The following is a 92742-nucleotide window of genomic DNA, read 5'->3' on the forward strand; positions in this document are numbered from 1 at the left end:
GGACGGGTGCCGGGGGCTGTGCGGAGGGCGGGGCGGGCGGAAGGGCGGCGGGCCGCGGCGGATACTGTTCGAGCCGGAGCGGGGGGGGCTTGGGGGCGGTTTGCTCCGGCGGCGCCGCCGCCGGCGCGGATCGCCCTGCGGTGCTGCGGGGTGCGGCGGGCGATGCTGCGCGGGGCGCGGGGCGCGCAGGCTCCGGCGCGGGCAGGGCCTCCGGTTCGGGCGTGCCGGGGGGCGGTGGCAGGGGCAGGTCGTCGAAGAGCCCGCCCTGCAGGCGCTGGTCGAACTCCGCCACGGGCGAGAGGCTGCGTGCCGCCACCCCGGCCTCGGGGGCGGAGACCGGCGCGCCACGCTCCATCAGCCGCTGGATGAGCCCGGTCATGATGCCCGCCTCAGCGCCGTCGCGTCGGCGAGCACGAGGGCGGCGAGCCTGCGGCGCACCTCGCGCGGCAGGGCGAGGATCTCGGCCAGCGCCCAGCCATAGGCGCGCGCCACAAGATGCACCTCGCGCCAGAGGAACCCGGCCTCGCCGGCGAGACTGTCGACGAGGTAGCGCGCGATGTCGAAGCGCACCGGCCCTGCGCGCCCGCACTCCGGGCAGGCGGCCTGCACGTCCTGGGTGAGGACAGGCGCGGCGCGGGCGATCTCGGCCTCGAGCTCCGGCGCGAAGGGGCCCTCGAGGAGGAGCGACCGCAGCCAGGCCTCCGGCCCCTCGGCGCGCAGCAGGGCCTGGTCGCGCAGGCGCGGCAGGCGGAAGCGGCGGCCGCTCACCGGGTCGGTCGCGATGCCGGCGACGACCGATACCCCCGCCGCCTCGGCCGCCAGTGCCGCCTGCAGCGCCGGCAGGTCGAGCGCGAACTCGAAGCGGGTGCCGCAGGCCGGGCAGCCGGTCTCGCAGGTGAGCACGGGCGAGACGAGGGCGCAGGCGAGATGGGCGAGCAGCGCGTCGAACTCGGCGAGGGTGAGGTCCTCGAGCGCGATCTCCGCGCCGCCGCGCGAGAGGCGGCAGACGAGGGCGCGCGCGAGCCCCAGCGCCGCCTGCTCCGCCCCCTCGCCGGGGGCGGCGGCCAGCGCCGCCTCGGCCGCGCCGTCGAGCGGGCGGAAGCCTGCCCGCAGCGCCTCCGCGCCCGCGCCGATGTGCAGCTCGGGGATCATCGCGCCCTCAGCTCTCCGCCTGCTCGGCCACCGCGACATCGCGCGTGAAGCCCTCGCAGGTGATGCCGATCGACTCGAAGGCGACCGCGTTGGCGTTCGCGTCGAGCTCCGGCAGGGCGGTGAACTCCGACACCCAGCAGCGGAACACCTGCCAGCTCAGCACCTTCACGCCCTGCAGGTTGTAGAGGTCGATCATGATGTCCTTGCGGAAGCGGCGCAGCGAGACCCCGGCATCGCCCTCGGGCGAATAGACCAGGTTCGCCCAGTCCTCGAAGGCGTGGTCATAGGTGATGCCGCGCTCGAGCATGATGGTCTCGAAGGCCGAGCGGCCGGGAGACTTGCGCGCGGTCGAGACATCGGCCCCGTCGCGGTGCTCGACCATCTCGGTGGTGCGCTTCAGGCCGCTGACCTTGCTCACCCCGGCGACGGTGCGGCCGTCCCAGGACACGCGGAACTTGAAGTTCTTGTAGGGGTCGATGCGGGCGGTGTTCACGGCGAACTGCATGGCGGTCTCCTTTCCGGGCCCCGGGCTCAGACTTCGGCCTGGCCGGCGATCTGCGTGACGGTGAGCACCACGAATTCCGCCGGCTTGAGCGGCGCGAAGCCGACGATGACGTTCACGATGCCGAGGTTGATGTCGCTCGCCGTGGTGGTTGTGGCGTCGCAGGTCACGAAATACGCGTCCGAGGCCTTCGAGCCGGCGAAGGCGCCCTGGCGGAACAGCGTGTTCATGAACGAGCCGGCCGCGAGGCGGATCTGCGCCCAGAGCGGTTCGTCATTGGGCTCGAACACCGCGAAGCGCAGGCCGCGGTAGAGGCTCTCCTCGATGAAGAGCATGGTGCGGCGCACGGGGATGTACTTGTCATCCATGTTGCCCGAGCCGTCGAAGCCCACCAGCGTGCGCGCGCCCCAGCTCAGGATGCCGTCGGGGAAGACCCGCAGCGCGTTCACCGCCTCGGGGTTCACCAGGCCGTTCTCCGGGTCGCTCATGCGGTATTCCACCCCGGTGACCCCGCGCAGGGTGGCCTCCACCCCGGCGGCCGCCTTCCACACGCCGCGGGTGCCGTCGGTGCGCGCCATCAGCCCGGCGATCGGGCCGGCGGGGTCGTGGAAACTGCCGTCGGACCTGCGCAGGCGCGGCCAGAACACCGCGCTGTTGCGGGTGTCCATGCCGATGCGGAACAGGTCGGCCCCGGCGGCGGCCTCGTTCGCGTCGTCCCAGCGCAGCACGGGGTCGGTGGAGGGCGGATCGGCGAGCAGGAAGGCCCGCTGCCGCGCGGCGAAGCTGCTGGCGAGGTTGAAGGCATCCTTGCGCGCCGTGTCGGACTGGGTGCCGTTCGAGGCGCGGGCCCGGGGCAGCACCAGCAGGTTGAAGAGATCCACCTCGCGCTCCATCACCCCGAAGGCGGCGCGGTAATCCTCCGGCAGCGGCAGCTCGCCGTCATCGCCCGCCGTGGCGCCGGCGCGGTCCTGGAAGGCGCCGCCGCCGAGGCCGGTGGCGTTGTCTCCGAAGGTGTATGCGGCGACGTTGTAGTCGCTCGCGGCCTCGAGGATCTGGTTCGCCGCCCCGAGGTTCACCGTCACGCCGGAGGAGGCGGTGGCGAAGGCCGCCGTGGGGTCGGCATCCGAGGTGCCGAAGGCCGGGCGCATCACCAGCCGCAGCCCGTGCACCTCCGCGCTCCAGCGCTCGTTGAGATCGGCGGAGACCGCGTCGGCGATGGCCTGCAGGTTTTCCTGCACGTTGATGAGCGCGCCCAGCGAGGCGTCGCCCGGTTCGGTGGCGGCAAAGCGCGTGCCGGTGATCATCAGCCCGCCGGGCAGCGGGTAGACCACCGACTGGTCGGTGGCCGGGCTGCCGGCGGGGCTCGCGTCGGTGATGGTCCAGGTCTCGATGCCGGCCTTGTCGTGGCCGGCGAAGGTGGTGATGCGGGCGAGGTCGTTCGTGCCGCGGTTCGCGTGGATCTGCGAGACGAAGCCGCTCGGCGCCGGCCGGTTCGCGGCAAAGCGGTCGATGTAGAGCCCGCCGGAGGCGCCCGAGAGCATCAGCGGCACCACGAGGTCGTTCACCGGCCCGGGCAGGATCTCGAAGGAGGCGCCGGGCATGGCGAGGGTGATGTAGCGCCGGTTGCCGGGGTTGATCGTGGCGCCGGTGACGACCTGGGTTATGCCCTCGTCCTGCAGGCGCTGCTGGATGGCCGCCCCGATGGCGGTGGCGATCTCGATGCTGGTCTGGCCCGCGCCCACCGCCACGTTCACCGTGCTCGCCGGCCCGCCGTTGAGGCGCAGCTGCAGGGTGTAGTCCCCTGCCCCGCCCAGCCGGGCGCGGATGGTGTTGCCGCCCGCGGCCCCGGCATTGGGCAGGATCAGCCCGGCGTAGAGGATGCTTTCGGCGTGGCCGGCAGCACCCGTGCCCGGCACCTCGACGCGGGCGAGCGCGCTCACGTTGTTCACCTCGCGCGCCACGTGGCGGTTGTCGTCGGGGTTCATCGAGAGGTTGGGGAAGCTCTCCGGGTCGGTCTCCTGCACCGAGCCGTCGGGCAGGGCCACGCGGCGGTAGAGGCGCAGGTTGAACGTGGCCTCGGGGGTGGCGGTGTCGTAGTCCACCTCGGCGCGCAGGCTGTTGCCCTCCGCCCCGTCCTCCAGCGCGACGAGGCGCAGCCGGTCGGTGCCGTCCTCGCCGCGCAGCATGATGGTGGCGGCGGCGGACTCGTGGGCGATGCGGGTCACCCAGGCCTCGCCGCCGCCGTTGTCGAAGAACAGCCGCACCTGCTCGGCCATGGCGCCGGTGTTTACGCTGGGGCCGAAGATGCGCTCGAAATCACGCGGCGAGAGCACGCGGCGCGGCGCGCGCACGGGCCCGCGCTGGGTCATCCCCACGAAGGCGGTGATCGAGGTGGCGACCCCGGAGATGGAGCGCGCGCCGGAGGCCCTCTCGAGGACGTAGACGCCGGGATAGCTGGGGGTGATCATCGCGTGGACCTCTTTTTCAATGCGGTTTCGCCGTGGGCCCGCCCGCCCCGCCCGCCCCGCCCGGCAGGCCCGACGAGCGCCGGATCTGGGCGAAGGCCTCCCCGAGCGAGGCGAAGTGCCAGGTCTCGGAGGTGCAGACGTCCTCGAGGTCGACGATCGCCGTGTCCGGGCGGTGCGTGACATCGATGCGCACCCGCAGGACGAAGGACCTGACTTCGGGGCTGGTGGGAAGGACGGGCCGTCTGGGCATGTCGGTCATGGGTGAGCGGTGATGAGGGAACGGATGGCGGCAGGCTAGGCGGGGCGGGCTGCGAGTCGCTCACGCGGGTGTGGCCGGGCGGTCGCGCCCGGCTCGGCGCCCGGTCACGCCGCCGGCGGGGCGCGCGTCACAGGCCGGTCACAGCGCAGGCACGGGGCGCCGATCAACCGCGGACGCCCCGGCTCCCCCCGCCTGAGCCGGGTGCTGAGGGCCGCGCCCGACCCCGGGCGGGCGCATCAGCGCTCGTGGAGAGCGCTTTATCGTGAAAGCCCCGAGCGAGGGCTGAGCGGCCGGAGACATCGCCAACGCGCCCTCCCGCGGGGAGGGTCGGGCGCGGCCCGGGCTCGTCGCCCGGGCGAGAGGGGTGGGGTGGGCGCCTGCGGTCGCGGGGAGGGGGGGATCCGTGGGGTCCTCCCCTGCTTCGACGGGCGCGTCCCGGACGGGCCTCCCCTCAGCCCTCGCGCAGCGCGGAGAGCGGGTCGGCGCTGCGCCAGGGCATGGCGCCGCCCGGCGGCGGCACGGGGGCGGCGCGGCGGATGCTCTCGAAGAGCGCCCGCGCCTCGGGGATGGGCTCGATGCCCAGCTCCTCCTTCAGCAGCGCCTCCAGGCTGCGGAACTGCCGCAGGGCCTGCACGCGCTGGCCGTTGGCGAAGTAGAGCCACATCACCTCGCACTGCATGCCCTCGCGGAACGGGTCGAGCCCGAGGATCTCGCGGCCATGGGTGAGGGCGCGCTCGAACTCCGAGCGGGCGGCGGCGTCGCGCATCAGCAGGGTGAGCGCCTCGATGTAGACCGCCGAGTAGCGCTCGCGCAGCGGCAGCACCCAGTGCTCGTTCACCCCTTCGAGGAACACGCCGCGCCCGCCCTCCACCGCGAGGATGAGCTCGCGGCGCAGCGCGCAATCGAGCGCTGCCCCGGGCGGCGCGGCGGTGGCGGCCAGCACCGCCGCCTCGATGCGCTGGGTGTCCACGCAGGCCGGCGGCGTCACCCGCAGCCGCACCACCGCGTCGATGCATTCGATGCCCAGCCCCTCGTGCGGGGCGAGGCAGTTCTTGATGCGCCAGACCGCGGTGTTGAGCGCCGAGGCGGCCCGGCCCGCGTCCTGCTCGGGGAAGATCACGTCGATCAGCCGGTCGCGGCGCACGCCGCGGTCGTGGTGGGCGGCAAGCAGCATCAGCAGGCGCAGGGAGTTTCCGGCAAGGTGCAGCGGCTGGCGCAATCCGCCGAGGCGCAGGGCAAAGGGGCCCATAAGCGTGATGGAAGCGTCCGTGCTCAAAACAAGCCGCCCTTCGTCCGCGCCCGCCTCACCGTTGCCGTTCGGAAATCACCCGCAGTCCGGAAATACCCCATTGTAGCATGCCTCGCGCGGTTGACGAAGGCCCCTCGGGCCCTCCGCCTTCCAGACTGGCCGCAACCACCCCGCGAAAGCTGTGCGAATGTGCACGCGGGGGCGGCCGGAGGCTGCCAGCGCCCCCGGCGGCGGGCTACCGCATCCCCTGCCTCGGCCCCGGCTGGAGCTCCGACTTGCCGATCTCGGTTTCGTAGCGCGTGCGCAGCGCGCGGAGCGTCTCGGCGGTGATCTGGGGCGCCAGGTCGGACGGGTTGCTGGCCTGCAGGGTCTCGAGCGCCGAGACATATTTCTCGGTGTAGCGGCCCAGCCCGGCCTCGAGGCTCTTCATCGCGTTCTTCAGCAGCAGCGTGGCCTTCTCCCGGATCGCGGCCCGGACACTGTCCAACCAGGCATCCAGCTCCGTCAGTTCCCGCGCGCGCAGGGTCTTGTTGGGCTCCGGCATCGGCACGGCGAGCGCGGCCCTCGCCGCGGCCGCGTCGCCCCGGTCGCGCGCCTGCTGCGCAGCGACGAGGCGCGCCTCGGCTTCCGCGTCCAGCGCCGCCGTCTGCGCGTCGCGCCAGGTTTCGTGACCAGTGAGAGCGGTGCGCTGTTCGCCCGACAGCGCGACTCCGGCCCGATCGCGCGCGAGGATCTCGATGAGCCCGGCGAGGTCATTCGCCGCCCGGGCCTTGCCGGCCTCCTCCAGCAGGGTCTCGGCCGGTGTCTTCCGGCGGAATCTGCTGAGGCAGGCTTCGGCATTCTGTCGACACTGGTCGATCTCATCCCGGTTTTCCAGCAGGAAGCCGGCCGAAAACTCGCCGATCAGCCGCAGCGCCCGCACCGGGTTCGCCGAGTAGTCCGGGTCCGCCGCCAGCGCCTTCACCAAGGCGAGACGGGCCGCATCGCGCTCGGTGGGGTCGGCTTCGCGCGGCAGGTTGTCGAAGGTGCGCTGTGCCTCCACCGTGCTGATCTCCATCAGCGAGGACCTCCGGAGAAGCGTCTCCGCGGTTCCCGGGACCAGGTCGTCCCTGCCGGCGATGTCGGTTTGCAGGTCGGTCATCAGCGTGTTCACGCAGACAAGGGTCTGGGTGTGCCGCGCCAGGAGGGCGTCGTCCTCCAGCCCCGGGGTCAGGCGCATCTTGCCCCCCCCGATGACGGTGGCATTGGTGTGCTGGAAGCCGAAGGAGGCCCGGGTGGAGGCCATGATCTCGCCCTCGGTGTCCCGGGCCGAGGCCGATTTGAACAGTGACCACAGCTTGCCGTTGAGGAACGGCTTCAGGCCCAGGGGCAGCGAGGGATACTGGATGTCGAGGAAGGGTGCCATCTCGTCGGTGTTCTGGGCCACCTGCAGCATGGCGGCCCCCTCGTTGCCCGGAGCCATCACCATCTCCGCCGGCAGGGCCACGCGATCATCGGCATTCGGCGTCGTCATGCGCCGGACGGCGTCGGCGATGGCCTGGCGGTAGTCGTTCACCTCGTCCTGGGCGCTGAGGTTGATATGCGCGAGGCCCTGGAAGCTCTCCTCCGGCGCGGGCTCGCCCGCCTCGTCCAGCGCGCGCTGGAAGGGGGTGGGCCCGCCCTCCTGCTTCGCCGAGATCACGCACATCACGCCGCCGTTGTACATGTCGCCGCCGAGCTGGTCGAACTTCTGCGCACTGCGGTAGATCACCACGTTCATCCGGCCGGTGGAGATCTCCTCGCGGAAGCGGATGAGGAAGGCCTTCACCGCCTCCTCGTCCGTGCGCGCGATGGTGGTGTCGATGGTCACGGTGAAGGGATTGGCCACGACGCCCTTGCTGATCAGCAGCGCCACCTGGTCCATCACCTTCTCGGGCTCGTACTTCTTCTTGTCGAGCGCGATGTTGTGGTGGAACTCGCACAGGAAGGTGTCGATGGGCGCGCGGCTCGGCGTTTCGCCGGACTGCAGGATCTTCAGGTCGTCGATCTGCTCCTCCAGCGTCATGAAACGCTCCTCGCCCTTGTGGTCCTTGCGGCGCACGCCCTCGGGCACCAGCGCGGTCTGGCGATGCTCCATGGAATGCTCCAGCACGTAGGAGGTGGGCTCGTAGTAGCTGTCGGCCTGCACCATCACCTCGAGACCGCGCTTGGCCAGATGCTGCTGGTCGCCCTGCACCTTCTCCTTCATGTCCTCGCAGGCGGTGAGGGCCGCGTCGAAGCAGCGCGATGCGGAGTTCTTCAGGGTGAAATCGGCCGTGATGTCGGGCCCGGGAAACCCTTCGGGAAGGTAGCCGGTGTTCGCACACATGCCGCGCTGGAAATCCTCCTTCGAATAGGGCTTGGCCACCGCGATCAGCGTGGCGACTTCCTCCTGGATCAGCGCCGCCTTGTCGAGAAACGTCCTCATCGAACCCTTGGCGGCCGTCGCCTCGCCCATGAGCAGTCGGATGCGCTTGTGCGCGGTCTGCCAGAGCGCGCCGAGGCCCCGCTCCTCGAGCACCTCCCGCACCGACCGGCCGAAACTCTCCCTGCCCGGGCTCTCCTCCAGCCCCTCGACCAGGGCCATGAGCGCCCTGGCGTTCACCTTGACGTAGGGCGGCTCCGGCACCTCCGCCTCGTCGTCGGCCAGGCGGGCAAAGGCGGACACCTCCTCGGAATTGCGGAAGTCCTCGATATAGTCGTCCACCGCGGGCATGGCGTCGTAATCCGGCACCTCCGCCGGGGGCATGGTGCCGACTCGCAGGCCCTTGAGGATCTTGCCTATATCCGGCTCCTGCGCGATCCAGCATTCGAGGAGCTGGTGCGGGCCGGCGGTGAAGCCGTGATGATCGAGCAAGGAATCGATACCTTCGGCGCCGAGCCACGGATCCTCCTCGACGCCGGCCTGGGAGGAGAAGTCGAAGGCGACGAGCGCATGCTGGCTGCCCACGGCCATCGTGCCGCCGACGCTCACCTTGAGGAGCTTTTTCAGCACCAGGTCGCGGCGCTTCGCGATAACCTCCTTGAGCCTGAGCTCCTCCTCGAGCTGCGCATCCGTCTTGCTCTGCGAATCCGGGTCGCCCGGAACGCGGGTTCCGAGCGTTTCCAGCTGCTTCTCCGTCACGCCGGCCTGGCTGAGGACATTCGCCAGCGCCCGCTCGCGCAGCCGCACCATCAGGTTCTGGGCGATCCTCCCGGGTGCCTCGCCGCTGTCGCGGAAGACCGGGGTCGCATCGATGAACACGCGGCGCCCCTCGAGCGCCCGGCGCAACACGCGGTCATAGTCCGCGTCGGTCCACTCCGACACCGGCACGGTCTCGCCCTCGACCACGCGCGTGCGGCGCACCGCCTCCATCACCCGGCGATCGGAGACGAGGAAGGTGTTCGTGGCCGGCGTGCCGAGGCGCTCGGCCGTGACCTTCGTGGCCTCGCGGGTAAGAGGGGAGCCGCCGTTGCGATGGTAGATCGGCGACACCTGGGCCGCCTGCAGCGGGGTAGTCTGCAGGCCCATGGCCCCCGCGTTGGGAATGGAGGCGAACTTGAGCAGGTAGCTCAGCTGCCGCTCGGTGAGCGCGGCGTGCTCGGGGCTGCCCTCGGGCACCAGCGCCGCCATGTTCTGCAGCACCGCCATGTTCGTGCTCCACTCCCGCAGCACCGGGAGCAGCCCGGGGTCGACCGGGATTTCGATCTGAGGCTCGGCGAACGGGTCCTGCCGCCTCCGCCAGACGGCCTGAAGGCGCGACATCAGCTGGCCGAGCCCGCGCAGAAGCCTGCGCCGCCGGACGGGAGCCTCCCCGGGTTGGCCGGCCTCGCGCGGGGGCACCACGCGCAGGTCCTGCGCATCGCCCCCGTCGAGCCCGGCGTGGCGCTGGCTGGACTTGAGCAGGGGCACCAGCTGGTCGCGCAGCAGACCCAGGGCCAGGGCGAAATTGCCCTCCTGCCTGGCCCCGGCCACCCGCTGGAGCAGCTTGTTGATGGCCGCGGCCTGTTCGGGATATCGCTGCCGCGCGGCATCGGCCAGCGGCAGCACCTTCGCCGCGAAGGCCTCGAAGGACTCCTCGATCATGTTGCGAGAGTCCGACGGCACGTCGTCGTCGGTTTCGATCTCGCCCATGTCGGCGGCGAAGAGCTGAACCCGGCGCACCTGGCTCACCTCCATCTTGCCGAACATCAGCTTCAGCAACCCGGTCATGTTGGGCAGCATCCCCCCCTCGAGGCGCAGCACCAGCGTGGAGCGCTCGCCGGCGGGCAGGCCGGCACCGCCCTCGAGCTGGTCGATGATGCTGCCGGCCGCCGCCTCGCCGAAGGTCGCCTTGCCGGCACCCAGCTGGGCGCGGAGCTGGCGCAGCAGGGTGCGGCCCGAGCGGGTGGGGTGGAAGAGGATGCGCAGGCGCTCGGGCCGGGGCGGGCCCGCAGGCATCAGCACGGCGAAGTTGAGCGGCTTGCGCGCGAGGTCCGGAACCACCGCGGCGAGATGCTCGCGGTAGGCCTGCGGCGTGAGCAGGTCGGGGGTGGCCTCGACCTTCGGATCGAGGTCCTGCCGCGCCTCGGCGACGGCCTCGGGCAGCCCGGTGTCCAGCATCCTGCGCGCCTGCTCCAGCGTGGCGCGCCGCTTCTTGTCCGGGCGCGCCGCCAGTGCGGTGCGCACTTCCGCGAGCATCTTCTTCGCTTCCGTCTCCACCTTCGCGAGGGCGGCGCGCGCGGTGTTCGCGGTCTCGGAGATCTGTTCCTTGCTCTCGGCCGCGGAGAACTTCACCAACGCGGTCTCGTAGTCGCGCAGCATCCTGTCGAGGATCTTGCCCTGCCGGGTGTCGGCGAGATCGGGCTGCTGCTTGCACCACCAGGCGGATTTGAGGACCATCTTCATACGCGGCATCTTTCCTCGAAAGGGCCGGCGCGACGGCAGGGGGCCGCCGGCCGGCAGGGAGACGGAGGGAACATCCCGTCAGTGCCGCGGCGCCGGGGCGAGGTTCACCGGAGCGGCGAAAATACCCCGCGGGACATCCCCGCTCAGGCGCAGGGGCACATCGCGCACTGGTCGAATGGCTCGAGATCGACCGCGAGGTTGAGCGAGGCCTGCAGCGCCAGCATCACGTTGAGGAAGGGCGCTATGGCGAGACGCGGCGGCGAGAAGGCGGTTGCCATCGTGGCGCCCGCCTGGCCCGCGGCGCGCTCGCCCAGCCGGATGTCCTCCATCGGCGGCAGCAGGGCGAGCTTCTCGCTCAGCGCCAGCGCCGGCAGCGGGACGGGCAGCGGAAAGGTGCTCCACATCCGCAGCATGGCGTCGAGCCGCTGGACGGTGGCGGGGGAGACGGCGCCGAAGGCCTCCTGGATGGTGGCGAGGGATTCGAGCACCATCGCGAGCTTCAGGATCACCGGATAGGGGATGATCAGCTTCGGCGGGCTGAGGCTGGCGAGGCCGTCGAGCCAGTTGGCGAGCGCGGGCACCGCGCCGGTCTCGCCCAGGGGCGGCAGGTCGAGCGCCAGCATCATCGCGGGCAGCGCCGGCAGGGTGCCGAGCAGCCGGGCCATCTGCAGCTGCGGGCGCGCGAGCGCGAAGCGGAAGCTGCTGATCGCCGGCGCCGGTGGCGGCGCGCCGAGGCTGAAGGGGTCGATCCCCAGCGCCGTGAGGTCGATCACCAGCCGGGCGATCAGCGCCATGTTCAGCAGCGGCTGCATCCTGAACGTGGTGAGCCAGCCCAGCCGCGGCCAGATGTTGCGGCTGAAACTGTCCGCCGCCTGCGCCATCTGCGCCTCCAGCATCGGCAGGTCGTCGAAGGTGAAGGTGCCGGACATCATCGAGATCATCACCGCCACCTGCATCAGCGGGCCGCCGCCGAGATCGAGGCTCGGCAGGCGCATGGCCTCGAGCCCGGTGGCGATCTGCACATCGAGCCGCGGCTCGGCGGCCAGCAGCGGCAGGGCCGCGGTGAGGCGCAGCGCAGGCGGCGGCGGCAGAAGCACGGGGATGCCGACATTGAAGCGCGCCCGGGCGACATCGGCGGGAACGGTGCAGAAACAGGGCATGGCGGGCTCCTCAGGCGTCGACCACGATGACGGAGACATTGTCCGAGCCGCCGCCCGCCAGCGCCTGCTCCACCAGCCGGCCGGCCGCTTCCGCCGGCGGGACATCGCGCAGCGCGCGCAGCAGTTCCTCCGGGCCGAGGTGGCGGGTGAGCCCGTCGGAGCAGAGCAGGAAGCGGTCCCCCGGGCGCAGTTCGCCGCGGCGCTTGTCGATCTCCAGCACCTCGCCCACGCCCACGGCGCGGGTGATCTGGTTGGCCTGCGGGTGGTGCTCGGCCTCCTCCCAGGTGAGCGCGCCGGCCTCCACCATCTCGCCCACCACCGAATGGTCGAGGCTCAGCAGCTCCAGCGCGCCGGCGCGCAGCCGGTAGAGCCGGCTGTCCCCCGCCCAGAGGCAGAGGAAATGCGCCCCCGCCAGCACCAGGATCACCACCGTGGCGCCGATGGTCACGCCGCCGCGGGCCGCGGCCTCGGCGGCGATGCGCGCATGCGCCTCCTGCACCGCGTCGCGGGCGGCATGCATCAGCTCGGCCGGGCCGAGCCAGGCCGGCAGGGCATCGAGGGTCTCGACCACCGTGCGGCTGGCGAAATCGCCGCCGGCATGGCCGCCCATGCCGTCGGACACCGCCCAGAGGCCGGGGTGCGGGCGGGCGAGCACGGCATCCTCGTTCACCTCCCGCACCAGGCCCGGGTGGGTGCGGGCGCCGAAGGGGCGGGCGGGGGCGGGGCGCGGGTCGGGCATCTGGAAGTCCTTCACGGGGTAGCTGCGGGTCATGCGCAGGGCTCCGGGGCGGGCCAGCCGGGCGCGTCGGCATCGAAGAGGGCGGCGGCCTCGGCCGGGCCCTCCGGCAGGCCGGAGCAGAGCAACGCCCGGCTGCGCCCCGCAAAGGCGGCGCACCAGAGCGAGCCCGCATCGCCGAGCGCGAGGGCGGCGAGCGCCTGCTCGCCCTCCGCCACACGGGCGGAGCCGAGCGCGCGGGCGGGGGCCGCCACGGACCCGGGCGCGGGAAGGGCGGCGAGCGCCGCCTCCAGCCGCCCGGGGCCTGCCTCGGGGTCGAGCATGGCGAGCGCGGCGGTCTCGAGCGCCTCCCAGGCCGGGGCGGCGGCGCACCATGCGGCGTGGAGCGAGCCACCCCCCTCCGCGGCGAGGCAGAGCGGAAACTGCCGGCCCACACGGTCGACGCTGGGCATCATCACCCCGGCGCAGGCCGCGGGGCCGCAGAGGCCCGGCGCGAGCGCGAAGCGCCAGATCGGGGCGGCGAGGTAGCAGCCCCGCCAGCGCGCCCCCAGTTCCGCCCGCGCGGTGGTGAGCAGCCCCTGCGCGAACCGATCCCAGCCCTGCAGGAAGCCGGGCGAGAGGCCGCGGCGCAGGAAATCCCCCGCGCCCGGCACCTTGCCGTACCAGCCGAATGCCCCCTGCCCCGCCATCACAGCGACCGCGGGCAGCGGAACCCGGCGATGGCGGGCGCGGTGAACGGGTTGAGCGCCGAGCCCGCGCGCAGCTGGAAGATCGCGATGCGCCCGCCGATGTTGAAGATCACCCGGTTGCGGTCCGAGACATTGGTGCGGCGCAACTCGGCGGCGTCGAGCAGGCGGAACCAGGCCCAGGGGCCATCGCGGGCGATGGAATTCTCCTGCCCCGGCAGCGCCGGCGTGAAGGCCACGCGCGTCCGCCCGCCCGGCTTGCCCGGCCAGGTGAGCGGCGTCACCTCCGGCGGCCCGTGGGCGTAGGAAACATCCTGGCCCTCGATCTCCACCGTCACCTGCTCGGCCTCGGGGGCGAGCGCGACGGGGGTGAGGTCGAAGGTGACCGAGGGCAGGCCGGGGGCGAGGAAGAAGCTGTCGCGGATCTCGGCGGCCTTCTGGAACTGGCCCAGCACCGCGTCGGAAATGCCCAGGTCGGTGTTGTTCACCCGCTTCCAGCGCCAGGGGTTCGCCGCGGTGTCGACGAAGGGCGCGAGGTTCTCGGCGAAGAAGGCGTCGATCAGCCCGGAGGGGCCGAAGAGCCGGCCGAAATCCTGCAGCGCCACATCCGCCGCGGCACTGCGGTCGAACGGGTAGCGGCCGTCGAGCGCGCGGGTGCAGAAGGGCAGCACCTGCGCCTGCCAGCGGGCGTTGAGGTCGGCGCGCGCGCCGCCGATGGCAACGCCGGAGGAGGCCGAGGCCACCTGCGCCGCCCACCGCTGCAACGGCCCGTCGAGCCGGCCGATCTGCTCCTGCAGCCGGGCCGAGGCGCCGCCGCCCTGCCCCACCAGCGCGGTGCCGCTGTCCTGGCCGAGCGAGAGGCGGTTGAGCTCGCGGTAGACCTCGGTCATCGTCGCCACCACCTCGTCGAGCTGCGAGGGCGCGCCCTCGGCCCCCTCCACCAGCGCGTGCAGGGCGGCGAAACGGTCCTCGACGAACTGGCCCGGCAGCTCGGGCGCCGCCCCGTAACCGCCCGCGGGGGCGGCGGCGGAGAGCGCCTCGAAGAGGCCGCGCTGGTCGGCGTCGAGCCGCGAGGTGATGTCGTCCTTCACGAAATCCCCCGCCACCTGGGCGGCATTCTCCGGCACCAGCGAGGCGCCCACCGGCCGGGTGAGCCGGGTCTGGTCGGAGACGGCGCGCAGGATGTTCACGATGGGCGAGCCGGGGCCGGAGAGGATGTTGGTCACCTCGGTCGCGTGGCTCAGGCTCTCCATCGGCACGATGTCGATATCGGCCAGCAGCCCGTCGTAGCGCGCCACGTAATCGTTGTAGTAGAGGTTCAGCACGTCGCGGCTGAGGCGGGCGAGCGCCTCCGGCCCCTGCTCGACCTCGGCGCGGGGGCCGAGCACCCAGGCCTCGTCGCGCACGCGCGCCGCCACCTCCGCCACCTCGGGCAGGAACAGCTCGTGGAAGCCCGCGCGGGTGTAGATGCCCTCCACCCCCTCGCCGAGGGCCCGGCCCGAGGGGCGGGTGAGCACCCGGGCGGTGGCAGGGCCGCCCGCCTCGGTGAGGCGGAAGCCCTTCAGGTCGCGCGCCGCGGGGCCGGTGACGATGCCGAGGTACACGCGCTCGGCCAGCGGCGTTTCCGAGAGCAGCGTGCGCAGCTGCTCGACCAGCGGGCCGTTGAGGGCGATCTCGCGCATCGGCTGGTTCAGCAGCGCGTCGAGATGGGCCGCGAGCCCGGCCTGCAGCGCCTCCTGCCCGGGAAAGAGCAGGCTCCAGTCGATCTGCATCCAGCGCTTGACCATCCCTTGGTCCATCGGCCCCTGCAGGCCGAGCATCAGGTAGACCTTCAGCGCCTCGAACACGAGGTCGCTGTCATTGAGATTGGCCTGCATCTGCTCCTCGAGCCGGAACAGCAGCCGGGGCAGCAGCAGGGTGTTGAGCGCGTCGCGGTAGGTCTGGGCGGTCTCGGTGCCCACCGCGTCGCCCTGGTAGAGGCCGAGCGTGTGCAGCACCGGGGGCTGCGGCGTGCCGGCCGCGGGGTTGCCCGGCAGATCGCGCAGGATGTCGAGCGCGGGCACCACCGAGGCGATGTCGGCATCGGCCACCGGGCTGCCGGGGATGGCGGCCGCAAGGTCGCGGAAGGCGCTCACCTGGCCGCGCGCATCGGCGATGAGGGCGGCATTGGCGCGGTAGCTGTTGGCCCAGAAGCCGCAGGCCCCGACCAGCGCCAGCACGCCCGCGGCCACCGCGCCGCGCCGCGTCCAGCGGTAGCGGCGCTCCACCCGGTCATCGGCCGAGACGAGCCCGGCCTCGCGGAAGATCACCCCGCCCATCAGCCGGGTGAGGAAGTAGCTGCGCCCCTGCCCCCTCCCGGTACCGATCGCCTGCCGGCTGATGCCGAAGCTGCGCGCCATGCCGGCCATCAGCCGGTCGATGGGCGCGCCCTCCTGGGTGCCGGAGGTGAAGTAGACCCCGCGCAGCAGCTGGCGGGCCTCGTAGCGGCTCTCGCGGAACACCTCGCCGAGGAAGCTCTCCGCCACCCCGCGCAGCGAGGCGACCTGCGCCGGGAAGCCCTGCACCAGCGCGCGGCGCTGGGGGTCGGGCTCGGCCTGCATGCGCTCCAGCCCGTGGTCCTCCAGCCGGGTGAGCAGGGCGTCGAACTCCGCCCCGAACCCCTCCATCGGCGCCGGCGCGTCGCGCCCCGGCTTCACGAAGGGCAGCGTGAAACCCCAGACCTGCTCGCGCTCGGCACTGCCCAGATCCTCGAAGAACTCGGCGAAGCCCGCGATGCGGTCGGCCTTGGTGAAGATGACATAGACCGGGAAGCGCACGCCCAGCCGCTCGTGCAGCTCCGCGAGGCGGGTGCGCACCAGCCGGGCATGCTCGCGCCGCTGGCCCGCGTCCTGCTCGGAGAGGTCGGAGAGGCTGATCGCCACCAGCGCGCCGTTGATCGGCTGGCGGCTGCGGTGCTTCTTCAGCAGGTCGAGAAAGCCGGCCCAGCCCTTCGCATCCGCCTCGCCGCCGCTCTCCTGCGTGGTGTAGCGGCCGGCGGTGTCGAGCAGCACGGCCTCGTCGGTGAACCACCAGTCGCAGTTGCGCGTGCCGCCCACGCCGCCGATGGCGGTCCGGCCCATGCGCTCGGCCAGCGGGAAGGGCAGGCCCGAGTTCACGATGGCGGTGGTCTTGCCCGCGCCGGGGGGGCCGATGATCACGTACCAGGGCAGCTGGTAGAGCTGGCGGCGGCCGAAGCGCCCGCCGAGCCTGGTGCGGCGCAGCACCTTCAGCGCCTCGGCCATGCGGGTGCGCATCTCCTCGATCTCGGCGGTGACGGCGGCGTCGTCCGGGCTCTCGCCCGGCGCGGCGGAGGCGGATGCGATGGCCTCGGTCATCTGCGTGTCGCGCCCGCGGCGGCGCAGCAGGATGGCGAGCACCGCGATCACCACCGCCGCCATCAGCCCGGCGATGGCCACGAGCCGGCCGGCGGCGCTGTCGAAGGGCCGCGCCTCGCCGATGGCGAGCAGCGGGCCGAGATACCAGATCGCCAGCGACAGGGTGAGCCCGAAGAGCACGAGCGCCACGATCGTGAGGTCGAAGAGGGAGCGGAGGGTGCGGAACATGGCTCAGCCTGCCTGTACGAGGATGATTTCGATGCGGCGGTTGCGGGCACGGCCCTCGGCCGTGTCGTTGGAGGCGATGGGCTCGCTGTCGGCGCGGCCCTCGGCCTCCAGCCGGGCGGGGTCTTCGAGTGCCGCCCCGATGCGCGCCATCACCGAGCGGGCGCGGGCCAGCGACAGGTGCAGGTTCGAGGGGAAGCGCGCGGTGCGGATCGGCACGCTGTCGGAGTGGCCGGCGACGATCACCTGCCCGGGCTCCGCGTTCAGCGCCTCGGCCACCCGGTCGACCACCGCGGTGAAGCGCGGCTCCAGCGTGTCGGAGGCGGGCGCGAACATGCCCTCGCCCACCAGCCGCACGGTGATGGTGTTGCCCTTCGAGAACACCTCCACCAGCCCCTCGCGCACCTCCGGCTCGAGGAAGGCGCTGAACGTCTCGATCACCGGCAGGGGCGGCGGGGGCGGCGGCGGCGGGGCGGCGCGCGCCAGCGTCACCGGCCCGTCGACCGCGAGGCCCGAGAGCTGGCCGCGCAGCCGCTCGGTGTCGCCGCTGAGCGCGTAAGCGAAGCCGAAGAAGGCGAGGCAGGCGGCCGCCAGCGTCACCCCGCCGATGAGCCAGACCGGGGTCCAGGCCGAGAGCGGGCGGTGGGCGAGCGGGAGGCCCCGCCAGTGCGGCGCGAGATCGGGCTCCGCGGCACCGCGCTGCGCGCGCAAGAGCTTCGCGAGGCCGGCGCGGATGGACTGGTGCTTCTCCGCCCCGCGCGGCTCGACGCGCAGGCGCCCCTCGAAGCCGAGCGACAGGCAGACATAGGCGAATTCCAGCAGCTCGCGGTTCTGCGCCGGCTCGGCCTCGAGCCGCTTCAGGAGCTCGTACACCCGGTCGCCGCCATGGGTTTCCTTGTGGAACGTGCCCACGATGCTGGCGCGCGCCCACAGGCTCTGCCCGCCCCAGGGCGTGTTCAGCACCACGTCGTCGAGCGTGGCGCAGAGCAGGTAGCGCGCAAGGCGCACGGTCTCGGCGCCGTAGCCGGCGCGCAGGGCCCGGGTCTCGAAGGCGCGGACACCCGCGATCACGCTGTCGCGCAGGGCGGCGGGGTCCGGGTGCTGGGCGCGGTTGCGCAGGCGCCCGGCGAGGGAGAAGAGCTCCGTCGCCGCGGCGTTGAGCGGGTTGAGCCCGGTGGCGGCAGCCTCGCCCGCCTCCTCCGGCAGGGCGCGCGGCGCTGCGCCGGGGGCGGCGGGCTGGGCCTGCGGCGGGGGCGCGGGTTGCGCCTGGGGTGCAGCACCCGGCGGGCCCATGTGGACGGGCGCCGCGGGGCGCCGGCCGCCGGGGTTGGGGAGAATGACCGTGCGGTCGGTGTCGGCCGGCTCGGCGAAGGGGTCGTCTCGGCTCATCTTCATCTCCCTCTCAGGCGTTGCGCACGGCCCAGAGCTCCATCTCCAGGCCGGGGAAATCGCCCGAGACATGCACGGCCAGCCCGCCGGTGGTCGACATCTGCCGCCAGTAGGGGCTGTCATGCTCGAGCTCGAAATAGACCGCGCCGGCGTGGAACGGGATCTGGCGCGGGGCGACGGGAAGCGGGCGCAGCCCGATGCCCGGCAGGGCGGAGTTCACCAGCTGGCGGATCTCCTCCACCGGGCCGAGCTTGGCCTGGGCGGGGAAGTAGCGCCGCAGGCTCTCGGGCGGCACACCGGCCTTGGCCGCCAGCACGAAGCTGGAGGAGCCGAGCAGCCGCCGGTCGGTGATCTGCGCCACCGAGACCCCGTACTTGCGCGGCTCGATGGGGATGGCGACGGCATTTTGCTCCAGCACCGTGCTGAGGTACTGGCGCAGGGTGCGGAACACCGGCTGCAGCGTGTTGGTGAGGTCGTGGTGGCGGTAGGCGGGAAACTCGCCGGCGAGCTTGTCCGGCGCCATGAAACTCGCGAGCTCGCCCGCCAGCCCCACGAGGAAACGGTGGATCACCTGCGGATGCGCGTTCTCGATGGAGAGCATCTGGCGGATCTGCGGCAGGGCCCGGTTCACCGAGATCAGCAGCAGGTAATCGGAGATCTCGGCCACGCCGCGCGCAGCCCCACCTTGCGTGAGCCGGCCGGCCAGCGCCTCGGCCCGGTGGCTCAGCATGCCCTCGAGCTCGCGCAGGAAGCCCTGCAGGGGCGGGGCCGCACGGGCATCGGTGCAGGCGGGGATGAAGGCGCGGTCGAGCACCACCTCGCGGTCCGGGCGCACCTCGATGATGCGCGCGACGGGGATGACCAGATGGTCCGACAGGTCGTCGAGATCGAGTGCGAGGCGCAGGCGCAGCCGGGCGACGGCGAGGCGGAAGTCGCGCCGCTCGCGGCCCATGCTGTCGGTCACGTCGACCTCGCCGGGGCGGAAGCGCGCGGCGGACTGCACGTCGCCGGTCATGTCGACCTCTGTCGCGCCGGGCCTGCGGCAGGGCAGCGCGAGGTAGACCACGGCGTTCTTCACCGTCTCGGGCACCTCGAGCGCCGGGGGATGCTCATCCGATCCGGGCACCCGGAAGCTCGCGCCGTCCTGGGTGAGGCCGGTGCAGCTCTTCACCGCCACCTTGCCGAGGCGCAGCAGTTCCTCGTCGATCGTGAGCTCGCGCAGGCCCCAGGCATAGGGGGTGATCCCGGTGGCGACCCCGGCCACCAGCGCCTCCACGTAGCGGTCGTGCTGCTGGAAATGGTGCGGCTGCAGGAACAGCCCCTCGCTCCACAGAACCTTGCTTTCCCAGGACATGCGCGCTCACTCCTCCGGCTGGCCGGCGAGCGACACCGTGTCGGCCGACACGGTGGCCCGCAGGGCGTTGGCGCTGCCCGGGCTGAGGGGGGCGACCGCGCTCCAGCCCGGCCCGTCCACCTCGCGGAACCCCACGACCACGCCGAGGGCTGCGGGTGCCGGCGCACCGGGCGCGAAGCTGCGCGTGTCGGCGAGCGTGGCGCCCGGCGCCAGCAGGTGCTCGGAGACCGAGACGAGGTCGGGGCCCAGCGTGGCCTCGGGCGCGTCGAACAGGGCGAAGAAATCCGCCCCGCCGAAGCCCGCGGCCGAGCGCAGGTAATAGACCTTCACCCTGGCGGGGCGCGCGCCGTTCATGTCGGCCGCGCCGGCGAGGGTGAGCTGCACGGTGGTCGGCGGCGGCGGCTCGGGCGCGGCACAGGCCGCGAGGCCGAGCGCGAGGCCGGATCCGAGGGCGACGGCGCAGGGGCGCAGGCGGATGGTCATGGTCATTTCCCTTCCAGCTTGTGGAGCTGTTCCGCGTAGGCGCGGGCGAATTCGCGGCCGAAGGCCGACTGGAAATCGTCCTCGGTCTCGCGGGCGATCTGGGCGTACATGCGCTCGTAGGCCTCCCAGTAGCGGGCCTTGCGGCCGCCCAGCAGGCTGCCGAGGCTGGAGCCGGTCTCGATGCGCGCGGCGAGCTGGTCGGGGCCGAGGCGGGCGAGCAGGTCGCGCAGCGCCGCCTCCATGCCCGACATCATCGCCACCTCATGGGCGCGGATGTCGTTGAGCGCCTCGGCGGCGGCGGCCTCGGCGTCGAGGTAGCCGCTCAGCCGCGGGCGGATCATCGCCTCCACCGCCTGCTCGGCGCTGATGGAGAATTTCATCGGGTTGTTGCCGCCCTGGCTGATCATCGTGCGCTCCATGCGCAGCTCGCTCTTGATCGCGGCGCGGGTGAGCAGGATCTCGCGCAGGCCGGCGACCATGGCGGCGAAGACCCGGCCCAGACGGGCCATGGTCTCGGCCAGCTCGGCCTCGGGGATCTCCGCGCCCCCTGCCCCGGCTGCCTCGAGAAAGGCGCGGGCGGCATCGCCGCGCGGTGCAGCGGCTGGCGCTTCCGGCGCGGCCGGCCGGGCAGCCGGCGGCGGCGGGACATGCGGGGCGGCATGCGGGACGGCGGGCGGCGGGGCATGCGGGGCCCGGGCCGGTTCGGGAGCCTCCTGCGGGTCGCGCCCGGCGCCGGGCGCGGGGGCGGCGAGATCATCCCAGTCGTCGGGGATGAGGGCGCGGCTGGTGCGCGGAGCCTGGAAATGGTCCTGCCCGGTGGGGGCGTGATCGGCCGCCGAGGCGCCGCGGTGCAGCGCGTCTTCCGGGCCCGGCCCATCGCCCGGCAGGCCGATGTCGGGGTCGATGCCGGTCGCGGGGGCGAACGGGTCCTGCCAGCTGTCGGCGGGCCGGCCGGCCACGGGCGCGGGCCCGGCCGGGGGGGCCGGCGCCGCGGCGGGGCCGAGCAGCGCATCGAGGAAATCCTCCCCGCCGTCATCGGGCAGGCCGGGGAAGGCGGAGGTGTCCGGCGGCGGCGGGGCATAGCTCGCGGGCACCTGCTCCGGGGCGGCGGCGGGCGCATCCGGGGCGGCGGTGATGGAGACGACCAGTTCGTAGGCGCCGAGCAGGATCACGTCGCCGTCGCTGAGCGGGGTGGGCAGCTCGCCCAGCCGCTCGCGGCCGTAGTTGAGGAAGGTGCCGTTGGTGCTGAGGTCGAGGATCACGTAATCCCCGCCCCGCGCCTCGATCACGCAATGGCGCTTGGAGAGCGTGCGGTCCGGGTCCGGCAGGGCGAGGTCGTTCTGCGCGCCGCGCCCGATGGTGAGCGCGCCGCCGCGCAGGCCCACCGGGGCGGTGCTGCCGGGCTGGGCGCCGGAATTCTGGAAGCTGAGGCTGAGGGTCATGGCGCCACCTATCCTCCGACGAGCACGAGCGGGCAGCCCCCGGCGAGCGCGCCGCCATGGCTGCAGGTGTCGCCCAGCCGGGCCTGGGGTTTCTTGCCGGTCAGCACCGTGGTCGAGCCCTTCGCGATCACGTCCGGCGGGCCGACGCAGACCGCCATCGCGAGCGCGGTGGCCGCGGGCAGCTTGCCGATCAGCACGGTGGGGCACGGCATCACCACCGGCCCGCCCACATGCGGCACCGGGCCGGTGAGCATCGGGCAGACATGCATGTCGGTCACACGGGCGGCGGGGAGGGTCATCGTCCATCCTCCGTGTCGGGGCCGGCCGGGCGCGCTGACCGCGGCCCGGCGCCGGAGGCCGCGGCGCCTTGCCGGGTGGCGGGGGTGGTGGAGTCGCCCGGAACGGGCGCAATCGATAAGTCGCCCGGAACGGGCGCTATCGACAAGTCACCCGGAACGGGCGCAATCGACGAGTCGCCCGGTACGGGCGCTATCGACGAGCCACCCGGACGGGGCGCAGCAGGAGAAGAACCCGGCCCGGGCGAAACCGGAGCGGACCCCGCGATCGGCGCGGCCGGAGCGGAACCGGGCCCTTCGGGAGTGGCCCCCGGAGCGGGCGCGACGATGGTCTGGTCCGGGCTGGATGCTGCCAATGATCCCGTCGCGGCGGGGGCGTGCGGGGACCGGGTCGGCGCCGCCGTGGCGCGGCTGTCATCGGGCAAGGGGGCTGTTGCGCCGGCCCCCGGCACGGGGCGGCGCGCGAGCGGTTCCGGAGTGGCGACGCCAGCGCTGCCGGCCTCCGCGGGGGCCGGCAGGTTTCCGGCGCCGCCACGCGCGATGTCGAGCGCGCGCCGCACGAGCCAGGGGCCGCGGGCCTCCGCGCCCTCCTCGCCGTGGTAGAGCGAGAGCAGCGCCATGCCGAAGGCGGCAGCGCCCACGGCGCCGGCGGGGGCCTCGTAATCCTCCAGCTCGCCCGGGCCCAGCGTGCCGTCGGCCATCGAGGCGGCCATGGCACAGAGCTCGGTCTCGTCCTGCGGGCCCGACGCCTCGAAGGCGGCGCGGGCGCGGGCGCGGGTGTCCTCGCCGGGGCGGCGCACCCAGGCCTCGGCGGCGGCGAGCGGGGCGGGCAGCGCGGCGCGGCCCGGGGGCAGGATGTCGCGCGCGCAGAGGCAGGCAAACCAGGTCGCCTCGCGCGGCGGCAGGGCATGGGCGAGCAGGAGCAGCATGTCGGGGTGCGCGCCCCTGGCAGAGAGCTCGGCCAGCACCTGCGCCACCGGCGCGCTCGCGGGCGCCTCGATCGGGGTCTGCAGCACCGCGCCGGCGCGCGCGAGGATGCGGGCCGCGGGCTCCGGGCGGAGCTTCCTGAGGCCGTCGAACATGTGCGTGGCAGTCATCGCGGCCTCCCTCAGTTGATCATCGTGAGTGCGCCCTTGGCCATGAGCAGGCCGGAGGACTTGAGCTGGGTCATGCCGCCGCCCTCGAGCGTGAGCATGCCGCCGCCCTTCAGCGCGGCCATGCCCTGGCTCTCGAGCCTGAGCTGGCCGCCGGCGGAGATCTTCGTGGTCGCACTCCCCGCCATCTCCACCTGCGGCGCGGAGAGGGTGATCTTCGCGGGCGTGATCTCGATGCTCGAGCCGCCGCAGGTGAGCGTGATGGAGGCGTTGGCGCTGAGGCTGAGGGTGGTGCCGGCATCGATCGCCACGGATTGCGCCGCCCGTGCGCTCAGCGCGCCCTTCACGTCCACCTTGCGGTCGGCCGCGACGCTGAGCAGGTCGTCCGCCCCCACCGTGGTGCGGCGGCGCCGGGCGACCGAGACGGTCTCCTCGCCCTTCTCGACGGAGAAGGAATGGTTGCCCTCGCGGATGGTCTCGGTCTTGTCGCCGTGGATGGTCTGGCGGAAGGTGCCGGGCTTGCGGTGCTCGGTGCCCACGGTGATCTCGGCGTTGTTGCCGATCACCTGGGTGAAGTCGCGCTCGGCGCGCAGGCGCACGAACTCGGCCTCCTTGCGGTCCTCGAACACCAGCTCGTTGTAGCCGGCGCCGCCCTTCGAGCTGTTGGTGCGCAGGCCGGTCTGTGTCTGGGCGCCGGGAAGGGCCCAGGGGGGCCGGGTCTCGCCGTTGTAGACCATGCCGGTGATGAGCGGGCGGTCGGGGTCGCCCTCCTCGAACTGCACCACCACTTCCTGGCCGATGCGCGGCACCGAGATCATGCCCCAGCCACGGCCGCTCCAGGGCACCGAGCTGCGCACCCAGCAGGAGGAGCGCTCGTCCCGGCGGCCCTCGCGGTCCCAGTGGAACTGCACCTTCACCCGGCCGTGCCGGTCGGTCCAGACCTCCTCGCCGGCCTTGCCGACGACCACGGCGGTCTGCAGCCCGGGGATCTCCGGGCGGGGGGTGGCGGGGGGGCTGCGGAACGCCTCCGCCGCGGGCTGCACCTCGAAGATGCAGCGGTAGGCGTCGGGCGTGTTGTTGCGGTCGAAGGCGAGCACCGGGCCGAGGATGGCCTCGACCATCTCGCGGTCCTGGATCTCCGAGTCGATCTGCAGCTGGTGGCGGGCCGAGACCACGAGATACTCGGCATTCTCCGCCTTGCGGGGGTGCTTCCTGAGCCGGAACCGCCCGCCCGCCGCCATCTGGCGCACGTTGCACACGCCGTGGGCGCGGCGGGTGCGGGCGGCGAAGCCCTCGGCCAGCACCCGGGCGCGGTGCTCGCCCGTGGCCGCATCGAGATGCCGGCCGGAATAGGCGTAGAGCTCGTGCGAGCGGTGCGCATGCCGGCCGCGCGGCAGGGCCTTCACCGATTTCAGGTCGGATTTCGGCTTCTCGAAATCGTAGGACTGCAGCGCCACCCGGCCGGTCTGCACCACGTCTGCGGCGCGCCACTCGAACACGTGGTCGTCGCGGCGGCGGTACTCCTCCTCGCGGAACTGGAAGTCGATCTCGGCATTGTCGGTGAGCGGACGGTGGGCGCCGGTGTCGTCGGCCAGCACCAGGATCTCGCGCTCCTTCTCATGGGTGAAGTAATGGTAGATGCCTTCCTCCTCCATCAGGCGGGAGACGAAGGCGAAATCGGTCTCGTGGTACTGCACGCAATACTCGCGCCGCGGGTAGGCGTGTTTCGTGGTGTCGCGGTAATCGGAGAAACCGTGCTGGGCGAAGACCGCACGGATCACCTCCACCACCGTCTTGTCCTGGAAGATGCGGCAGTCCGAGCTGCGGGTGAGGAACCACAGCCAGGGCCGCACCTCGGCGCGGAAATAGCCGCGGCCCAGGTGCGAGCCGAGGAATTCCGCCCCGATGCAATGGCCCTGGAAGTAGCGCGTCCTGTCGTTCGGCGCGTCGATCTCGAGGCGCAGGCGCTCGCCCACCAGGCGCGAGAGGTCGAGGTCGAGGTCGGGCGACATGAACTCGATCACCGTCTCGGGGATGCGGCCGAGGGTCTCGTCGACCTGGGCGCGCATCAGGAAGCCCTTGAGCGTGCCGGGCAGCACCAGCCGGATCTGCCGTCCCTTCAGGACAATGTCATTCGCCATGCCAGGGGTCTCCTTCGAACGCCTTACGGGGGGTTGGTCGCGGGGCGGGCCACGCCGGTTCAAACTTTTCCTTCGCCCGCCGCGCGCGCGGGCTCAGCCCTCGCCGGGGCCCTCGGGGGTGAAGGGCACCATCTCCAGCTCGTCGTGGCGCTTCAGCCGGTCGATGATCGCGGGGTTGATGCCCCAGAGCGATGCCGGCCCCTCGGCCCGCGACTGGAACAGCCGGAAGGCGAAATCGCTGTCGAAGCGCAGGCAGCGCACCGGCCTGGGGTATGGCGCCTGGTTGGAGAGCAGCGCGCTCAGGTGCTCCTCGCCCTCCAGCAGCCAGTAGGACTGGCCGACCTCGGCCAGGATGATGCCCGGGGCGGGCGGCTCGGGATGGGTGTCGTCAAGGTCGCGCATCAGAGATCCTTCAGCAGGGCTGCGAGTTCGGGGTCCATGCCGTCGTCGTCGCCCGCGGGGGCGGCGGCATCGTCATCGGCAAAGCTGGCGAGCAGGGCGTCGAGGTCGTCGAGGACGCTGCTGTCCGCGGCGGGGCTGTCGGCGCCGGAGAGCGCGTCGTCGGACACGTCATCGGCCGCCGGGGCGGTGGCAGCGGCAGGCGCGGCCGCGGGCGGCGGGGTGCCTGCGGGTGCCGCGGCGCCGGGGGCGGCCCGGGTGGCGGCACCGGACGCGGCACCGGGCGCGGCATCGGTCTCGGAGGGCATCCGGCCGGCGAGCGCGAGGGATGGCCCCGCGCTGCCCCCGGCGGATTTCGCGCTGGCCCAGGGCCCGGCGAGATCCCCCCCGGAGAGGGACTGGAAGGAGCCCTGGCGCACCGCGTTGCGCCCCTTGAGCGAGAGCACCGGCATGAAGCCGCGCGCCACCACCTCCGCGGTGCGGCGGGTGTCGAGCAGCCGCTCGGTGCAGGGCAGCGCCACCTGGTCGCCGTGCTCGTCGGTCATGTGGTGCAGGGGCATGTCGTCGAGCGACATCACCTCGCCGAGGCGCATCTTCGGGCCCATGCGGTTCGCCGTCTCGGCCATCAGGATGGCGCAGAGCACCACCGGGTTTGCCCAGAGCATGCCCTTCAGCCCGTCGCGCAGGCGGAACTCCTCGAAGTCGAAGGGCTCCACCGGCTCGGTGCGCCGCCCGTAGGGCAGGCGCAGCAGGAAGCGCGGCGCGGCGAGGCCGACGTAGCGCGCCTCGGGCAGCGCGCGCAGCGCCTCCCAGGTGCGGCGCACCAGCGGCGCGCGCTCGGCCATCGGCGTCTCGAGGAAGCGCGTGGAGATGGCGGTGACGAAGGGCGCCTCCATCCAGGCCGAGATGCGCGACATGCGGGCCATGAGCTCGGCATGCGGCGGCGTCTCCTCCAGCGTGTAGAGCCCGAAGACCGCCGAGAGCGCGCCCTGCCCCTCGTCGAGCCGCGGCTCCTCCGCCAGCATGCGGAACAGCCCGCTCTGCGCGAGATCCTCCTGCGCCGCGAGGTCGGCGGCCCATTCCTCGGCCGAGACGTCGTAGAGCACGATCTCGGCCCCCGCGCCGCCCACCCGCCGGGCGATCAGCTCCAGCGCCCGCCAGGTGGCCTCGACGGCCTGGAAATCCGGGTGGTGCAGGATGGCGCGCATCGCGGCGGAGAGCGCCTCGTCCACCGCCGCCAGCATGGCGGGCTGGTCCGGGTCGGGCGCGGCCCGCACATGCGGGGCGACGATACGGCGGATGAGCTCCTCCGCCGGCTCCGGGCGGGCCGGGGCGGGCGGGGCGCCGATGAGGGCGCGGAAGTCGCTCAGCCTGCGGTCCGCCGGCACCGCTGCGCCCTTTGCGCGGCGCTGCTGCGGCCTCACCTCGGGCAGCTCCCCGGCCGCCCAGCCGCGCAGGGTGGCGATGGCCGCGGCCCCGTCTCCGCGCGCCACGGAGCGGCGCAGGGCGGCAAGCTCGGCAAACACCTCCACGTTGTCGTGCAGCGCGTCGGGGTGCAGGTCGTCGAGGCTGGCGAGCGGCACCTCGATGCCCGCGCCGTCCGGGCCCAGCGGCAGGACCAGCGTGGTGGCGAACCGCGCGATCACCTCGTCGAGCCGGTCGATGTCGAAGCGGATGGGCTTGCGCCGGGCGAGCGCGTCGCCGGTCTCGCAGATGCCGCGGCTGGCCCGGCCGGAGAAATCGCCCATCAGCGCGATGCGGATGCCGCGGCGGCTCTCGCCGAGGTCGTCCGGCGGTGCGAGGGACATGCGGCCGAAGGGCTCTTCCGCCGCCCCGGAGGGGGCGGCGCCCGCCGGCGGCGCATCGGCCCCGTCGGTGTCGGACAGGTCGTCGAAATCGGTGTCGTCCTGCGCCGGGAAGCTCTCCTCCGCCGGCAGCGCATCGAGGCCGGGATCCCCGGAGGCCTGCGGGTCGGGGTCCGGGAGCGCATCGGGGTCGGCGGCCGGGTCCTCGCCGAGCAGGGCGTCGAGGTCGAGGAGATCGTCCTCCCCGGTGGCCGCATCGGCCGGGGCGGCCTCGTGATCCGCCGGCGTGTCCGGGGCGGAGAAGTCCGGGGCCCACTCGTCCGGCAGGCCGGTATCCGGCGCGGCCCCGGCGGAGGCGGAAAGTTCGGCGAGCAGGGCATCGAGGTCCACGTCCCCGGCCTCCCGGGCGCCGGCATCCTCCGCGGAAGCGCGCGGAGCGGCGGCCTCCGGCCCCCAGGCGTCCGCGGCGAGATCGGCTACGTCGGCGGGTGTCCCGGCGAGCAGGGCATCGATGTCGAGGAGGTCGGTGTCGCCGGTCCCGGGAAGCTCCTCGCCGTCATCGTCGGGCATGTCGAGCGCGGAGTGACCGACGTCGTCCTTCTCTACCCCGGCACTCGCGCGAGGCGCGGCGTTCTCCCTCTGCGCCGGAGCGCCGGAGGGCGGCGAGGCCTCTGCCCCGACCTCTCCGGGTGCCGGGGCGGAGTGCTCCCCGGCCGCGGGAGGGCTCGCCGCGGCGGAGGCGGCGGACCGGGAGAGGAGTGCGTCGGGATCGTCGCCCGCCGTGGTTTCGGCCGGCGTCGGGGCCGTGTCGCGAAGGCTGCGCAGGGCGGCTTCCGCGTCATCCGTCGTCGAGGGCCCGGCGGCGGGTGCCGCGGCGCGCAGGGCGGCGAGTGCCGCTTCGTCTTCCGCCCCAGCGGCGGAGGGCGCCGGCGCGCTGGCCCGCAAGGCGTCGAGGGCGGCGGTGTCGTCGCGCGGCGGGGCCGAGGGCAAAGAGGTGCCGGCGCGCAGGGCCTCAAGGGCGCGCGTGGTATCGTCCTCCCCGGCGGTGCCCGGCGCGGGCGCGCTGGCCCGCAAGGCCGCGAGGGCGGCGCTGTCGTCACGACGCGGGGCGGAGGGTGGGGGCGTATCGGCCCGCAGGGCATCGAGGGCGCGCGCGGTATGGTCTTCCCCGGCGGTGTCCGGCGCGGGTGTGACGGCGCGCAGGGCGTCGAGGGCGACATCACGGGAGGCGTCCCGGGGGGTCCCGGCGGCGAGGGCCGAGAGCGCGGCGGGGTCGGCCAGCAGCCGGGCGATCAGCGCCTCGGCGCCGGTCTTGCCGTCCATGTAGGTCGCGAGATGCGAGAGCTGCGTGCGCGCCTCCAGCAGCCGGGCCAGCGGGCCCACGCGCGCGGCCACGGCTGCGGGCGAGAAGTCGTCCATGCTCTCGAAGGTGAGGTCGACCGGGAGGTTGCCCTCCCCCGTCAGCGTGTTGGGCACGGAGAAGGCCGCGCGCGGGCGCAACGCCTTCATCCGCTCGTCGAAACTGTCGATGTCGATCTCGAGGAACTTGCGGTCTGTCACCGCGGGCAGCGGCTCGGCGCTCTTGCCCGAGAGGTCGGCGAGCACGCCCATCACGAAGGGCAGCTGCACGGATTTCTGCGCGCCGTAGAGCTCGACATCATACTCGATCTGCACGCGCGGCGCGCGGTTTCGCGCCACGAATTTCTGACCGCTGCCGGACATGGGGACCACCTTCCGATTGTGGCCGCGCGGGCGCCGGGCGCACCCGCGGGGCATCGAACACAACCGTTAGTGCGCCCCGGGGCGGGGAAGGTTCGGGGCGCGGGAATTTTTGCGCGCGCCCCGGCCCCGTTCAGGTGAAGGCGTAGGTGAAGGCGCCGTCGGCCACGTCCACCGCCACGCCGCGCACCCGCTCGCCCTGCATCATCCGGCCGAGGATCTCGGCGGAGATCTCGGGCAGCAGGGTGTTGGTGACGATGGCGTCGATCATCCGCCCGCCGCTCTCCAGCTCGCGGCAGCGCGAGACGATGGTGTCGACCACCGCGTCGGACCAGGTGAGCGGCGCGTCCCAGGCCTCAAGCATCCGCGCGCGGATGCGCTCGAGCTGCAGGCCGGTGATGGCGCAGATCATGTCGGGGCTGAGCGGGTAGTAGGGGATGGTCACCAGCCGGCCCAGCAGGGCGGCGGGGAAGACCTTGAGCAGCGGCTCGCGCAGGGCCTGCGCGATCGCCTCGGGCTCGGGCATCAGCTCGGGGTCGGCGCAGAGGTCCATCACCAGCTCCGAGCCCACGTTGGAGGTGAGCAGGATCAGCGTGTTGCGGAAGTCGATGCGCCGGCCCTCGCCATCCTCCATCACGCCCTTGTCGAACACCTGGAAGAACATCTCGTGGACGTCCGGGTGCGCCTTCTCCACCTCGTCGAGCAGCACCACCGAGTAGGGGCGCCGGCGCACCGCCTCGGTGAGCACCCCGCCCTCGCCGTAGCCGACATAGCCCGGCGGCGCGCCCTTGAGGCTCGAGACCGTGTGCGCCTCCTGGTATTCGGACATGTTGATGGTGATCACGTTCTGCTCGCCGCCGTAGAGGGTCTCGGCGAGGGCGAGGGCGGTCTCGGTCTTGCCCACGCCGGAGGAGCCGGCGAGCAGGAACACCCCCACGGGGCGCGAGGGATTGTCGAGCCGCGCGCGCGAGGAGCGCACCCGCCGGGCGATCATCTCCATCGCGTGGTCCTGGCCGATGACCCGGCGGGAGAGATGGTCGGAGAGGCCCAGAACGGTGGCGAGCTCGTCCTTCATCATCCGGCCCACGGGGATGCCGGTCTGGTCGGCCACCACGGCGCTCACGGCCTGGGCGTCGACGATGGGGAGCAGCAGCGGGCTCTCGCCCTGCAGCGCGGCGAGATCGGCCTGGCGGGCGCGCAGCCGGGCGAGCGTGTCGACCCGGGCGTCGGCCGGCGCCTCGGCGAGGGCGATCTCGCCGGTGGGGGACGCCGGCGCATCCTCCGGCGCGACGTCGCCCGGAAGGGGCGTGCCGGCTTGCACAGCCTCGCCCATGGCGCGGCGCAGGGCGAGGATGTCGTCGACCACGGCGCGCTCGCGCTCCCAGCGGGCGGTGAGGGCTTCGGCCTCGGCTTCGGCGGCCTCGAGGGCTGCCGTCACCCGGGCGCGGCGCCCGGCCACCTCGGCGCCGGCGGCCTCGTCGCGCCCGATGATCTCCGCCTCGGTCTCCAGCCCGGCGATGCGGCGGCGGGCGTCGTCCACCGCCGCCGGCACGGCGTGGAGGCTGATCGCCACGCGCGCACAGGCGGTGTCGAGCACGCTCACCGCCTTGTCGGGCAGCTGGCGCGCGGGGATGTAGCGGGCCGAGAGGCGCACGCAGGCCTCCAGCGCCTCGTCGAGCACCTGCACGCCGTGGTGGCGCTCCAGCATGGCGGCGGTGGCGCGCATCATCGCGATGGCGCGGGGCTCGTCGGGCTCCTCCACCTTCACCACCTGGAAGCGGCGGGTGAGGGCGGGGTCCTTCTCGATGTGCTTCTTGTACTCGGCCCATGTGGTGGCGCCGATGGTGCGCAGGGTGCCGCGGGCAAGCGCGGGCTTGAGCAGGTTCGCGGCATCGCCGGTGCCGGCGGCGCCCCCTGCCCCCACCAGCGTGTGGGTCTCGTCGACGAAGAGCACCACGGGGCGCGGACTGGCCTGCACCTCCTCGATCACGCCGCGCAGGCGCTGCTCGAACTCGCCCTTCATCGAGGCGCCGGCCTGCAGCAGGCCCACGTCGAGGCTGAGCAGTCGGGCGTCCTGCAGGGCGGGCGGCACGTCGCCGCGGGCGATGCGCAGGGCGAGGCCCTCGACCACCGCGGTCTTGCCCACCCCGGCCTCGCCGGTGAGGATCGGGTTGTTCTGCCGCCTGCGCATCAGCACGTCCACCACCTGGCGGATCTCCTCGTCGCGCCCGATCACCGGGTCGATGGCGCCTTCCTGCGCCCGGACGGTGAGATCGGTGCAGAAACGCTCCAGCGCGCCGTCGCCGCGCAGCGGGGGCTGCATGGCGCCGGAGGCCTCGCCGGGGGTGGCGGCACCGGGCTGGCCCTGCGGGATATCCTCGGGCGAGCCGGCGGTGGCGGCGGCAAACTCCTCGGCGAGCCGCTCGGGGCGCAGGCGGGCAAGCTCGGGCGAGATCCGCTCCAGCAGGCTGCGCAGGCCAGGGGTCTTCACCAGGCCCAGCACGATGTGCCCGCTACGCAGCTGCTGCGCGCCCAGCATCAGCGAGGCATAGACCCAGGCGCGCTCCACCGCCTCCTCCACATGCGGCGAGAGGTCGGAGATCGCGGTGGCGCCGCGGGGCAGCGCATCGAGCGCGCGCACCACTTCGGCGGCGATGCGCCCGGGCTCGAGCCCGTAGTGGCGGATGATGCGGTGCAGGTCGCTGTCCTGCTCCTGCAGGATCTGGTGCAGCCAGTGGGCGAGCTCGACATAGGGATTGCCGCGCATCTTGCAGAAGACGGTGGCGCTTTCGATGGTGCGGAAGGCCAGCTGGTCGAGCTTGCCGAACAGGGCGAGGCGGCTGATGGCGGTCATGGCGTCACTCTCTTCTCTCTCAGGCTGAAAGGGCGTGGAGGGGGATGGGATGGTCGGCGGGGGGCGGCGGGCCGAGGCGCAACTCGTCGGCGTCCCGCGCGGGGCGCGCGCCCAGCCAGGAGGTGTGGCCGAGGCGGGTGTCGCGGCCGAGCACGCAGGGCGGCACCTCCTGCTGGCGCAGCACGAGGTTCACCTCCCAGTCCAGCGTGTCGCCCACGTAATTGCGGATGATGGCGGCGAGGCGCTTGAAGCTCTCGCCTCCCGGCAGCAGGCGCAGGTACTCGGGCAGCGAGACCGGGCCGATGCGGATGCGGAACTTCGCCTCGCGCGACCACACCCGGGCGCCCAGCGTGGCGTCGCGCCCCAGGGTGGCGGCGCCGAGCCGGCCACGGTCATGCGGCTCGAGCTGCAGCCAGTCGCCCACGAAGCTCTCGATCTCCACGCCTGCGCCAAAGAACTGCCGCAGGATGGCGGCGAGCCCGGCCTCGCTGCGCGGGGCGGCGGCGAGCAGCCCGGCGAAATGCCGCTTGGCAAGGTCGGGCATCGCGTCGCGGTCGGTGAAGCCGGGGCCGGCGAGGCCGGCGATGGCGGCCACCTTCTCGCCGAACGGGTCGTCGCCCGCCCGGTCGAACGAGGGCGCGGGCTGGCCGGAGGCCCAGGCGCGGTAGAGCAGCGAGAGCATGCGGTGGTGGAACACGTCCGCGAAGGCGGTGAAGGTGGGGTCGTGGTGGTTGCGCAGCCGGTCGCGCGCATGCTCGGTGAGGTGCAGCGGCAGGGCGCCGTTGGGCCCGAACAGGCCGAAGAAGCGCTGCGACAGCCGGTGCGGCGCCCCCGCCTCGCCGGGGCGGAAACCGGCGATGGTGGCGGGCGGGAAGGCCAGCTCCGCCTCCTGTCCGAGGCGCACGGGGTCCTCCGCCGGGTGGCGCGAGCGGCCCAGCCGCGGCCGGTCGGCGTGCGCGGCCTCGATCAGCCGCAGCGCCTGGTAGATGTGATGGGCCTGCGGGGCCTCCCCGAGCGCGCGAAGGCGGCTCAGATCAGCACCCTGCGGCCGCTCCTCGGTTTCCATCGGGCGATCTCCCCGCGTTGCTGGGACTGGATGACGGTTTCGGTGAAGCTGTTGAGCGAGACGTAGCTGGCGAGGAACGCCTCCAGCACCGCGCCGAGCAGGAAGCAGCCCGCCCCCTCGAAGAAGCTCTCGTCGAAGCCGAGGCGGATCTCGAGCCCGCGCACCGCGGTGGAGAGCAGGCCATCGGCCATGCGCCGCACCACCGGGCGGGAGGAGACGGAGGTGAGCCCCTCGAGCTGCCGGGCCGCGGCATGGTCTCCGGTGGGGCCGTAGAGAGCGAGGAGCTCGCGCAGCGCCGCCGCCCCCTTGCCGCGGTCGGCATCGGCCAGCGAGAGGTAGTTGAGGCTCAGATGGCTCACCAGCTGCCAGGCCTGCGCCCCCTGCGCGAGGCTGGGGTGCGGCCGGGTGGGCGGCACGATGGCGCGGATCTCGGCGATGGGCCCGCCGTCGGGCGGGAAGAAATCGGTCTCCCCGGTGCCGGTGGCGGTGAGCAGCGGCAGGTCGCGGTTGGTGCAGAGCGCGGTGACGGCGAGCTGGCGGATGTCGCCGGGCCAGGGCGCCTGCGCGCGGTCGCTGAGCATCAGGCTCAGTTCGGAGCCGAGGTAGGAGGTGCGCACCCCCTTCAGCCGCTGCTTCTCCGAGCGCTGGCGCAGGCGGCGGCGCTGGGAGTAGTAGGCGGCATGGGTGTCGCCCGCGGGCGTGAGGTCGTCGGTGCTGTAGAAGGGGCGGAAGGGCACGTCGTCCCGCCCCTCGCCGCTGATGCCGGTCACCTTCTCGATGCGCCAGATCTCGTAGTCGAGCGGCGCGGTGCGGTCGACCACCACGTGGTGCTCCACCTCGGTCGAGCTCACGTGCACCCGGTCGCAGCGGCGGGAGAAGAGGTTGATCGCCGGGGCGGCATGCAGCTCGAAGCTCGCCGCCGAGACCGATTTCAGCCCCTGCGCGCCCTCGCGCAGCAGCACGTAGATGTCCACCTCCTCGTCGGGCGCGCGGGCGAGCGCGGGGGCGAGCCCGTCGAGCTCGACGAAGAAGAAGCGCTGCGGCATGGCGAAGTATTCCTGCAGCAGCCGGTAGCCCTCGAAGGAGGCGCCGGGCGTGGGCAAGAGCGCTTCCTCCGCGCCGAAGCCGCGCGGGCGGATGGCGCCGGGCAGCGGCATCGCCCAGTCCGCCCGCCGGTCGGTGGAGCGGGCGGCGAGGCCGAGGCCGCGGCCAAGCAGCGCCTCGGCCAGCCGCCAGGGCTCGGCGCCGGCCCCCGCGAGGTAGACGGTGAGCCGCTCCAGCGGCAGCTCGGCCAGCGCCCCGCCATCGGTGCGCCGCAGCCGCAGGCGCACGGCGGCGCGCGCATCGGGGTGCAGCGCCACGCCGGCGGCCACCAGCTCGGCCCGGCTGTCGACGAAGCCCGCCTCCGTCACCTCCAGCGGCCAGAGCGTGAGGTCCTGCGAGGTGGTGAAGCGCACCGCGGTCTGCTCGCCCTCCATCACGTGGCCGCGCAGGGGCGTGCCGCGGGGCAGCAGGTAGCCCTCCTCCAGCCCGCCCTGCGCGGGGTCGGGCACGAAGCGCGCCACCATCATCGAGGGCACGGGGGCGAGGAAATGCGGGTAGACGATCTCCAGCAGGTTCTGGGTGAACTGCGGGAACTGCAGCTCCAGCTCGAGCTGCACCCGGGCGGAGAGGAAGGCGAACCCCTCCATCAGCCGCTCCACGTAAGGATCGAGCACCTCCATGGGCAGGATGCCGAGGCGCGAGGCGATCTTGGGGTAGGCCTCGGCAAACTCGGCGCCCATCTCGCGCACGAAGCCCAGCTCCTCCTCGTAGTGTTTCAGCAGGCGGGTATCCATCGCATCACCCCTGTCGGCTGATCTTCACGTGGCCGGTGGTCACGTCGAGCGCGGTGCGCAGGTAGAGGTCGACCGGTACCGGCTCGGCCCAGAGCTCGCCGCGGATGTCGAAGGAGATGACGGCCCCTGCCCCCACCTTCTCCTGGCGCAGCGAGACATCGAGGGTCTCGGGCAGGATGCGCGGCTCGAAGGCCTCGATGGCCGCGCGGATCGAGCGGCGGATCTCCATCGCGGTGGCCACGGTGGCGGAGGCGCCGGAGAGCTCGCGCAGGCCGTAGTTCACCACCGAGCGGGCGACATGCGGATAGGCCTCGAGGTCGTGCTCGCTCTCGCAGCTCGAGGTGTTGAGCAGCCACTCGAGGTCGCGCAGGATGATCTCGCGCAGGCGGGAGAGGTCGATCACCCGGGCCGAGGCGGGCTCGGAGCGCTGGTCGGGTGCCTCGTCGGTGAGCCGGTCGAGCAGCGAGGGCTGCAGCCGCTCGGTGAGCATGTGGTCAGCCATGGCGGGCCTCCTCCGCCGGGGCGGCGACGATAAGCGCGAGGCTGCGGATGTCCATCAGCGGGTGCTCGGCCGCGTCGCTCACCAGCAGGCGCTGGCCGAGCCCGGCGAGCCCGCCGCCGGGCAGCTCCGCCCAGTCGGTGGCCTGCGCGAGCAGATGCGCCGGGCCCGCGCCCCCGGGCGCGCCGGCGTAGCGCGTGGGGATGAGCGCCGCCGCGGCGCCGCCGTTGGCCCAGGTCACGGATGCCGGCATCCACACCCGGTCGCGCAGGTCGGCCGGCGGGGCGATCTCGAGCCCGGCGATGGCCGCGAAGGGCGCCCAGAAATAGCGGCCGTTCACGATGATCTCCAGCACCGGGCCGAGGCGCGGGTCGGCGTCGGCGAGCCAGGCGAAGGGCGTGCCGTCGAGCGTGCCGGGCGAAGCCGGGGCCGCCTCGAAGGCCTGCGCCCGCAGGTCGGCGGCGGCGCCGGCCGCACCGGTCGCCTCCAGCCGCAGCGCCTCGATGAGCAGGGCGAGCCAGGGCTCGGGCTCCCCCAGCACCGCCGGGGCCTGCGTGCCCGCGAACACCTTCTCGCGCCAGCGCTCGCAGATGATCGCCTCGCGGTAGGTGCGGGCCATGGGCTCGGCCGCGGCATCGAGCGTGGCGCAGGTGCGCAGCTGGGCCACGGCGCGCGGCCAGTCGCCCAGCACGCACAGGAGCTGGAAGAGGAACACCCGCAGCCGGGCGTCGGCGGGGGTGCTGCGCACGGCTTCCTGCAGGGCGGCAAGTGCGGCCTGCGGGTCTCCCCGGCGAAGCTGGTCTTCGGCGGCCTGGCACATGGCGGGCACCTCCTGGCGGGTGAGGGAAAGGGCCCCGGGCGCCGGCCGCGCCCGGGGCCGGGGGCTCAGTTGACCGCGTAGATCGCCTTGTTGAGCACGCGGCTCCACTTGGCCTCGCCCTGGCCGCCGGTGGCCTTGGACATCTTGCCGGTCTTGTCCTGCTTGAAGTACTCGATCTTCATCGCGCCGTACTGCAGGTTGATGGTCTCCTCGCACCACTCCGAGCCTTCCTGCCCGGACCACTCGATGCTCTGGACCATCACCAGGCGGAAGTGGAACTTCATGAAGGTGGCACCCGAGGTGTCCGTCGTGCCGCCCGAGCGGCGCAGCTCGACGATGGCCTCGTCGAAGTGGTTGCCGGTGCACAGGGTCTGGAAGATGCCGCAGGAGGCGGTATCGGCCCGCTTGGTGATGTTGAAATCCTTGAAGAAGGCCTTGCCGGCACCGCCACCGCTCGAGTCCGAGCCGATGTTGATGGTGTTCTCGCCGCCGAAGCTGAACGACTGCAGGGCGAAGGCCTTCTGCTTGGACATCGCGTCGTCGAGGGTCTCGCCCACGACGAGGGACTGGTTGGGGAAATAGAGGAAGGCGTCAAAGGCCATGGGGGGTTCCTTTCACGAGGGACATTTGAGCAACAGGGGGGGGGAGAACGGGGGGCCCGGGGGCCCCGCCGGGGGGCTAGCCGGCCCGCTGGGACGGCAGCTTCGAGACCAGCCGGAGCGAGACCGAGAGGCCCTCGAGCTGGTAGTGGGGGCGCAGGTAGAACCGCGAGTCGTAGTAGCCCGGGTTCCCCTCCACCTCCTCGACGACGACCTCTGCCGCGGCCAGCGGGTGGCTGGCCTTCACCTCCTCGGGGGAGGTCTCGGCGTTGAAATCGACGTATCTGTTGATCCAGGTCTGCAGCCATTCCTGCATGTCCTGGCGCTCCTTGAAGGAGCCGACCTTGTCGCGCACGATGCACTTGAGGTAGTGGGCGAAGCGGCAGGTGGCGAAGAGATAGGGCAGCCGGGCGGCGAGATTGGCGTTGGCCGTCGCGTCCGGGTCGTCGTACTCGGCCGGCTTCTGCAGCGACTGGGCGCCGATGAAGGCGGCCATGTCGGAGTTCTTGCGGTGCACGAGCGGCATCATGCCGTTCCTGGCCAGCTCGCTCTCCCGCCGGTCGGAGATGGCGATCTCGGTGGGGCATTTCATGTCCACGCCGCCATCGTCGGTGGGGAAGGAATGGGTGGGCAGGTTGTCCACCGCGCCGCCCGATTCCACCCCGCGGATGCGGGTGCACCAGCCGTATTGCTTGAACGAGCGGGTGACATTGCGGGCCATGCCGTAGGCGGCGTTGATCCAGCAGTACTTGTCGGAGCCCGCGCCCTCCGTGTCCTCCTCGAAGGCGAATTCGTCCACAGGGTCGGTCTTCGCGCCATAGGGCTGGCGGCCGAGGAAGCGGGGCATGGCGAGGCCGAGGTAGCGGGCATCCTCGCTCTCGCGCAGGCTGCGCCAGGCGGCGTACTCAGGGGTCTGGAAGATCTTGGAGAGGTCGCGCGGGTTGGCGAGCTCGGCCCAGCTGTCCATCTGCAGGAGTGCGGGGTCGGCCCCGGTGAGGAAGGGCGCATGCGCCGCCGCCGCCACCTTGGACATCTCGCCCAGGAGCTCCACGTCCGGCGGGCTGTGGTCGAAGTGGTAATCCCCCACCAGGCAGCCGTAGGGCTCGCCGCCGAACTGGCCGTATTCCTCCTCGTAGAGCTTCTTGAAGATCGGCGACTGGTCCCAGGCAGCGCCCTTGAACTTCTTCATCGTCTTCGAGAGATCCTTCTTCGAGACGTTGAGGAAGCGGATCTTGAGCATCTCGTCGGTCTCGGTGTTGGTGACGAGGAAATGCAGGCCGCGCCAGGCGCTCTCGAGCTTCTGGAACTCGGGGTGGTGGATCACCTCGTTCACCTGCTCGGTGATCTTGGCGTCGATGCCGGCGATGATGCCCTCGATGGAGCGCAGCGCGTCGTCGGAGACCAGGGCCTCGTTCTCCAGCACCTGCTCGGCGAGGGTCTTCACCGCCTCCTCCACCGCCGAGCGGGCCTGCTCGGACTTGGGCCGGAATTCCCGGTGCAGCAGGGAGGCGAACTCGGACGAGCCGAAGATCGTCTCCGGGGTGGCATCCGCCGTCTGGTTCGTCATCTCGCTCATGGCCTATTCCTCGGGCTCGGTCTGCGGGGCGGGGGCGGCGGCGAGGGCCCTGAGCAGCGAGGGATCGTTGATGATCCGCGCCACGAGGTCCTCCGCACCGGCCTTTCCGTCCATGTAAGTGGTGAGATTGGCGAGCTGGGTTCGCGCCTCGAGCAGTTTTTTCAGCGGCTCCACGCGCGCGGCCACGGCGGCGGGCGAGAAGTCGTCCATGCTCTCGAAGGTGAGGTCGACGGAGAGGTTCCCCTCCCCCGTCAGCGTGTTGGGCACCGCGAAGGCGGCACGCGGCTGCATCGACTTCATCCGGTCGTCGAAATTGTCGATGTCGATCTCGAGGAACTTGCGGTCGGCCACCGCGGGCAGCGGTGCGGCGCTCTTGCCCGAGAGGTCCGACATCACCCCCATCACGAAGGGGAGCTGCACGGATTTCTGCGCGCCGTAGAGCTCGACGTCATACTCGATCTGCACGCGCGGGGCGCGGTTGCGCGCGACGAATTTCTGGCTGCTGGCCATGGGCTGTCTCCTGCCGGGGTCATGCGCCGGGGGGCGCGGGAATGGGGTTCGGGTCTGGGGTCGGGGGCCGGGCGGGGGCGCCCGCTCTGGGCTCAGTCCTCGGGCGCCTCCTCCTCCAGGCCGCCGATCAGCGCGACGTTCTCCAGCCCCAGCGGGGCCATGTCGCGGATCACGGTCATGAAATCGGCCGAGACCAGCCTGCGCGCGCGCATCAGCAGCAGCGGCAGCGGGCTCGAGGGTTCCCGGCGGCGGTAGTAGTCGACGATGCGGTCGAGCGTCGCGACCACGTCCTGCGGTGTCTCGATGGCGCCGGGCACGGCCCGGGGCGCGCCCGGCGCGGGGGCGGGCGCGGGGCCGTCTCCGGCGGGGAGCTCCGCGCCGGGCGAAGCCTCCGCTTCCGGCGCCGTTGCGGCCTGCTCCGGCAGGCGGCGGGCGATGTCGCGCGCGAGCTTGACGAGCGGCGCGAGGTCGGGGCCCTCGGCGCCGATATGCGCGTCGAAGATGCCGCCGATCGCCCGCGCGTGGTCCTGCACCGCCTGCACGGCGGCGGCAATCTCGGTCAGGCGCTCGGGCGGGGTGTCGGCGAAGGCGGCGTCGATCGCCTGGGGGTCGGGCGCGCGCTCATCCTCGGCGGGGGCGAGCTCGCCCTCGGCCACCAGCATGTCGCGCAGGGAGATGCGCCCGAAGGAGCGGCTGTCGGTGAGCGGGGCGAGGCGCAGCGAGCGCAGCACCGTCCCGGCCTCCGCGAGGCCGAGCACGGCGTTCACCCGCATGGTGGGGTCGTCCTCGTCATCGGCGTCGAGCTGGGGATGCACGTGCTCCCAGTAGAGCTCGAGGCAGCCGCGCACGTAGCCGAGCACCCGGGCGAAGCCGGGCAGCCCCCCGGTGCGCAGCGCGGCATTGGCGAGCACCGCCGCCACCCGCAGGTCCTTCGTGCGGCCGAGCAGCGCGAGGGCGAGCGCGGCCACCTCCTCGTAGTCGGGGTCCTCGGCGGAGAGCACGGCATCGCCGATCACCCGCTCCTCGGTCGGCTGGTTCGCCAGCTCCAGCGCGGTGTACTCGGCGTCATACTCGAGGTTCTCGCCGCAGGGCGCGGCGTCGTCGAGGCTCTGCAGCATCTCATCGGTGTCAAACACGGCGTCTCGTCTCCCTGTGGATGGCGGTCGGGAAGGTCATGGCGCGGTCTCCCGCGCGGGGGCGCGTCATGGTGCGGTGCCGGCCGCGGAGAGGAACTCCGCCCGGGCGGCGGGGTCGGGGATGTCGGTGGCCAGCGCCTCGACCAGCTCGGCGCGCGAGGCGGCCTTCGCCGCCCGCCGCTTCACCAGCACCTGCGCGATCGGGCCCAGGTGCGGGCGCAGCAGGGCGGCGAGGCGGGCGAGGTTGTCGTCGGGAATGTCGGCGGCGGCGGGGCCGGCGCTGGCGGCAAGCAGGCGCAGGATCGACTCGCGCATCCCCTGCTCCTCGCCGGCGAGGGAGAGCTCGCCCATCACCGCCACCACCATCTCCTCGGCATTGGCCGAGCTCGCGGCGGCGCGGCGCGCGATGATCCGGCCCATCGGCCCCATGCGCGCGATGAGCTGGCGCTCCACTTCCAGCATGGTCTGCGAGGAGAGCCGGCCGAGCATGGTGGCCGAGCCGGCCGCGGGCGCGGCGGGGCGCGCGGGCACGGCGAAGCCCTCGCCCAGCCCGGTGGCATCGGCCTCCGGCAGCGCGGCGGCGAGCGCCTCGGCCAGCTCGGCGGCGGAGGCGAAGCGCGCCCCGGGCTCCACCGCCATCGCCTTCAGGATCGCCGCGTCCAGCGCCGCGCCCGCGCGGGGCGAGAGCTCGCTCGGCGGGCTCACGCCGCCCTGGCGCACGGCGGTGAACAGCGCCTCCACCCCGCCGCCCCGGAAGGGCTTGGCGCCGGTCACCAGCTCGTAGAGCAGCACGCCGCAGGCGTAGATGTCGGCGCGCGCGTCCACCTCGCCGCCGGAGAACTGCTCGGGCGCCATGTAGGAGGGCGTGCCCACCATTCCCGCGCCGGTCGCCTCCATCGCGGTGAGGCGGGCGATGCCGAAATCGGTGAGCTTGACCACCCCCTCCTCGGTGAGCATCACGTTGGCGGGCTTGAGGTCGCGGTGCACGATGCCCGCCTTGTGGATGCAGCCCAGCCCCGCGAGCACCTGGCGCGCGATGGCGTGGATCTCGTGCAGCTCCAGCCCGGGGCTGGCCGCCATGCGGTCCTCCAGCGTGATCGAGCGCAGCTTCTCCATCACGAGGTAAGGCACGCCGTCTTCCTGCAGGTAGTCGAAGATGGTCACCAGGTTGGGGTGCAGGGCGCGGCCGGCGGCGCGGGCCTCGCGGGCGAAACGGGCCAGCCAGTCCTCGCCGCCGGAGGCTGCGACGAGGTGGCGGTGCACGGTCTTGATGGCGACATGCCGGTCGATGTCGGGGTCATGGCCGTCATACACGACGCCCATCGCGCCCTGGCCCAGCACACCGTTCACGCGGTACTTGCCGATGCGGCGCGGGCCGCCCGGCACGATGACGGTCTCGTCAGTCATCGATCATCCTCATCGCGCTCTCGAGGCTGCGCCGCATGCGGTTGAACGAGGCGGAGAGCGAGGAGATCTCGTCGCGCCCGGGCTTGGAGTATTCCGGGGTGTCGAAATCGCCCAGGCTCACCTTCTCGGCCACCTCGGACATGCGCCGCACGGGGAAGACGACGATGCGGGTGAGCAGCACGTTGGTGACCACGAGCACCAGCAGGAAGGCCGCGGCGATCGCGCCCACCAGCACCCCCACGGTCTCGCGCGCCCGGGCATCGACCAGCGCCATGGGAGCGGAGATGATCTGGGCGCCGATGGTCTCGCCCAGCTCCCAGCCGAAGCCGTTGTCCGGGCCGTAGAGGTCGACCATCGCCGGCGGGGCGGCCTCGGGGGTGGAATGGCAGGTGAGGCAGCCCGGGTTGTCCACCGTGAGCGGGAAGGCCATGGTGAAGTAGCGCCCGCGCGCGGTGTCGCGCACCGCGACGAGCTCGTCGAGCGCGGGGTCGGCGCGGAACTTCTCGATGAAGGCGGCCTCGAACGCGTCCGGCAGGTCGGCCGGGTTCGTCGGGTTCAGCGCCGCTTCCTTGTAGTAGTATTCCGGGAAGGTCTCGCGGAAGGTGGAGAACACGCTCTGCGCCGCGTAGGCGGTGACCGACTGCGGCAGGAACAGGATGTCGTTGTCCTCCGAGAGCAGCGGATCGATGCTGCTGAGCGTGTAGGTGCGCACGGCCAGCGCGTTGCTTCGAAGAAGCTGGATCTGCTGTTCCATCTCCTCTACTGCCGATTTCTGGACAATCCAGTAGGAAAGGCCCGAAGCGGCACCCATTCCAAGCAAACATGCCAGAGTAATTGCAGAATTAAACTTGAAACGGAGCCGCATATTACTTATTTCCTTCTCAAGAGTTGATGAAGCCATTGCCGTGGTCATCGCAACGCCCGAGCCGAGCCGCCGAAGCTGTCGCACCCTTGTGTTCCGGGAAGGCCCGGAAAGGTTCGGCCGCCAGGCGGCCCCAGAGAAAGGAGTTGAGAATGATCACGCGCATCCTGTCTTCCGTCATCGGGCTGGCGCTCTGCGCCCTGCCCGCCGCCGCGCAATCCGACCGGGTGGTGGCGCTCGTCGTCTCCGTGGGCGAGGGTTCGGCCCGCGCCGATGCCATCCAGGCCCAGCTTCAGGTGATCGGCGCCGAGACCCTGCGCTCGGCCGACCCGAACAACGCCGAGATGCGCTCCATGCTGCGGCGCTTCACCGACGAGGCGGCGGACTCGCGCGCCACGCTGGTGTTCATCGACGCCCCGGCGGTGCTGTTCGAGGGCCGCGACTACGTGCTGCCGGCGGGCACCTCCCTGTCGCGCGCCACCGACCTCTTCACCCAGGGCGTGCCGCTGATGGCCTTCGCCCGCGCCGCCGCGCAGGCCGAACAGGGCGGAGCGGTGCTGGCCGTGGTGGGCGCCGCGCCGACGGGCCTGCCCGAAGGGCTCTCCCCGCTCCTCAAGGCGCCGGGCCCGATGCCCGGCTCGGCCCCGGTTCTCGTGGCCGCCTACGGCCGGTCCGACCCCGTGGTGCAGGTGATCTCGGCGGCGAGCCGCGACGCGGTGATCGAGGTGGGGGCGATGCTGCGGCGCATGCAGGGCGGCGACGGGGTGAGCGTGTCCGAGCTGCCGCGCGCGCCAATCTACCTGCGCAGCCCCGACGTGCCCGAGCCGGAGGCCGGCGTGCCCGCCCTGCCCCTCGACAGCGCCGCGCCGCGGCCCGGGGCCCGCCCCGAGACGCTGGAAGAGCTGGAGTTGCTGGAGCAGTCGCTCTCGCGCGCCGCCAAGCGCTCGATCCAGCGCGACCTGCGCGACCTCGGCCATTACCTCGGCCTGGTGGACGGCGTCTTCGGGCCCCAGACCCGCGCCGCCATCACCGCCTTCCAGAAGGAGCGCGCCGAGGAGCCGAGCGGCTATCTCACCCGCCGCCAGCTCCTGGACCTGCGCCGCGAGGGCTGAGAGGGCGCCGCCGCCCCGGCGCGGGCGGTTTTCCCGCGCGGGGCGTCACCGGCGCCCCCCTCTCCCCTTGCGTCCGGGCGGGAGCGCCGGGGGCGCAAGCCCGGCTGCGCCCGCGCCGCGCGGCCGGGCCCGGCGCGGGGCACCCCTCGAGATGCGCAGGCGCGGACCAGCGGCGGCGCATGCGCCTGCGCGCCGCGCGACAGGGCGCGCCGGAGCCGCCTTCATTCGGGGAAGGGGCGCCCTCCCGGCCGCGATCGACGGGGGGCAACCGGCAAGGCGCCGTGCGGACGGGGGGCGGCGATGGTCAGGCGCGGGGGCCACGGGCCGCGTCGCGAGGGCTGCGGCCGGAGACCGGGCCCGGGCCGGCGGGCGCGCTCAGCCGCCGCAGTCCACCGCCTGCGCGGGGGGCACCACCTCGCCCACGGCGCGGCAGGCATCGAGCACGGGCTCCGGCCGGGGCCGCACGGCGGCCTGCAGGGCGCGGGCAAGCGCCTCCGGGCCGAGGCTGGGGCGGGCGGCGAGCAGCAGGGCCGCCACGCCGGAGACATGCGCCGCCGCGACCGAGGAGCCGGAGACGTAGCCGTATCCTCCGCCCGGCGCGGTGCTCAGCACGTCGACCTGCGGCGCGGGCAGGCCCGCGGCCCCCCCGGCGGCGATCACGCCGGGCAGGGCCGCGGGGAAGGCCGGGCGGGCGCTCTCGCCCCAGGAGGCGACCACGACGGTGCCGCGGGAGAGGGCTGCGCGCAGCAGTTCCTCGAGCAGCGCATCCGGCGGCCCGCCGAGGCTGAGGTTGAGCACCGGGATGTCGCCCAGCACGGCGAAGTTGAGCGCGCGGGCAAGCGAGAAGCTGCTGCAGCGCCCGCCCTCCTGCCCGCTCCCCCCCGGCTCCTGCCAGCAGGCGCGCAGCCCCACCAGCTCCGCCTCGGGCGCGACACCCACGATGCCGGTCGCGTTGCCCGCCGTGGCGCCGATGATGCCGGCGATGGCGGTGCCATGCGCCTCGGCCGCGGCAGAGGGCACGCGGCTCACGAAATCACGGCTCTCGACGAGACGCTCTCCGAGATCGGGGTGACCGGGGTCGATGGCGGAATCGATCACCCCCACCCGCACGCCGGCGCCCCGCGAGAGCTGCTGCGCACGCGGGGCGTTGAGCCGGGCAAGGGCGGTCTGGGCCGCGAACAGCGGGTCGTCATGCGGCGGGCCGGGCGCAAGGGCCATCACCGAGAAGGACTGCATGCGCTGCACCGTGCGGATGCGGGGGTCGGCCCGGAGCAGCGCCAGCAGCGCGTCGGGGTCGGGGTGGCGGCGGGCGTCGAGCACCAGGCAATGCACCGAGATCGCCTGCAGCGGCCATTCGGCGGCGAGATCGACCCCGTAGCGCTGCGTGATCGCCGCCGCGAGCGCGGCGAGGGCCTCCGGCGTGTCCGGTGCGACCGTGAGGATCAGATAGCCGTCCGAGGCGATGCCCTCGGCATCCGCGAGCCGCCAGGGTGGCGCGGCGGCCCGGCCCGGCAACGCCGCCTCCGGTGCCGGCGCGCAGGCCGGGAGCAGGAGCGGGGCCAGCAGGCACAGCGCGGACCAGGCCCGTGCCCGGCCGCTCAATCCGGCGCTCCGGGAGCGGCGAAGAGGATCTCCGGCGCGGCCATCAGCGCCTCGGCCGCGGCGGCGGCATCGCTGCCCGCCGGCGCCTCGGCGCGCCAGACACCGCCCTCGGAGGGGCCGTCGGCCAGGGTGAGGCCACGCGCGGCGAGCAGGCGCCCGAGCGCTGCGGCCGACAGCCCCGGCACCGGCTGGAACAGCACCACGGCGGCCGCGGTGTCCGGGCTGGTGAGGGTGCGGAAGCCGGCATCGCGCCGGGCGGCATCCTGCGGCGGCAGGACGAGAAGCGCCACCAGCGCCGCGGCGGCCATCCCGCCGGCCAGCCCCGCGCGACCGCGCAGGGTGCCGAACAGCGCACCCGGCCGGACGCGCCGGCGCCGGGCGGCGGGGCGGCGGGCGACGGCCGCCTCCCGCATCGCGGCCCCGGCCGCAGCCTCGGCCTCCGCCTCTGCCTCTGCCTCGATGCGCGCGCGCAGGGTCGCGAAGCTGCGCTCCGGCACGCCCCGCGCGCCCTCGAGCATGCAGACCTGCGCCGCGAGCCCGAGCTGGCGCTCGATCTCCCGCGCACAGTCCGCGCAGCCCTCGGCGTGGCGTTCCACCGCCTGCGCCTCCTCCCGCGGCAGCGTGCCGTTCACGTACCAGGGGATCAGCGCGCCGATCTCGCCGTGACGTTCCGGGCTCTCGATCATCCGACTGTCAGCCAAGGGCCATCTCCATTGCTTGCGACCCGTCGTCCGCCAGCAGCTCGCGCAGGCGGCGCCGCGCGGTCATCATCCGCGTCTTCACGGTTCCCACCGGGCATTCCATGATGTCGGCGATCTCCGTGTAAAGATATCCGTTGAAGTAGGTCAGCTCCACCACGGCGCGCAGCTCGGGCTTCAGCCGCTCCAGTGCGCCGGCGAGATCGTGGCGCAGGATCACCGCCTCGGCGCCCTCGCCCGCGTCGCCCACCAGCCCCTCGTCGAGCTCCACGTCGCCCCGGCGCCGGCCGGATTTCTCGCGCGCCTTGAGCGCCATGCGATAGGCGATGCCGAAGATCCAGGTCGAGACCTTCGAGCGCCCCTCGAAGCGCCCCGCCGTGCGCCAGACGGTCATCAGCGCGTCGTTGGCGATCTCCTCCGCCACGTCGTGGCTGTCCACGATGCGGGCCGCGAAGCGCATGATCCGGGCGAAGTAGCGCCTGTGGAACTGCTCGAACGCGTCCATGTCTCCTGCCGCGATCGCCGCCAGCAGATCCGTGTCCGGGGTGAGGGACAGCTCGTCGGGTGCCGTTCGTATCCGTCTGATGTTGGACATTCCGCCGCTCGCCTTTCCAGCTTCAGGTTTGAGTTGCGCGGACCCCGCAAAAGGTTCGCTGGAAGGTCTGTCGAATGTGTCGATCGCCTGGTTCAAAACTTTGCTCCGTGAATGTCCGGTTCGGGCAGGCGGGCCCCGGGGGCCCGGCGGAAAGGGAGCGGTCGGCAGGCGGTCCGCCGTCCCTGTCGCCCCCGGGCCTGCGCGCGGGCGGCGGGCAGGTACCCCCCGGCCCGGTGCCCGCGCGCCCGAGAACTCTCCGGCCCGGGGTGTTCCGTAGCGCGGCGGCATGGTGGGCAGCGTTGTCGCCACCGTTGTAGCGAGCGTTGTTTCTCGCCCGGGAGGCGAGTTGTCCGGGCCAGGCTCGCGCGCCGGGCCGGGCGGGGCGACGGTGGCGGAGGCGGAAGGCCGAACCTTCCCCCGCCCCGACGGCACCTACCGCCGGGGCGCGGAGCAGATGCGCCGCCGGACGCACGCGGAAGGGGCCGGGACCATGGCCGGGAAGATCATCGAAACCATCGGGTGCCCCGCCGACATGCCGGGCATCGCGCAGAGCCCGGCGCCCTGCTCCGCGACCGCGCGAACGGCCGGCGCGGCGGCGCGCCCGCCCTCCGGGAAGAGACCGGCCGGCCCGGACCGCGGGACCCGTGACGGGCGTGCCGGAGAACGACATCCGCCACGGCCGGTGCCTCCGCCCGCCGTTGCGCCCCCTTCCCCCTCCGCCGAGGAGACCGACATGACGCATCCCCTGACATCCGCGCCCGAAGCGGCGCTGCCGACGTGGCGCCGCGCCCGGCCGCAGCGCCGGCCATCGCCGTTGCCGGCGCGTCCGCCCGCCCGACGGGGCGGCGCGAGGCGCAGGGCGGCCCCGCCGCCGCCGGAGACAGGGCGATGAGGGTTCTGCCGGCTGTGCTCGTCGCGCTTGCCATCGCGGCGACGCCGGTGATCTGGAGCCTCGCGCGATCGCGGCTTGCCCCCTCGCACGCCCCGGCGCCGGCCGCCACGGCAGCGGCGGAGCTGGAGGAGCTGCGCGCCGGGCTCGCCGCGCTCGGCGCGCGCGTGGCGGCGCTGGAGGCGCGCCCCGCTCCGGGCCCGGCCCCCGAGCCGCGCCGCCCGGCCGAGGAGGCGAATGCCGCCGCCTCGGACAGCCTGCAGGACGCGTTCGCCCAGGTGGTGCTCATCGCCGACCGGCGCTCGGCCAACGCGGGGTTGAGCGTGGCCAGCCCCGCCTTTCTCGCCGGGCTCCTCGGCCCGCCGCGCGAGGAGCTCACCGACGTGTGCAGCGTCGCCACCAACGCGCGGCTGACGGGGCTGCTCGCCACAGAGAACGTCGGCCCCATCGAGGCGCGGCTGGTGCAGCCCGCGCTGGTCTCGCTGCGGCAGGTGTTCGCGAACGTGCAGGTGTTCGAGCCCGAGCTCTACGCCCGCATCCGCAGCGCGGGCTCGCTCTGCGTGCGCCGGGTGCGCGGCTCGGAGGACGCCGCCTCGGCGCACGCCTACGGGCTCGCGGTCGACATCAACATCGACGGCATGCTCGACGAGCTGGCCGACGGCAAGACCCAGCTCGGCCTCATCCTGCTGGCGGATTTCTTCCGCAAGGAGGGGTGGATCTGGGGCGCGGGCTTCAGCCGGGAGGACTCGATGCATTTCGAGGTGAGCCGCGAGAAGCTCGAGCAATGGCGCCGGCTGGGGCTGATCTGAGCGCCTGCCTCAGCCCGCGCGCGGCCGCTCCAGCCCCGCGACCACCCGCGCCGTGTCGGTGAGCGCGCCGAAGATGCCGTCCTCCACCGTGATCATGTGCAGGGCGGCCTCGTGGGCATAGGCGTCGCCGCTCGCGCAGGCATCGGCCACGGTGAGGCACTGGAAGTTGCGGTCGCAGGCCTCGCGCAGGGTGCCCTGCACGCAGACATCGGTGGTGCAGCCGGAGAAGATCAGGTGGGTGATGCCCTGCGCGCCGAGCACGTGTTCGAGCTCGGTATGGGTGAAGGCGCCGTTGGCGGTCTTGTCGATGATGATGTCGCCGGGGCGCACGTCGATCTCGGGCGCGATGGCGAAGCCGGGGCTGCCGCGCAGCAGCACGTCGGTGCCGGCGAGCCCGGCGCGGGCCCGCCGCCATTTCTCGTAGGCGGTCATGTCGGCGAGGTCGGCGCGGTAGCCCTGCCGGGTGTGGATGATGCGGATCCCGGCGGCGCGGCAGGCCGCGATCAGCCGGCCGACCGCCGGCAGGATGGCGCGCAGCCGGGCCGGGTCGTAGCCCTTCCGGGCGAAGTAGCCCTCGGGCGAGAGGAAGTCTTGCTGCATGTCGATGACGAGCAGCGCGGTCGCCGCCGGCAACAGCCGCCCGTCATAGGGCCAGTCGAAGGGCCTTGCGCTGATCATGTCACCCCCTGCCTGCGCTGCGCTTCCCCCCGTGCTCCGCGGCGGGTGCCCCATGGAGCCTCAGCGCGCGGCGGAAGGCCAGCGCTTTCGGCGCGCCCTCACGGCCCGGCGGCGCGGCCCGGGCCGGCGGCGGCCATGTCGGCGTCGGCCTCCAGCGCGCTCAGCAGCCAGGCGGCGAACTCGGCCATGGCCCGGCTGCGGGCCCGCTCGGAGGGCCAGGTGAGGTAGTAGCCCCCCGCGTCGATCTCGGTGCCGAAGGGCCGCACCAGCCGGCCTTCGGCCAGGGCGCGCGAGAACATCGCGACCGGCAGGATCGCCACGCCCGCCCCCTCGGCCGCGAGCTCGGCGAGGGCGATGGAGGAGTCGAACACCGGCCCGGTGAGCGGCGGGCAGGCCACCCCCGCCCGGGCGAACCAGCGCGGCCATTCATCGGCGCGGTAGCTGCGCAGCAGCACCTCGCGGGCCAGCTCCGCCGGCTGGCGCAGCCGCGCCCCCGTCCCCGGCGCGCAGAGCGGCGCGAAGGGGGTGCGCGCCAGCGGCAGCGCCTCCAGCCCCGGCCAGCGCCCGGCCCCGAAGCGGATCGCCATGTCGAGCCCCTCGCGCGCGATCTCCACCCGGTTGTTGTGCGTGGACAGGCGCAGGTCGATCATCGGGCAGGCGCGGCGGAAGGCGGCGAGCCGCGGCACCAGCCAGCCCACCGCGAAGGTGGTCACCACGCCGAGCTTGAGCACCTCGATGTTGTGCCGCCCCGAGATGCGCTCGAGCGCCCGGGCCATGGCGTCGAACCCCTGCTCGAGCACCGGGAACAGCGCCTGGCCCTCGTCGGTGGGCACCAGCCCCGCGGAGGTGCGCAGGAAGAGCCGCGTGCCCAGCAGGTCCTCCAGCCGCGCGACCTGGTGGCTTACCGCCGCCTGGGTGACACGCAGCTCGATCGCCGCGCGGGTGAAACTGCCCTGCCGCATCGCCACCTCGAACACGCGCAGCGCGTTCAGGGGTATGTCCGGTCGGTCCATGCCCAATACCTCAGCTAATGGCACGCCTGATGATTTGTCGTCTGTTCGGACAATATAACGTTCGCTATGGAATTTGCATGGCATCAACGGATGCCAGGGATGCAACCCCGCCGGACAGGGGCCCTCCCGGCCGCGCGACACCCGCACGGCCGCCCCGCCGGCACAGACACGGAACCACAGATGCACTCGATCCTTCACGGCCTGCCGCGCCTCGCGGCGGGGCTCGCCCTCGGCTGTTCCCTCTCCTTCGCCGCCATGGCCGGCGAGGCGGAGCGCCGTCTCGACGACACGGTGCGCCGCATCGAGCAGAGCCTCGGCGCGCGGGTGGGCCTCATGGTCCGCGACACCGGCTCGCGGCGCGAATGGAGCCACCGCGCCGCCGAGCGCTTCGCGATGAACAGCACGATGAAGGTGCCGCTCTGCGCCGCCGTGCTGCATGCGGCGGAAGCGGGCGCGCTCGACCTCGACACGCCGCTCGACATCGCGCAGGAAGACATGCTGGAGTACGCGCCGGTGGCAGCCCGGCACGTGGGCGGCAGCCTGCCGGTGCGCGACCTCTGCCTCGCGGCCCTCGACATGAGCGACAACACCGCCACCAACCTGCTGATCGACCATCTCGGCGGCCCGCAGGAGATCACCGCCTTCCTGCGCGGCATCGGCGACGAGGCGAGCCGCGCCGACCGCCGCGAGCCCGGGCTCAACGACGTCCCCCCCGGCGACGAGCGCGACACCACCACGCCGCAGGCGATGGCGGGCACGCTCGAGGCCCTGTTGCTGGGCGAGGCGCTCGGCGCCGGGGCGCGCGAGCAGCTCCTCGCCTGGATGACCCCCGGCAGCGTGACCGGCAAGCTGATGCGCGCCGCCGTGCCCGAGGGCTGGGTGGTGGCCGACAAGTCCGGCAGCGGCAGCACCACGCGCAACCTCGTGGGCCTCGTGATGCCGCCCGCGCGCGCGCCGGTGGTCTTCGCCATCTTCCTCTCCGGCGCCGAGGCCGATTTCGCCACGCGGGACAAGGCGGTGGCCGAGATCTCCGCCGCGGTGGCAGCCCTCGTCGACGCCCAGTGAGCCGCAGCCGGCGGGGCAGGCACCCCGCCGGCTCGCCCCGGATTTCCGCTTCCGGCCGGAACGAACATTAGATGTCTTAGGTTCTTGACACAAACTTAGGCATCTAAGTAATGTGACGGCAACAGGCGCGCCCCCGAAGGCCGCGCCGCAGAGGAGGAAACGATCCGGCATGGAACACATGACCATGCGCGTCGTGCGGCGGCGCGCGCTCACCAGCCATATCTGCGAATTCACCCTGGCCCCGGCCGAGGGCGGCGCCCTGCCCGCCTTCACCCCCGGCGCGCATGTCACCGTGCAGACCCCCTCGGGCGCGATGCGGCGCTACTCGCTCGTGAACGACGGCACCGCGCCGGAGGTCTACGTGATCGCGGTCAAGCGCGAGCTCGCCTCGCGCGGGGGCTCCGCCTCGATGCACGAGGCGGCGCAGGAGGGCACCGAGCTGATGGTCGAGCCGCCGGAAAACACCTTCGCGCTGCGCGAGGCGCGCGAGTACCTGCTCATCGCCGGCGGCATCGGGGTGACCCCGATCTATGCCATGGCGCAGCATCTCGAGCGGCTGGGCAAGCCCTTCCGGGTGATCTACTGCAGCCGCTCCCGCGCCGACACCGCCTATGTCGAGGACATGGAGCAGGCCTTCGGCGACCGGCTCACCCTGCACCACGACGACGGCGACCCCGCCCGCGCCTATGATTTCTGGGATCATTTCGAGGAGCAGAAGGACCTGCATGTCTACTGCTGCGGGCCCCAGCCCCTGATGGAGGAGATCGATGCCGTCTCCGGCCACTGGCCGGAGGGGCGGGTGAACTTCGAGGATTTCAAGCCCGTGGAGGTGGTGCGCGCCGATGACACCGCCTTTGACGTGGTGCTCTCGCGGCAGGAGCGGCGTGTGAGCGTGCCGCAGGACCGCTCCATCCTCGAGGCGCTGCGCGACGCGGGCCTGAAGACGGTGAGTTCCTGCGAGAGCGGCACCTGCGGCACCTGCAAGACCCGGCTGATCTCCGGCACGCCGGACCACCGCGACATGGTGCTGATGGACGAGGAGAAATCCGATTTCATCATGATCTGCGTCTCGCGGGCGAAGGAGGGTGAGCTTGTCCTCGATCTCTGAGCCCGTGCGGCTGGGCGTGGTCGGGCTGGGCCGCGCCTTCATGCTCACCCTGCCCGCCTTCCGCGACCCGCGCCTGCGCCTGGTGGCCGCCGCCGCCCCACGACCCGAGAGCCGTGCCGCCTTCGAGGCCGAGTTCGGCGGCCGGGCCCATGCCACGGTCGAGGCGCTCGCCGCCGACCCCGAGGTGGAGGCGGTCTACGTCGCCACCCCGCACCAGATGCACGCCGAGCATGTGCAGCTGCTGGCGCGCGCCGGCAAGCACGTGCTGGTGGACAAGCCGCTGGCGGTCTCGCTCGAGGACGCCGACCGGATGGTGGCCGCGGCGGCGGCGGGCGGCGTGCAGCTCATCGTCGGGCCGAGCCACAGTTTCGACGCGCCCGTGGCCCTCGCCCGCCGGCTGATCGACAGCGGCGCACTGGGGCGGGTGCGCATGGTGCAGGCCTTCAACTACACCGATTTCCTCTACCGCCCCCGGCGGCCGGAGGAGCTGCGCACCGAGGAGGGCGGCGGCGTGCTGTTCAGCCAGGGCGTGCACCAGGTCGACATCGTGCGCCTGCTCTGCGGCGGCGAGGCGCTGCAGGTGAGCGCGATGACCGGCGCCTGGGACCCCGCCCGCCCGACCGAGGGCGCCTATTCGGCGCTGGTCTCGTTCCGCGGCGGCGCCTTCGCCAGCCTCACCTACTCGGGCTATGCACATTTCGACAGCGACATCTGGATGGACGGGGTGGGCGAGCTGGGCGCGAAGAAGGCGCCGGAGGCCTATGGCCGGGCACGCCGCGCGCTCGAGGGGCTCGACGCAAGCGCCGAGGCCGCGCTGAAATCCACCCGCACCTACGGCACCGCCGGCGCCCTGCCCGAGCCCGGCCACCACGAGCATTTCGGCCCCGTGCTGGTGCTGTGCGACCGCGCGGACCTGCGCCTCACGCCGGATGGCGTGGAGATCTCCGGCGATTTCGAGCGCCGCTTCGAGCCCGCGCCGCTCATCGGCCACCCGCGCCGCACCGTGGTCGACGCGCTCGTGGCCGCGGTGCGCGAGGGCCGGGCCCCGGCCCAGACCGGCGCCTGGGGCCGCGCCAGCCTCGAGCTGTGCCACGCCATCCTGCGCTCGGCCGACACCGGCGCCCCCGTTCCGCTTACCCGCCAGTGCCGCCCCGGCGCCACCGGCACCCCGATGCATGAGGAGATCCACCCGTGAGCGACCTGACCCTTTCCATCGCAATGGGCGACTATGACCGCACGAGGCCGCTCGTCGACGGCCGGGTGAAGATCGACGGCGTCGCCCCCGTGCCGATGCTGCTTTCGCCCGAGGAGATGTTCTTCCGCGCCTTCCGCCACGCGGCCTTCGACATCTCCGAGCTCTCGCTCTCCTCCTATTCCATCTCGGTCGCGCGCGGCACGCCGCATTACGTGGCCATCCCCGTGTTCCTCAGCCGCGCCTTCCGCCACACCTCGGTCTACATCCGCACCGACCGCGGCATCGCCCGGCCGGAAGACCTGAAGGGCAGGCGCATCGGCATCGCCGAGTACCAGCTCTCCGCCAATGTCTGGGTGCGCGGCATCCTGGAGGACGATTACGGGCTGAAGCCCTCCGACGTCACCTGGGTGCGCGGCGGCATGGACACGCCGGGCCGGCCGGAGAAGATCGCGGTGGAGCTGCCCGCCGACATCCGTGTCGAGGCCGCGCCCGAGGGAGCCACCCTCAACGCCATGCTGGCGGCGGGCGAGATCGACGGGTTCATCGGCCCGCGCTGGCCGCGCTGCTTTGCCGAAGGGCACCCCCACGTGGGCCGGCTCTTCCCCGACAGCATCGGCGCGGCGGAGGAGTATTTCCGCCGCACCCGCATCTTCCCGGTGATGCATGTGCTGGGCCTGCGCCGCAGCCTGGCGGAGGCGCATCCCTGGCTGCCGGCGGCGCTGTTCAAGGCCTTCTCGCGCGCAAAGGCCCTGGCGCAGGAGGCGCTGTCGGACACCTCGGCCACCAAGGTCACCATGCCCTTCGTGGAAGACACGCTCAACCGCGCCCAGGCGCTGATGGGCCCCGACCCCTGGTCCTACGGCGTGGCCGCCAATGCCCATGTGCTGGAGCGCTTCCTCGCCTATCACCACGCGCAGGGCCTCTCGCCGCGCAAGGTGGAGGTGGAGGAGCTGTTCCACCCCTCCACCCTCGAAGCCTACAGCCTGTGAGGAGCACGACATGACCCGACTTTCCCCCGGCGAGATGGTCGAGATCGAGACCCCCGGCGGCCATGCCTATGCCCAGGTCACCCATGTGCATCCGAGCTACCCGCCGGTGGTGCGCGCCATCGAGGGGCTGCACGCAACCCGCCCGGCCGACCTGCGGCTGCTCGCCGCCGGGCCCACGCGCTTCGTGGCGATGATCCCGCTCGACACCGCGCTCGCCCGGCTGAACGTGCGCCACGCCCTGCTGGGAGCTGCCCCGGTGCCCGAGGCGGCGCGGCCCTTCCCCACCTTCCGCATGCCCATCCGCGACAAGCAGGGCGAGATTGTCTACTGGTGGTTCTGGGACGGGCGGGGCCTGAGCTACGCGGTCGATCTCGACGCGGGCCAGGCCGGGCTGCCCCTGCGCGAAGTGGTGAGCGGCGCGCGCTTCATGGACATGCTGGCGGCCTGACGGCGGCCCCGCCTCCGCCGCCCCTGCGCCCGAAAAGACAAGACATAACAAGGGAGGAGCCCATGCGGGACACGGAAATCGCCTCTGTCGAGGCGTGCATGCCGCGGCAATGCGGCCTCTGGTACGACGGCGGCTGGCACGCCCCGCGCGACGGTCGCCATGCCCCCACGCTGAACCCCGCCACCGGCGAGGAGCTGGCCGAGGTGGCCGAGGCCGGTGCCGCCGATGTCGACGCGGCGGTGGCAGCGGCCCGCGCGGGCTTTGCCACCTGGCGCGACGTCGCACCGCTGGAGCGCGCGCGCATCCTGCGCGAGATCGCGGCGCGCCTGCGCCGGCACGGCGACGAGCTTGCCCTGCTCGACGCCGCCAATTGCGGCAACCCCTACACCGAGATGCGCGGCGACGCCGGCATCGCCGCGGCCCAGATGGAGTTCTTCGCCGGCCTCGTGACCGAGATGAAGGGCGACACCATCCCCATGGGCCCCGACCGGCTGAACATGAGCCTGCGCGAGCCGCTGGGCGTGGTGGCGCGCATCCTCGCGTTCAACCACCCGTTCATGTTCTGCGGCGGCAAGATGGCCGCACCGCTGGCCGCCGGCAACGCGGTGATCATCAAGCCGCCGGCGCAGGCGCCGCTCTCGGCCCTGCGGCTCGCGGAGCTGGTGGAGGGGCTGCTGCCGGCCGGCACCTTCTCGGTGCTGCCCGGCGGCACCGAGGCGGGGGCGGCCCTTGCCGGCCACCCGGGCGTGGCGAAGGTGACGCTGATCGGCTCGGTGGCCGCCGGCCGCGCGGTGATGCGCGCGGCGAGCGACACCATCAAGCCGGTGCTGCTGGAGCTGGGCGGCAAGAACGCGCTCATCGCCTACCCCGACAGCGACCCCGAACGCGTGGCCGACGCGCTGGTGCGCGGCATGAACTTCGGCTGGTGCGGCCAGTCCTGCGGCTCGACCAGCCGCGGCTTCCTGCATGCCGACATCCATGACGCGGTGCTGGCCCACCTGCCCGCGAAGGTGGCGCAGTACCGCCCCGGCCTGCCCACCGACCCCGCCACCACCATGGGCGCCCTCGTCTCGCGCGCGCATTTCGAGCGGGTGATGGGCTTCATCGACAGCGCCCATGCCGAGGGCGCGCGCGCCATAACCGGGGGCCATGCGCTCACCGAGGGCGCGCTCGGGCGAGGCTGCTTCATCGCCCCCACCATCTTCGCCGATGTCACCCCGCAGATGCGCATCGCGCGCGAGGAGATCTTCGGCCCCGTGCTCGCCCTGCGCCGCTGGACGGAGGAGGCGGAGATGCTGGAGGAGGTGAACGGCCTCGAGCTCGGCCTCACCTGCGCGATCTGGAGCCGCGACCTCGCCACCGCCCACCGCGCCGCGGGCCGGGTGGAGGCGGGGTTCGTGTGGATCAACGAGGTGGGGCGGCATTTCCTCGGCGCGCCCTTCGGCGGGGTGAAACAGTCCGGCATCGGGCGGGAGGAGGGCATCGGCGAGCTGATGTCCTTCACCCATGAGAAGAACATCCACATCCACCTGGCCGGCCAGTGACGCCGGAGCCCACGCGGAGACACACGATGCGCGACGAGATCGACCGCCCCGACGCCTGCGAGCTCACCCGCCTCTACGGCAGCGACGCCATCGCCCGGATGCTGCGCCGCCTGGGCACGCCCTACGTGGCGCTCAACCCCGGCTCGAGCTTTCGCGGGTTGCACGACAGCCTGGTGAACGACCTGGGCAACCGCGACCCGCAGATGCTGCTCTGCCTGCACGAGGAACACGCGGTGGCCATCGCCCATGGCTGGGCCAAGGTGACCGAGGAGCCCCTCGCCGTCATCCTGCACGCCAACGTGGGCCTGATGCACGCGGCGATGGCGCTCTACAACGCCTGGTGCGACCGGGTGCCCATGCTGGTGTTCGGCGCCACCGGGCCGGTGGACGCGGCGCGCCGCCGGCCCTGGATCGACTGGCTGCACACCTCGCGCGACCAGGCCGCCATCGTGCGCCCTTACGTGAAATGGGATGACCAGCCCGCCTCGCTGGAGGCCTCGCTCGCGTCGATGATGCGCGCCTCCACCATCACCCGCACGGCACCGATGGCCCCCACCTACGTGTGCTTCGACGTCTCGGTGCAGGAGGCGCCGCTCGACGCGATGCCCGCCCTGCCCGACCCCGCGCGCCACGTGGCCCCGCGCCTGCCCGGCGTCTCGGAGGCCGATGCGGAGGCGCTGCTGGAAAGGTTGGGCCGCGCCCGGGCGCCGGTGTTCCTGATGGGCCGCGTCTCGCGCGGTGCGGCGGCCTGGGACCGGCGCATCGCGCTGGCCGAGCATTTCGGCGCCCGGGTGGTGACCGACATCAAGACCGCCGCCGCCTTCCCCACCCGCCACCCGCTGCACGCCGGCGCGCCGGGCTATTTCCTCTCCGAGGCCTCGCGCACGGCGATCGCGGAGGCCGATCTGGTGGTGAGCTTCGACTGGGTCGACCCCGCGGGGGCGCTGAAACAGGCGGGCGTGGCGGCGGGCGCCTGCGAGGTGGTGAACGTGACCCCCGAGCCGCTGATGCAGAACGGCTGGTCGCTCGACCACATGGCCCTGCCGCCCTCCGACCTCACCCTGCTCGCCGAGCCGGATCGGGTGATCGGGGTGCTCGGCGCGCGCCTCGGCCTCGGCGCCCCGGCCTGGCGGCCCGACCTGTCGCCCGCCCCGGCGCCGGCCGCCCCCGCCGGCCGCGCGATCACGGTCGACAGCCTGTCCGACGCGCTGGCCGGGAGCCTGCGCGGAACGCAGCCCAGCATGCTGCGCGTGACGTTGAGCTATGACGGCGGGCGCTGCGACTTCGCCCACCCGCTCGACTATCTCGGCTATGACGGCGGCGCGGGCATCGGCTCGGGGCCCGGCATGGCGGTGGGGGCGGCGCTGGCGCTGCGCGGCAGCGGCCGGTTGCCGGTGGCGCTGCTGGGCGACGGCGATTTCCTGATGGGCGCCACCGCGCTCTGGACCGCCACGCATCACGCCGTGCCGCTGCTGGTGGTGGTGGCCAACAACCGCTCCTACTTCAACGACGAGGTGCACCAGGAGCGCGTGGCGCGCGACCGGGGCCGCCCGGTGGAGAACAAGCACGTGGGCCAGGCGATCACCGGGCCCGACATCGACATCGCCGCGATGGCGCGCGCCCAGGGCGCGGTGGCCTTCGGGCCGGTGGAGAGCCCGGCAGAGCTGCCCGGCGTGCTCGCCGCCGCCGTTGCCGCCACCCGCGAGGGCGCTACCGTGGTGGTCGACGTGCGGGTGCGCCCCGGCTACAGCGGCGACATGGCCGAGGGCATGACCGAGGGCTGAGACACCGGCGCCGAACTTGAGTGCCCCGCGATGAAACGTCATATCTGGACGGCCCCGCCCCGCTTCCCGGGGCGGGGCGCCAGCGCATTGGAGCCACGATGACCGAAGACGACGACATTTCCCCCACCGGGGCCGGCACCGAGCCCGTGCTGCAGGAGGAGCGCATCGCGCGGCTGATCCGCCTCGCCGCGCGCTCGTTCAACCGCTCGCTGCAGATGCGGCTCACGCGCGAGGGGGTGACGTTCGGACAATGGATCTTCCTGCGCATCCTCTGGCAGTCCGACGGGCTGTCGCAGCGCGAGCTCAGCGAGAAGGCCAACCTCACCGAGCCCACCGCCCACAGCGCCCTGCTGCGGATGGAGAGCCTCGGCTTCATCACCCGCCGCAACGTGGGCAGCAACCGCCGGCGCCAGCACGCCTTCCTCACCGACAAGGGCAAGGCGCTGCGCGACGTGCTCGAGCCGCTCGCCATAGAGACCAACCAGATCGCGGTGAACGGCCTCTCCGGGCCGGAGGTGGAAACCCTCCGCCACGCGCTCAACACCATGATCCGCAATCTCGAGCAGGACGAAAAGAACGGCGTTGCCAATGGCATGCGCGTTCCGGCCACCCGCTCGCTCGCCGGGAACTGACGGCGCGGGCGGGCGGAATCCCCGAAAACTGAAATTATAAGATCTCTAATTTGTTGACGGAAAGGTGGCGGCAGGCTTAACAATATAGATGTCTAAGATTCGAACCTCGCAACAGAGGACGCGTCTCAAGCAGCATCCAGGCGGCCACGGAAATGTCCGGGCCGACCCAGATGAGGGAGGAAATAATGAAGACAACTGCACTGGCCGCTTGCGTCGGCCTGGTCCTGGCGTCGTCCGCCGCCTTCGCGGACACTCTCAACCTCAATCTCTCGGGCGGAAACCCCGGCGGCCTGTGGTCGCTGCTCGGGGCGGGCATCGACCGCGCGGTGCGCGCCGACGACCCCGGCTCGGTGGTGACCTACCAGGCCACGGGCGGCGGCTTCGCCAACATCGGCCTGCTGGCCAGCGGCCGCACCGACCTCGGTCTGATGCATGACGCCGAGGCGAAGATCGCGCTGGAGGGCGGCGAGCCCTTCCGTGCCCCGGTCACCAACATGCGCGCCATCGGCTACCTCTACAACTGGGCGCCGATGCAGTTCTTCGTCACGAAGAGCCTGGCCGAGGAATACGGCATCGACAGCCTCGAGGACATCGCGAAGAGCGGCGCGCCGCTGCGCATCGGCATCAACCGCTCCGGCAACATCACCTCGAACATCGCGCTGAAGATGCTGGCCGAGGCGGGCGTGACCGAGGAGAGCCTCTCGGCGGCCGGCGGGCAGTTCGTGCGCGCCGGGGCCAACGAGCAGGCCGACCTGCTGCAGGACGGCCGGCTCGACATGATCACCAACGGCATCTTCGTGAACCACTCCTCGTTCCGCTCGGTGGACGAGAACAACGACGTGGTGCTGCTCTCGGTGCCGCAGGCGGTGATCGAGGCCACCAACGAGGCCTTCGGCACCGGCACGATGACCATCCCCGCCGGCAGCTACAAGAACCAGACCGCGGACATCGCTTCCGTCACGCTGGGCGCGCTGCTGGTGGCCACCGACGCGATGACCGACGCGGAAGCCGGCGCCCTCGCCTCGGCGCTCCTGCGCAACATCGACGAGGTGCGCGCGGTGCACAGCTCGATGCAGCAGCTCTCGCCCGAGCTGCTGGCGACACCCAGCGTGGTGCCCTTCCACCCCGGGGCCGAGGCCGTCTACAAGAACGCGGAGCTGATGCAGTGATCGGATCCCTTGTCGCCACGGGCCGCAGGCGTAAGCTTGCGGCCGGTCCGCGGAAGGTCCTCATCGGTGTCGCGGCGCTGTTCGCGGCCTGGGTGGTCTACGCGAACCTCTTCACCATCTCCGATCCGCTGATCCTGGGCATCCTGTTCGTCTGCGGCATCTACTCCATCATGTTCGCCGCGATCGGGGCCACCCCCGCCGCGCCGGACCGCATCCCGCTCTACGACCTGGCGCTGATGGTGCTCAGCGCCGCCTGCGGGCTGTACTTCTTCCTCAACGCCGGCGCCATCGCCGACCGCATCAGCCTGCTCGACCCCTTCACCCCGACCGAGCTCGTCGCCGGCTCCGCGCTGATGCTGCTCACCCTCGAGGCGACGCGGCGCACAACGGGGCTGGGCCTCACCGGCGTGGTGCTGCTGTTTCTCGCCTACAACCTCTTCGGCTCCATGCTGCCCCCGCCCTTCGGCCACGGGGTGAGCGATTACACCTACCTGCTCGACATCCTGGTGTTCACCACCGACGGCGTGTTCGGCGTGCCGGTGCAGGTGGTGGCGAGCTATGTCTTCCTGTTCGTGATGTTCGGCACCTTCCTGTCGAAATCCGGCGGCGGCGAGTTCTTCTTCAACCTCGCGGCGCTGGTCACCGGGCGCTCGCGTGGCGGGCCGGCGAAGATCGCGGTGATCTCCTCGGGCCTCTACGGCACCATGTCGGGCAGCCCCACCTCCGACGTGGTCGCCACCGGCTCCATCACCATCCCGGTGATGAAGCGGCTGGGCTACAAGGCGCGCTTTGCCGCCGCGGTCGAGGTGGCTGCCTCCACCGGCGGCAGCGCGATGCCGCCCATCATGGGCTCGGCCGCCTTCATCCTCGCCGAATACACCGGCGTGGCCTACCGCGAGGTGGTGACCGCCGCCCTCATCCCCGCCCTGCTCTACTACCTCGGCGTCTTCGCCCAGGTGCACCTGCGCGCGGTGAAGGACGACCTGCGCCCCTCGGAGGACGAGGTGCCGACCGCGGCGCAGACCTTCCGCACCGGCTGGGTGTTCCTCATCCCCATCGTCGGCATCGTGGCCGCGCTGGTGGCGGGCTACTCGCCCACCTTCACCGCCGGCGTGGGCGTGCTGGGCGCCGTGCTCGCCTCGATGCTCACCCGCGCCACACGGCTCTCGGCCTGGCAGATCGTGGAGGGCTTCGGCGAGACCACCCTGCGCATCCTGCCCGTGGCCGGCGCCTGCGCCGCGGCGGGGCTGGTGATCGGCGGGCTGTCGATGACCGGGCTGGGCATGAAGGCCGCGAACGTGATCCTCACGGTGAGCAACGGCGAGCCGGCGGTCACGCTGATCATCGCGGCGATGGTGACCATCATCCTCGGGCTCGGCATGCCGACGCCGAGCGCCTACATCCTCGCCGCCGTCCTGGTGGGACCCGCCCTCGCGCAGCTCGGCTACCCGGTGCTGCAGAGCCACCTGTTCCTGCTCTACTTCGCCGTGCTCTCCGCCCTCACCCCGCCCATCGCGGTGGCGGCCCTGGCCGCGGCGGCCATCGCCGACGAGGACCCGTTCCGCATCGCCTTCTCGGCCGTGCGCCTCGCCGCGGTGGGCTTCCTGCTGCCCTTCGCCTTCGTGTTCAACCCCGGGCTGCTGATGCTGGCCGACCCGTTCACCAACGTGCTGGCGGCCATCGGCGGCGTGCTCGCCACCCTCGCCATCGCGGTGTCGATCGAGGGCTCCATCGGCGTGCCCATGCGCCAGGTCGAACGGCTGATCCTCACGCTCGCCGCGGTGGCGGCGGTGTTCCCGGTGCTGCCGGTGGCCCTGGGCGGAATGCTGGTCATCCTCGCCGTCCTCGCCCGCCTCACCCTGCAGGTGCGGCGGCGGCAGGCGGCGAATGCGCCGGGCTGAAGCCCCCTGTCATGTGTCCGGGTGCTGCGCCCTGCCCCGCCGCCGCACCCGGACCCGGATATCCAAGGAGTGAACCATGCTCACCTATGAAGAAAACGAACTGCTCACCCGTGTCACCGGCGACGCCCCGATGGCCCGGCTCATGCGCCAGCACTGGACCCCGGTCTGCCTGATCGAGGAGGTGGCCGAGCCCGACGGCAAGCCGCTGCGCGTGGAGGTGCTGGGCGAAAGCTACGTCGCCTTCCGCGACACCGAGGGCCGGCTGGGCCTGCTCGACGAGCTCTGCCCCCACCGCAAGGCCTCGCTGGTCTTCGGGCGCAACGAGGACTGCGGCCTGCGCTGCCTCTACCACGGCTGGAAGATGGACGTGGAGGGCAACGTGGTCGCCATGTCCTCCGAGCCGGAGGGCAGCCCGCTGATGGAGAAGGTGAAGGCCCGCGCCTACCCGGTGCGCGAATGGGGCGGGTTCGTCTGGGCCTGGCTCGGCGCGCTCGACGCGGTGCCCGAGTTCCGGCCCCCCGCCTTCGCCCCGCAGGAGGACACGCCGGTGGCGATCCTCAAGATCCGCGTGCCCGCCAACTGGGCGCAGATCCACGAGGGGCAGATCGACAGCGCGCACAGCTCCTCGCTGCATTCCTCCGACATGAAGCCCGCCCGGGTGGAGAGCGCCTCGGCCGACGACAAGGCCTGGTACCGCCCCTCCACCGACAAGTCGCCCCGGATGCAGACCGAGACCACGAGCTACGGTTTCCACTACGCCGCCATCCGCAAGCCGATCCGCAACGCGCGCACCCACAACTACCTGCGCATCACCGAGTTCGTGGCGCCCTACTACTCGCTCATCCCGCCCAACAACGCCTACCGGGTGGCGAGCGTGATCGTGCCGATCAACGACGACGAGACCGCCTTCCACTTCGTGGCCTGGGGCGGGCCGAGCGTGCCCTCCACCGCGGAATGGCGGGCGTTCAACCACGCCGTGCCGGGCCGCGACCTCGACGGGAAATGGCGCTCGAAGCGCACGCTGGAAAACGACTTCCTGCAGGACCGCGAGGCGATGAAGAACGGCAGCTTCACCGGCGTGCTCGGCATCCCCAACCAGGACATCGTGATGTGGGTGTCGATGGGCAGCCGGGTGCAGCGCCACACCGACACGCTGGGCGCCTCCGATCTCGCCATCGTCGAGTTCCGCCGCCTGATGGTGGACGCGGCGCAGAAGGTGGCCGAGGGCGGCCCGGCCATCGGCACCGGCGGCGAGGTGGCCCAGGCGCTCATCGCCTCGCACGAGGGCATCTACCCCAAGGAGGTGGACTGGCGCACGCTGGTCGATGCCCGCAAGGCCACACAGGCGGCCGAGTAGACCGGCCGTCGCCGGGGCGGGGCATCTCTCCCCGCCCCCGCCCTCGGGGGCCTCTCCCCGCCGGCCCGCTTCCGGGCGCTGTCTTCAGGCCGGCCCGCTTCCGGGGTATCTCCGCGCCCGTATCCGGCCCCGTCTCCGGAGGCCCCGCTCCGCCTGCCCGCTTCCGGGCGCTGTCTTTGAGCCCGCCCCGGCCACCGGGGTATCTCTGCGCCCCTACCCGCCCCCGTTTCCGGGGGCCCCGCTCTGCCCGCCCCCGCCCGCCTCCGGGGCTGTCTCTCCACTCACCGCCGCCTCACGGAAGGACCGCCATGCAGCCTCTCGCCAGCTCCGCCGCCGCCCGCCCGGACGGCGGCTCACGCGTGCCCTGCGGCCTCACCTGCGTGCTGCGCCCCGGGCCGGAGCAGGCGCCGGCGCTCGCCGCACGCATCGCCGGGCTGCGCGCCTCCCTGCCCGGTGCGGCAGGGCTCGCCAGCCTCGACGTGGTGCGGGCGGGCGGGGCGGGGTTCGCCGTGCTGGCGCGGCTCGAGCCCGGCGCCGACCCGGCCCTTGCCGCGCAGGCACTGGCCCGCGCGCTCACCCTGCCGGGCGGGGCCGCGCCCGATGTCACGCAGGCGCCCGGGCCCGGCCTCAGCCTCGAGCTCGCAGCCCCCGCGCCCGCGCCGCCCCGGCCGCCGGCCTTCCGGAAACGTTGGATGGTGAGCATGCTCGCGGTCTACCCCGCGCTCCTGGTTCTGGTCTACGCGCTGCGCCCGATCACCCGGCACCTGCCCGAGCCGCTGGGCCTGTTCATCGTGGCGCTCACCCTCACCGGGCTCAGCACCGCGGTGCTGGTGCCCTGGCTCACGCGGCGGCTGGGGCCCTGGCTGCGCCGGCCCTGAAAGCCGCGCCCGCGCTCAGCCCGCGCCCTTCGCCGCGGGGTGCAGCCGCTCTTCCGGCTCCGCCTCGCCCGAGGCGGCGCGCAGGTTCTCGATCAGCCGGCGGGTGACCAGCATCATCGTCTCGAGATCCTCGCGCGCGATGCCCTGCGTCGCGCGGCGGAACACCATGCGGCGCACGGGCAGCATGCGCTCGAAGGTGCGCCGCCCCTCCTCGAGCAGGAACACCTGGATGGTGCGCCGGTTGCTCGGCAGCGGCCGGCGCTCCACCAGCATCTGCTTCTCCATCTGGGTGAGCAGGTGGCTCAGCGCCGTGCGCTCGATATGGGTGTGGCGCGCGAGATCGCCCACGGTGATGCCGTCGAGCTCGGAGAGTATGGACAGCGTCCGCCACACCGGCACGTCCGACTTGCCGCCCTTCATTTCCTGGACGAACTGCAGGTTCGCCTCGCCCTCCAGGATGCCGATCCAGTAGAGTATCGACGAACGGAATGTATCAACTTCAATATCGATGGTCATGCCATGCGTCCCGGGAGCTTGCTGGAGGGCGGATCGGATGGGCGGGCCCGACAATCGCACGAATGCCATTGCCGGGTTTGCGGCTGTGTCTCTGGCGTTGCTTCAGGCCTTCGCCGGTACCGCTTCGAAACGGCCGGCAAGAAGGCTTCCGCAGCCCTCGTACCTTTCGTCTATATCGAGCATTTTCAGGCAATGCCACACCAGTGCCTGGTTGCTGGCGATCACCGGGCGGCCCCAGGCCGCCTCGATGCGCTCCAGCACCGGGCTGATCCGGATGCCGGCACAGCTGATCAGCAGCCCGTCGGCCTCGACATCGGCGAGCTTCATCGCCTCCTCGTGCCAGCGCCCGGGGTCGATGGCGCCCTGGTCGAGCGGGTTTGTGCAGGCAATGCCGCCGCAGGCCACCACCTCGAAACCCTCGCGCCCGAGGATCGCGATCTCGGCGGCGTTCACCTCTTCGACATAGGCGGTCATCAGCGCGATGCGCTTCAGCCCCGCCGCCCGGAGTGCTGCCAGAACTGCCTCGAAGGTGGTGGTGGAGCGCACGCCGGTGGCCGCCAGGATCCGGGCGTTGATCACGTCCGGGCCCACCACGGCGCTCGCGGCCGTGCAGTTGAGCACGATGAGGTCGACACCGGGGTCCGCGCCGAGCCGGGCATGCTGCTCGAGGTCGCGCACCAGGGCGTGGTCGTCCTCGAGCCCCGACTTGCGGAAGGTGAGCCGCGTGGTGAGGAACTGCACGCCCTCGGGCGCCATGAGCTGCGGTTCGAAATCGCATTGCCCGCCCGAGGGATAGAGTTGCGCGATCTTGGCGCGCCATCCGTAGCCGAGATACATCCCAGGCTCTCCTTACCGGCTCAGGCCAGGGCCTGGCACTCGATCTCGACGTCGAATTCCATCGGCCAGGAGGCCACGGTCACGAAGGTGCGCGTCGGCTTGTGGTCGCCGAAATACTTCACGTAGACGTCGTTGATCACCTTGAAATAGGCCGAGTTCGAGCAATAGACGGTCACCTTCACCACCTTGTCGAGCGAGGAGCCGGCGGCCTTCAGCGTCGCCTGGATCTGGCGCATGATCACCTCGGTCTGGGTGATGACATCGCCCTTCACCAGCTCGCCCGTGTCCGGGTCGATCGGCGGGGCGCCTGAGAGGAAGAGGAAGCCGTTGGCCCGGATCGCCGGGGCGATGGGCACGTTGTTGCGCTCGAGAAACTCCGAGACGTTCGGCACGTAGATGCTTTCAAGACCGGTGGTCATGCCTGCTCCTTGCTGCTGTGTCGGGGGGTTGATCGGGAGGTGAAGCGGTCGGGGCCGAAGGGCGCCAGAGCCGCGCGCGCGCCGGGCAGGCCGGCCATGGCGGCGGCGATCATCTCGCCGCTGCGCGCGGCGAGGGTGAGGCCCAGCATGCCGTGGCCGCAGGCAAACCATACCCGCTCGTCGCCCGCGGCGGGGCCGAGCACCGGCAGGCTGTCGGGCGTGCCCGGCCGGTCGCCGGACCAGCGGGTGGTGGCAGCCCCTGCAAGCGCCGGAACCATGCGCCGGGCCATGGGCACCAGCATCTCGGCCCGGCGCCAGTTCGGCCGCTCGCTGTGTCCGGCGAACTCGATGGTGCCCGCCACGCGGTTTCCGCCCGTCATCGGCGTGACGGCGATGTTCATCTCGCCCTCGATCACCGGGCCGGAGAGGGCCTCCTCCATCTCCGGTAGGGTGACATGGTAGCCGCGCAGCGGCTCCACCGGCAGGCGCAGGCCGAGCGCGGCACCGAGGCGCGACGCCCCCGCCCCGGCCGCCACCACGAGGCGCGCGCAGGGCAGTTCGCCCGCGGGGCCGGTGAGGGTGATTCCGTCCTCCCGGCGCTGCACGCCGGTGATCTCGCGCCGCTCGAACCGCCCGCCCTCGGCGCGGAGGCGCTCCAGCAGCCGCTGCGAGAGCAGCAGCGGGTCGACCACGTAGCGGCTCTCGGGCAGGTAGAGCCCGTGGGTGTAATCGGGGGCGAGCAGCGGCTCGAGCGCGTGCAGGCCGGCGGCGTCGAGTGTCTCGTGGGCGATGCCGTTGGCCTTCAGCGTGGCGATCTTGCCCGCGTAGCCGGCGAAGGCCTGCGCGCTGCGCACCACGTAGAGCTCGCCGCGCGCGCGGAACACCCCGGCCGCGGCGGAACCGGCGGTGAGCGCGTCCCAGGCGGGGTTCGCCTCGCGCAGGAGGCCGGCGAGCAGGCGCTCGTTGGCGGCCGCCGCGGCGGCGGAGGATTGCGCCACCAGCCGCGCGCCCCAGGGCAGCAGCCCCGGCAGGTGGCGCCAGCGCAGCGAGAGCGGGCCCTCGGGGTCGAACAGCATGCGCGGCAGCCTGCGCATCAGCCCGGGCACGCCGATGGGCAGCGAGGAGCCGGTCTGGATCATCCCGGCATTGCCGAAGGAACAGCCCTCGCCCGGCGCGCCCCGGTCGACCAGCGTCACCGCGAAGCCCTGCCGGCGCAGCGAAAGCGCCGTGGCGATGCCCACCACCCCCGCCCCGACGACAACCACCGTGCCGAGCGCGCTATCCGACTGCATCATGACATCATTCCCGGCGCGAGGCCGCTGTCACGCGTCGCGATGCGGCGCGCCCGGCGGCGTTGGAGGACGAGCCAGAGCGCCCCGCCCGCCAGGATGCACGCCACCTGGATGACACAGACCGCGGCGATGGTGGGGTCGAGCTGGTAGCCGATGTTCTCGAACATCTTCTTGGGCAGGGTCATGTTCGACCCGGCGAGAAACAGCGCCACGATGAGATCGTCGAACGAGGCCATGAAGGCGAAGAAGAAGGCCGAGACCAGGCTGGGCCGGATGATCGGGAACACGATCAGCCGGTAGGTATTGCCCCAGCCCGCGCCGAGACCGAGGGCCGCCTGCTCGAGCGAGCGGTCGAGCGCGCGCAGCCCGGCGGTGAGCACGATCACCACCAGCGGCAGCGCCAGCAGCGTGTGCGCGAGCACCAGCGCCCACCAGCTGCCGATGGCCTGCATGCGCGAGAACAGGCTGTAGGTGACGATGGCGATCACCACCGGCGGGATGATCATCGGCGCCACCAGCACCTTGTCGAGCACCATTGCCACCACCCGCGCACGGCAGCGGGTGATGAACAGCGCCGCCGGAAAGCCCAGCACGGTGGCGAGCGTCGCCGTGGCCAGCCCCACCCCGATGGAGAGCAGGGTCGCGTCGATCCACTGGGCGGAGCCGAAGTAGCTCTCGTACCAGCGCAGCGACAGGCTCCGGGGCGGAAACTCGAGATACTCCGCCCCGCTGAAGGACAGCGGGACGATCACCGCCAGCGGCAGCATCAGGAAGACGAACACCAGCACGCTGAAGCCGGTGAGCAGGATGCGGAAGGCGCGCGGGCCCCGGGTCATCGCCCCTCCCTCCCTGCGGCGCATCGCGGATCACGCACCATCGTGCTTCCTCCCGGTGATGAGGCCCATCAGGCCGTAGACCGCGAAGGCCGCCACCATGATCGCCACCGAGAGCGCGCCGGCGAGCGGCCAGTTCAGCAGCTGGCTCACCTGCATCTGGATCAGGTTCGCGATCATCACCACCCGGCCGCCGCCCAGCAGCGCCGGCGTGACATAGGCCGAGAGCGAGATGATGAACACCAGCGCGAAGCCGGCGAAGACCCCGTTGAGCGTGAGCGGCAGGTAGACCTTGCGGAACACGCCCCAGTGGGTGGCGCCCAGCCCGTAGGCGGCCAGCATCAGGTTGGGGTCGACCCGCTTCATCGCGGCATAGACCGGGAAGACCATGAAGGGCAGCAGGTAATGCACCGTGCCGATGATGACGCCGGTGGTGTTGTACATGAGCGCGACGGGCCGGTCGATCAGCCCGAGCCCCATGAGCGTGGAGTTGATCACCCCGCTGCGCCCCAGCAGCACCATCCAGGCATAGGTGCGGATGAGCAGGCTGGTCCAGAACGGCAGCAGCACGAAGGCGAGGCCCAGGGCCGCCACCGATGGCCGCGCGGTGGCGAGGAAATAGCTCAGCGGATAGGCCAGCAGCAGGCAGATCACCGAGGTGAGCGCCGCGATCCGGAAGGAACCGGCGATCACACCCCAGTAGAAACTGTCGTTCCAGATCTCGGCATAGGGCTCGAAGCGGCCCGACCCCACGGTGAGGCTCATCAGCTCGGCCAGCGGGCCGAACAGCACCACGCCGAGCACCACGAGCGCGGGAAGCACAAGGCCGAGCCGGCGCCCCTCGCCGGCCGGGATCAGCGGTGTCATGGCTGCACTCCCCCGGCCGCGGCGAGCAGGTGGCCGTCGACCGGGCGCCAGCCGATGGTGAGGCGCTCGCCCACCGCCGGCCGGCCGGACTGGCCGCGCGCATCGAGCCGCATCAGGAGGGGCTGGCCCTGCGCCATGCCCTCGGTCTCGAGCCGGTAGCGGATGGTGGTGCCGAGATAGGTCGCCTCGGGTCTCTCACCAACTTGGATTTGATTGTCGGAGACTATTTGACCGCCGAGCCAGATGGTGAATACGAGATGATCGTATGCGAGTTCGGCTACGACAATTCGAGCATACCCCCGTCAAAGAAACCACACAGTGCCGCCCAGTGTGGGCTCGCCTCTTACTGTCCAGGGTGCGCTGAGGATGCCCGCGCGCACTTTCGAGAATACATGAAGGCTTGGCGACACTGGGGCTCTGCGGACAGTAGCTTGGCCCTCGTAGGTCGAATGACTGACTATACAGATGTCCGTGCGGTGACCCTCGCCGCGCGCGACGTGGGGTGGCATGTCCACTTGGAGCATTCTGCGATCCTAACGATTAGGGATGAACGCCGCGGCTCACAGAAGTTCCCAGCGTGGTATTTCAAGACTGAAGAAGCGGGTGCCGCTTCTGAAGAGGACATCGCCAACTTCTACATGACAGGCAAGAGGGTGCCGGCTGCGGGCCACTAACTCGCAGCCCTCAGCCGCGCGCGCCTCTCCCGAGCTTATCCCGAACCTAGCCTCTGAGCCGGTTTTCTGTCCCGTCGAAAACTGTCCGCCGCACACCTTCCCCTCTGTCGCGCAGAGCTACGCGCCACCAGCCAGCTCGATCACGCGCCGCTTCGACAGGTTGCGGTTGAACCGCCGCCGGTTGAGCTTCAGCGAGATGACGCAGAGCCCGTAGAGCCAGTGCTGGTGGGCGGCCGAGCGCTGCAGTCCGGCCGTCCAGCAAATGGTCTTCCACCGCTCGCCATGCGCGCGCATCCAGACGATCTTGCCGTCGACGGGATCGAGGCAGGCGGTCCAGGTAAGCGTCTCCTCCATCCGGCTGATCGCCTGCGGCGAGGGCAGCACGCGCATGGGCTTCGGCTCCTGGCCCACCTTGTCGGCGAAGCTGTGGATGATCTCGGGCCACGTGCTGAAGTAGCCCTGCCGTCTCGGCTCGGGCAGGCGTTTGAGCACGAAGGCCGCCTCAGCGAGACGGGCCTCGACGAGGGACGGGGTCCACTTATCCATGGCGCCCTCCCTCGTCGGAGGGGCGCGGCCCGTAGAGCTTTTCACCCAGCTGTCGGACGAGTTCCCGCTCCGGCCAGGTCAGACGCGCGTCCTCGAGCGAGACGGCGAGCAGACCCTGCTCGCGCCAGCCGTCGCGCTTCACCTGGTCGGGATCCCGGCGCTGGCCGCCGTAGCCCTTGGGATGCCACCTCATGCGACACCCCCGTTCGTCTCGATCGCCCAGAGCAGAAGCGCGATGGCGTCCGCCTCATTGTCGTCGGCGGGGCTGAAGCCTCGGGCCCGCGCGGACGCGATCATCGCCTCCTTCGGCGCGTTGCCCTTGCCGGTGGCGTGACGCTTGATCGTGCCGACGGGAACGCCGGCATAGGGCACGCCCCGCAACTCCGCCCATGCCGTCAGCGTGGCCATGAGCCCGCCATAGACATGCGCGGCGTCAGTTCCGGCGTGGCGGCGCACCTCCTCGAACCAGATGGCGGCAATCGGCCCCGACAGGCGGTCCATCTCGGTGAGCCAGTTGGTGAAGCGCAGATAGCGCATGCCGCCACCGTCATAGCGGCCGGGCCTGAAGCTCGCGGTCCCGCTGGTGATCAGCCCCTCGGCCGAGCGCAACGCCCAGCCGGTTCTGGTGCCGAGATCCAGCGCGAGAATGCAGCGGTTGGGAGTGCCGGCAGCCGTGAGAGGCGCCGGGGCGATATGTGGGGAGCGGTCCATGACGACCTCCTCTTCGAGTGAGAGGCCGAGGCGGCACGGCTGCACGGGTCGAGCGGCAGCACGCGCGCCCGGGCCAGGATCGCGAGGTCTGGTCAGGGTCACGTTGTCGATGCCGGGAGCGCCCGGCGCTTCCTTCAATGGCTTCACCCCGCCCGCTTGAAGGAACTGGGGCCGCAAGCCATTGGCAGAATGAGGATAAATCTCTTCTTTCAATATTTCAGTTTCTTCATGGGGTATGTGTCTGGCCTCCATCCCCAACCACGCGCGCGAGGGTCTCTGCGTGAAATATTGAAAGAAGCCCCGCGCGCCGGATTTCCGTTGCGGGACGGGGGCTTGGGCGGGAACTTCCTTCAAATGAAGGATGGGGGCCGTTGAAGGAAGCATGGTCCCGGTCCTCACCGCAGCGCCCGGAAGCGCATGGCCTTCCGACCCCCGGTCTCCTGCTCGACCGTCACGATGTCGCCGCTCTCGACCAGCGTGAGCAGGATGTCGTCGCGATCGCGCGCCCGGAGCCATTGCGAGGCGCGGGTCAGCTCGGACTTGGTGACGCCGGCCGAGCCTGCCTTGCGGATAATCTCGCGCAGGCGTTTCAGATGCGCCTCGGTCTCGGTGTCGGCGACATGGCGCTCGACGGCATCGATGGTGCGCCAGGCGAAGTGGCGCACGAAGTCGATGGCCCAGATGGCCTCCTCGAGCCGGATGACGGGGTGGACCGCATCCCTTCCCATGGCCAAGACGAGTGCGACCTTGGCTGCGTTCTCAGCGATCCTGGCGAGGATCGGCGTCTGGAACGTGCCGGCCGCAGCCCTGAGCTCGGCGGTGATCTCCTCGCCCAGCGCGTCGAAGCGCGCCTGCGCGTCGTCGTCCATCGGCACCGTCATCGGATCGACGGCCGTCTCGGGCCCGGAGGTCCGGCCGGCCAGGTTGCCGCTCGACCCGCCGCCCTCGGCGAGGCGCTGCAGCCCCTCGATCAGCGGTCGCGGCGACGTGCGCAACCCGGCGCGGCGGTTCTCATCCGGGTAGTCCTCTTCGCTCGGCAGGATGATGAAACGGGCGAGTGAGCCATCGACGACATTGGCGCCTTGCAGCGCCCCCCAGAAATGCAGCGGCGTGGTCGTGCCGTAGACGCAAAGGCAGGGCTGGACGATGTCGCGGCGTTCGTTCGATCCGTCCCGGTTGGCGTATTCCGCGCCGAGGAAGACCCCGCACGCGGCGGTGTAGAGCTCGGTCATGTTGTCGAGGATTTCGGTGACATGGCGCGGGCTGCGCTTCCGGTCGGCCGCCGCGGCGAGGAACATCCCGAACTCGTCGATCTGGAACAGGATGGCCGGCTGACGGTGGAGCGCGGTCAGGAGGCCCGCGCCTGAGGCGATCTTGTTTCCGCCGAGGTGGTGCGCGAGTCCGGCCTCGAAGAACAGCTCGTTGACGACCTCGCGGGCGTGGTTCTTGCCCGACCCGCTGTCCGCGATGCCGACGATGTAGAGGTTCGTGCGCAGGTCGGTCGCCGTGCGGTAGCGCCGCCCCATCAGCGCGCCGAGGGCGCACAGGCTGGCGCCCACCGCGAGAAGCGGCTGCGGTCTGCGCGCCGTGTCGATCATGTAGCGCGCGAGATCGCCCACGAGTCCGCCCGGGATCGTCAGCGTGAAGGACGGCGCGGGCGGGAGGATCGGCATCGGGGCTTCGGGCTGGGCGAGCCGCGCGAGAAGACCGGCGGCGGGATGCTCGTCGCCCGCGCTGATCTTCTGACTGCCGTCGAGCAGCAGGTCGGGGTCGGGGCGCCAGCCCTTCTCCATGGCGAGGTGATAGATCGTGCCGGCGCCGATCCGCGCGGGCTTGAAGCTCGTCCATGCCTTCGCCGTCGCGGCCGGGTCGTTCTTGGCCGCCTGCGCCGACCACTCGGCGAAGAGCGTCACGCCCTCCTCGCCCAGCGCGCCCTTCAGCGCCATGCCGATGCGCATCCAGCTGTCGTAGTCGAGCTCGGCGTTCGGCAACCAGGCGAGCGCGCTCCGGATCGCTTCCAGCGTGCCGGCCTGTGCGTGGGCCGGCAGACACGGATGCCCGGCCCCGTTCGCCCTCTTCGCGCCGAGGCTCTTCGGCCGCAGCTCGGGCGGGATCAGCGCCAGCGTCTCGTCGAGGAAGACCGCAGCCTGTACGGCGTCGATTTCGGGCAGGCTCTCGATGTCGAGATCCGCGAGCCCCTCATCCGGCCAGGCGTAGGGCCGGCCGGTGCCGGGATGCTCGGCGTAGGCCACGAACTGCTGCCCGAGGCAGAGCATCTCGAGCGGCGCGCGCCGGATCCCGGCGAAGGGTTCGGCCGTGCGGTAGACCAACAGTCGCTTCGGCGGCTTGCCAATCCTGAGCGCCGGCGTGTCGCCCAGCCGTTCGCGGGCCAAGCGTTCTATGCGCAGCGCCAGTTCGCCGTCCTCGGCGATGTCGATGTCGAGCGCGGCGACCGCGCCACCCACGATACCCACGCCGCAGTCGGGCCAGGTCGACCAGGTCGCGACCTCGATTTCGGTCGTGGCGCGGCTCGCATGCCGGTTCCACTGCGGGTAGTCGTGCCAGGCCGCGCGGGCGAACTGGCCGGGTTTCTTGGTGCCGGGCGCGATCGGCAGGATCGCGTAGCCGTTGGTCACGAGACGCGCGCCGACGCGCGCCATCCACGAGGTATCCGCCATCAGAAGGGCACCTCCGGGATTAGGCGATCGAGCCGCGCGCGATCCTTGGCCGCGAGCTCACGCAGGTGATCGCAGTAGCCGGTGACCACCACCTCGACGAAGGTGTCCCACTCCTCCTCGGTGAGCTGAGCGAGATCGGTCCGGCCGAGGCTGTCGAGATAGGCGCCGCCGGCCTTGCCGCCCTCGACCATGGCCGCCGTCTCGTTGGGGGTCGGATCGATCATGCCCGACCTCCGGTGGCAGATGTCCTGGCAAACCCGGCTGCAGAGGTCTCTGCGGCTCGTGTCGCGCCGCGGGTCGGAGACGCGGAAGCGCGCGTCGAACCAGCCCCAGCCGCGGGGTTCTCGATGGCAGACGGCGCAGAGCCCGGCACGGCGGTAAGGCATGGGGCGAACCTGTAGGCGGTGATTTCGGTGAAGCGGCCCGCGGGGCGGACGGCGATCTCGGTGGGCCGGCGCAGTTGGTCCGCCAGGATGAGCGCCTCATCGACGGACTCGGGCACGTCCAGCTCGGGCGCCCGCTCGCGCCACCAGCTCGCGGCCTTCCGGCGCGGATAGCCCTCGTGCTCGAAGCAGACCCATTCCGTGTGGAAGGCCAGACCGCAGCGGTAGGTGACCTTCAGCGAGACCCGCCCGCCGCGCTTCTCGTGACGGCCGTAGGTCACGTCGGTGACGCTGACCCATTGCGGCTTGCCGGTGGACAGCACCTCCAGCGTCGAGGCGGTCGGCTCGAGCTTCACCTCGCGGCCGGGGAACTCGAAGCCGCAGCCGGGACATTCCAGCGCCGCGATGGCCACGATGGTCCCGCATTCGGGGCAGATCTTCGTGGGCGGCGGCCCGTCGCCCGGACCGCCCGGACGCTTCGGCCGCACGAGATCGATGGGGCCATGCCGGCGGACGTTCCCCGCGAAATCGAGAACGAGGCAGTTCTCCTTGCCCTCGGCGAGCCGCGTGCCCCGTCCTGCCATCTGCACGTAGAGCCCGGCCGACTTGGTAGGCCGTAGCATGGCGATCAGATCCACCGCCGGCGCGTTGAAACCCGTCGTCAGCACGCCCATCGAGGCCAGAGCCCTGATCTCGCCGCGCTTGAAGGATGCGATGATCGCGTCACGCTCGTCCTTCGGCGTCTTGCCGAAGATCGTCGCGCAGCTGACCCCGCGGCGACGGAACTCCTCGGCGACATGGGTGGCGTGGCGGACGCCCGAGCAGAACGCGAGCCAGGACCGGCGCGTCTCGCCATGGGCGATCACCTCGGCCACGGCCGCGCGCGTGATGGCGTCCTGGTCGACCGCGTCCTCGAGATCGCGCGCGATGAACTCGCCGCCGCGCGATCCCACGCCGGTCACGTCGAGGCGGGTCTGCGTCTGCTTGGAGATGAGCGGGGAGAGATAGCCCTGATCGATCAGGTCGCGGACGGACACCTCGTAGGCGATGTCGGTGAAGAGCGCGTTCTCGCCCTCGTGCAGCATGCCGCTGTCAAGCCGGAAGGGCGTCGCCGTCAGACCGATCACCTTCAGCGCGGGATTGATCGCCTGCAGGTCATTGAGGAAGCGGCGATACATGGTGTTCGACCGCCCGGGGATCAGATGGGCCTCGTCGATCAGCACCAGATCGGCATGGCCGATGCGTGTCGCCTTGTCGTGGATGGACTGGATGCCGGCGAAGAGGATCCGGGCCCGCGCATCGCGGCGACCGAGCCCGGCCGAGTAGATGCCCGCCGGCGCCTCGGGCCAGAGCCCCAGCATCTCGGCATGGTTCTGCGCGATCAGTTCGCGGACATGGGTGACGACCAGCACGCGCTGGTCGGGCCAGGCCTTGAGCACGCCGTCGATGAAGGCGGCCATGACGAGGCTCTTGCCGCCGGCCGTGGGGATCACGACGAGCGGATTGCCGCTCTCCTTCTCGAAATAGCCGTAGATCGAGGCGATCGCGGCCTGCTGGTAGGGGCGCAGGGTCAGCATGCGGCGGCCTCCTCTTCGCGGGCGTCGTTGGTCCAGGCCGAGCCGTCGCGCATGCGGTAGGCGACGAAGTCCTCGCCTGCGTCGGTCACCTCGCCGGGCACGAGATCGGGGATGAACAGGTGTCGGCCGCAGGCGCGACGCTGGTCGGCCGGGTCGAGCAACCGGTCGTGGCGCGCGCAGTGCCAGCCGCCTTCGATGGGCGTGGAATGCAGGCAGGACCGACAGGTGACAGCCGCGGCGTCCTCGCCGTGGCAGAGCCCGTGGTGGTCGCAGAACCGGCACTCGAACCAGGCGGGATCCGCGCTGATCCGCTCGGGCGGGTGCTGGGCGAAGATGATCCGCCGCGCCTTTTCCAGCAGACGCTCGCCCATCGCGGGGTCGGCCGGGACGCGCTCGATGTGCAGCGCGTCGCTGTCCTTGCAGACCGCGACGTAGAGCGCCCGCGTGATGCCGGTCAGGTGCATGTAGACCTGCATCTGCGCGGCGTGCTGGGGCTTGGCGAGCGCGACGCCCTTGGCGACCAGCTCGGCGAAGCTCTTCGCCGAGTGGGTCTTGAACTCGACGACGTGCCAGGTCTTCGGCGCCTCGAGCAGGCCGAGGGCGACGGCGTCGAGCGAGCCGCCGAAATGACCGCCATGGGCCTCGACCCGGAACTGGCGTCCGGTCTCGGGATCGACCTCCAGCACCGTGGCGCCGGTCGCGCGCAGGTCGCGGGCGAGCCGGGCCTCCTCCAGCTGGCCGGTCTCGAACAGGCGCAGGATGCGGCCCGTGTGCCGCGCGGGCGTCGCCCAGCGGAAGTCGTACCAGAGCGCGCGGGCGCAGGACTTGCCGATCAGCGAGGCGCCAAGGTGGTCGCGGAAGCCGTCGCCCTGCCGCACCTCGAAGGAGGCGTAGATCGCGGAGAGGGTCGGCGTCGGGGGTTCGGGAAGCTCGGCCATCAGCACGCCTCCTCCCGCTCGAGCCGCGCCCGCGCCTCCGCCAGCACAGCGGTCCAGGCGGCGCTGTCATGCCGTTCGCGCAGAACAGCGATGATCATGTCCTTCAGGCGCTCGCGCCGGCGGCGGCCGCCCTGACGGGCGACGATCTCGGCGCGCTCGCGGTTGAGGTGACGCAGCGCCGTGCGCGCGCGGTGAAACCAGTCGGGGTCGATAGGCTTGGCCGTCCGCTGCCGCGCCAGATCGGCGGTCGCGATCTGCGTGCGGATCTTCGCGATGGCGTCCTCGATCTCGATCAGGCGACGGGTGTCGTCGGGCAAGCCGGGGGCGTTCGCGGCCGCGCAGGCCGCGTCGGTGGTGTTGGTCATGGTCTGTCTCTCGGGTCTGGCGATGTCCGGGCCGCGAGCCAAGTCTCAGCCCGCGGCGGCCGAGGGCGTCAGCTCTTGCGGTTCCAGGGTGCGGTGGCCGGGCGGGCGGGCGCCGACTGCGCCGACTGCGCGGGCGCGCTGGTCGGCTGCGTGGCGGCGGGCTTCGGCGGGCTCGCCTGCGCCGGGGCCTCCGGCACCAGGTAGCGGATCGTGTTACGCTCGCCGTAGCCGTCCTTCGGGGGCTTCACGCCGACCTGGATCGTCAGCGGGATCAGGTGCAGCTCCTCGCTGTCGTTCACCTGCAGCTTGCCAGTGGCGTGGCAGATCGCCGACAGCGTGCGCTGCGCGATCTCCACGGTGGTCGGGTTGGCGTTCACCAGGTTCAGCTGGTCGAAGACCTTGCGGCCCTGCTGCGGCCCCTCGAGGATGTCGAGCATCAGCCAGAGATACTTGCCCATCCCGTTCTTCGTGACGCGCATCTCGCTCTCGACGATCTGGGCGCGATACTTGCCCGCGGGCAGGATCTCGTAGGCGGTGGTGGGCTCGATGCCGGCGGCGTCAAAGGCGGTGTCGAAACGTGCCATCGTGTTGTCCTTTCAGTCGTAATCAAGCGGATTGGGGCATGGCGGCCAGGAACTCGGACCACTCGAGGGGGAGGGTTTCCGGCAGGCCGTAGCGGTTCTTGGCGAGGAAGGCGGGGCGCTCCTCGGTGTGCATGACGCGCGCACCGGACCCGAGCGCCCGGGTCACCTTCTTGTTGAAGCCGACGTCGGACTTGCTGACCGAGATCCGGTAGTTGGCGAAGAGCACCACGTCCGAGTGCTCCTGCAGCAGCGCGGACGCGCGGGCCTGCAACTTGATCACGTACCGGTCGTAGGGTTCGTGCTCGGGGCTGTCGAAGCGCTTGATGTCGGTGTGGGCGATCTGGATAACCGCCATGCCCTTCCGGTCGCGGAGCGCGTTCAGCCTGTCGATGTACTCGCGCCAGATGGTCAGCGCCTCGGCGTAGCCCTTGCCGAAGCCGGGGCTTTCGATCGACTGCCAGCCGTTGCGCCGGCAGGCCTCGGCCCAGATCAGCGGCTCCAGCCAGTCCACGCTGTCGACGACCACCGTCGAATAGGGGTGGTCCTCGTCGAGCAGCGCGTCGAGCGCCTCGGCGACCTCGGCGTAGGTCGTCGCCAGCGGGAAGTGCGGCACCTGCAGCTTGCCGAGGCCGTCCTCGGTGAGGACGAACACGGGCGCGTCGGCGGACGCGGCGAAGGTGGACTTGCCGATACCGGCGACGCCGTGGATCAGCACGCGCGGCGAGCGCAGCACCGTCGAGGTGCGCAGGGATGCGAGCGAGATGGCCATCAGCGCACCTCCTCGCCGAGCAGAAGCCGGAACTTGGGCTTGCCGGTGCGGACCGTGCGCGCGGGCTCGAACTCCTGGCGGATGTCCGTGGGCCAGGCGGTGTACTTGCGCTCGGGGACGCTGAACGCGGTGTCGACGTACTCGGCGGGGTCGGCGCCATCGGCCCGGATCCGCTCGACCAGACCGGCGAGCATCGCCTGATCCCAATCGACGCGCTTGGGGAGCTCGGCGACCACCGTGACCGGGCCGTCCTGGAGCCGGACGGTGCCGGTGTCCTTGCCCTCCGCGCGGCGGGCGTCCTGCGCCTGATCGCCGTACTTCAGCGCGATGGCGCCATCGAGCCAGTCGCTGAGGCTCTTGGCAGCGCGCAGCCGCTCGTCGGCGTCCTGCTTCAGGAGGGCCAGCTGGTCGCCCGGCAGAGCGGCGATCTCGCCGACCGGCATGGTGGGAATGTCGTCGAGGGAGATGCGGTTGGGGATCGTCATGGCCGCCCCCCTCACGCCAGCTTCACGGCGGGCTTGTCGGCCGTGCTCGAGCAATGCCGGTTGGCCTCGTAGGCCTCGACATCCTCGAGCCGGTAAACGACCCGCCCCCCGATCTTGATGAAGGCGGGGCCCTCACCGGTCCAACGCCAGCGCTCGAGCGTGCGCGGGCTGATCTTCCATCGAGCCGCCAGCTCGACCTGGTTGAGATGCGTGACTGACATCGTCGTCTCCTTCGCGATTGGCCGAATGCCTGCGAACGAGACTGGGGTGTGCGAGGGGAGGAGATCGGGAGGGCGGAGGGAGGGGAGACGGGAGGAATGCAGATCGGGGCCTCCGAAAACGAAAAAGGCCGCCCCGAAGGACGGCCTGATCGTCGTGATTTTGGTGGCGTCACACCTCGAGCCATGCGCTGGCACCGTTCTCCCGGATGACCTCCTGCCACGTGGGGTGGCCGTCGAAGAGATTCTTCAGTCGCTTCACCGAAGGCCCGCACTCGGCTTCCTCCAAGATGCGCGCGACGGGCAGCACCGGATCCCCGTCAAGCCTGGCCTCGGCGAGCATGGCGACCGCGATCTTCTGCTTGCCGCCCGTAAACTCGTGCCATTTGCCATGCACGATCAGCACGCCGCCGTCGCCGGAAACCCAGACAGGGCCTTTATGCGACGGACCCTTCAGCAGGCGTGCGCTCAGGACTTCAGGGGCGACGGCAAGACCATCTTCATGATCGACCACGTCCGCCAGCGCGACGAACTCGTGGCACCGGACGAAGCGGAAGCGATGCCGATCCGGAGGGTCGAGAACGAGGACCACCCGAAGCCCATCGGCCGGGCGGCGGTCAACGAGCTGGCGGAACTCCTCGAACACGGCCGGCGTCGTCAGACCGCGAGCGACCCAGATCCCGACACGGGCCCTTCGCTTCGGCATCCGCGCCGTCCCGAAATCCAGCACCGCGCCTTCGAGATACGGCACCGGGTCCTTGCCCAGTGAGCAATCGAGCCGGGCGACCACCCGCCGAGCTGCCGCCGCCATGTCCAGCGCATAGACTTGGCGGCGGGCGCTCGCCCGTTCGTCGTGCCAGACTGCGTTGCCGAGATGACCATGATGGCCGGTGATCGGGTGGGCGATGACGGACGTCGGGGTGTCGTCCAGATCGTCATCGGCAACGACGGACATCAAGCTGCCTCGCTGCACGATCAGTCCGGCGTCCATCAGCGCCTTGCCGGCGCCGCGCATGTGCGCCAGCGCCATGGCCGAAACCCGCGCGTTGCGGGTTCCGGCGATGGACGAGAGCAGTCGGCGGGCGGCGATATCAATCCTCGAAGAGCTGCAGGTCATCGACCAGGATCCCCCAGCGCCGCAGGTACTTCTCGCCGATCATCTGCTCGGTGGCTGTCCGATCCTTAAGGTCGCATCCATGCGGCCACGTGATCGTCAGGGTCAGCGTGCGCCGCCTGTCGCCTCCCGGGCGGCGGGCGAGCTTCACGGCGATCTTGGCCCGCGTGACCACATACCCCTCGCTCAGGGGCGTGCGATCCCCGAACCTCTCCTCCGCCTTCGTCCAGATCGTCTCGTCGGCGCGCGCGGGCTTCTCCAGCGTCACCCTGAAATCGCTGTCGTCGATCGGCATCAGACGCAGCTCGCGCACTTCGACGCCCTCGATCCCGTCCTCCGGGTCGACCGGAAAGTCATACGGTTTCAGCAGGACCGAGAGATCATAGCACCGCAGCGGCAGGCGGTTCTCCTTGAACTCGATGCCGAGGAGATGTGGGACCGTCGCCTTCACGATCTCGCCGCGCGTCTCCTTGTCGTTGGCGATCACCTCGATGCCACCGGTGGCGGGCTCGTAGGTCACCGCGGCCTCGAACACGGGACGATAGGCCTGCCGCACGAGAGATCCCCTGTCGTCAAAACGCAGCAGGTCGTCGGGCCGTCCCTCGCGGTAGATCGTCACCTGCACGAGGTCGCATTCGTCGCCCTCATGGGTCGTCCTCACCCGGTCGAAGATGTCGACATGGGCATGGGCGGCGCCCGAGAACTCCTTGATCGCGGAGACGAAGGCAAGGCGGGCCGACGCGTCGCGCTGCATGACACAACCAGCGTCGGTCATGTAGCCGGCCCACATCCGACCGCGCCGGCGGTCCTCCGTGAAGCGGACTTCCTCGGCATGACGAAAGCGGTCCTGCGCGTTCAGGAACATCCAGAGCGACCGCGCGTGCGGGTTCGCGAGCCCGTCGAGGAGGGCGGGATCCTCGGCCACACTGTAGATCGCTGCCTGCCCCGGCTCGTCGGACAGGGCATGGACGCGCTCGGCGTCGTTCGAGATCCGGTCTCGCTGGACGCGGGACATCTTCTCGATGGCGCCGAGAAGCGGCCCGGAGAGGTCGGCGTCCGATGCGGGCCAGTCGAACTCGGTGGGCAGGCCGATCTCCGGCTGGTCGAAGTATTCGCGCAGCGCCTCGCCGGGCGTCTTGCGAAGGAAGGCGGACAGTGCAGTCAAAGCGATCTCCTTTCTGGCGATTCCATGTATCGGCTGATCTGCTAATCCGCGTATATCGCGCCGGAGGGGAGTCAATCGAAAAATACGCACTTCCGCGGATTCGCGATCAGCGGCCGAATAGCGAGGGCTGTCCGCGTGCCGAAGTGATCAGGTTCAGCTTCAGCAGCCTGATGCGCGCGGCCTCTTCGGAAACCGCGAAACGCTCCATGACCATCTGGATCAGCCGCGCGGCATGCTCCGTCGAAACATGGATATCGCCATGCAGCTCCCGCGGGCTGCAGTAGTCGGAAACGAGGCGACGGACCGGCGTGGCCGGCATCAGCAGCGCGCCGCTGATATAGCCAGCCTGCCATTCCATCCAGTCGGACTGCGGGGCGTCCAGGATATTGTCGCGCTTGGAGATCGCCTTATTCGCATTCACGCCGCGCTCGAGCAGGTCGCCGTTGGCGAACTTCTGCGCCCAGAGAGGCCCGTGGAACTTCATGTGCCCGAACTCATGGGTGAGCGTGGTGCGGAAGCGATTCTCGCGCCGTTCGTCGGCCGCGATCCGTTCGGAGATGGACACCTTGGGCCCGCGGTCGGGGAAGAACTCAGTCACCCCTTCGACATCTGCGCCGTAGGCGGACAGGTCGGCGTACGGGTCGAGGTCCGCGTGGTGCATCTCGATGAGAACGGTCAGATCGTCGGTCGCCACGGGATAGTCGACCTTTCCGTGGCGCTTCATCAAAAGATCACGGATCAGCCTCTCGCATTCATCGTCGAGATCCCGCTCGCGGTAGAAGGGTCGCTCGGCAAAGCGGCCCGTGTTGTCACGGATCATCTTCACCATGCAAACCTCCTTACTCTTTCAACGTCTTCCTGAAATTGGCGAAGGCCTTGACGACCTTGTCCGGGGTTGACGCATCCGGTCGCAGATCATCCGGCAGCCGGCCTGCGAGTGCGTACAAGTAGTCCTCCGGAATGTTCAGGATGCCGGAGAACTGGCGGATCAGGTGCCCCGAGCTGGGGCTGCGTCGGTCGTGCTCGATGTCGCTGAGGTACTGCGGGGATATCGACCCACCACCTTCTTCCTTCATCACGCGCGCTGCGAGCTCCTTCTGGCTGAGACCGAGTGCCTTGCGGGCCTTCGAAATCGCCAAGCCGAAGGTCACACCGTCGGCGGACATGGCCGGTTCATCGCTGCTTCTCCCTGTCAATCCGCTTGTTCGCGGATTTTTCCGTTGATACGCTAGTTTGCGTAGGGCTTCAACGGCAGAGAGGGCGTGCTCGCATGCTGCATCAAACAGCACTGGTCCGGGATCGACAACGACGGCGCGTCTCATCGATCGGACCCTCGACGCTCAGAGACGCCGGTTTCGCCCGCGTACCGGAAGTCGGTCGCTTGAGCTCCATCGGATAGAAAGATGCATAACGAACTGAGACTAGCGACGTCCGATCTCGCGCGCTTCCTACAAGAGAAGCTCCCGGAGCTGTCCGAGGACTGGTGGGCAAAGCACGTTGTTGATCGCCTCAGCTTCCAACAGCAGCGTGTCATCGGCGAGAAAAACATCTCTTCATTGCGAGAGTTGGATTTCGCCGCACTTCTGCGTGTCCTTGACCAGAACTGGTACGACTTATCCGGCAACTGCAATCTTCCCCGTGAAGCCCGCAACTGGGTGAAGGAGCTCCAAACCGTGCGCAACAAGTGGGCGCACGTGTCTGCGGAAGAAACCCCCGCGAGCGAGATATACCGGGATGCAGATACGCTGGGACGCCTCTTGAACCTTATTGGAGCCCATCAGGGTTCAATGAGCGCGGTTCGGGCAGTCAAGGAATCCGCGCTTGCCAGAATGACCGACGGCGCAGGCGGAACGGCTTCCGCGGCGGTGAGCGACGCGAACACCGTCACGGGCCCCACCGAAGCTCCCCCAACCGAAGCGCCAATGCACCTGTTCAAAGTCGGCGACGTCGTGGCTCTGCGCTCGGACAACTCAGTCAAGCTTCCCGTGCTCGAAGTGATCATCGGCGGGCCAGAAACCAGGTACTGCGTCTTCCAGGATGGAGCAAAAGCCACCTATTATGAAAGCCAGTTGCAGGCCGTGGCGGGAGATGCTGGCGAGCAACCGTCCATCTCAATAGATGAGTTCCGCGCGCGGCTTACTGCACTTCATTTGCTGTCACCATCGACGGCGAATCTGTTCTCGTTGCGCTCCGGTCGAGTCAACTTCGTCCCCTATCAGTACAGACCCGTTCTTAAGCTCATACGCTCCGACCGCCCCCGCTTGCTGATCGCGGACGAAGTCGGCGTTGGAAAAACAATCGAAGCCGGCCTGATCCTCAAAGAGCTCCGCGCCCGCATGGATATTTCGTCCGTGCTCGTTATTTGCCCCAAGGCGCTGGTCGCTGAAAGAAAATGGCAAACTGAGCTAAAACGCTTCGACGAGAACTTTACTCATCTCGATGGCGCGTTGCTTCGGCACTGTTTGCATGAGACCGATCTCGAAGGCGAGTGGCCCGAGCAATATGAGAAAGCCATCCTCCCCTTCTCATTGTTTGATTCGGATCTCATCTTCGGGTCCGAGACGAAAAAGCGGCGCAGAGATCGCGGGCTCCTGGCTCTCGACCCAGCCCCAGCATTCGACCTCGTGATTGTGGATGAAGCGCACCACATCCGGAATTCGGACACTTTTCTTCATCAGGGAGTCCGATACTTCTGCGATAACGCACGTGCCGTGTTGTTGATGACTGCAACTCCCGTGCAGCTCGGCAGCCAGGACCTCTTCACACTACTCAATGTGCTCCGCCCCGACCTTGTGATCGACCGCAACAGCTTCGAGCAGATGGCGGAGCCAAACCGATTTATTAATGAGGCGGTCCGGCTATGTCGGGAAAAAGGACCAAAGTGGCAACAAGAAGCAAGTGAGCAACTCAGACAGGCCACAGAGACTGAATGGGGGCGGCTGTTTCTTAGGGAAGGGCCGACGTTTCAAGGTGTCTTCGACAAGTTGCGAGACGAGATTGAACTTCCAGATGAGGAGCGTGTCGCTCTGACCAGGAAACTGGAGGAACTGTACACGTTCAGTTCGATCATCAACCGCACACGCCGCCGGGATATTGGCGAATTCACAAGCCGCAAGCCCCAAACGCTCACAGTCGAATTCACCGACGACCAGAAAGCGCTCCACGATGATCTTCTAGGCGTCGTTGCCCGCATTCTCGCCCGATCCCACGGTCAGCAGAACGTCAAGTTCATGATGACCACCATTCGCAGGCAGGCTGCTAGCTGCCTATATGGGCTTGCACCAATGCTCTCCGACATCCTGAACCGTAAACTTGATCAACTTGAGCTCATTGAAGCCGCCGATAGCGCCGACGAGGTTGACCTGAGCTTTGTTGAGGGCATCCGGCAAGAAATCGAAGACCTCATCAGTAGAGCGGAGTCACTTGATCCAACCGACCCAAAGATCGAAGCATTCGTCCGCACACTGACAGATAAAACACGGCTGGCGAACAACAAAGCCCTCGTGTTCAGTACGTTCCGCCACACACTCGCCTACCTCGCCCGACACACTGAGGATGCGGGGCTTCGTTACGGCGTCATCCATGGAAACATCCCGGATGACGAGCGTGCATCTCTGCGGAAGCGCTTCTCCCTGCCACAAGAAAACCCGGATGCGCTCGACGTGCTCTTGTCGTCAGAGGTCGGTTGCGAGGGCCTGGACTTTCAGTTCTGCGATTTCCTAGTGAACTACGATCTTCCTTGGAACCCGATGCGGATCGAACAACGTATCGGCCGAATCGACCGATACGGCCAGAAGAGTGAGACCGTCAGTATCGTGAACCTTGTCACGCCTGGAACCGTCGATGCTGACATCTACGAGCGTTGCCTGATGCGGATCGGTGTGTTTCAGCACGCCGTAGGCGGGAGCGAGGAGATCCTCGGTCGGGTCACGCAGGAAATTCACGATATTGCAGAAAGCTTTGTTCTGACCGATGAAGAGCGGTCCCGCAGACTTCAACAATTGGCTGACAACGGCATTCGCCGTATTCGCGAAGAGCAGGAACTCGAGGAGAAAGAGTCAGAGCTGTTCGGCCTGAATGTCCCAAAGGTGTCCTGGCGTGAGGATATCGACAATGCGGAAAACGAGTGGCTCTCGCCGGACGCCATTCAGAAATGCGTCTCAACCTACTTGAAATCTCGGACAGGCTCGGACCACGAACACCTGCTCGGAGACAAGCCACTGAAGACGCTTCGCCTGAGTCAGGACGCGCGCAGCGCGCTACTAGCCGACTTCAAGCTGCTCAAGCGCAGCGCGGATCCGATCTCCAACGCGTGGGAGAAGTGGCTGAAAGGCGGGACTCCGAGCATCGCTGTCACCTTCGATCAGGAGACAGCAACTGATGACCCGAAGGTGACTCATCTGACGGTACTGCATCCACTGGTAAGGCAAGCAGCGCGCTACCTCGAAACCAACGATGCGATGCAATGCACGCTTCAAGCCTCCGACGGTCTGCCGGCCGGTGTTCACCGTTTTGCCCTCTACAGATGGCGGAAGTTCGGCATCAAGCCGGACGAGGAGCTCGTTGCAGTAGCCGATGATCCCGTCGTCGAGGGAGCGCTAATGAAGATCCTTCACACGGCAATCGAGCCAATCGAGCAACGCGCTGCACCATCGCGTGACTTTGATGATCTCGATGCTTTGCATCACGCGAAATGGACGGCGGCCCAGGCATCCCACATCGCTCAGAACCAGGAGCTGGCTGAACATAGGGTACAGAGCCTCACCGTCAGCCACCGCGCTCGGGTCCGTGCCCTGGAAGATCAGATCACGAAGGCCACGAATGAGAAGATCCGGATCATGAAGCAGAGCGAGCTTGCTCGGGCAAATGCGGATTTTGATCGGCGCGTCACTGAACTGCGCGAGGCGGGGAATACTGGCGACATTAGGGCAGCGCCCGTGCTTTTCGGAACCGTTGTAGTGGGGGTCGGGTAAGGCGATGTCGACCGCAAAAGATAAGCAGCTTGTCATCAACAACGTGCGCGAAGAGCGAGTCGATCTCGCAAAGGTTCTCAAAAAGCACACCGGCATCAGACGCATCGTCGAGGAGCTTTATCCCGACAGTGCTCACTTCATTTTTGAGCTTCTACAGAACGCGGAAGACACCGGAGCAACTGAGGTGGGCTTCGAACTTCGGAGGGACTGCCTGTCATTTGAGCATAACGGTCGGCCGTTCTCCGAAGCGGACATCCTCGGTATTACGGATGTTGGCGAGGGTACAAAGTTCGATGACGTCGATACTATCGGACGGTTCGGTGTAGGCTTCAAAGCAGTGTTCGCCTATACGGAGTCACCTAGAATTTGGTCTCCAACATATTCCTTCGAGATCAAAGAACTTGTCTTGCCGTCGCTAATGAGCGATCGCAGCGATCTTCAAGGAAAGACACGCTTCGAATTCCCGTTCAACAACCCCAAGAAGCCAAGGGAGGTCGCCTACAAGGAAGTTGAAGGCGGCCTCCGAGATCTCGCCGAAACCACTCTGCTCTTCCTCAACCACCTCCACTCGATCTCCTGGAAAATAGGTGACAGCGGAGGGGGCACGGTCCTTCGTATCGAACACACCGAGAACCATATCGAAGTTCTCAAGGAGACCAATGGCGAAACTACCGCCAGTTCTCACTTCTTGAGGTTCGCGCAGCCCGTTGAGGGACTGACGAGGGAGACGAAGCACAAAGTCGCGACGGCCTTTGCACTCGAATTCCTTCCTGACGTGAAGGCCTTCGATCCGCACGCCCCTATCGCAAAGCAGATGAAGATTGTACCGGTTCCAGGTCAGGTTGCGGTGTTCTTCCCGGCGGAGAAAGAAACGTCCGGCCTGCGGTTCCATCTTCATGCTCCATTTGTGCCGGAACTAAGCCGAGCGAGCATCAAGGAAACACCTGCAAACGAACCGCTGTTCGAGCAGTTGGCAGGTCTCGCCGCGGCTTCCCTTCACGAGGTCCGCGACCATGGCTTGCTGACGTTGGATTTTCTGTCGGTCTTGCCGAACAAGCAGGATTCAATCCCTGCTCGATACCAAGCGATAAGGACGGCAATCATTGATGAAATGAACAATGAGGTGCTTACGCCTACGCACGGAAAGTCTCACGCTCCCGCCAAAAGGCTTCTGCAAGCGAAGGCGTCATTGAAAAGCCTTCTCTCCGAGAAAGATCTCGAGTTTCTTGTCGAAGATGCCGATGCACCTCTCCTCTGGTCAGTTGGCGCAACGCAAAAGAACACCAATGCGGACCGATTTCTCGACTCGCTGGAAATTCAGGAATGGGGATTGGAAGAGTTCGTTGATCTTCTCACTGATCGCACATCGCATGGCCAGCGCTATGTGTCTCGCCCACCATATTGGGTGAGTGGTCCAGATGGCGAATTCATGGAGTGGCTTTCCTCAAAGCCGAATGATTGGCACCAGCAGCTCTACGCCCTCCTATATAGCGAGCTCACAAGCGAGGGTGGACTTTATCAATTCAGGAATTCAAAGATCGTTAGACTTTTCTCTGGTGAGTATGGAGTTGGAAAAGAGTGTTTTTTTCCAGATGAAGGTGGCCAGGATGATAGCGATCTTCCGCGTGTAACTGCGGAGGTCTACACCTCTGGCAGAGGCAAGGCGCAACAACACAATGCTCGAAAGTTTCTTGAAGAGATTGGTGTCCGTGTGGTCGGTGAGGCAGAGCAAGTCGAACTGATCCTCAAGAAGCGTTACACTCGTGACGCCGAAAACCCATCGGAAAGAACTTATAAAAAGGACTTTAAGCGCTTTGTTGCTCTTGTCGAAAAAGAATCTTCGACAGCGAACCTTTTCAAAAATCACTTTGTTTTCAAGTGCGAAGACGATCAGTGGCGCACGCCAAACGGTGTCTACCTCGACGCTCCCTTCTTGGACACTGGACTGCGAGCCTACTACGATGCTCAGGCCGACGAAGCTGAGGAATCCGCACTAGACAGCTTGTTCTACCAAAATATTGGTGTCCCAACGAAGAAGGTCGCGGCGTTTGCAAGAGCCACTGGCGCGATTGGCGAGCTTCAAATTTCCACCTGCCGTTGCTACCAGAACCGCGAATGGAACTATTTGAGCCAGGTTGGTGGGGAACGTCACACCTCCCCGATTGATCGCGACTACGAAATCGAGGGCTTGGCAGATCTCCTGAAGAAGCCCACGCTCGCGCTCTCAAGGCTGGTCTGGCGAACCATGGCCGCGCTCCCGAACGATGGACGCCACTTGGTAGCGACCTATCGCCGAAACGCGAGTGCTGGCTCTCGACAAGCTGCGTCCTCCCTCGTCCATGTATTGCGGTCTGCTGCTTGGGTGCCGCAGGGACATGAGTCCTTTGTACGACCCTCGGAAGCTTCGCGGGATGCACTCCCTGAAGGCTTCTCGTTTGATCCTGGCCAGCGATGGTTGAAGGCGGTGAAGTGGGGTGAGGACGTCGTTAAGCGATCAGAGCAGCAACGCCAGAAGGAAAATTTTGCGCGCGAATTAGGCTTCTCCGATTTGTCGACCCTGGAGAGAGCGAAGCGCTTTGCATCTCTTCCGCCAGAGGAACAAGAGCGATTCTTGACCGATTGGGAGCGTAACGCAGCGCACGAGCTCCCCGACCACTCTCCAGCAAATCCGGAACGTCGAGCGTCGCGGGTGGGCGAGATGGCCGCTGACGCTCCGGAACGGCGCACAGAAGAACGGACACGGAGCGTATCGGTTGGCCGCGAAGACGTCAAAGCCGAGGCAGGTCAATACTTGTTGCAGCAGTATGTGACGGATGACGAGCTTTTCTGCCAGGTCTGCAAAAAACCGATGCCATTCAAGCTCGATGATGGTTCTGCATACTTCGAACGGGTTGAGTTTCTATCAGGTCTGAAAAAGAGACATCTCCAGAACTACCTTGCGCTGTGTCCAAACCACGCCGCCATGTTTCGACATGCCAACAGCACCAAGGACTTCATGTTGGAGATGTTCCTCGAGCTTGCGGGGAATGAGTTGGAGGTGGTTCTCGCACAAGAAAATGCGACCATCTACTTCACGAAGACACACATCGCTGACCTAAAGACGATCATCGAAGTCGATGCCAGTAGCGACGACGACTCCAATCAAGATGTTTCGGCATCGTGAGTTTCGACCGCCTCGCATTGCCCAGCCGCCTTGAGAGGCCGCACACGCATGGAAAGCGGGTAGATGGACCGCATCGGCCCGTTCAACGACCTTTCTTCGATCCGTCATTTCGAAGGTCTCAGGATCAAGCGGGAGCGCTCCGGCCACCACGCTGGTTGGCAGAGGTCAAGCCGAGGGAAGTTCATGATGCATAGCGCTGCGAAACAGCTGCCGGTTCGACACCTTTCCGTTCGGCTTCCATGGCACGACACCGGCTGGAGTGGCACTGTGTGCAATGCGCCATCGAAGAACAGCTGGTGCATGGTCCTCAAACGGATCCGTGAGGAAAGGAATGCTGCTGCCGAGGAAGACGTTGCCGGCAGCGCCTGGTCCGATCTCAGCGAGGCCGAAATACCGGCATGTCTGGCAGAGCGCGGAGCAGCTCTAAATGCCAAGCCGTATTCGCTTCGCAGCCGTCACCCGTTCGCCGACTCTTCAGCCGAGACCCACGGCCATTTTGCCGAGAACGAGTTTCGCCTACCTCCATATAGCGTGCAGACGATCCCGTTTCGCTGGACTCGCAAGGAAGACGCACAAGCCATCGCCGATGAGCTCGCGTTGCCCTTCGACATATCGCGCGAACCGCAGCTGTCGTTCGAGACGGTGTGGGTCAATGACTTCGCCAACCAGCAGATCATGCTGGACACCTTTTTCAGCGCGGTGGCGCCCGAAAAGTCGCTCATCTTCTTGTACGCCAAGCGGACGCCGTTGGCCGATGACCCGCGCCGCGTTCTGGTAGGCGTGGGACGCATCACGTCTGTTGGCCCCGCTCAGGAGCATGCATACAGCGGCGACACGGGAGGAAAGCTACGCGGCCTCATGTGGGAACGGGCGGTTTCCCATTCGATCCGGCCCGACGGTTTCGACGGTTTCGTGCTTCCGTACCAGAAGCTTCTTGCCTTGGCCGAGCGAGACGGGACGATCGACCCTTCTCAGTTCGTCGCCTTTGCACCGGATGAAGGCTTCGACGCGTTCAGCAACGTTGCAGAGCACGTCGACCACGATCTCGCCATTGCGAGCCTTCTGTCGTTGGCCGACAAGGTGCGCGTCATCGCGCAACACATCCCCGGCGCATGGGACCGTCACCTCGAGTGGATTTCCGAACGCCTCGCCGAGCTTTGGGAACTCCGCGGAGCATTCCCGGGGCTCGGGAGCGCGCTTCACGCGTTCGAGGTCCGGTATGGGACGCTGCTAGCGATGGACCTTGCTCAGCGACACTGCGTCGACGGTCATTGGACGGAGGACCCGTGGACACTCGTCTCACGCGCTTTCGAGAATCCGGGCGCGGTTCTATCGCCTGCGGTCGCCTCACAAATGCAGCCGTTAGACGGCAAGAGACTCGCTGCGCTGCCGCAAGAGCGCTACGAGCTCTTGAAGCTCTTATCTAGATTCAGCCTCACGATCGAACAGGCATCTCGTTTCTTCAACGCGGAAAGCCGAAACAGCCTGACGGACGAAGACGTTCTTCGAAATCCCTACCGTCTTTTCGAGGCCGACAGGTTTAGGCTCGATGCGGTCAGCATCGGCACGGTTGACCGCGGCATGTTTCCTGACAAGTCGGTCCGCCAGACCTTCCCATTGCCCGACATCAGCCGCTTGGAGGGCGACCAGGACCCGAGGCGAGTTAGGGCGCTGGCAGTTCACGTCCTCTCGGAGGCAGAGGCGACCGGCCATACCCTGCTGCCGGTCAACCAGGTTCTCGAAGCCATTCGAGCGCTCGAACTCGATCCGCCTTGCCGGCCAACGCGGGACTTGCTGCCTCTGCTTGACCCAGTCATGGCGCCCGAGATCCTCGATGCATCGTTGTCGGACGGTACGCGGGCTTGGCAGTTTGGTGAACGACGCGAGATCGACGACCTCTTGCGGCGGCAAATCAGCCGTCGACAGAAAGGTCGTCGGCATGAAGCCAACCACGACTGGCACGACCTTGTCGACCGGTCATTGGGGAAGATCCCTGAAGACACCGACGAAGCCGCCCTAGAGAAACTAGCAAGGACGGAGAAAGCCGCCGCGCTTGAAGAGTTATTCGTGGCGCGCTTTTCGCTGCTCCTTGGGCCTGCCGGAACTGGGAAGACCCGGCTCCTCCAGATGCTTTGCGACCTCCCGGAAGTGCGCGGCGAAGGAATCCTTCTCCTGGCACCCACCGGCAAAGCGCGAGTGCAGATGCAACAGAACATCGAGGGTCTCAAGGCGCTGACCATTGCGCAGTTCCTGTTGCCGGACCGGTTCGACCCCGAGACGCAGCGGTATCGCCTTTCGCACACTCCAAAGGTCGAGGCGGCCGGAACAGTGATCATCGATGAAGCCTCGATGGTCACGGAGGACATGCTCGCCGCAGTGTTCGACGCGCTCAAAGGCCCGAAGCGGATCATCCTTGTAGGCGACCACCGACAACTCCCGCCGATCGGTGCCGGGCGGCCTCTCGTGGATCTGACGAGGGAGCTTCGCCCGTGGGACGAGGACAGGGAACCACCTTTCCCACGAGTAGGGCCTGGTTATGCAGAGCTGACGGTGCATCGTCGGCAGACCGGCAAGGGCAAGGCAGGTCGGGATGATCTGCTCTTGGCATCCTGGTTCACCGACGAGGCGCCGGATCCTGGAGCGGACGAAATCTGGGCTCGCATGACCCTCGGCGAGACGGATGGACATGTCGAAGTGCGCACATGGCAGACAGATGAAGAGTTGAAGGATGCGCTACTCCAAGCGCTCGTCCAACACGTCCCAGAGGTCGAGCACGACCATGACGAGCGCGGCTTTGGCATCTCGCTCGGAGGCGTAGGAACCGACAATGGCGTCTTCTTCAACGCCACGTGGCTTGAGAAGAACAAACCCGGATCCGCGGAGCGATGCGAAAGCTGGCAGGTGCTGACGCCCGTTCGCGGGAAGGGCCACGGGGTTGAAGAGCTGAACCGATTCCTGCACGAGCGATTCCGTAGAGACGCCCTCCGCTTCGCCGACGGCCGCCGGCCTCGAACGCCTCGGCCCAGTGGCGCAGAACGGATCATCTATGGCGACAAGGTCATGTCGACCACCAACAAGTCGCGCAGCGTATTGGGTCGGCGAAAGGAGCTCGTATCAAACGGCGAGATCGGAATTGTCGTAGGCCAGGCGAAGTTTGGAAAAGCGTGGGACGGCAAGACTCCTGAACGGCTCGACGTCGAATTCCGCACCCAACCTGGCAACACGTTCGTGTACTGGCCAAGCGACTTCGGCGACGAGGGCGCGGTAGTGCTTGAGCTCGCCTACGCGCTCACCGTGCACAAGAGCCAGGGGAGTCAATTCGAGCAGGTGTTCGTCGTCATCCCGCAGCCCTGCTTCATTCTCGGCCGGGAACTCATCTACACGGCGCTCACGCGTCAAGTTGACCGGGTGGTGCTTTTCGTACAAGGACAACCGACCGACCTTCGGGCATACACTTCAGCGAAGTACTCTGAGGTGGCGCGGCGCTACACGAACCTCTTCACTGACCCTGACATGCTTGCCGAACCGAGCGGCGCGTTCCTCGAACGTGGTCTGATCCACCGGACGGCCAGAGGCGAGCTTGTTCGTTCGATCTCGGAGGTGGTCGTCGCCGATGCCCTCAACGCGGAGGGCATCGAATACCACTACGAGAAGGCGCTGCACGGTGCAGACGGAATTGAGCGCTATCCCGACTTCACGGCCGAAGATCCAGCGACAGGAATCACGGTATACTGGGAGCACCTCGGCATGCTCTCGGACCCGACCTACTCCAACAGGTGGGACAAGAAGCTCGAGTGGTACAAGGCTATGGATCTGCAGCCGAATGGGCGCGAGAACGCCAAGGGCGAGCGGCTTGTGACGTCACAGAACCGCATGGACGGCGCGATCGACTCCGCACAGATCCGGCAGCAGGTGCGCGATGTCTTCGATCTGTGAGCTTGGCCCGACGGTCGGCGCCTGGAAGCAGATCCAGACTGACGCAATCCGTTTACGAAGCGATATGAAGGACTTCGGCCCCTCTTGCTTCCACAGTGCTTCCACGGATGGTGGAAACGCAAACGCCGCCCCGGAGGGCGGCGCTCAAGTGTTTGATAACGCGAAGATATTTGGTTGCGGGGGCAGGATTTGAACCTGCGGCCTTCAGGTTATGAGCCTGACGAGCTACCGGGCTGCTCCACCCCGCG

The 92742-nt window shown here is 70.2% G+C and carries 76 protein-coding genes, 1 tRNA gene and 2 pseudogenes; 17 read left to right on the forward strand and 62 right to left on the reverse strand.

Annotation, left to right across the window (positions count from 1 at the left end; genetic code table 11):
* The 33 genes and pseudogenes from D3P35_RS26790 to D3P35_RS26565 all read right to left on the reverse strand — a co-directional run.
* Positions 1–379: pseudogene (locus D3P35_RS26790) on the reverse strand (hypothetical protein); the annotation flags it as partial.
* A complete protein-coding gene (locus D3P35_RS19095) occupies positions 376–1152 on the reverse strand; it encodes a hypothetical protein (protein ID WP_118136805.1) in 777 nt (258 codons plus the stop codon). The gene D3P35_RS19095 and the pseudogene D3P35_RS26790, both read right to left, overlap by 4 nt.
* A gap of 7 nt (positions 1153–1159) precedes the next feature.
* Complete coding sequence (locus tag D3P35_RS19100) at positions 1160–1657, reverse strand: phage tail protein (RefSeq protein WP_118136807.1); 498 nt, start codon at positions 1655–1657, stop codon at positions 1160–1162.
* Positions 1658–1683: 26 nt separating this feature from the next.
* Complete coding sequence (locus D3P35_RS26560; protein ID WP_198670705.1) at positions 1684–4122, reverse strand: phage tail sheath C-terminal domain-containing protein; 2439 nt, start codon at positions 4120–4122, stop codon at positions 1684–1686.
* 16 nt (positions 4123–4138) lie between these two features.
* Positions 4139–4372 (reverse strand): hypothetical protein, encoded by a 234-nt coding sequence (locus D3P35_RS26285; RefSeq protein ID WP_157982220.1) that lies wholly within the window; start codon positions 4370–4372, stop codon positions 4139–4141.
* A 460-nt stretch (positions 4373–4832) separates the two neighbouring features.
* Positions 4833–5657, reverse strand: coding sequence for a BTAD domain-containing putative transcriptional regulator (locus D3P35_RS19120; protein ID WP_157982221.1), 825 nt, complete (start codon positions 5655–5657; stop codon positions 4833–4835).
* Between the two features lie 208 nt (positions 5658–5865).
* A complete protein-coding gene (locus tag D3P35_RS19125) occupies positions 5866–10515 on the reverse strand; it encodes a hypothetical protein (RefSeq protein WP_118136811.1) in 4650 nt (1549 codons plus the stop codon).
* Positions 10516–10658: 143 nt separating this feature from the next.
* A complete protein-coding gene (locus D3P35_RS19130) occupies positions 10659–11675 on the reverse strand; it encodes a hypothetical protein (RefSeq protein ID WP_118136813.1) in 1017 nt (338 codons plus the stop codon).
* Positions 11676–11685: 10 nt separating this feature from the next.
* Positions 11686–12447 carry a PP2C family serine/threonine-protein phosphatase gene (locus tag D3P35_RS19135; RefSeq protein WP_232830560.1) on the reverse strand — a complete coding sequence of 254 codons (762 nt, stop codon included), beginning with the start codon at positions 12445–12447 and terminating at the stop codon, positions 11686–11688.
* Positions 12444–13100: a type VI secretion system-associated protein TagF gene (gene tagF, locus D3P35_RS19140; protein ID WP_118136815.1), complete on the reverse strand. Its 657-nt coding sequence runs from the start codon at positions 13098–13100 to the stop codon at positions 12444–12446. The genes D3P35_RS19135 and tagF overlap by 4 nt, the downstream gene beginning before the upstream one ends.
* Entirely contained in the window at positions 13100–16699 is a 3600-nt protein-coding gene (gene tssM / locus D3P35_RS19145) for a type VI secretion system membrane subunit TssM (protein ID WP_118136817.1), read from the reverse strand. Before tssM ends, tagF begins: the two co-directional genes overlap by 1 nt.
* 3 nt (positions 16700–16702) lie before the next feature.
* Positions 16703–18085: a type VI secretion system protein TssL, long form gene (gene tssL, locus D3P35_RS19150; RefSeq protein ID WP_118136947.1), complete on the reverse strand. Its 1383-nt coding sequence runs from the start codon at positions 18083–18085 to the stop codon at positions 16703–16705.
* A 13-nt stretch (positions 18086–18098) separates the two neighbouring features.
* Complete coding sequence (tssK, locus tag D3P35_RS19155) at positions 18099–19439, reverse strand: type VI secretion system baseplate subunit TssK (RefSeq protein ID WP_118136819.1); 1341 nt, start codon at positions 19437–19439, stop codon at positions 18099–18101.
* 6 nt (positions 19440–19445) lie between these two features.
* Positions 19446–19928, reverse strand: coding sequence for a type VI secretion system lipoprotein TssJ (gene tssJ / locus D3P35_RS19160; RefSeq protein ID WP_118136821.1), 483 nt, complete (start codon positions 19926–19928; stop codon positions 19446–19448).
* A complete protein-coding gene (gene tagH, locus D3P35_RS19165; RefSeq protein WP_118136823.1) occupies positions 19925–21364 on the reverse strand; it encodes a type VI secretion system-associated FHA domain protein TagH in 1440 nt (479 codons plus the stop codon). The genes tssJ and tagH overlap by 4 nt, the downstream gene beginning before the upstream one ends.
* 8 nt (positions 21365–21372) lie before the next feature.
* Positions 21373–21663 (reverse strand): PAAR domain-containing protein, encoded by a 291-nt coding sequence (locus D3P35_RS19170; RefSeq protein WP_118136825.1) that lies wholly within the window; start codon positions 21661–21663, stop codon positions 21373–21375.
* Complete coding sequence (locus D3P35_RS19175; RefSeq protein WP_118136827.1) at positions 21660–22757, reverse strand: hypothetical protein; 1098 nt, start codon at positions 22755–22757, stop codon at positions 21660–21662. The genes D3P35_RS19170 and D3P35_RS19175 overlap by 4 nt, the downstream gene beginning before the upstream one ends.
* 11 nt (positions 22758–22768) lie before the next feature.
* Positions 22769–24895, reverse strand: a complete 2127-nt coding sequence (locus D3P35_RS19180) for a type VI secretion system Vgr family protein (protein ID WP_118136830.1) — start codon at positions 24893–24895, stop codon at positions 22769–22771.
* 93 nt (positions 24896–24988) lie between these two features.
* Complete coding sequence (locus D3P35_RS19185) at positions 24989–25297, reverse strand: hypothetical protein (RefSeq protein ID WP_118136832.1); 309 nt, start codon at positions 25295–25297, stop codon at positions 24989–24991.
* The gene (locus D3P35_RS26795; RefSeq protein WP_370031943.1) at positions 25297–27669 is read right to left on the reverse strand and encodes a type VI secretion system contractile sheath domain-containing protein; all 2373 of its coding nucleotides are present in this window, start codon (positions 27667–27669) and stop codon (positions 25297–25299) included. Before D3P35_RS26795 ends, D3P35_RS19185 begins: the two co-directional genes overlap by 1 nt.
* 675 nt (positions 27670–28344) lie before the next feature.
* A pseudogene (gene tssB, locus D3P35_RS26800) lies at positions 28345–28821 on the reverse strand (type VI secretion system contractile sheath small subunit); the annotation flags it as partial.
* Between the two features lie 130 nt (positions 28822–28951).
* Positions 28952–31672, reverse strand: a complete 2721-nt coding sequence (gene tssH, locus D3P35_RS19195; protein WP_118136836.1) for a type VI secretion system ATPase TssH — start codon at positions 31670–31672, stop codon at positions 28952–28954.
* 19 nt (positions 31673–31691) lie between these two features.
* On the reverse strand, positions 31692–32738 hold the full coding sequence (tssG, locus tag D3P35_RS19200) for a type VI secretion system baseplate subunit TssG (protein ID WP_118136839.1): 1047 nt from the start codon (positions 32736–32738) through the stop codon (positions 31692–31694).
* Positions 32702–34576: a type VI secretion system baseplate subunit TssF gene (tssF, locus tag D3P35_RS19205; RefSeq protein WP_118136841.1), complete on the reverse strand. Its 1875-nt coding sequence runs from the start codon at positions 34574–34576 to the stop codon at positions 32702–32704. The genes tssG and tssF overlap by 37 nt, the downstream gene beginning before the upstream one ends.
* Before the next feature lie 4 nt (positions 34577–34580).
* Complete coding sequence (gene tssE / locus D3P35_RS19210; protein WP_118136843.1) at positions 34581–35078, reverse strand: type VI secretion system baseplate subunit TssE; 498 nt, start codon at positions 35076–35078, stop codon at positions 34581–34583.
* Positions 35071–35895, reverse strand: a complete 825-nt coding sequence (locus tag D3P35_RS19215; protein ID WP_118136845.1) for a type VI secretion system accessory protein TagJ — start codon at positions 35893–35895, stop codon at positions 35071–35073. Before D3P35_RS19215 ends, tssE begins: the two co-directional genes overlap by 8 nt.
* 65 nt (positions 35896–35960) lie before the next feature.
* On the reverse strand, positions 35961–36497 hold the full coding sequence (locus D3P35_RS19220; RefSeq protein WP_118136847.1) for a type VI secretion system tube protein Hcp: 537 nt from the start codon (positions 36495–36497) through the stop codon (positions 35961–35963).
* 76 nt (positions 36498–36573) lie between these two features.
* Complete coding sequence (gene tssC / locus D3P35_RS19225) at positions 36574–38070, reverse strand: type VI secretion system contractile sheath large subunit (RefSeq protein WP_118136849.1); 1497 nt, start codon at positions 38068–38070, stop codon at positions 36574–36576.
* Between the two features lie 3 nt (positions 38071–38073).
* Positions 38074–38580 carry a type VI secretion system contractile sheath small subunit gene (gene tssB, locus D3P35_RS19230; RefSeq protein ID WP_118136851.1) on the reverse strand — a complete coding sequence of 169 codons (507 nt, stop codon included), beginning with the start codon at positions 38578–38580 and terminating at the stop codon, positions 38074–38076.
* 92 nt (positions 38581–38672) lie between these two features.
* Positions 38673–39716, reverse strand: a complete 1044-nt coding sequence (tssA, locus tag D3P35_RS19235; RefSeq protein WP_232830561.1) for a type VI secretion system protein TssA — start codon at positions 39714–39716, stop codon at positions 38673–38675.
* A 66-nt stretch (positions 39717–39782) separates the two neighbouring features.
* A complete protein-coding gene (locus D3P35_RS19240) occupies positions 39783–41123 on the reverse strand; it encodes a serine/threonine-protein kinase (protein ID WP_118136853.1) in 1341 nt (446 codons plus the stop codon).
* Complete coding sequence (locus tag D3P35_RS19245) at positions 41116–42036, reverse strand: DUF3365 domain-containing protein (RefSeq protein WP_118136855.1); 921 nt, start codon at positions 42034–42036, stop codon at positions 41116–41118. Before D3P35_RS19245 ends, D3P35_RS19240 begins: the two co-directional genes overlap by 8 nt.
* The gene (locus D3P35_RS26565) at positions 42005–42145 is read right to left on the reverse strand and encodes a hypothetical protein (protein WP_198670707.1); all 141 of its coding nucleotides are present in this window, start codon (positions 42143–42145) and stop codon (positions 42005–42007) included. The genes D3P35_RS19245 and D3P35_RS26565 overlap by 32 nt, the downstream gene beginning before the upstream one ends.
* Here D3P35_RS26565 and D3P35_RS19250 point away from each other — a divergent pair.
* The gene (locus tag D3P35_RS19250; protein WP_118136858.1) at positions 42138–43097 is read left to right on the forward strand and encodes a peptidoglycan-binding protein; all 960 of its coding nucleotides are present in this window, start codon (positions 42138–42140) and stop codon (positions 43095–43097) included. The two genes, D3P35_RS26565 and D3P35_RS19250, sit on opposite strands and share 8 nt — an antisense overlap.
* A gap of 375 nt (positions 43098–43472) precedes the next feature.
* Here the strand turns inward: D3P35_RS19250 and D3P35_RS19255 are convergent, their stop codons facing one another.
* The 3 genes from D3P35_RS19255 to D3P35_RS19265 are packed head-to-tail and all read right to left on the reverse strand — an operon-like array spanning position 43473 to position 45992.
* The gene (locus D3P35_RS19255) at positions 43473–44699 is read right to left on the reverse strand and encodes a S8 family serine peptidase (RefSeq protein ID WP_157982223.1); all 1227 of its coding nucleotides are present in this window, start codon (positions 44697–44699) and stop codon (positions 43473–43475) included.
* Complete coding sequence (locus tag D3P35_RS19260) at positions 44696–45400, reverse strand: zf-HC2 domain-containing protein (protein WP_157982224.1); 705 nt, start codon at positions 45398–45400, stop codon at positions 44696–44698. Before D3P35_RS19260 ends, D3P35_RS19255 begins: the two co-directional genes overlap by 4 nt.
* Complete coding sequence (locus tag D3P35_RS19265) at positions 45393–45992, reverse strand: RNA polymerase sigma factor (RefSeq protein WP_157982225.1); 600 nt, start codon at positions 45990–45992, stop codon at positions 45393–45395. Before D3P35_RS19265 ends, D3P35_RS19260 begins: the two co-directional genes overlap by 8 nt.
* An 888-nt stretch (positions 45993–46880) precedes the next feature.
* On the opposite strand from D3P35_RS19265, the gene D3P35_RS19270 reads away from it, so the two are divergent.
* The gene (locus D3P35_RS19270; protein WP_118136866.1) at positions 46881–47690 is read left to right on the forward strand and encodes a M15 family metallopeptidase; all 810 of its coding nucleotides are present in this window, start codon (positions 46881–46883) and stop codon (positions 47688–47690) included.
* A 9-nt stretch (positions 47691–47699) separates the two neighbouring features.
* Here the strand turns inward: D3P35_RS19270 and D3P35_RS19275 are convergent, their stop codons facing one another.
* Positions 47700–48368, reverse strand: coding sequence for a cysteine hydrolase family protein (locus D3P35_RS19275; RefSeq protein WP_118136869.1), 669 nt, complete (start codon positions 48366–48368; stop codon positions 47700–47702).
* 98 nt (positions 48369–48466) lie between these two features.
* On the reverse strand, positions 48467–49381 hold the full coding sequence (locus tag D3P35_RS19280) for a LysR family transcriptional regulator (RefSeq protein WP_118136871.1): 915 nt from the start codon (positions 49379–49381) through the stop codon (positions 48467–48469).
* Between the two features lie 180 nt (positions 49382–49561).
* On the opposite strand from D3P35_RS19280, the gene bla reads away from it, so the two are divergent.
* The 12 genes from bla (at position 49562) to D3P35_RS19340 (ending at position 63451) form a co-directional block, all read left to right on the forward strand.
* Positions 49562–50446 carry a class A beta-lactamase gene (gene bla, locus D3P35_RS19285; RefSeq protein WP_118136873.1) on the forward strand — a complete coding sequence of 295 codons (885 nt, stop codon included), beginning with the start codon at positions 49562–49564 and terminating at the stop codon, positions 50444–50446.
* A gap of 169 nt (positions 50447–50615) precedes the next feature.
* On the forward strand, positions 50616–51554 hold the full coding sequence (locus tag D3P35_RS19290) for a PDR/VanB family oxidoreductase (RefSeq protein ID WP_118136874.1): 939 nt from the start codon (positions 50616–50618) through the stop codon (positions 51552–51554).
* On the forward strand, positions 51538–52749 hold the full coding sequence (locus D3P35_RS19295) for a Gfo/Idh/MocA family protein (RefSeq protein ID WP_118136876.1): 1212 nt from the start codon (positions 51538–51540) through the stop codon (positions 52747–52749). Before D3P35_RS19290 ends, D3P35_RS19295 begins: the two co-directional genes overlap by 17 nt.
* Positions 52746–53738 (forward strand): ABC transporter substrate-binding protein, encoded by a 993-nt coding sequence (locus D3P35_RS19300; protein ID WP_232830563.1) that lies wholly within the window; start codon positions 52746–52748, stop codon positions 53736–53738. The genes D3P35_RS19295 and D3P35_RS19300 overlap by 4 nt, the downstream gene beginning before the upstream one ends.
* A 10-nt stretch (positions 53739–53748) precedes the next feature.
* Positions 53749–54186 carry a hypothetical protein gene (locus D3P35_RS19305; protein WP_118136879.1) on the forward strand — a complete coding sequence of 146 codons (438 nt, stop codon included), beginning with the start codon at positions 53749–53751 and terminating at the stop codon, positions 54184–54186.
* Between the two features lie 62 nt (positions 54187–54248).
* On the forward strand, positions 54249–55730 hold the full coding sequence (locus tag D3P35_RS19310) for an aldehyde dehydrogenase family protein (RefSeq protein WP_232830564.1): 1482 nt from the start codon (positions 54249–54251) through the stop codon (positions 55728–55730).
* Between the two features lie 26 nt (positions 55731–55756).
* The gene (locus D3P35_RS19315; RefSeq protein ID WP_118136881.1) at positions 55757–57514 is read left to right on the forward strand and encodes a thiamine pyrophosphate-binding protein; all 1758 of its coding nucleotides are present in this window, start codon (positions 55757–55759) and stop codon (positions 57512–57514) included.
* Between the two features lie 98 nt (positions 57515–57612).
* The gene (locus D3P35_RS19320) at positions 57613–58146 is read left to right on the forward strand and encodes a MarR family winged helix-turn-helix transcriptional regulator (protein WP_232830565.1); all 534 of its coding nucleotides are present in this window, start codon (positions 57613–57615) and stop codon (positions 58144–58146) included.
* A 170-nt stretch (positions 58147–58316) separates the two neighbouring features.
* Complete coding sequence (locus tag D3P35_RS19325; RefSeq protein ID WP_255418371.1) at positions 58317–59315, forward strand: TAXI family TRAP transporter solute-binding subunit; 999 nt, start codon at positions 58317–58319, stop codon at positions 59313–59315.
* Entirely contained in the window at positions 59312–61216 is a 1905-nt protein-coding gene (locus D3P35_RS19330) for a TRAP transporter fused permease subunit (RefSeq protein ID WP_118136885.1), read from the forward strand. The genes D3P35_RS19325 and D3P35_RS19330 overlap by 4 nt, the downstream gene beginning before the upstream one ends.
* Before the next feature lie 76 nt (positions 61217–61292).
* Entirely contained in the window at positions 61293–62573 is a 1281-nt protein-coding gene (locus D3P35_RS19335; protein WP_118136887.1) for a Rieske 2Fe-2S domain-containing protein, read from the forward strand.
* A gap of 308 nt (positions 62574–62881) precedes the next feature.
* On the forward strand, positions 62882–63451 hold the full coding sequence (locus tag D3P35_RS19340) for a hypothetical protein (RefSeq protein WP_118136889.1): 570 nt from the start codon (positions 62882–62884) through the stop codon (positions 63449–63451).
* Between the two features lie 15 nt (positions 63452–63466).
* On the opposite strand, the gene D3P35_RS19345 is transcribed toward D3P35_RS19340, so the two are convergent.
* The 23 genes from D3P35_RS19345 to D3P35_RS19460 form a co-directional block, all read right to left on the reverse strand.
* Positions 63467–63967: a MarR family winged helix-turn-helix transcriptional regulator gene (locus D3P35_RS19345; RefSeq protein WP_157982226.1), complete on the reverse strand. Its 501-nt coding sequence runs from the start codon at positions 63965–63967 to the stop codon at positions 63467–63469.
* A gap of 102 nt (positions 63968–64069) precedes the next feature.
* Positions 64070–64804 carry an aspartate/glutamate racemase family protein gene (locus tag D3P35_RS19350; RefSeq protein WP_118136893.1) on the reverse strand — a complete coding sequence of 245 codons (735 nt, stop codon included), beginning with the start codon at positions 64802–64804 and terminating at the stop codon, positions 64070–64072.
* A gap of 20 nt (positions 64805–64824) precedes the next feature.
* A complete protein-coding gene (locus D3P35_RS19355) occupies positions 64825–65223 on the reverse strand; it encodes a RidA family protein (RefSeq protein WP_118136895.1) in 399 nt (132 codons plus the stop codon).
* On the reverse strand, positions 65220–66518 hold the full coding sequence (locus D3P35_RS19360; RefSeq protein ID WP_118136896.1) for an FAD-binding oxidoreductase: 1299 nt from the start codon (positions 66516–66518) through the stop codon (positions 65220–65222). Before D3P35_RS19360 ends, D3P35_RS19355 begins: the two co-directional genes overlap by 4 nt.
* Positions 66515–67351 carry an ABC transporter permease gene (locus D3P35_RS19365; RefSeq protein WP_118136898.1) on the reverse strand — a complete coding sequence of 279 codons (837 nt, stop codon included), beginning with the start codon at positions 67349–67351 and terminating at the stop codon, positions 66515–66517. Before D3P35_RS19365 ends, D3P35_RS19360 begins: the two co-directional genes overlap by 4 nt.
* Before the next feature lie 30 nt (positions 67352–67381).
* Positions 67382–68215: an ABC transporter permease gene (locus D3P35_RS19370; protein WP_118136900.1), complete on the reverse strand. Its 834-nt coding sequence runs from the start codon at positions 68213–68215 to the stop codon at positions 67382–67384.
* A complete protein-coding gene (locus D3P35_RS26805) occupies positions 68212–68502 on the reverse strand; it encodes a TOBE domain-containing protein (RefSeq protein ID WP_118136902.1) in 291 nt (96 codons plus the stop codon). Before D3P35_RS26805 ends, D3P35_RS19370 begins: the two co-directional genes overlap by 4 nt.
* A 504-nt stretch (positions 68503–69006) precedes the next feature.
* A complete protein-coding gene (locus D3P35_RS19385) occupies positions 69007–69435 on the reverse strand; it encodes a DUF6362 family protein (RefSeq protein ID WP_118136906.1) in 429 nt (142 codons plus the stop codon).
* Complete coding sequence (locus D3P35_RS19390) at positions 69428–69628, reverse strand: hypothetical protein (protein WP_118136908.1); 201 nt, start codon at positions 69626–69628, stop codon at positions 69428–69430. Before D3P35_RS19390 ends, D3P35_RS19385 begins: the two co-directional genes overlap by 8 nt.
* A complete protein-coding gene (locus D3P35_RS19395; protein WP_118136910.1) occupies positions 69625–70146 on the reverse strand; it encodes a crossover junction endodeoxyribonuclease RuvC in 522 nt (173 codons plus the stop codon). Before D3P35_RS19395 ends, D3P35_RS19390 begins: the two co-directional genes overlap by 4 nt.
* 395 nt (positions 70147–70541) lie before the next feature.
* Entirely contained in the window at positions 70542–72824 is a 2283-nt protein-coding gene (locus tag D3P35_RS19400) for a PriCT-2 domain-containing protein (protein WP_118136912.1), read from the reverse strand.
* Positions 72824–73048, reverse strand: a complete 225-nt coding sequence (locus D3P35_RS19405; protein WP_118136915.1) for a DUF6511 domain-containing protein — start codon at positions 73046–73048, stop codon at positions 72824–72826. Before D3P35_RS19405 ends, D3P35_RS19400 begins: the two co-directional genes overlap by 1 nt.
* On the reverse strand, positions 73045–74784 hold the full coding sequence (locus D3P35_RS19410) for a DEAD/DEAH box helicase (RefSeq protein ID WP_118136917.1): 1740 nt from the start codon (positions 74782–74784) through the stop codon (positions 73045–73047). Before D3P35_RS19410 ends, D3P35_RS19405 begins: the two co-directional genes overlap by 4 nt.
* A complete protein-coding gene (locus D3P35_RS19415; protein WP_118136919.1) occupies positions 74778–75722 on the reverse strand; it encodes a PD-(D/E)XK nuclease family protein in 945 nt (314 codons plus the stop codon). Before D3P35_RS19415 ends, D3P35_RS19410 begins: the two co-directional genes overlap by 7 nt.
* Positions 75722–76087, reverse strand: a complete 366-nt coding sequence (locus tag D3P35_RS19420; protein ID WP_118136921.1) for a hypothetical protein — start codon at positions 76085–76087, stop codon at positions 75722–75724. Before D3P35_RS19420 ends, D3P35_RS19415 begins: the two co-directional genes overlap by 1 nt.
* Before the next feature lie 68 nt (positions 76088–76155).
* Entirely contained in the window at positions 76156–76671 is a 516-nt protein-coding gene (locus D3P35_RS19425) for a DUF669 domain-containing protein (RefSeq protein ID WP_118136923.1), read from the reverse strand.
* 22 nt (positions 76672–76693) lie between these two features.
* Positions 76694–77440 (reverse strand): ATP-binding protein, encoded by a 747-nt coding sequence (locus D3P35_RS19430; protein ID WP_118136925.1) that lies wholly within the window; start codon positions 77438–77440, stop codon positions 76694–76696.
* Positions 77440–77925, reverse strand: coding sequence for a hypothetical protein (locus tag D3P35_RS19435; protein ID WP_118136927.1), 486 nt, complete (start codon positions 77923–77925; stop codon positions 77440–77442). The genes D3P35_RS19430 and D3P35_RS19435 overlap by 1 nt, the downstream gene beginning before the upstream one ends.
* A gap of 11 nt (positions 77926–77936) precedes the next feature.
* Positions 77937–78146: an AlpA family transcriptional regulator gene (locus D3P35_RS19440; RefSeq protein WP_021096360.1), complete on the reverse strand. Its 210-nt coding sequence runs from the start codon at positions 78144–78146 to the stop codon at positions 77937–77939.
* Between the two features lie 169 nt (positions 78147–78315).
* On the reverse strand, positions 78316–79260 hold the full coding sequence (locus D3P35_RS19445; RefSeq protein WP_157982227.1) for a hypothetical protein: 945 nt from the start codon (positions 79258–79260) through the stop codon (positions 78316–78318).
* Positions 79235–80422 (reverse strand): hypothetical protein, encoded by a 1188-nt coding sequence (locus D3P35_RS19450; RefSeq protein ID WP_118136931.1) that lies wholly within the window; start codon positions 80420–80422, stop codon positions 79235–79237. Before D3P35_RS19450 ends, D3P35_RS19445 begins: the two co-directional genes overlap by 26 nt.
* A gap of 106 nt (positions 80423–80528) precedes the next feature.
* The gene (locus tag D3P35_RS19455) at positions 80529–81251 is read right to left on the reverse strand and encodes an ImmA/IrrE family metallo-endopeptidase (protein ID WP_118136933.1); all 723 of its coding nucleotides are present in this window, start codon (positions 81249–81251) and stop codon (positions 80529–80531) included.
* A 10-nt stretch (positions 81252–81261) separates the two neighbouring features.
* Complete coding sequence (locus D3P35_RS19460) at positions 81262–81588, reverse strand: helix-turn-helix domain-containing protein (RefSeq protein WP_118136935.1); 327 nt, start codon at positions 81586–81588, stop codon at positions 81262–81264.
* 237 nt (positions 81589–81825) lie between these two features.
* Here D3P35_RS19460 and D3P35_RS19465 point away from each other — a divergent pair, with 237 nt between their 5' ends.
* The 3 genes from D3P35_RS19465 to D3P35_RS19475 all read left to right on the forward strand — a co-directional run bounded on the left by D3P35_RS19465 (position 81826) and on the right by D3P35_RS19475 (position 92494).
* The gene (locus D3P35_RS19465) at positions 81826–85395 is read left to right on the forward strand and encodes a DEAD/DEAH box helicase (protein WP_118136937.1); all 3570 of its coding nucleotides are present in this window, start codon (positions 81826–81828) and stop codon (positions 85393–85395) included.
* 4 nt (positions 85396–85399) lie between these two features.
* Positions 85400–88558 carry a sacsin N-terminal ATP-binding-like domain-containing protein gene (locus D3P35_RS26290; RefSeq protein ID WP_157982228.1) on the forward strand — a complete coding sequence of 1053 codons (3159 nt, stop codon included), beginning with the start codon at positions 85400–85402 and terminating at the stop codon, positions 88556–88558.
* Between the two features lie 63 nt (positions 88559–88621).
* On the forward strand, positions 88622–92494 hold the full coding sequence (locus tag D3P35_RS19475; protein WP_118136941.1) for an AAA family ATPase: 3873 nt from the start codon (positions 88622–88624) through the stop codon (positions 92492–92494).
* 171 nt (positions 92495–92665) lie between these two features.
* On the opposite strand, the gene D3P35_RS19480 is transcribed toward D3P35_RS19475, so the two are convergent.
* Positions 92666–92742, reverse strand: a tRNA-Met gene (locus D3P35_RS19480).

This window comes from Oceanicella sp. SM1341, assembly GCF_003448965.1.
Classification (GTDB): domain Bacteria; phylum Pseudomonadota; class Alphaproteobacteria; order Rhodobacterales; family Rhodobacteraceae; genus Paroceanicella.

Bases quoted from the DNA above. Each gene is read 5' to 3' on its own strand.
- D3P35_RS19405 (WP_118136915.1), bottom strand. From the start codon at position 73,048: ATGATCGATCCGACCCCCAACGAGACGGCGGCCATGGTCGAGGGCGGC.
- D3P35_RS19215 (WP_118136845.1), bottom strand. From the start codon at position 35,895: ATGTGCCAGGCCGCCGAAGACCAGCTTCGCCGGGGAGACCCGCAGGCC.
- D3P35_RS19415 (WP_118136919.1), bottom strand. From the start codon at position 75,722: ATGGCCGAGCTTCCCGAACCCCCGACGCCGACCCTCTCCGCGATCTAC.
- D3P35_RS19335 (WP_118136887.1), top strand. From the start codon at position 61,293: ATGCTCACCTATGAAGAAAACGAACTGCTCACCCGTGTCACCGGCGAC.
- D3P35_RS26795 (WP_370031943.1), bottom strand. From the start codon at position 27,669: ATGCCCGACGATGACGGCGAGGAGCTTCCCGGGACCGGCGACACCGAC.
- tssG (WP_118136839.1), bottom strand. From the start codon at position 32,738: ATGGAAACCGAGGAGCGGCCGCAGGGTGCTGATCTGAGCCGCCTTCGC.
- D3P35_RS19455 (WP_118136933.1), bottom strand. From the start codon at position 81,251: ATGGTGAAGATGATCCGTGACAACACGGGCCGCTTTGCCGAGCGACCC.
- D3P35_RS19100 (WP_118136807.1), bottom strand. From the start codon at position 1,657: ATGCAGTTCGCCGTGAACACCGCCCGCATCGACCCCTACAAGAACTTC.
- D3P35_RS19270 (WP_118136866.1), top strand. From the start codon at position 46,881: ATGAGGGTTCTGCCGGCTGTGCTCGTCGCGCTTGCCATCGCGGCGACG.
- D3P35_RS19290 (WP_118136874.1), top strand. From the start codon at position 50,616: ATGGAACACATGACCATGCGCGTCGTGCGGCGGCGCGCGCTCACCAGC.
- D3P35_RS19250 (WP_118136858.1), top strand. From the start codon at position 42,138: ATGATCACGCGCATCCTGTCTTCCGTCATCGGGCTGGCGCTCTGCGCC.
- D3P35_RS19275 (WP_118136869.1), bottom strand. From the start codon at position 48,368: ATGATCAGCGCAAGGCCCTTCGACTGGCCCTATGACGGGCGGCTGTTG.
- D3P35_RS19390 (WP_118136908.1), bottom strand. From the start codon at position 69,628: ATGAGGTGGCATCCCAAGGGCTACGGCGGCCAGCGCCGGGATCCCGAC.
- D3P35_RS19095 (WP_118136805.1), bottom strand. From the start codon at position 1,152: ATGATCCCCGAGCTGCACATCGGCGCGGGCGCGGAGGCGCTGCGGGCA.
- D3P35_RS26560 (WP_198670705.1), bottom strand. From the start codon at position 4,122: ATGATCACCCCCAGCTATCCCGGCGTCTACGTCCTCGAGAGGGCCTCC.
- D3P35_RS19125 (WP_118136811.1), bottom strand. From the start codon at position 10,515: ATGAAGATGGTCCTCAAATCCGCCTGGTGGTGCAAGCAGCAGCCCGAT.
- D3P35_RS19430 (WP_118136925.1), bottom strand. From the start codon at position 77,440: ATGGCCATCTCGCTCGCATCCCTGCGCACCTCGACGGTGCTGCGCTCG.
- tssK (WP_118136819.1), bottom strand. From the start codon at position 19,439: ATGTCCTGGGAAAGCAAGGTTCTGTGGAGCGAGGGGCTGTTCCTGCAG.
- D3P35_RS19130 (WP_118136813.1), bottom strand. From the start codon at position 11,675: ATGCCCTGTTTCTGCACCGTTCCCGCCGATGTCGCCCGGGCGCGCTTC.
- D3P35_RS19185 (WP_118136832.1), bottom strand. From the start codon at position 25,297: ATGCGCGACCTTGACGACACCCATCCCGAGCCGCCCGCCCCGGGCATC.
- D3P35_RS19370 (WP_118136900.1), bottom strand. From the start codon at position 68,215: ATGACACCGCTGATCCCGGCCGGCGAGGGGCGCCGGCTCGGCCTTGTG.
- tssC (WP_118136849.1), bottom strand. From the start codon at position 38,070: ATGAGCGAGATGACGAACCAGACGGCGGATGCCACCCCGGAGACGATC.
- bla (WP_118136873.1), top strand. From the start codon at position 49,562: ATGCACTCGATCCTTCACGGCCTGCCGCGCCTCGCGGCGGGGCTCGCC.
- D3P35_RS19440 (WP_021096360.1), bottom strand. From the start codon at position 78,146: ATGTCAGTCACGCATCTCAACCAGGTCGAGCTGGCGGCTCGATGGAAG.
- D3P35_RS19400 (WP_118136912.1), bottom strand. From the start codon at position 72,824: ATGGCGGATACCTCGTGGATGGCGCGCGTCGGCGCGCGTCTCGTGACC.
- D3P35_RS19385 (WP_118136906.1), bottom strand. From the start codon at position 69,435: ATGGATAAGTGGACCCCGTCCCTCGTCGAGGCCCGTCTCGCTGAGGCG.
- D3P35_RS19355 (WP_118136895.1), bottom strand. From the start codon at position 65,223: ATGACCACCGGTCTTGAAAGCATCTACGTGCCGAACGTCTCGGAGTTT.
- D3P35_RS19435 (WP_118136927.1), bottom strand. From the start codon at position 77,925: ATGACGATCCCCAACCGCATCTCCCTCGACGACATTCCCACCATGCCG.
- D3P35_RS19310 (WP_232830564.1), top strand. From the start codon at position 54,249: ATGCGGGACACGGAAATCGCCTCTGTCGAGGCGTGCATGCCGCGGCAA.
- D3P35_RS19170 (WP_118136825.1), bottom strand. From the start codon at position 21,663: ATGACCCTCCCCGCCGCCCGTGTGACCGACATGCATGTCTGCCCGATG.
- D3P35_RS19410 (WP_118136917.1), bottom strand. From the start codon at position 74,784: ATGCTGACCCTGCGCCCCTACCAGCAGGCCGCGATCGCCTCGATCTAC.
- D3P35_RS19425 (WP_118136923.1), bottom strand. From the start codon at position 76,671: ATGGCACGTTTCGACACCGCCTTTGACGCCGCCGGCATCGAGCCCACC.
- D3P35_RS19345 (WP_157982226.1), bottom strand. From the start codon at position 63,967: ATGACCATCGATATTGAAGTTGATACATTCCGTTCGTCGATACTCTAC.
- D3P35_RS19240 (WP_118136853.1), bottom strand. From the start codon at position 41,123: ATGACTGACGAGACCGTCATCGTGCCGGGCGGCCCGCGCCGCATCGGC.
- D3P35_RS19315 (WP_118136881.1), top strand. From the start codon at position 55,757: ATGCGCGACGAGATCGACCGCCCCGACGCCTGCGAGCTCACCCGCCTC.
- D3P35_RS19245 (WP_118136855.1), bottom strand. From the start codon at position 42,036: ATGACCACGGCAATGGCTTCATCAACTCTTGAGAAGGAAATAAGTAAT.
- D3P35_RS19340 (WP_118136889.1), top strand. From the start codon at position 62,882: ATGCAGCCTCTCGCCAGCTCCGCCGCCGCCCGCCCGGACGGCGGCTCA.
- D3P35_RS26285 (WP_157982220.1), bottom strand. From the start codon at position 4,372: ATGCCCAGACGGCCCGTCCTTCCCACCAGCCCCGAAGTCAGGTCCTTC.
- D3P35_RS19475 (WP_118136941.1), top strand. From the start codon at position 88,622: ATGGACCGCATCGGCCCGTTCAACGACCTTTCTTCGATCCGTCATTTC.
- D3P35_RS19265 (WP_157982225.1), bottom strand. From the start codon at position 45,992: ATGTCCAACATCAGACGGATACGAACGGCACCCGACGAGCTGTCCCTC.
- D3P35_RS19420 (WP_118136921.1), bottom strand. From the start codon at position 76,087: ATGACCAACACCACCGACGCGGCCTGCGCGGCCGCGAACGCCCCCGGC.
- tagF (WP_118136815.1), bottom strand. From the start codon at position 13,100: ATGGCGGGGCAGGGGGCATTCGGCTGGTACGGCAAGGTGCCGGGCGCG.
- tssJ (WP_118136821.1), bottom strand. From the start codon at position 19,928: ATGACCATGACCATCCGCCTGCGCCCCTGCGCCGTCGCCCTCGGATCC.
- D3P35_RS19395 (WP_118136910.1), bottom strand. From the start codon at position 70,146: ATGGACCGCTCCCCACATATCGCCCCGGCGCCTCTCACGGCTGCCGGC.
- D3P35_RS19175 (WP_118136827.1), bottom strand. From the start codon at position 22,757: ATGACTGCCACGCACATGTTCGACGGCCTCAGGAAGCTCCGCCCGGAG.
- D3P35_RS19325 (WP_255418371.1), top strand. From the start codon at position 58,317: ATGAGGGAGGAAATAATGAAGACAACTGCACTGGCCGCTTGCGTCGGC.
- tssL (WP_118136947.1), bottom strand. From the start codon at position 18,085: ATGAGCCGAGACGACCCCTTCGCCGAGCCGGCCGACACCGACCGCACG.
- D3P35_RS19350 (WP_118136893.1), bottom strand. From the start codon at position 64,804: ATGTATCTCGGCTACGGATGGCGCGCCAAGATCGCGCAACTCTATCCC.
- tssE (WP_118136843.1), bottom strand. From the start codon at position 35,078: ATGGCTGACCACATGCTCACCGAGCGGCTGCAGCCCTCGCTGCTCGAC.
- tssH (WP_118136836.1), bottom strand. From the start codon at position 31,672: ATGACCGCCATCAGCCGCCTCGCCCTGTTCGGCAAGCTCGACCAGCTG.
- D3P35_RS19220 (WP_118136847.1), bottom strand. From the start codon at position 36,497: ATGGCCTTTGACGCCTTCCTCTATTTCCCCAACCAGTCCCTCGTCGTG.
- D3P35_RS19360 (WP_118136896.1), bottom strand. From the start codon at position 66,518: ATGATGCAGTCGGATAGCGCGCTCGGCACGGTGGTTGTCGTCGGGGCG.
- tssM (WP_118136817.1), bottom strand. From the start codon at position 16,699: ATGTTCCGCACCCTCCGCTCCCTCTTCGACCTCACGATCGTGGCGCTC.
- tagH (WP_118136823.1), bottom strand. From the start codon at position 21,364: ATGACCCTCAGCCTCAGCTTCCAGAATTCCGGCGCCCAGCCCGGCAGC.
- D3P35_RS19465 (WP_118136937.1), top strand. From the start codon at position 81,826: ATGCATAACGAACTGAGACTAGCGACGTCCGATCTCGCGCGCTTCCTA.
- D3P35_RS19180 (WP_118136830.1), bottom strand. From the start codon at position 24,895: ATGGCGAATGACATTGTCCTGAAGGGACGGCAGATCCGGCTGGTGCTG.
- D3P35_RS19445 (WP_157982227.1), bottom strand. From the start codon at position 79,260: ATGACCTGCAGCTCTTCGAGGATTGATATCGCCGCCCGCCGACTGCTC.
- D3P35_RS26290 (WP_157982228.1), top strand. From the start codon at position 85,400: ATGTCGACCGCAAAAGATAAGCAGCTTGTCATCAACAACGTGCGCGAA.
- tssB (WP_118136851.1), bottom strand. From the start codon at position 38,580: ATGGCCAGCAGCCAGAAATTCGTCGCGCGCAACCGCGCCCCGCGCGTG.
- tssF (WP_118136841.1), bottom strand. From the start codon at position 34,576: ATGGATACCCGCCTGCTGAAACACTACGAGGAGGAGCTGGGCTTCGTG.
- D3P35_RS19320 (WP_232830565.1), top strand. From the start codon at position 57,613: ATGACCGAAGACGACGACATTTCCCCCACCGGGGCCGGCACCGAGCCC.
- D3P35_RS19135 (WP_232830560.1), bottom strand. From the start codon at position 12,447: ATGACCCGCAGCTACCCCGTGAAGGACTTCCAGATGCCCGACCCGCGC.
- D3P35_RS19305 (WP_118136879.1), top strand. From the start codon at position 53,749: ATGACCCGACTTTCCCCCGGCGAGATGGTCGAGATCGAGACCCCCGGC.
- D3P35_RS19280 (WP_118136871.1), bottom strand. From the start codon at position 49,381: ATGGACCGACCGGACATACCCCTGAACGCGCTGCGCGTGTTCGAGGTG.
- D3P35_RS19460 (WP_118136935.1), bottom strand. From the start codon at position 81,588: ATGTCCGCCGACGGTGTGACCTTCGGCTTGGCGATTTCGAAGGCCCGC.
- D3P35_RS19365 (WP_118136898.1), bottom strand. From the start codon at position 67,351: ATGACCCGGGGCCCGCGCGCCTTCCGCATCCTGCTCACCGGCTTCAGC.